The sequence below is a fragment of the Paenibacillus sp. V4I9 genome, assembly GCF_030817295.1.
Lineage (GTDB): Bacteria > Bacillota > Bacilli > Paenibacillales > NBRC-103111 > Paenibacillus_E.
In genome coordinates this window covers 1,555,357-1,670,699 of sequence record NZ_JAUSZE010000001.1, presented here as the reverse complement: position 1 = coordinate 1,670,699, position 115,343 = coordinate 1,555,357, and the positions used below count along the sequence as shown (strand labels likewise).

At 48.0% G+C, this 115,343-nt stretch carries 85 protein-coding genes and 8 pseudogenes (2 of these 93 only partly in view); 9 read left to right on the top strand and 84 right to left on the bottom strand.

Annotated elements, in window-relative coordinates:
- A protein-coding gene (locus QFZ81_RS07830; RefSeq protein WP_307602171.1) for a peptidase G2 autoproteolytic cleavage domain-containing protein crosses the window boundary here: on the bottom strand, nucleotides 1–388 show its 5' portion. It extends 1,325 nt beyond the left edge of the window; the window shows 388 of its 1,713 coding nt (coding positions 1–388); it begins with the start codon at nucleotides 386–388; its stop codon lies beyond the left edge, outside the window.
- A gap of 752 nt (nucleotides 389–1,140) precedes the next feature.
- On the opposite strand from QFZ81_RS07830, the pseudogene QFZ81_RS07825 reads away from it, so the two are divergent.
- Nucleotides 1,141–1,419 (top strand): annotated as a pseudogene (locus QFZ81_RS07825) (transposase); the annotation flags it as partial.
- Nucleotides 1,420–2,608: 1,189 nt separating this feature from the next.
- On the opposite strand, the gene QFZ81_RS07820 reads toward QFZ81_RS07825, so the two are convergent.
- The 3 genes from QFZ81_RS07820 to QFZ81_RS07810 form a co-directional block, all read right to left on the bottom strand.
- A complete protein-coding gene (locus tag QFZ81_RS07820; protein WP_307445884.1) occupies nucleotides 2,609–3,199 on the bottom strand; it encodes a TetR/AcrR family transcriptional regulator in 591 nt (196 codons plus the stop codon).
- Between the two features lie 122 nt (nucleotides 3,200–3,321).
- Nucleotides 3,322–4,143, bottom strand: coding sequence for an SDR family oxidoreductase (locus QFZ81_RS07815; protein ID WP_307445886.1), 822 nt, complete (start codon nucleotides 4,141–4,143; stop codon nucleotides 3,322–3,324).
- A gap of 107 nt (nucleotides 4,144–4,250) precedes the next feature.
- On the bottom strand, nucleotides 4,251–4,442 hold the full coding sequence (locus tag QFZ81_RS07810; protein ID WP_307445887.1) for a hypothetical protein: 192 nt from the start codon (nucleotides 4,440–4,442) through the stop codon (nucleotides 4,251–4,253).
- A 342-nt stretch (nucleotides 4,443–4,784) separates the two neighbouring features.
- On the opposite strand from QFZ81_RS07810, the pseudogene QFZ81_RS07805 reads away from it, so the two are divergent.
- A pseudogene (locus tag QFZ81_RS07805) lies at nucleotides 4,785–5,987 on the top strand (IS110 family RNA-guided transposase).
- 298 nt (nucleotides 5,988–6,285) lie between these two features.
- Here QFZ81_RS07805 and QFZ81_RS07800 read toward each other — a convergent pair.
- From QFZ81_RS07800 to QFZ81_RS07765, 8 genes are all read right to left on the bottom strand, one after another.
- A complete protein-coding gene (locus QFZ81_RS07800) occupies nucleotides 6,286–6,945 on the bottom strand; it encodes a methionine ABC transporter permease (protein ID WP_307445889.1) in 660 nt (219 codons plus the stop codon).
- Nucleotides 6,935–7,963 carry a methionine ABC transporter ATP-binding protein gene (locus tag QFZ81_RS07795; protein ID WP_307445891.1) on the bottom strand — a complete coding sequence of 343 codons (1,029 nt, stop codon included), beginning with the start codon at nucleotides 7,961–7,963 and terminating at the stop codon, nucleotides 6,935–6,937. The genes QFZ81_RS07800 and QFZ81_RS07795 overlap by 11 nt, the downstream gene beginning before the upstream one ends.
- 88 nt (nucleotides 7,964–8,051) lie before the next feature.
- Nucleotides 8,052–8,939 (bottom strand): MetQ/NlpA family ABC transporter substrate-binding protein, encoded by an 888-nt coding sequence (locus QFZ81_RS07790; RefSeq protein ID WP_307445893.1) that lies wholly within the window; start codon nucleotides 8,937–8,939, stop codon nucleotides 8,052–8,054.
- 127 nt (nucleotides 8,940–9,066) lie between these two features.
- Entirely contained in the window at nucleotides 9,067–10,281 is a 1,215-nt protein-coding gene (locus QFZ81_RS07785; protein ID WP_307602167.1) for a threonine synthase, read from the bottom strand.
- Between the two features lie 77 nt (nucleotides 10,282–10,358).
- Nucleotides 10,359–11,414: an aliphatic sulfonate ABC transporter substrate-binding protein gene (locus QFZ81_RS07780; protein WP_307602165.1), complete on the bottom strand. Its 1,056-nt coding sequence runs from the start codon at nucleotides 11,412–11,414 to the stop codon at nucleotides 10,359–10,361.
- Between the two features lie 42 nt (nucleotides 11,415–11,456).
- Nucleotides 11,457–12,458: an aldo/keto reductase gene (locus QFZ81_RS07775; protein WP_307602163.1), complete on the bottom strand. Its 1,002-nt coding sequence runs from the start codon at nucleotides 12,456–12,458 to the stop codon at nucleotides 11,457–11,459.
- Nucleotides 12,459–12,470: 12 nt separating this feature from the next.
- Nucleotides 12,471–13,346, bottom strand: coding sequence for an ABC transporter permease (locus tag QFZ81_RS07770; protein WP_307445901.1), 876 nt, complete (start codon nucleotides 13,344–13,346; stop codon nucleotides 12,471–12,473).
- Nucleotides 13,347–13,375: 29 nt separating this feature from the next.
- Nucleotides 13,376–14,155 (bottom strand): ABC transporter ATP-binding protein, encoded by a 780-nt coding sequence (locus tag QFZ81_RS07765; protein WP_307602161.1) that lies wholly within the window; start codon nucleotides 14,153–14,155, stop codon nucleotides 13,376–13,378.
- Nucleotides 14,156–14,574: 419 nt separating this feature from the next.
- Here QFZ81_RS07765 and QFZ81_RS07760 point away from each other — a divergent pair, with 419 nt between their 5' ends.
- From QFZ81_RS07760 to QFZ81_RS07745, 4 genes are read left to right on the top strand one after another with little or no spacing between them, the layout of a single operon-like run.
- Entirely contained in the window at nucleotides 14,575–15,918 is a 1,344-nt protein-coding gene (locus QFZ81_RS07760; protein WP_307602159.1) for an LLM class flavin-dependent oxidoreductase, read from the top strand.
- A gap of 34 nt (nucleotides 15,919–15,952) precedes the next feature.
- Nucleotides 15,953–17,311, top strand: a complete 1,359-nt coding sequence (locus QFZ81_RS07755) for an LLM class flavin-dependent oxidoreductase (protein ID WP_307445905.1) — start codon at nucleotides 15,953–15,955, stop codon at nucleotides 17,309–17,311.
- A 26-nt stretch (nucleotides 17,312–17,337) separates the two neighbouring features.
- Entirely contained in the window at nucleotides 17,338–18,690 is a 1,353-nt protein-coding gene (locus QFZ81_RS07750) for an LLM class flavin-dependent oxidoreductase (RefSeq protein WP_307445907.1), read from the top strand.
- 38 nt (nucleotides 18,691–18,728) lie between these two features.
- On the top strand, nucleotides 18,729–19,817 hold the full coding sequence (locus QFZ81_RS07745; protein WP_307445909.1) for an aliphatic sulfonate ABC transporter substrate-binding protein: 1,089 nt from the start codon (nucleotides 18,729–18,731) through the stop codon (nucleotides 19,815–19,817).
- Nucleotides 19,818–19,946: 129 nt separating this feature from the next.
- Here QFZ81_RS07745 and QFZ81_RS07740 read toward each other — a convergent pair.
- The 35 genes and pseudogenes from QFZ81_RS07740 to QFZ81_RS07575 all read right to left on the bottom strand — a co-directional run.
- Nucleotides 19,947–20,471: pseudogene (locus QFZ81_RS07740) on the bottom strand (nitroreductase family protein); the annotation flags it as partial.
- A 153-nt stretch (nucleotides 20,472–20,624) separates the two neighbouring features.
- On the bottom strand, nucleotides 20,625–20,831 hold the full coding sequence (locus tag QFZ81_RS07735) for a hypothetical protein (RefSeq protein ID WP_307445913.1): 207 nt from the start codon (nucleotides 20,829–20,831) through the stop codon (nucleotides 20,625–20,627).
- A gap of 44 nt (nucleotides 20,832–20,875) precedes the next feature.
- Nucleotides 20,876–21,229: a sulfatase/phosphatase domain-containing protein gene (locus QFZ81_RS07730; RefSeq protein WP_373462782.1), complete on the bottom strand. Its 354-nt coding sequence runs from the start codon at nucleotides 21,227–21,229 to the stop codon at nucleotides 20,876–20,878.
- A complete protein-coding gene (locus QFZ81_RS07725) occupies nucleotides 21,229–21,441 on the bottom strand; it encodes an ATP-binding cassette domain-containing protein (RefSeq protein WP_307445917.1) in 213 nt (70 codons plus the stop codon). The genes QFZ81_RS07730 and QFZ81_RS07725 overlap by 1 nt, the downstream gene beginning before the upstream one ends.
- Entirely contained in the window at nucleotides 21,426–21,710 is a 285-nt protein-coding gene (locus QFZ81_RS07720; protein WP_307602157.1) for an ATP-binding cassette domain-containing protein, read from the bottom strand. Before QFZ81_RS07720 ends, QFZ81_RS07725 begins: the two co-directional genes overlap by 16 nt.
- 76 nt (nucleotides 21,711–21,786) lie before the next feature.
- Nucleotides 21,787–22,152: pseudogene (locus tag QFZ81_RS07715) on the bottom strand (sigma-70 family RNA polymerase sigma factor); the annotation flags it as partial.
- A gap of 818 nt (nucleotides 22,153–22,970) precedes the next feature.
- Complete coding sequence (locus QFZ81_RS07710) at nucleotides 22,971–30,698, bottom strand: InlB B-repeat-containing protein (RefSeq protein WP_307445922.1); 7,728 nt, start codon at nucleotides 30,696–30,698, stop codon at nucleotides 22,971–22,973.
- 187 nt (nucleotides 30,699–30,885) lie between these two features.
- Nucleotides 30,886–31,188 carry a bacterial transcriptional activator domain-containing protein gene (locus QFZ81_RS07705; protein ID WP_307602155.1) on the bottom strand — a complete coding sequence of 101 codons (303 nt, stop codon included), beginning with the start codon at nucleotides 31,186–31,188 and terminating at the stop codon, nucleotides 30,886–30,888.
- Nucleotides 31,149–32,018 carry a response regulator gene (locus tag QFZ81_RS07700; protein WP_307445926.1) on the bottom strand — a complete coding sequence of 290 codons (870 nt, stop codon included), beginning with the start codon at nucleotides 32,016–32,018 and terminating at the stop codon, nucleotides 31,149–31,151. The genes QFZ81_RS07705 and QFZ81_RS07700 overlap by 40 nt, the downstream gene beginning before the upstream one ends.
- Nucleotides 31,991–32,836 carry a sensor histidine kinase gene (locus QFZ81_RS07695; protein WP_307445928.1) on the bottom strand — a complete coding sequence of 282 codons (846 nt, stop codon included), beginning with the start codon at nucleotides 32,834–32,836 and terminating at the stop codon, nucleotides 31,991–31,993. Before QFZ81_RS07695 ends, QFZ81_RS07700 begins: the two co-directional genes overlap by 28 nt.
- A gap of 130 nt (nucleotides 32,837–32,966) precedes the next feature.
- The gene (locus tag QFZ81_RS07690) at nucleotides 32,967–33,185 is read right to left on the bottom strand and encodes a PAS domain-containing protein (protein WP_307445930.1); all 219 of its coding nucleotides are present in this window, start codon (nucleotides 33,183–33,185) and stop codon (nucleotides 32,967–32,969) included.
- A 77-nt stretch (nucleotides 33,186–33,262) separates the two neighbouring features.
- Nucleotides 33,263–33,973 (bottom strand): annotated as a pseudogene (locus QFZ81_RS07685) (IS6 family transposase).
- A 68-nt stretch (nucleotides 33,974–34,041) separates the two neighbouring features.
- A pseudogene (locus QFZ81_RS07680) lies at nucleotides 34,042–34,374 on the bottom strand (sigma factor); the annotation flags it as partial.
- A 164-nt stretch (nucleotides 34,375–34,538) separates the two neighbouring features.
- Nucleotides 34,539–36,062, bottom strand: a complete 1,524-nt coding sequence (locus QFZ81_RS07675) for a glycoside hydrolase family 43 protein (protein WP_307445934.1) — start codon at nucleotides 36,060–36,062, stop codon at nucleotides 34,539–34,541.
- A 46-nt stretch (nucleotides 36,063–36,108) separates the two neighbouring features.
- Nucleotides 36,109–37,722, bottom strand: coding sequence for a response regulator transcription factor (locus tag QFZ81_RS07670; protein WP_307445936.1), 1,614 nt, complete (start codon nucleotides 37,720–37,722; stop codon nucleotides 36,109–36,111).
- Nucleotides 37,700–39,472 (bottom strand): sensor histidine kinase, encoded by a 1,773-nt coding sequence (locus tag QFZ81_RS07665; RefSeq protein WP_307602153.1) that lies wholly within the window; start codon nucleotides 39,470–39,472, stop codon nucleotides 37,700–37,702. Before QFZ81_RS07665 ends, QFZ81_RS07670 begins: the two co-directional genes overlap by 23 nt.
- Nucleotides 39,473–39,557: 85 nt before the next feature.
- Complete coding sequence (locus tag QFZ81_RS07660; RefSeq protein ID WP_307449992.1) at nucleotides 39,558–40,445, bottom strand: carbohydrate ABC transporter permease; 888 nt, start codon at nucleotides 40,443–40,445, stop codon at nucleotides 39,558–39,560.
- Between the two features lie 53 nt (nucleotides 40,446–40,498).
- Nucleotides 40,499–41,401, bottom strand: a complete 903-nt coding sequence (locus tag QFZ81_RS07655; RefSeq protein ID WP_307445942.1) for an ABC transporter permease — start codon at nucleotides 41,399–41,401, stop codon at nucleotides 40,499–40,501.
- A 66-nt stretch (nucleotides 41,402–41,467) separates the two neighbouring features.
- Entirely contained in the window at nucleotides 41,468–43,198 is a 1,731-nt protein-coding gene (locus tag QFZ81_RS07650; RefSeq protein ID WP_307602151.1) for an extracellular solute-binding protein, read from the bottom strand.
- 186 nt (nucleotides 43,199–43,384) lie between these two features.
- Nucleotides 43,385–43,600 (bottom strand): hypothetical protein, encoded by a 216-nt coding sequence (locus tag QFZ81_RS07645; protein WP_307602149.1) that lies wholly within the window; start codon nucleotides 43,598–43,600, stop codon nucleotides 43,385–43,387.
- 46 nt (nucleotides 43,601–43,646) lie between these two features.
- A complete protein-coding gene (locus tag QFZ81_RS07640; RefSeq protein ID WP_307445948.1) occupies nucleotides 43,647–43,838 on the bottom strand; it encodes a hypothetical protein in 192 nt (63 codons plus the stop codon).
- Between the two features lie 32 nt (nucleotides 43,839–43,870).
- On the bottom strand, nucleotides 43,871–44,143 hold the full coding sequence (locus tag QFZ81_RS37270) for a hypothetical protein (protein WP_373463766.1): 273 nt from the start codon (nucleotides 44,141–44,143) through the stop codon (nucleotides 43,871–43,873).
- A 54-nt stretch (nucleotides 44,144–44,197) separates the two neighbouring features.
- Nucleotides 44,198–44,632, bottom strand: a pseudogene (locus QFZ81_RS37265) (TIM-barrel domain-containing protein); the annotation flags it as partial.
- Nucleotides 44,633–44,957: 325 nt separating this feature from the next.
- Nucleotides 44,958–47,327: a glycoside hydrolase family 95 protein gene (locus QFZ81_RS07630; RefSeq protein ID WP_307445951.1), complete on the bottom strand. Its 2,370-nt coding sequence runs from the start codon at nucleotides 47,325–47,327 to the stop codon at nucleotides 44,958–44,960.
- Nucleotides 47,328–47,917: 590 nt separating this feature from the next.
- Nucleotides 47,918–48,244: a hypothetical protein gene (locus QFZ81_RS07625; RefSeq protein ID WP_307445953.1), complete on the bottom strand. Its 327-nt coding sequence runs from the start codon at nucleotides 48,242–48,244 to the stop codon at nucleotides 47,918–47,920.
- A 5-nt stretch (nucleotides 48,245–48,249) separates the two neighbouring features.
- Nucleotides 48,250–48,414: a hypothetical protein gene (locus QFZ81_RS07620; RefSeq protein WP_307445955.1), complete on the bottom strand. Its 165-nt coding sequence runs from the start codon at nucleotides 48,412–48,414 to the stop codon at nucleotides 48,250–48,252.
- 381 nt (nucleotides 48,415–48,795) lie between these two features.
- Complete coding sequence (locus QFZ81_RS07615; protein ID WP_307445957.1) at nucleotides 48,796–49,110, bottom strand: hypothetical protein; 315 nt, start codon at nucleotides 49,108–49,110, stop codon at nucleotides 48,796–48,798.
- Between the two features lie 201 nt (nucleotides 49,111–49,311).
- Nucleotides 49,312–51,321, bottom strand: a complete 2,010-nt coding sequence (locus QFZ81_RS07610) for a TIM-barrel domain-containing protein (RefSeq protein WP_307602147.1) — start codon at nucleotides 51,319–51,321, stop codon at nucleotides 49,312–49,314.
- Between the two features lie 259 nt (nucleotides 51,322–51,580).
- Entirely contained in the window at nucleotides 51,581–53,959 is a 2,379-nt protein-coding gene (locus QFZ81_RS07605; RefSeq protein ID WP_307445961.1) for a glycoside hydrolase family 95 protein, read from the bottom strand.
- A gap of 22 nt (nucleotides 53,960–53,981) precedes the next feature.
- Nucleotides 53,982–54,323, bottom strand: a complete 342-nt coding sequence (locus tag QFZ81_RS07600) for a hypothetical protein (protein WP_307602145.1) — start codon at nucleotides 54,321–54,323, stop codon at nucleotides 53,982–53,984.
- A 20-nt stretch (nucleotides 54,324–54,343) separates the two neighbouring features.
- Nucleotides 54,344–55,267: a glycoside hydrolase family protein gene (locus QFZ81_RS07595; RefSeq protein ID WP_307445965.1), complete on the bottom strand. Its 924-nt coding sequence runs from the start codon at nucleotides 55,265–55,267 to the stop codon at nucleotides 54,344–54,346.
- A 41-nt stretch (nucleotides 55,268–55,308) separates the two neighbouring features.
- Nucleotides 55,309–55,503 carry a hypothetical protein gene (locus tag QFZ81_RS07590; RefSeq protein ID WP_307602143.1) on the bottom strand — a complete coding sequence of 65 codons (195 nt, stop codon included), beginning with the start codon at nucleotides 55,501–55,503 and terminating at the stop codon, nucleotides 55,309–55,311.
- Between the two features lie 90 nt (nucleotides 55,504–55,593).
- On the bottom strand, nucleotides 55,594–57,150 hold the full coding sequence (locus QFZ81_RS07585) for a glycoside hydrolase family 43 protein (RefSeq protein WP_307445966.1): 1,557 nt from the start codon (nucleotides 57,148–57,150) through the stop codon (nucleotides 55,594–55,596).
- A 181-nt stretch (nucleotides 57,151–57,331) separates the two neighbouring features.
- The gene (locus QFZ81_RS07580) at nucleotides 57,332–57,463 is read right to left on the bottom strand and encodes a hypothetical protein (RefSeq protein ID WP_307445968.1); all 132 of its coding nucleotides are present in this window, start codon (nucleotides 57,461–57,463) and stop codon (nucleotides 57,332–57,334) included.
- A 303-nt stretch (nucleotides 57,464–57,766) separates the two neighbouring features.
- The gene (locus QFZ81_RS07575) at nucleotides 57,767–59,419 is read right to left on the bottom strand and encodes a LamG-like jellyroll fold domain-containing protein (protein WP_307449995.1); all 1,653 of its coding nucleotides are present in this window, start codon (nucleotides 59,417–59,419) and stop codon (nucleotides 57,767–57,769) included.
- Here QFZ81_RS07575 and QFZ81_RS07570 point away from each other — a divergent pair.
- A complete protein-coding gene (locus QFZ81_RS07570) occupies nucleotides 59,343–59,555 on the top strand; it encodes a hypothetical protein (RefSeq protein ID WP_307445970.1) in 213 nt (70 codons plus the stop codon). The two genes, QFZ81_RS07575 and QFZ81_RS07570, sit on opposite strands and share 77 nt — an antisense overlap.
- Nucleotides 59,556–59,741: 186 nt before the next feature.
- On the opposite strand, the gene QFZ81_RS07565 is transcribed toward QFZ81_RS07570, so the two are convergent.
- The 5 genes from QFZ81_RS07565 to QFZ81_RS07545 form a co-directional block, all read right to left on the bottom strand.
- Entirely contained in the window at nucleotides 59,742–61,367 is a 1,626-nt protein-coding gene (locus tag QFZ81_RS07565) for an extracellular solute-binding protein (RefSeq protein ID WP_307445972.1), read from the bottom strand.
- Between the two features lie 66 nt (nucleotides 61,368–61,433).
- Nucleotides 61,434–62,306 (bottom strand): carbohydrate ABC transporter permease, encoded by an 873-nt coding sequence (locus QFZ81_RS07560; protein WP_307445973.1) that lies wholly within the window; start codon nucleotides 62,304–62,306, stop codon nucleotides 61,434–61,436.
- Nucleotides 62,303–63,262: an ABC transporter permease gene (locus QFZ81_RS07555; protein ID WP_307445975.1), complete on the bottom strand. Its 960-nt coding sequence runs from the start codon at nucleotides 63,260–63,262 to the stop codon at nucleotides 62,303–62,305. Before QFZ81_RS07555 ends, QFZ81_RS07560 begins: the two co-directional genes overlap by 4 nt.
- A 197-nt stretch (nucleotides 63,263–63,459) precedes the next feature.
- The gene (locus tag QFZ81_RS07550) at nucleotides 63,460–64,896 is read right to left on the bottom strand and encodes a response regulator (RefSeq protein ID WP_307445977.1); all 1,437 of its coding nucleotides are present in this window, start codon (nucleotides 64,894–64,896) and stop codon (nucleotides 63,460–63,462) included.
- The gene (locus QFZ81_RS07545) at nucleotides 64,889–66,658 is read right to left on the bottom strand and encodes a sensor histidine kinase (protein ID WP_307445979.1); all 1,770 of its coding nucleotides are present in this window, start codon (nucleotides 66,656–66,658) and stop codon (nucleotides 64,889–64,891) included. Before QFZ81_RS07545 ends, QFZ81_RS07550 begins: the two co-directional genes overlap by 8 nt.
- A gap of 118 nt (nucleotides 66,659–66,776) precedes the next feature.
- On the opposite strand from QFZ81_RS07545, the gene QFZ81_RS07540 reads away from it, so the two are divergent.
- Nucleotides 66,777–67,403: a TIM-barrel domain-containing protein gene (locus QFZ81_RS07540; protein WP_307449998.1), complete on the top strand. Its 627-nt coding sequence runs from the start codon at nucleotides 66,777–66,779 to the stop codon at nucleotides 67,401–67,403.
- A gap of 38 nt (nucleotides 67,404–67,441) precedes the next feature.
- On the opposite strand, the gene sda is transcribed toward QFZ81_RS07540, so the two are convergent.
- The 4 genes and pseudogenes from sda to QFZ81_RS07525 all read right to left on the bottom strand — a co-directional run bounded on the left by sda (nucleotide 67,442) and on the right by QFZ81_RS07525 (nucleotide 71,505).
- Nucleotides 67,442–67,612, bottom strand: coding sequence for a sporulation histidine kinase inhibitor Sda (sda, locus tag QFZ81_RS37255; protein WP_373462692.1), 171 nt, complete (start codon nucleotides 67,610–67,612; stop codon nucleotides 67,442–67,444).
- A 12-nt stretch (nucleotides 67,613–67,624) separates the two neighbouring features.
- Entirely contained in the window at nucleotides 67,625–68,014 is a 390-nt protein-coding gene (locus QFZ81_RS07535) for a carbohydrate ABC transporter permease (protein WP_307445981.1), read from the bottom strand.
- A pseudogene (locus tag QFZ81_RS07530) lies at nucleotides 68,007–68,185 on the bottom strand (ATP-binding cassette domain-containing protein); the annotation flags it as partial. The pseudogene QFZ81_RS07530 and the gene QFZ81_RS07535, both read right to left, overlap by 8 nt.
- A 218-nt stretch (nucleotides 68,186–68,403) precedes the next feature.
- Nucleotides 68,404–71,505 carry a glycoside hydrolase family 2 TIM barrel-domain containing protein gene (locus tag QFZ81_RS07525; RefSeq protein WP_307602141.1) on the bottom strand — a complete coding sequence of 1,034 codons (3,102 nt, stop codon included), beginning with the start codon at nucleotides 71,503–71,505 and terminating at the stop codon, nucleotides 68,404–68,406.
- Nucleotides 71,506–71,645: 140 nt separating this feature from the next.
- Here QFZ81_RS07525 and QFZ81_RS07520 point away from each other — a divergent pair, with 140 nt between their 5' ends.
- On the top strand, nucleotides 71,646–72,485 hold the full coding sequence (locus QFZ81_RS07520) for a helix-turn-helix domain-containing protein (protein ID WP_307445984.1): 840 nt from the start codon (nucleotides 71,646–71,648) through the stop codon (nucleotides 72,483–72,485).
- 140 nt (nucleotides 72,486–72,625) lie between these two features.
- On the opposite strand, the gene QFZ81_RS37250 is transcribed toward QFZ81_RS07520, so the two are convergent.
- The 28 genes from QFZ81_RS37250 to QFZ81_RS07380 all read right to left on the bottom strand — a co-directional run.
- Nucleotides 72,626–72,730, bottom strand: a complete 105-nt coding sequence (locus QFZ81_RS37250; protein WP_373463650.1) for a hypothetical protein — start codon at nucleotides 72,728–72,730, stop codon at nucleotides 72,626–72,628.
- Nucleotides 72,731–72,959: 229 nt separating this feature from the next.
- Complete coding sequence (locus tag QFZ81_RS07515; RefSeq protein WP_307602139.1) at nucleotides 72,960–74,690, bottom strand: type 2 periplasmic-binding domain-containing protein; 1,731 nt, start codon at nucleotides 74,688–74,690, stop codon at nucleotides 72,960–72,962.
- 138 nt (nucleotides 74,691–74,828) lie between these two features.
- Entirely contained in the window at nucleotides 74,829–75,719 is an 891-nt protein-coding gene (locus QFZ81_RS07510; RefSeq protein ID WP_047675180.1) for a carbohydrate ABC transporter permease, read from the bottom strand.
- A gap of 28 nt (nucleotides 75,720–75,747) precedes the next feature.
- Nucleotides 75,748–76,704: an ABC transporter permease gene (locus tag QFZ81_RS07505; protein WP_307445989.1), complete on the bottom strand. Its 957-nt coding sequence runs from the start codon at nucleotides 76,702–76,704 to the stop codon at nucleotides 75,748–75,750.
- A 426-nt stretch (nucleotides 76,705–77,130) separates the two neighbouring features.
- Nucleotides 77,131–77,460 (bottom strand): glycoside hydrolase family 95-like protein, encoded by a 330-nt coding sequence (locus tag QFZ81_RS07495; protein WP_307602137.1) that lies wholly within the window; start codon nucleotides 77,458–77,460, stop codon nucleotides 77,131–77,133.
- An 87-nt stretch (nucleotides 77,461–77,547) separates the two neighbouring features.
- Nucleotides 77,548–80,379 carry a glycoside hydrolase family 3 protein gene (locus QFZ81_RS07490; protein WP_307445993.1) on the bottom strand — a complete coding sequence of 944 codons (2,832 nt, stop codon included), beginning with the start codon at nucleotides 80,377–80,379 and terminating at the stop codon, nucleotides 77,548–77,550.
- Nucleotides 80,380–80,474: 95 nt separating this feature from the next.
- Nucleotides 80,475–81,440 carry an aminoglycoside phosphotransferase family protein gene (locus tag QFZ81_RS07485; RefSeq protein WP_307445995.1) on the bottom strand — a complete coding sequence of 322 codons (966 nt, stop codon included), beginning with the start codon at nucleotides 81,438–81,440 and terminating at the stop codon, nucleotides 80,475–80,477.
- Between the two features lie 211 nt (nucleotides 81,441–81,651).
- Nucleotides 81,652–83,172, bottom strand: a complete 1,521-nt coding sequence (locus QFZ81_RS07480; protein WP_307602135.1) for a glycoside hydrolase family 43 protein — start codon at nucleotides 83,170–83,172, stop codon at nucleotides 81,652–81,654.
- A gap of 327 nt (nucleotides 83,173–83,499) precedes the next feature.
- The gene (locus tag QFZ81_RS07475; protein ID WP_307602133.1) at nucleotides 83,500–84,315 is read right to left on the bottom strand and encodes an AraC family transcriptional regulator; all 816 of its coding nucleotides are present in this window, start codon (nucleotides 84,313–84,315) and stop codon (nucleotides 83,500–83,502) included.
- 394 nt (nucleotides 84,316–84,709) lie between these two features.
- Entirely contained in the window at nucleotides 84,710–84,946 is a 237-nt protein-coding gene (locus QFZ81_RS07470) for a hypothetical protein (RefSeq protein WP_307446000.1), read from the bottom strand.
- Nucleotides 84,947–85,158: 212 nt separating this feature from the next.
- Nucleotides 85,159–86,757: a cellulase family glycosylhydrolase gene (locus QFZ81_RS07465; protein WP_307602131.1), complete on the bottom strand. Its 1,599-nt coding sequence runs from the start codon at nucleotides 86,755–86,757 to the stop codon at nucleotides 85,159–85,161.
- A 109-nt stretch (nucleotides 86,758–86,866) separates the two neighbouring features.
- The gene (locus tag QFZ81_RS07460) at nucleotides 86,867–87,514 is read right to left on the bottom strand and encodes an SGNH/GDSL hydrolase family protein (protein WP_307446005.1); all 648 of its coding nucleotides are present in this window, start codon (nucleotides 87,512–87,514) and stop codon (nucleotides 86,867–86,869) included.
- A gap of 45 nt (nucleotides 87,515–87,559) precedes the next feature.
- Nucleotides 87,560–89,662 carry a beta-galactosidase gene (locus QFZ81_RS07455; protein ID WP_307446007.1) on the bottom strand — a complete coding sequence of 701 codons (2,103 nt, stop codon included), beginning with the start codon at nucleotides 89,660–89,662 and terminating at the stop codon, nucleotides 87,560–87,562.
- Between the two features lie 47 nt (nucleotides 89,663–89,709).
- Nucleotides 89,710–91,413, bottom strand: coding sequence for a cellulase family glycosylhydrolase (locus QFZ81_RS07450; protein ID WP_307446009.1), 1,704 nt, complete (start codon nucleotides 91,411–91,413; stop codon nucleotides 89,710–89,712).
- 181 nt (nucleotides 91,414–91,594) lie between these two features.
- On the bottom strand, nucleotides 91,595–93,298 hold the full coding sequence (locus tag QFZ81_RS07445) for a cellulase family glycosylhydrolase (RefSeq protein WP_307446011.1): 1,704 nt from the start codon (nucleotides 93,296–93,298) through the stop codon (nucleotides 91,595–91,597).
- Between the two features lie 429 nt (nucleotides 93,299–93,727).
- Nucleotides 93,728–95,434, bottom strand: coding sequence for an ABC transporter substrate-binding protein (locus QFZ81_RS07440; RefSeq protein WP_307446013.1), 1,707 nt, complete (start codon nucleotides 95,432–95,434; stop codon nucleotides 93,728–93,730).
- 81 nt (nucleotides 95,435–95,515) lie between these two features.
- On the bottom strand, nucleotides 95,516–96,409 hold the full coding sequence (locus QFZ81_RS07435; protein WP_307602128.1) for a carbohydrate ABC transporter permease: 894 nt from the start codon (nucleotides 96,407–96,409) through the stop codon (nucleotides 95,516–95,518).
- Between the two features lie 11 nt (nucleotides 96,410–96,420).
- Nucleotides 96,421–97,383, bottom strand: a complete 963-nt coding sequence (locus QFZ81_RS07430) for an ABC transporter permease (RefSeq protein ID WP_307446017.1) — start codon at nucleotides 97,381–97,383, stop codon at nucleotides 96,421–96,423.
- 273 nt (nucleotides 97,384–97,656) lie between these two features.
- Nucleotides 97,657–99,231 carry a response regulator transcription factor gene (locus QFZ81_RS07425; protein WP_307602126.1) on the bottom strand — a complete coding sequence of 525 codons (1,575 nt, stop codon included), beginning with the start codon at nucleotides 99,229–99,231 and terminating at the stop codon, nucleotides 97,657–97,659.
- The gene (locus tag QFZ81_RS07420; protein WP_307602123.1) at nucleotides 99,224–101,011 is read right to left on the bottom strand and encodes a sensor histidine kinase; all 1,788 of its coding nucleotides are present in this window, start codon (nucleotides 101,009–101,011) and stop codon (nucleotides 99,224–99,226) included. Before QFZ81_RS07420 ends, QFZ81_RS07425 begins: the two co-directional genes overlap by 8 nt.
- A 448-nt stretch (nucleotides 101,012–101,459) precedes the next feature.
- Nucleotides 101,460–102,539 carry an alpha/beta hydrolase gene (locus QFZ81_RS07415; RefSeq protein WP_307446025.1) on the bottom strand — a complete coding sequence of 360 codons (1,080 nt, stop codon included), beginning with the start codon at nucleotides 102,537–102,539 and terminating at the stop codon, nucleotides 101,460–101,462.
- Nucleotides 102,540–102,718: 179 nt separating this feature from the next.
- Nucleotides 102,719–106,876: an endo-1,4-beta-xylanase gene (locus QFZ81_RS07410; protein WP_307446027.1), complete on the bottom strand. Its 4,158-nt coding sequence runs from the start codon at nucleotides 106,874–106,876 to the stop codon at nucleotides 102,719–102,721.
- A 313-nt stretch (nucleotides 106,877–107,189) separates the two neighbouring features.
- Complete coding sequence (locus QFZ81_RS07405) at nucleotides 107,190–108,182, bottom strand: endo-1,4-beta-xylanase (RefSeq protein ID WP_307446029.1); 993 nt, start codon at nucleotides 108,180–108,182, stop codon at nucleotides 107,190–107,192.
- Nucleotides 108,183–108,516: 334 nt separating this feature from the next.
- Nucleotides 108,517–110,022 carry a response regulator transcription factor gene (locus QFZ81_RS07400; RefSeq protein WP_307446031.1) on the bottom strand — a complete coding sequence of 502 codons (1,506 nt, stop codon included), beginning with the start codon at nucleotides 110,020–110,022 and terminating at the stop codon, nucleotides 108,517–108,519.
- Nucleotides 110,015–111,838: a sensor histidine kinase gene (locus tag QFZ81_RS07395; RefSeq protein ID WP_307602120.1), complete on the bottom strand. Its 1,824-nt coding sequence runs from the start codon at nucleotides 111,836–111,838 to the stop codon at nucleotides 110,015–110,017. Before QFZ81_RS07395 ends, QFZ81_RS07400 begins: the two co-directional genes overlap by 8 nt.
- A gap of 25 nt (nucleotides 111,839–111,863) precedes the next feature.
- Nucleotides 111,864–113,381, bottom strand: coding sequence for a response regulator transcription factor (locus QFZ81_RS07390; RefSeq protein ID WP_307446036.1), 1,518 nt, complete (start codon nucleotides 113,379–113,381; stop codon nucleotides 111,864–111,866).
- 126 nt (nucleotides 113,382–113,507) lie between these two features.
- Nucleotides 113,508–114,419, bottom strand: a complete 912-nt coding sequence (locus QFZ81_RS07385; RefSeq protein ID WP_307446038.1) for a carbohydrate ABC transporter permease — start codon at nucleotides 114,417–114,419, stop codon at nucleotides 113,508–113,510.
- 13 nt (nucleotides 114,420–114,432) lie between these two features.
- Nucleotides 114,433–115,343: the 3' portion of an ABC transporter permease gene (locus QFZ81_RS07380; RefSeq protein WP_029193351.1), read on the bottom strand. The gene runs 64 nt beyond the window's last position; the window shows 911 of its 975 coding nt (coding positions 65–975); the start codon falls outside the window, past its right edge; it ends in the stop codon at nucleotides 114,433–114,435.

Genomic DNA, 115,343 nt, shown 5'->3' with positions numbered 1-115,343 from the left:
TCGTAGCTTGCCCTTCGGCGTGAGAGGCTCTGCCGATGGCTTGGGTTCGCTTGGGTGTTCCAGCGATTGTGAATTCTTCACCTTCTGCATGAGAGGCCGTTCCACTGGAAATCGTACTAATTCCTTCGGCATGAGAAGCACCTCCGCTGGCGATTGTACTGCTTCCTTCCGCATGGGAAGCTCCTGCACTAGCGGTAGTATTGGCTCCTTCTGCATGAGAGGACGTTCCACTGGCAGTACTAAATCCTTCTGCTACAGAACATCCATTTGCAGGATCAACAACAATACAGTCACTACAACAAGGTGTTAATGCCATAATCCCTACTTCTTGTTCTTGATTCTCTTCCTGCTGATTTTCACTAGACTTCATCTCGTTTTGATCAGACATAAAATCAACCCCTCTTTGATTCAATCAAGATAGTATATGTATTGAAGAGAATCATGCATTGGGAATTTGAATAGATTACTAAAAATTCCATGTATGTTTAGGACCATCTTATTGCCAAGTATTTTATAAAATCACACTATCATAGATTTGAGTTATTCCACAAAACTGCCCGTCCCTCGGTTTTAAGGGTTTATCTCACATTTACTCACTCATTCGCAGGATTTCGTCGCCTTGTATAACAGCTGTACTCCAGAAAGTAAGCTTGTTAGACACCGTCGTTCCATTTTTGGATATGCGGGAACAGAAGAAACGTGTGGAACATTTCTCCAAGTGCTATTCTTCTGCACGCATACTCCACAATTTCCTTGGTGTTTACCATCCCATGGCTCAACGGGTCTTTGCCCTTACATTCCTTCGTTACACCTAACCAAGGCGTGGAGACCGATAGCGTTTAGCGGACGGGTCTGAAGCCCTTGCTGGGCAGTAGCTCGGTTCTCCGTGCTTTCTTTTTGAAATCCTGCGAATGAGTCAATCTATGTGATCTTTTAGTTCATTTTAAGCAGCTTGCTTAACGTTGGGGCAGTTTTCTCAGGAGAAAAAGTTTCTCCTTTTTGAACAATGCTAATGATGATTCGTGCCAGTTTTCCAAGCAGTTTAAATACTGACTGTTGCTTCTTCATATGCTTGATTTGAACATTATTCTCATGCAACTGCCGGAACACAGGATTATTCCCGACGAGTTGGATCGTTTTGCAGAGGACAGCTCTGGTAAGCATAAGGGTAAAATCGTTATCTCCAAACGAGGAAGGCGTCAGTTACGCAAGTACCTGTATCTCGCCGTAGTGCACCTAGTTACGAACAATCCGGCTTTCCGGTCATGGCATGACCATAACGTTCAGGTGAAGAAGATGAAGAAGAACCGCTCCATTTTCAAACTCATTGGCAAGCTCTCCCGTATTCTGATTGGGATTTCACGAAGTAAGGGTCATTTTGATCCTACAATTGCGATGCCTCTGCAGGAGGTAGCTTAAAGTCGTTTTAATTGCTAAGTCGTCGCAACACATCTTTGTTTTTGCATGTTAGCTCATTCGCAGGATAAACAGCTATAAATAGCGCTGGCAGTACCGAGTGAAACATTCAAAAGGGCACAGACCCGTTGCTTAACAGCATCATCGGCCTCCACCTCTTGGACAGGTATAACGAAGGAATGTAAGGGCATAGACCCGTTGAGACATGGGAGGGTGAACCTCCAAGGGCATCGTGGAGAATAGCGCTCATACTGGATGAACATGGGAGATGGTACTTTCCCTCTGTTCCCGCATGCCTAAATTTCATAGAGTCTAGTAACTATCCCAGAAATTCAATCGGTACCACCATAAAAGGGGCAGATATCCTGCGAATGAGCGAGCATTAGCGAGAAAAACCTTTCATACAGAGGGAGGAATGTTTAGCCACACATGCGGCGCAAGCGCTGCACCACAGATGATGAAAATTGGTCGAAGAATCTGTCAATACTGCTACTATGGCTGGGAGAGGAAGGTCGATAAGCTATGGTGCCATAGAGCCCATCCGTTAGTCTGACTCCAACGACCACGGTGCATCGCAGATTATCGCTCCCTTAAGGGAAGCACCCATGGGAGATTAATCCTACTCTGGTTGCTGCACCAGCCTCATTTTTATATTATGTAACTCTTCTCGGGCACAGCCTTTTTTAAAAAAATCATTTGGCTAGGTCTACTTTATTATTGTCTTTTTGGGGTTTTTAGCGGATTTAATTTTCATGGGAGCTTAATGCCACCACCAGACTAAACGAATCATAATGCAATAGGGCTTAATTTCTAGTCCGTTAAAAACGGACAATGTTTGTGTCGCAAAACGATAATCGGATCAAGTTTGTGTCGCGAGCTGACGACACAAACTTGATCCGATAAATAAAAAAATCCCTAAGTTATAGGTACTTTATAGGACAATGTTTATGTCGTCCGACATGATGTGATGATTTGTCGGTTGACAAGAACTTGATGTCATAAATGACAAGAACATTATCCCATTCCCGACACGCGCGACGGCCCCTTTTTAAAGATGCCGAATTGTTCTTGACTCGCTTGAAGTTGACGAGAATAAGCAGTCCAATGGCGGCTATGCCCCACCCGTAAAAACAGAAGCCGCCCTCAAAGGTTGTTATCGAACTTCCTTTGAGGGCGGCTTTTGGTCATCTATCTACGTTACATCTCTAAGAGTTACAGCATTCCAACACGAACGGATTGCACCGCTGACGCTCTCACTGCTTAACTCGAAGATTCCGTGCAGATGGGCCTTCAGCATGTAAACAAATGTGCCGTAATGCATCTGCACCATCATTTTCGGATTCATCGGGATAAACAGCTTCTCCTGAATGGCTTCTTGATATAACTCGTTCATTGGCCCACACCATCCGCCGGTATAGACTTCTTGCTTTACCTCTTCGTAAATGTAAGGCGAGAACGAATACTGCTCAATAAATTGAAAGCCCTGAGGATATTGTTTCCCCAATTCGATAACCTGATTCCAACCGAATTCAAACTTTTCACGAATCGTTGTGCCCTTCAGCAAGCCTCCTCGCACATACTCTCCGTTAAACGTAACAATGGCTTTGTACAATTCGTTAACGATATCTTCTTTACTTTTGAAATAATGATAAATATTCCCGGTCGATACACCAGACTCCTTGGCGATAAGCGCCATTGAGGTAGCTTGTAATTCCTTTCGGATGATGATGTTAAGTGTTGTTTCAAGGACAGCCTGCTGCACCTTGTTATAGTTCTCAAACATTTGGTTATCCCGCTCCCACCATAAGATCGAATGATCATTCTAATCTAACATACACCTCATACAATCCGTAGTCAAGATTGTCAGATCGACCTGGCGTTATGACGAAGCGTTTCATAATGGGCTTACATATAATTCTTAGCGATCGTCTCCAAATATTCTTCAATGGACACAGAATTTCTAAGTGCCATCAGATCATTGCCTGCTGTTCCGATAACAGTGCGAAATTTATTGCTCTCTCCAGTCGCCAAAGCGGCTATGGCATCCACGATAATCTGAGGATCATCCAATGTTGAGCTGGATTCCGCATGATTCATTAAATTCTGCACTTTCGTCATCAGATTATCGTAATCCTGTATGTTATCATCTCGGTTCCAAGTGATACTGTTCTTGAAATTATTTCCTGTAGAACCTCCTTGCTCGATCAATCTAAGTTCGATATTCAACGGCTTCAGTTCGTAATAAAGACCTTCCGTCAGTCCTTCCAAAGCAAATTTAGACATATTATAGAGAGATCCGAGCGGCACCGCTGTCGTAATTCCCATGAAAGAGCTGATATTGATGAACATGCCTCCGCCATTGGCTCTGAAATGTGGTATAAATTTACGAATGACATTGATCGGTCCTCGCGTATTAACGGCGAATTGCCAGTCGATCGCTTCCTCTTGGGCTAATTCCAACGGACCGTAAGTCCCCATACCGGCATTATTGATTACGACGTCGATCTTACCGAACGCGGCTATGGCTTGATCTACCGATGTTTGAACTTCATGCACATTGGTGACGTCCAGTTTGAAAATTTTGATATTATCGTAACCGGTAAGCTCCGTTTCTTTGTCGGGTGTACGCATGGTTGCAGCTACGTTCCAGCCCATTTCAGCAAATCGAGTCGCCGTAAGTTTTCCCAAGCCTGAACTGGTTCCCGTAATAAAAACTGTTTTACTCATGTTAAAACCTCCAAATTATAAATTGAACATTCATTCTATACCAACTAAATGGTTTAGATCGAATGTTCATTCTATTATGATACAAGATCCGTTTTCTGTCAAATACTTCAGTCGCAAGCCGTTTTGACGACTGGATAAAAACGCATCCTTATTGGAAAAAATATAAAAGCACGTCTTTTCAAGCTGAATGGGATTTTTTGAGTCAGCCTATCATGCTTGTCATCAGGAGCCCCCATCCCGATTAGTTCCATAGGGTCAAATTCATTAACAATTTCTCTGATAGCTAAAAAATCACTCATATACTCCTTGGACAACTTCTTATTATTAATAACTACCAGCCCCCGATGCAAATTTTATGCTGAATTAATGGTACCACATATTGGAACTATTCTGCCCGTTCGTATTATGAGGTCACCAGATATTTCTGGTCGACCTCATTTTTTTGAGGCCGTAAAATATCGGTAGCCGGGGATCGAACGATTCTGCCCGTGGGACTTGGATCCCGAGAGCTATTCAATTCATCCCCCCTACTTGTTCAACCATGGTTAGGCTGGTTGGGACATGAATCCCGTATCACATGCGATAGTGTGGAAGACAAGAAGGTTAGGGGTTGCCGGTGAAAATACTACAGGAGTGATGTTATGAATCCAGTCATTGGTTTGGATGTATCAAAAGGAGAGAGCCATGCACAAGCTTTTTTAGACCGTGGAGTACCTCATGGGAAGATCTTTAGGTTTAATCATGATCTTGAAGGGTTAGCGTCTTTTCTAAATTATGTGAGAGGAGTGGAATCAGCTGCAGGGATGCGTCCCTCCATTGTTATGGAAGCAACAGGCCATTATCATAGCCCCGTTGTTCAGTTTCTGGATGAGCACCAGTATTTGAACATCGTCATTAATCCTCTAATCTCACATAACGCTAAGAAAACCAATTTGCGACGGTTGAAGACGGATGCCGCTGATGCCCATCTATTAGGGACGCTGTTTTATAAAGAAGAGTTTGAACCCTACAAAAAACGGGGTCAGCATCTCATGAACTTACGCTATCTAACTCGCCAGCATGAATCTTTAACGAGTATCTATGTCCAAGTAAAACTACAATTTCAGGCCATTCTGGATCAGGTTTCCCCCGAATATCATGGCGTGTTTGGTGACCTTTATTCAAAGGTTTCTCTTCGATTTCTGGCTTTACACCCAACGTCGAAAGAGGTCCTGGAACTGGATGAGAAGGAGATTGCTGCAACTATCGGGCGTCTTACAGGACGCGGCAAATCAGCTTTATGGTGTCTGGAGCGCGCTCAAATCTTAGTAGCAGCAGCAAAGCGAAATCCCTTTAAGGAGACGGCTTTTCCAAGTCATCTGATCTCCATGCAGCTGCTCATCAAATTGCTTCTTCAATACCAGGACCATCTAGCAGACCTTAATAAATCGATAGAGGCCCTAGCTGAAGCGTTACTTGAATATGATTTAATCCAATCGATACCCGGGATTGGCACTAAAATTGCTGCAACAATTTTAGCTGAGATCGGGGAAATCGATCGGTTTGATCACGCAAAGAAACTGGTGGCATTTGCTGGTATTGATCCAAGTGTTTTTTCTTCAGGCAAGTTTACAGCAACAATAAATAAAATAACTAAACACGGTTCCAGGAGGCTTCGTACTGCCCTATATCAAGCTGTACGATGTGGTATTCGCAGTAATAGAAATAAAAAACTAAGAGATTATTTTGATAAGTAGCGTGCTGAAGGAAAGCTGTTCAAAGTAGCGATAATTGCTTGTGTGAATAAACTCATCCACTGGATTTTTGCCATCTTAACTACTAAAGAAGCGTTCCGTTTAGATTAAGTAGCAAGAAATAGAAATATATGGAACGTTTTTCCGTGCTTTATGGGACGGTTCTTTCCCATGCACTTTTTTAAGTATACCACCTCATGAATCCGCCATTAATAATTAAATATTGACAAGCTATTAGCTGGAATAGCGGAATAGGCTGCCGATCTATTGCTGGCGGCAGCATCGTTGTGTTGAATTTATTAGACAGGTTTTTTAATAATAAAAAGAAACCGGTTACCTCGGCGATCATCGGTCCCTCGGGCTCTCCGATTAAATTGGTTTCGCTACAATGTAGGTAGATTTGTGACTTTTACTTCCTCAATCTCTTCGATATCCAATTTCCTAATGATTGCACGATCTGGACTATAAGAACAAGCAAAAGCACGGAGGTGTACATCACATCCGGTTCCCAACGCTGATATCCGAACCTTATTGCAACGTCCCCTAATCCCCCGGCTCCCATAACTCCGGCCATTGCCGATGCACCTATTAACCCAATCGTGGCAATCGCTAGTCCGAGAATCAAAGCTGGCCGGGCCTCTCTTAAGATAACGCGAAATATAATCTGCTGTTTAGAAGCGCCCATAGCCTGATAAGCCTCTATGATACCAGGATCGACCTCTAATAATGCTGTTTCCATCAAGCGTGAAATATAAGGCGCGGTGTAAAAAACAAGAGGGACGATAGCTCCTTTCACACCAATGGTCGTACCGACAAGCCATTTCGTTAAGGGGATAATGGCAACCATAATAATAATAAATGGTATGGAACGAATGATATTAATGACAGCATTCAGTATATGATAAACACCTGAATTTGCATAAAGATTACCTGGTCTTAGTACCACCAGCAGCACGCCTAGCAATAGTCCAATTACGCTTGAAATCACTAACGAATATCCGACCATGACAGCCGTTTCGTTGATAGACTTCAGATAAAGGTCTGCATCTTCTATTAATTTATTTAACATCTTCGATCACCTCAATCCTTAAGCCCTGCTCCTTCAGAAAACGTATACCGTTCTCAATAACAACCGGATCTCCCGTTAAATGCAATACCAATGTACCGAAAATTGTTTCTTTAATTTGAGTGATATTCCCGTAAATAATACTGGGACGCAAAGTAAATTTTGCTGTTAAGTCTGCCAGAACAGGCTCCGTCACAGAATCGCCGATAAATGAAGCCCGTATTAAGGTGCCTGCTCTCCCCGGATTTCGCAATTGAGTCCAAAGCATTTCCGGAATTTCCGTATCAAAAACACTTTTGATAAACTTGCGTGTTGTATCGGTTTGCGGTGCATAAAACAGATCGATAACCGAACCCTGCTCGACAATGCTGCCATTTTCCATGACGGCAACCCGATCGCAGATTTTTTTGATGACATGCATTTCATGCGTGATAAGGACAATCGTAATCTCGTATTTACGGTTAATATCCAGAAGCAAGTCCAGGATAGAGTCTGTGGTTTGGGGATCCAATGCTGAAGTAGCCTCATCGCAAAGTAAAATCTCCGGATCGTTCGCCAAGGCTCTGGCAATCGCAACACGCTGCTTTTGTCCTCCTGAAAGCTGACGCGGATAAGACTTTTCTTTGTCCTGAAGACCAACCACTTCGAGCAGTTCTCTTACTTTGGCTTCTATTTTCTTTTTTGGAACCTTTGCCAACTCCAGCGGTGCGGCTACGTTCTGATAAACGGTCCCTGATGAAAGCAGGTTAAAATGCTGGAAGATCATCCCTATCTTTCTTCGCATCATCCTCATGTCCTTCTCATTTAATTGCGACATCTCAACACCATGGATCCTGATGCTGCCTGAAGTTGGCTTTTCCAAATAATTGATGCAGCGCAAGAGCGAGCTTTTGCCTGCCCCGCTGTAGCCGATCACACCGAATATTTCACCTTTACGGATTTGAAGGTTGGCCTGTCTAACCGCTTCTACCCGTACTCCCTTTTGTTCAAATGTTTTACTGACATTTATCAAGTCAATCAAGATGTACCTCTCCTCTTATGCAATCATAAAGGCAAAAGGCCTCCTTCAATTGGAAAGAGACCTCTGTTTTTTCCATCAAGCGCATTACTTACCAAGACGGTACTATGTAGCTGCCGTATTTATCTAAAACAAGTTTCTTAACCTCTTCGGAATGGTAGGCTTTAATTAATCTTTGGTATACCGGTTTATCTTTATCGGCTGTTCGCACAGCTATAAGATTTACCCAAGGCGAATCTTTCGGTTCAATAAAGATTGCATCTTTAGTAGGTACAAAACCGTTATCCACAGCATAGTTCGTATTAATTACCGCAGCTGTAAGATCCGGCAGAGCTTTCGGAATGAAAGGAGCTTCCAATTCCTTGAATTTAAGCTTCTTCGGATTGTCTACGATATCGCGAACGGTGGCTTTAACACCAACACCTTCCTTCAGCTTGATCAATCCCGCACGTTCAAACAGAATCAAGGCTCTTGCCCCGTTAGACGGGTCGTTCGGCAATCCCAGCTCATCACCTTCTTTGATCTCCGAAACGTTTTTAATTTTCTTGGAATACAAGCCTATCGGAAAATTTAACGTATTAGCCAGCTTAACGATGTCCAGCTTGTTATCCGCCTTGAATTGATTGAGATAAGGCTCATGCTGGAAGGCATTAGCATCCAATTGGCCATCTGCCAACACTTTGTTCGGTTGAATGTAATCGTTAAACGTTACAATTTCAATTTCCAAATTGTCCTTCGCCGCTACCTCTTTAACCTTCTTCCAAATTTCTTCCTCCACGCCTGCGGAAATGCCGACTTTCAACTTCGCTTTCTCACTTGCCGGACTGGCTGCTGGCGAAGGAGCGGATGAAGGACTAGCGGCTGCTGTCGGCGCTGCGCTTACTGATGTTGCAGTTTTCGTTTCTACTGTTTTTCCACATCCGGTTACCACCAATATTACAATCATGGTAAAAATGGATATTAAATGCGATCTTTTCATACCTTTCCCACTCCCTTTATTCTCTGTTAATAATCATCTAAAAGAATTCCTTGTCGAAACCTGACTTCTCAAGCCTTCACCATTGATCTTTTGGTTCACATACCAGAATTCAGAATGAATATCAGGTTCAAATCCTTCTCATCGAATCCCCAGGTTCCAGAACTGGCACCGCAACCATGACGGTTTCCGGATACTTAATGCCACTGCCCGTGTTCAAAGCGATAACAGTCTCGCCCTCCTGGATCCAACCGTTTGCCCTGAGCTTACGTGCCGCAGAGAAGGTCGCCGCTCCCTCAGGACAAACAAACGCGCCTTCCAGGCGGGCGATGTTCTTTTGCTCCTCGAGCAACTCGGTATCCTCTATCGCAATGGCGCAGCCACCCGTCTTGTATATAGCTTCAAGAACAAGAAAATCCCCGAGTGCTTTCGGCACATTTATCCCAAAGGCAACGGTTGTGGAGTCAGCCCAGAACTGCGAGTCCGGCATCCCTCTCTCCCATGCCTTTACAATCGGAGCACAACCTGCCGCCTGAACAGCAACCAAACGCGGGAGCTTATCTTCGATCCATCCTAGTTCTACGAGCTCCCGAAAAGCTTTATAAATGCCAATGAGACCCACACCTCCACCTGTCGGGTACAAGATGACGTCGGGAAGCTTCCAATCCAACTGTTCTGCGATCTCAAGACCCATTGTTTTCTTCCCTTCGATGCGATAAGGCTCTTTCAGGGTCGAGGCATCGAATAAATCATAGTCATTCACCGCTTGAGCAACGATCTTTCCCGCATCGCTGATTAACCCGTTCACCAAATTCAGGTTCGCTCCTGAGACTGCGCATTCATTTCTGGTAATTACAGGTGCGCCGACCGGCATAACAATCGAAGAACGTAGTCCAGCTCTAGCAGCGTACAAAGCCCAAGCTGCACCGGCATTTCCATTGGTGGGCATAGCCAGCTCCTGTACGCCAAGCTCTTTCGCCTTCGAAACACCGACGGCAGCTCCGCGAGCCTTGAAGCTGCCTGTAGGGATTATCCCTTCGTCCTTCATCCAAAGACTGCCGATTCCCATGTCTAAGCCCAGACGGTTCATCGGTAGTAGCGGCGTCATCCCTTCTCCCAGCGTTACGACGTTTTCCGGTGATGTGACGGGCAGCAGTTCATGGTAACGCCATAAATTTGAAGGTCTGACTGACAAATCCTTGGATGTCAGTTGATTTTTCAAGCTTTCCAAGTCGTAGTCCGCCAATAATGGAGAGCCGCACACACATAATTGATGAACTTCATCCGGACGATAAATCTTTTGACATTTAGGGCAATGCAGATGGGTTAAGTAGCTGAATGGCATTCAATATCACATTCTCTTTTCTTTGTAAAATATTAAAATCTGTTTTTGACCCCGAAAAATCTACGGAAGACAATTTTTCATTTTTTCTCCGATTTCAATTCCTGCAAAGCTTTTTCAATATAGCTGTTATCCACTACTTTGGACGCTTCGACTTTCCCTTTTAATCCTCCGACTGACTGAAGCAGCTCCGCTGTATTCTGCTGGGTTTTTATAACTTCCTGAGTGATCGGAACATTTGCAGGCTCGGAGTTCTCCAATACCCGGCGAATCGTTTCTTTATCCTGTTTTTTCAATTTGACGTATAATTCAATGGCTTCATCGACATGTTCTAGTTGCCACTTCGTTGCTTTTTCCGTGACTTTCAGATACAACACGACAAGTTCCGGATGTTCCTCAGCAAAATTGGTGCGAACGATTTGAAACCCTGGACTGTATGACTTGACCGCATTTCCGTTAGCAAGAACTCTGGCGCCGTTTTTCAACACTTGAACGGATTGAAAAGGTTCCCAAATGGCCCATGCATCCACCTTCCCGGTTTCAAATGCTGGCTGAGCCTCATCAGGCTGTAATTGAATGATTTTCACATCATCAGGTTTAAGTCCGCCAAATTCCAATGCTTTATACAGCAAACCATAAGAGCTGCTTGCCTTGGCTACAGCGATTTGTTTACCTTTCAAGTCCTGGATCGTATTAATTGGGCTGTCTTTCGGGACAAGTATGGAATCTCCCTTTTCACCAAAACTGGCTGTTGCTATCTCCTTGAATTTTATATCTGCTGCTTGCCCTGCTAATACAGGTATATTCCCTACGCGTCCAAAATCCAGCCTGTCTGATGCAATAGCTTCAAAATAAGCAGGCCCGCTTTGAAACTCTACCCAGTTAACTTGTGCGCCAACTTTTTTAAACTCTTCCTCAAACCAGCCCTTTTCTTTAGCAGCAAGAATTGGCCAAATACTTTGCTGAATACCGATGTTTACAACCAGTTGATTTTTGGCTTCATTGTTCTTGGCGACTTCTTTCGGCGCTGCGCTTTCCAAATTTTTCGTCGTTGGTTTACCAGCTCCACAGCCAGCAAGAATTCCCAATCCTATCGTAAGTACTGTCGTAAGTACGAGCCCTCTGAAATTTCTCATTCTGTAGCCCTCCTGAGTTGTTTAGTAACAATAAAGCTGATCTTATTTTACAACCAACTCCGGTTGAACACCGTTCGTGATCGCATCGATATCTCTCAATTCATCTGGACTAAGCTTCTCACCGATCGCAGACAATGTTTCTGTAATGTGATGAGACTTGGAAGCCCCCAAAATCGCGGATGTAATACCTTCTCTGCTGAGCACCCAATTCAGCGCAAGCTGAGCAAGTGTCCAGCTTCTGCGTTCCGCAATAGGCTTTAACTGCTCTACGATGCGGAAATTCCGCTCCTTTTCGAGCAATGTGTGAAGCCGCTGTTCGCCGGCTGCTCCGCGCGATCCGGCAGGCGGCTGCGCGCCGAAGCTATACTTGCCGGTCAGCAATCCGCGTCCAAGCGGACTATACACGATAACGCCTACGCCTTCGGAAACGGCAAAAGGCAGCAAGTCCTGTTCGATACCGCGAGCGATCAGGCTGTATTCCGGCTGTACGCTTTCAAAGCGCTCAAGCTGCAACTGTCCTGAAATACCGTGCGCCTTAGCAATTTGCCATGCGGCATAATTCGAGCACCCGATATAGCGCACTTTCCCTTGACGAACAAGGTCTTCTAACGCACGTAGCGTTTCTTCAAGTGGCGTCTGTTCATCAAATCGATGCACTTGATACAAATCAATATAGTCTGTTTGCAGCCTTTTCAAACTATTTTCCACCGCGCGAAAAATGTGATACCTGCTTTGACCCGCATCATTAGGACCGAGACCCACTCGGCCATGAACTTTGGTCGCCAGCACGATTCGGTGCCTGCGCTCGCCAAGCAGATGACCGAGAATCGTCTCCGACTCACCGGTTTCAAGCGGGTTGCCTTTATCCATACCCGAACCGTAAACATCAGCCGTGTCAATCAGCGTAATGCCCGCTTCAAGCGCAGCATCAAGCACATCAGCTGACTCTTTTTGGTCGATCCAGCGACCGAATGCCATCGTTCCAAGGCTCACTTCGGAGACATTTAGTCCTGTCCTGCCTAATTTTCTTTGTCCAATTGTCATTGTTATCTCTCCTTATCCATTAAAGCTATCGCGCCATTTCAACAGTTTTTTCTCCAAAATGCGAACCAAAGAATCCGAGCCTTTTCCAACGAATGCAAAAATCATGATACCCACAAATACGACGGCCGTCTGAGAAAACTGTCTGGCATCCATAATTAAATACCCTACACCTTCGCTGGATCCCATTATCTCTGCGACGACTAATCCCAGCCAGGCTACGCCGATTGATAAGCGCAACCCGAGCAATATATTGGGCAGTGCCGCAGGAAGCACCAGTTTGGTGATTTGCTTGAACTTGCTAAACTCCAGAACCCTTGCCACATCAAACAGCTTGGAATCGACATTGCGGATCCCCAGAAACGTCTGCACATAAAGCGGGAAAAAAGCACCTTTGGCAATAAGCAAAACTTTGGAGAATTCGCCAAAACCGAACCATAAAATGAAAAGCGGAGTTATGGCCAAATGGGGAATGGTTCGAAGCATTTGTACGGTTGGATCAACCGAATGCTCAAACCTACGGAATAAACCAACGAGTAATCCGAAAATAAGCCCCAGACTTCCTCCGAGCAAAAATCCGACTGCGGCGCGCCAAATGCTGATTTTCAAATGTTTGAACAGTTCACCGCTGATCAGCAAATCGTAAAATGCCAGCCATATTTCAATTGGAGTCGGCAGCAGCGTCTTCGAGATCATGCCTGTAGAACCAAAAATCTGCCAAATGATCAAAACGGTAACCGGAAGGACAGCCCCTCTCGCGATAAGCTGCCATTTGGTTTCTGTTTTATTCGTTTTCAAATTTCTTTCAACTTGCGGAGACGCAGGAACTTCTTTTGATGTTTGCTGGACGAGACTGTTACCGGTTCCCGCTGCTAGCTCTGCTTGATTCATAACCGGATCCCTCTCTTTCGTGAAATGATTTAAATGCCGGAGCTGTCGATCAGCTCCAATTCCTCGATTCGTTCGAACTCGTTCAGCACCAATTTCCGAAGCTCTTGAAAAGAACTGGACGCTTTCTTCCTTGGGTAAGGGAGGTCGACAGGAATAATTGTTCGAATCGTCCCAGGTCTTGCATTCATTACAACGACGCGTGTAGCAAGGAAAACAGCTTCATCGATATCATGTGTGACAAGCACCATAGTCGTTCGATTAGCCTCCCAAATGTTCAGGGTAACCTCCTGGAGATGAGAGCGGGTAAAAGCATCCAGTGCGCCGAAGGGCTCATCCAATAACAATACCTTGGGATTACGGAGTAGCGCCCTGGCGATCGCCACGCGTTGCAACATTCCTCCTGACAGTTCACGAGGGTACGCCTTCTCAAATCCTTTCAGCTTAACCAATTCAATGAGCTCATCCACCCTTTTGCGGACTGCAGCGTCATTCAAAGATAAATCTGCTGCGATGTTTGCTTCGACCGTTAACCATGGAAACAAGCGATGTTCCTGGAAAATATACCCTTTATCAATACCAGGCTTGGTGACTTGCTTTTGTTCCAAAAGAACTTGACCTCCGTGATCCGTGTCCAATCCAGCAATAATTTTAAGCAGTGTGCTTTTCCCACAACCGCTCGGTCCGATAATGGTAATAAATTCTCCTTGTTTTACAGTCAACTTGATGTTGTTGAGCGCTTCTAATCTTGTGCCTTGAGGCGTATGAAACCATTTGTGCGGTAAATCGATATCTAACGAAATTACACTCATAGAAGTTTCCTCCTTAAATTTGGCGTAAATGGCTCACCTGGCTAACACATTTCTCCTTCAGGGATTAAGGAAATAAAAAAAGACCCCCCTGCTCCATTCAAAATGAACGAGACGGAGTCTCCAGTGGTCTGGTAGACTTTGATTTCATTTTAATACTTTAATTCATATCGTTTTACTTGGATTTAAAGCGATCATATCACCAGTCGTTCAAGTTGGTCAACAACAATTTCCAAAAACTTGTTATATTAAAATCCTTATATTTCCTACTTGTATAATCGGATTAAACCTGCTAACATGACTTTTAACAGCCCATTAAGCCTATTGGTCCACCAAAGGCTCCCTTGCTGCCAGCGTTATTAACTGGTATGCAGGCGGAGTCTTTTTTATTTATTCAACTTGTAAAAAAGGGAGGGAACGGGATGACAAAACAAACTCGTCAAATGCATTTGAATCTTTTTCTTTCCAGTATGGGGCATCACGAAGCCGCCTGGCGACATCCAAGCTCTAATCTGAAAGGAGTCCATGATTTCAATCATTATCAGGAGCTCGCGCGTAAAGCCGAAGCTGCCAAGCTGGACTCGCTTTTTCTCGCTGACCGCTACGCAACTTCACCAACGGCGGTCCAATACGGCGCTCTTGGCGGTTTTGAGCCGCTCACACTATTGTCGGCTTTAGCCGTCGTGACGAAACGAATCGGTTTAATTGCCACCGTTTCCACGAGTTTCAATGAACCCTACAATGTCGCCCGCCGGTTCGCATCATTGGACCACCTTAGCCAAGGCCGGGCCGGATGGAATATCATCACCTCGGGTACGGATAGCGAAGCGCAAAATTTTAATCTCGAGCACATTGCCGGTCACCAAGAACGGTATGAACGAGCCACAGAATTTGTGGAAGTCACGGCAAAGCTTTGGGATAGCTGGGAGGAGGAGGCCCTGATCCGGGACAAGAAAGCCGGTATTTATGCGGACAGAAATAAGGTGCATGAACTGCATCATAAGGGAAAATTCTTCTCGGTTCGGGGGCCATTGAATACAGCGCGTTCACCGCAAGGCCGCCCGATTCTCGTGCAAGCAGGCTCATCGGAGGACGGCAAGGATTTTGCCTCTCAATGGGCTGAGGCCATCTTTACCGCACAGCAAACATTAGAAGATGCGCAGACATTCTATGCTGATGTCAAAGCCCGTGTGCTTCAGCACGGAAGAGAAACGGAGCATGTGAAAATTTTGCCCGGTATCTGCCCGATTATCGGCAAAACCGAAGCCGAGGCGAAAGAGAAAGAAGCCGAACTGCACGAACTGACGAATCCGGCATACAGTCTGCTCCAACTCTCGAATCGTATCGGCATTGACCTTACCGCTCATCCTCTGGACGCACCGCTGCCGGAACTTCCCGACTCCAGCAAAATCCCCGGCCATCAAAGCCGCACGAAGCTGATCCAAGAACTGGCCGGTAGAGAGAAGCTGACGATCAGGCAGCTGCTGCTGAGACTGGCGGGAGGACGCGGTCATAAGACGATCGCCGGTACGCCGAAGCAAATTGCGGATGAGCTGGAGGCATGGTTTGTCAGCTATGCGGCTGATGGCTTCAATATTATGCCGCAGCTGATGAACGGCGGACTGGATGATTTCCTGGAACAAGTCGTCCCCGAACTGCAGCGGAGAGGCCTGTTCCGCACTTCTTATACAGGCACCACCCTTCGTGATCATTATGGCCTGCCTTTACCTGCCAATTCATTCGCGAAGGCGAGAGTATACCATTGAACCAATCAACCTACTTGTAAATGGAGGCTATTACATGAGTAACAATCCTCAGCGTCAACTGCATCTCGGTGCATTTTTATTTCAGGTCGGACATCATGTAGCCGCATGGCGTTACCCCGATACGGATGCACACGGCATTCTAAATCATGACTTTTATGAGAACTTTGCGAAAACGGCAGAACGAGGCAAGTTCGACATGATCTTTCTCGCCGATACATTAGCGGTTATCGATCGGTACCGAACCAGTATCAAACATACCGTCACAGTGAGGCCTGAACCGCTCACCTTGCTTGCTTATTTGTCCGGTGTGACGGAACGAATCGGGCTTGCTGCCACAGTATCAACAACCTACCACGAGCCCTACAATCTGGCACGGGAATTTTCTACGCTCGACCATTTAAGCGGAGGACGCGCTGCGTGGAATGTGGTGACTTCGGGACGAGATGAAGAAGCCCATAATTTCAGCAAATTGAAGCACCCGGATCATGATCAGCGATATGAGCGGGCGCGCGAGTTCGTCGATGTCGTCACTGCGCTGTGGGACAGCTGGGAAGACGACGCCATTATCTCCGATCGCGACGCCGGCTTGTTTGGCAATCCGCAAAAGGTTCATGAGCTCCATCATCGGGGTCCTGAATTCTCTGTACGTGGTCCCTTAAATCTGCCCCGCTCTCCACAAGGAAGACCGGTTATTATTCAGGCGGGAGCGTCGGATACCGGACAGCATCTCGCCGCCCAAACGGCGGAGGTCGTCTTTACGGCTTGGCAGACACTCGAAGAAGCGCAGCGTTTCTATGCCAGCGTCAAATCACTTGCCGTTCAGTACGGCCGATCTCCGGATGAAGTGAAAATTATGCCTGGGATCTTCCCTATCATAGGCGCGACGGAAGAGGAAGCCAGAGAAAAAGAAGCGCTGCTTCAGCAGCAAGTGTTACCTGCAGTCGGATTATCGATGCTGTCCGCATCGCTGGGTGTCGACCTGACCGGCTACCCGCTTGACGGACCGCTGCCCGAGCTTCCCGAGCTGGAGCAAATTAACGGAGGCAAAAGCCGCTTCCAGCTCGTGGCGGACATGGCCCGGAGGGAAAACTTGACCATCCGGCAGCTCATGTACCGGGTGACGGGGGCGCGCGGGCATCGAACCATATCTGGTACTCCGGTGCAAATCGCCGATCAATTGGAGGAATGGTTCACACAGGGAGCCTGCGACGGTTTCAATATTATGCCGCCCTATTTGCCTGGAGGCCTTGAGGAATTCGTAGAGAAGATCATTCCCGAGCTTCAAAAACGCGGGCTATTTCGTACCGAATACACCGGTACTACGCTGCGTGAGCATCTGGGTTTAGTTCGTCCCCCAAGCCGTTTCGAAAGCAATGCCGCTTCCGGGCAATAACACATAACAAATTGGAGGAATCATTCATGGGGAATAAACAGAGACAGCTTCATCTGGGGGCATTCATTTTCGGAGTCGGTCATCATGTCGCTGCATGGAGATACCCGCACACCGATACCGCAGGTTTGTTGAAGTTTGACTTTTACCGAAAATTTGCGCAAACGGCCGAGCGCGGTAAGTTCGACATGATTTTTATCGAAGACATTCCTGCCTTACCGGAGCATTTGGACACAGCGGTTAAACACACCGTGCCGGTCCGGGCTGAGCCGCTCATGCTTTTGTCTGCACTCGCTTCCGTCACCAAGCATATCGGCCTTGCCGGCACCGTATCTACCACTTACAGCGAGCCCTTTCATGTCGCGAGGAAATTTGCGTCACTTGATCATTTAAGCAGAGGAAGAGCGGCATGGAACGCGGTAACCACCAGTATGGAAGTGACCGCGCATAACTTTGGCCGCGACCAGCATTTGGATCATTCGCTTCGTTATGAACGCGCGAAAGAATTCGTCGATGTGGTCACTGCACTGTGGGACAGCTGGGAAGATGAAGCTCTAATCATTGACAAAGCTTCCGGCATTTTCGCCAACCCGGACAAAGTGCACAGCATCGATCATCACGGAACGCATTTTTCCGTCCGCGGTCCTCTGAATGTGCATCGCTCCCCGCAAGGACGCCCCGTTATCGTGCAGGCCGGGTCCTCGACAACCGGTCAGGCTTTTGCTGCACAGACAGCGGAAGTTGTATTCACGGCTTGGCAAACGTTGGATGAGGCACTAAGCTTCTATTCCAGTTTAAAAAGCCAACTCCCCTTATATGGCCGTACAGAGAGTGAGTTGAAGATTTTGCCGGGGATACTCCCTATTATCGGAGCTACGGAAGAAGAAGCCAAGGAGAAGGAGGCCGCTCTGCAAGAGCTCGTTCACCCGGCGGTTGGTCTCTCGATGATATCCGGGATTCTGCGGCATGATCTTTCCACTTATCATCTGGACGGAACGCTCCCCGATCTGGTGGACTCCACGGGTATTAACGGGGCAAAAAGCCGATATCAGCTTATTCTCGATATGGCGAGGAGGGAGCAGCTATCCATTCGGCAATTAATCGCCCGAGTAACCGGCGCACGCGGGCACCGTACGATTGCCGGGACACCTGAACAGATCGCCGATCAACTCGAAGCATGGTTTTTGCAAGGGGCCTGCGATGGATTCAACATTATGCCGCCTTATTTACCGGGAGGTTTGGAAGAATTCGTCGATCTGGTCGTTCCTGAACTCCAGCGACGCGGATTGTATCGTACCGAATATACGGGCCGGACGCTGCGCGAACACCTTGACTTAGCTAAACCGATCAATCGTTTTCAGAAAGCCTCAGTCTCCTCTTAAAATAACTAATTAAAAATTTCAAAAGGGGGTTCTTCATCATGAAAAAGCAAACATGGTTTTTCAAAAGCTTATCCGTCTTAACCATTCTCTATTTGGGGCTGGTACTAACAGCATGCGGAAAAACAGCGAACACATCCGCCGGTTCGAATACGCCTGCTCCTTCACTTGCAGCATCTTCCACACCCAGCAGTCAAACTGCAGCGGATGCTAAGCCCAAAGAAAAAGTAACCGTCAATATCGGTGTACAGGGCAAAACCGGCATCCTCGTCTACGCCCGGGAAAACAGATTTTTCGAAAAAGCCTTTGCAGCTGTTGGAGCCGAAGTAAAATGGAACGAATTTGCCAGTGGCCCTCCCCATTTTGAAGGATTGGCTTCAGGAAGACTCGATTTCGGAAGCGTCGGAGGAACGCCGGTCATTTCCGGCCAAGTCGGCGGCTTAGATTTCAAAGCCATTGGCGTCACGGGAGACGGTAAAAAAGGCAATATGATCATCATTCCGAAAAATAGTCCGATCAAAGAACTAAAGGATTTGAAGGGCAAGAAAATCGCAGTAGCCAAAGGCAGCAGCGCTTATAATTTCTTATATATGGCTATCGATAAGGTCGGTTTGAAAGGCGACGACATTAAAGTGATTCAGCTTCAACCCGATGAAGCCAGACCTGCTTTGGATAGCGGCGCGATTGATGCTTGGTCGATTTGGGATCCATATGCGACCACTGCCGTCTTTCAAACCGGCGCTAAAATATTGGTATCCGGTCAAGATTTGAATATCAATGCTCCCGGCTTCTTGATTGCAAGAACCAAGTTTACCCAGGAACACCCCGATCTCACAGTGCTCTTCCTGAAAACTTACGAGCAAGCCCGCAAATATTACTTAGATCATCAAGACGAAGTTGCAGACGAATTTGTCAAAACGCAAAAGCTTGACAAAGAGATCATCGTCACTGTTTTGAAAAACTCAACACCTTTGCTATCACCGATCACTGCCGAATACGCCAAAGCCCATCAAGAGCAGGCCGACTTCCTTTATTCAGTAGGGGCGATAAACAAAAAACTTGATACTTCGCATGTATTGGAAAGTAAGTTTGTTGAGCAAGCGCTCAAAGAGCTGGGCACGCAGAAATGAGAATCGGCTCCGCATTTAGAAGCAGAGAGTTTCAATGTAAGAAAGAACCGTCAGGGAAGATCTCCCGACGGTTCTTTTGGTTATATCCATCAATCCACTTAATATTCATTCCGATTATTTCAAATCAAATCATTGATCATGCAGAAATGACCGCAAATGATCTCTTTTTCTGGAACGAAGCCGTGCGGCCATTTCTTTGGACCAATCGGAATCCCGATTTCCCCCTGTCCGCGTTAGTAAAAATTCCCGAATGGCTTGGTTGTAGGATTCAATTCCAGCCGCATACGATTCCGTTGAGTACCTTTCATGATGAACAATCGTTTCAACCGGCAGACGAGGTCTTTGTGTCAGATGCTGAGCCGGGTATCCGACGCACATTCCATATACGGGATAGACACACTTGGGCAGTAACAGCAACTCGGATATCTCCTTTGGTTTATCCCGTATTCCGCCGATATAGACGATACCAAGGCCTAGCGATTCTACTGTAACCGCTCCGTTTTGCGCTGCCAAAGCGGCATCGATCGTTGAAATCAGGAAGATCTCCGTCGAATCGGGCAGCGTTAGTTCCTCTACATCATATAAACTGGCGGCAATCTGCAGACGTCTAATGTCAGCGCACCATACGAGGAATACCGGACATTCATCGATATAGGGTTGATTATTAGCATGCCCTTTTTCCCCTTTCTGTTCTTAGAACTGGTTTGTCAATTCCGATTGTCATACCCTGACATAAATAAACCGAAACCCTGATTTAAGGATTCCGGTCTATTTAGCCCAAGTAGAATATACTCAATCCTTCATCTGTTATGGCTTTCTTTTATACGAATATGCAGTACTGTTATCAAACTGTTCCTGCCAATCCGGAGCGGCAATTCCCGAAACGCTTCCTTTCAACAAAGGGTCTTTCGTACGGCTCATCCAAGCATCAACCTTAGACCTTAGCTCTATAAGAACTTCCGCATACTCTGGAAGGTTGGCAACGTTACATTTTTCAATCGGATCCTTCTCCAAATCGTACAACTCCTCCGGAACGTTAGGAGCGTAATACTCATCTCTTACGACAACTCCCGAAAGATTCGATGAATATCAAGCGGCAAGTAAACCGACGGGCCATCCTCAAAGTTACGGATATATTTAAATTTCCCTGTCCATACACTCCGCATAGGGTGATATTGGTCATGCCAGGTAAGCTCAGAAAAGGAATGATCGCGGGTTGGCAGATTACTTTCCGCAGGTTTCAATAGGTTCAAAAAGCTGTTTCTATCAATCCCTTGCGGGACATCTGCTCCAATAAATTCGAGGAGAGTCGGCATTAAGTCTACGTTGCATAACAGTTGATTTACAACCTTACCTCCATCCATACGCCCAGGATAATACATGACTAGCGCTGTTTCCAAACCAGCATCCATCAAAGTACCTTTGGCTCTCGGGAAAGCGATACCGTGATCGCTACTCGCTGCCGCTGTCCACCAGACAGCTCCGAAGGAAAGTGCTTCCTGCGGTCCAGTAAATCCACCGCTTCCAATGCATGAAATACAAGCGGCTCCCGCTCTTTCTTGCTCATTCCCCGATAAATCAAAGGCAGCTCCACATTCTCATAAGCACTTAATCTCGGCAGCAAGTTAAAACTCTGAAAAACGAAGCCAATCTTCTGATTACGAATCTCAGCAAGCCCAGAATCCTTAAGACATTTATTGCATGACCATCCAGATCATAGATACCTTTATCTACAACATCCAAACACCCGATGATGTTCATCAGTGTTGATTTGCCGGAACCTGACGGTCCCATGATTGCCACGAACTCTCCATAATCAATATCTAACGAGACATCGTCTAACGCTTTAATCGTTTCCTCGCCCATCGTATAATACTTACTGGCATTTTCCAATATGAATTAATGTCATAACCTTCACCTCCATTACTTGCACATCGTCCAAATAAATGAAGTATCCGATTCGTAACCCTTATCGTTTCGCCTTATAAAACTCATGATACAGTTTCATCAGCGCCCTCTTCTCAATCCGCGACACATAGGAGCGGCTAATGCCCAGCTCCTTCGCAATCTCTCGCTGCGTCCGCTCTTCACCGCCAAGCTCCAGCCCAAACCGGCCAACGACGACTTCCTTCTCGCGATCGTCCAAGATTTCCAAGTTCCGATATATTTTACTCTTCTCTATCTTGAGCTGAACCTTATCCACGACATCATCGGCCTCCGTGCCGAGAATATCGATCAACGTGATTTCATTCCCCTCTTTGTCCGTTCCGATGGGATCATGCAAGGAAACATCTTTGCGCGTTTTCTTCAGCGAGCGCAGATGCATTAAGATCTCTATTTAAATGTCATAAGTGTTCATTTGACACTTCTTAGATACATTTGGAGCATTACTTTTCATAGAACCTTTGAATTGATTAAATTTTTAGATGCTTAACATTAATTTTAAAGAAATTGAAGAAAATACTTCTTACCTAACCTTTAGTTTTTGAATAACTCAAACCAAATTAAAATAGATGTAAAAGAAATCTTTCTCCCCCGACACAGTAACACTGGAAACCTATTTTTCTCCGCAACTTTATATACGAACAGCCGCTGAACTCTACTAACGTTGCAAGCGGAACAAGCAACGGTAAGAGTACATCATTTATTGGGAAAAGAACACCTCCCTGCATCCTATCAAAGAAGTATTTAAGGATTAATAACCCTATCCTCAAAGAGAATGGGGATTATTTTTTATTTAGCATTTGTTTATTCTTACTTTGATGAGATTTTATTCAAATTTATGGAAGCGTTGCTTGGTGTACACAACCTTTTGACGTCCCGAACGGGTGCTCCGTTAACCATGAGCAGGTGTCAGACGAGAGGCTTAATCCGAAGGAAGCTGATTGCAGTTGAAGAACGGCTTGATTAGCGAAAACTGCCAGTCAATGCTCAAACCAAAACTTATACATTTTCACTATCATGGAGGTAACCGGGCTGACGAAAGAGGAGATTGAAAAATTAAATATAAGCACTGTTGATTTATAGCAAAAAAAGGGACTATCCTCCGGCAATCATTCATGCCTGCGGATAGTCCCTTTTCCATTCGTTCATCTGAATTTTTTGCTGCCGATCAATTTGGCGCTCAGCGATAGCAGCCCCGCATCAGAACCACTACGGTTTCGCTTGTAAAGCTCTGAGAATGACCGTGACCGCTTCTGCGCGGGTCGTGTTCACTTTCGGTTTCACTGTGCCGTCTTCATAACCGTTGATCAAGCCTTTGGCTGTCGCCGTTGCAAGAGCCGTGCGTGCCCAGTCGGATATTTCGGCGCTATCCGGGAAGTTGACGCTCTTGTCCGTCGCAGCCAGCTTGGCGGCGCGAACGACGATCGCCGCCATTTGCTCGCGGGTAATGAGATCGTCCGGCCCGAAACTGTTATCGCTATACCCGGCAATAATGCCTGTCGCTGCGGCAGTCGCAATCGCGCTCTTGGCCCAGTGGGTTTCCGTATCGGCAAAGGTTTTGCCATCTTGCGCCCCAAGATGGAACGCTTTGACGATGACGGTCACGAATTCCGCTCTTGTGATGTTCGCATTCGGCTTAAACGTGTTGTCTGGATAGCCTTTAATCGCGCTGAGCTTTACCAGTTCCAGCACGTTCGCTTCGGACCAATGTCCTTTGATATCGGCAAAGTCCGCTTCGTTCGTTTGCGGCTGCGCGGTCTTCGCTTTATCCGATACCAGAACGGCAAATTTCGTAAAATGGCTCACCGATCCGGATGCCGTCCCGTTCGCTTCGTCGACTTTCAGGATTTCCAATGTCACCCATTTATGGGTTTGTTCATTCAGCCAATATACGCCTGCCGTCGACTTCGCAAAGTCCGCCTTCGTCTTGTCGAAAGGTAGTGTAATAACGACCGGCTTGCTAAAGTCGCCATCCTTATCTTTCTTGATCTCGTACACCTCGCTGACCAATTGCAAAGCGCTGTCTACGGGCAGGATCGAGATGTCGTTCACTTTATCTACCGTAACTTGAATGTTGCTAGCCATCGCTCCGGCCGGAACTTCGATTGTGACTCCGTTCAGCGTTATCGTTCCCCCGCTGGCAGCCGCAATCGTTGCGGAGTTAGTTGCGGCACCGTCGCCGCCACCACTTGTTGCGGTTGTGCCTGTGGTCGTAACCGTCGTATAGATGACAAATTGGGTAAAGTGTTTCGTCCAAACCACTAGGTCATTACCCACCGTAATTTTCTTGTCTCCGCCTGCGGCAATTTCGCTGTCTGCCGCTGCTTGGGTGTCTGCGGATACCGTGCCCGTGATCTCGGTAAATACGCCATTTCGTACAAAACCGACCTGTTTGCCCTTTTGGTTCGGGAAGAGCAAACGCACCGCCTTATCGAACGTTAACGATACATCCGTCGATCCGATTTCAATGACGGTGCTCACGGTGCCGCTATTGACCGTTACGCTGCTGTTGCTTTGCACTTGCGGCAGCTTGATTGTGCCGTCCCAATTGGCGGGAGCCGTAATTTTCGTTCCGTCTGGAATCGTTACACTCACATTGCCCAGAGTGGTAGCCGCTTGCACTTCCACTAACGGGAGCGTCGCTTCTTTGTTCGATCCTGCCGTTGTCGTTGCGACCGCAATCTCGGCATTCGTTACGCTCGCAGGGACGGTAATGGATACAGGTTCAGTCGTCACCTGAATCGGTGCAGTAGAACTGGCCGTTATCGCTTCGGCTCTAGTCACGTTCACGGTGTACGTCTGCGTGGTCTTTCCGTCTTGAGCCGTTACTGCCACGGTGATCGGATTGTTACCCACGCTCAGGCTGATCGCCCCCGACGCTTGCCCGCTCGTCACTGCCGTTCCGTTCACCGTCATCGTCGCATTGCTATCCGATATTGTTGGCGTCACTGTCACCAACGTTACACCGTTCGCCACGCTCGCTTTGTAGGAAAATGTACCCGGATCAAACGACGGACTCAACGTTTTTCCTGATACTGCCATACTGCTCAGATTCGCATTACTGGATGCGCTCGGTGTTGCGGATTTCGGTGTTGCGCTGACTTCGTTGGAGAAGTTGCTATTTCCTCCCGCGTTGCTCGCCTTTACTGCGAAATAATAGGTCGCGCCGTTCGTCAGCCCCGTTACCGTGTAGCTGTAGGTCGCGCCGCTCACTGTCGCTATGGGGGATAAGCCATAGGAGCCGGAAGCTGTTCCCTCATATACACTATAGGCGACTGTTTCTGATACGCCGTTCCAAGTTAACGCAATTTGCCCATTCCCAGCTATTGCTGTAAGCCCCGTAGGCGCCAAAGGTGCTGAGGATGGTGCTGAAGACACTGCCGCATTGACGGTCAACTTGGCTACGTTGCTTGTTGCTGTTGCTGTTTTGCTACCTGTCGCACTAGTGTCGGTGTTGGTCACCACGCAGTAGTAGTACGTCGTCCCGGCAGTTGTGGTCGGTACTGCATATGATGCGCTCGTCGCCCCGCTGATGAGCGTGCCTCCGCTGGTGCTGTTCGTGGTGCTGCTGTACCACTGATAGCTAAGCGAGGCTCCACCGCTAGCTGCAACAGTCAGGGTGGCGCTGCCTCCCATGTTTACCTTTTGATCCGTCGGCTGGGTGCCGATGCTCGGCGTGGCCGCGTTGGTCAGCGCGTTCACCGTTACCGTGGCTACGCTGCTCGTTGCCGTGGCCGTTTGGCTGCCCGTCGCGCTGCTGTTCGTGTTCGTCACTACGACGTAGTAGTACGTCGTTCCCGTCGTTGTTGTTGGCGCTGCATACGATGTGCTCGTTGCGCCGCTGATCGATGTGCCGCCGCCATTGCTGCTGGTCGTGTTGCTGTACCACTGGTAGCTCAGCGTTCCGCTGTCGCTCACCGTCGCCGCTACGCTCAGAAGCGCGCTGGCGCCTTCGTTCACCGTTGCTCCCGTCGGCTGCGTGCCGATGCTCGGCGTTGCCACGTCGGTCAGCGCGTTCACCATTACCGACGCCGCACTGCTTGTCGCCGTCGCCGTTTGGCTGCCCGTCGCGTTGCTGTTCGTGTTGGTCACAACGACGTAGTAGTATGTCGTTCCCGCCGTTGCCGTCGGCGCTGCATACGATGTGCTCGTTGCCCCGCTGATTGCTGCGCCGCCGCTATTGCTGCTGGTCGTGTTGCTGTACCACTGATAGCTCATCATTCCGCTATCGCTCACCGTCGCTGCTACGCTCAAGGTCGGGCTGCTCGCCCCTTCGTTCACCGTTGCTCCCGTCGGCTGCGTGCCGATGCTCGGCGTGGCCGCGTTGGTCAGCGCGTTCACCGTTACCGACACCGCGCTACTCGTCGCCGTCGCCGTTTGGCTGCCCGTCGCGCTGCTGTTCGTGTTCGTCACCACGACGTAGTAGTATGTCGTTCCCGTCGTTGTCGTCGGCGCTCCATACGATGCGCTCGTTGCCCCGCTGATTGCTGCGCCGCCGCTATTGCTGCTGGTCGTGTTGCTGTACCACTGGTAGCTCAGCGTTCCGCTATCGCTCACCGTCGCTGCTACGCTCAGAGGCGCGCTATCGCCTACGCTCACCGTTGCGCCCGTCGGCTGCGTGCCAATGCTCGGCGTGACCGCGTTCGTCAGCGCGTTCACAACAACTGCCACCGCATTGCTCGTTGCCGTCGCTGTTTGGCTGCCCGTTGCGCTGCTGTTCGTGTTCGTCACCACGACGTAGTAGTATGTCATTCCCGCCGTTGTCGTCGGCGCTGCATACGACGCACTCGTTGCGCCGCTGATTGCTGTGCCGCCGCTATTGCTGCTGGTCGTGTTGCTGTACCACTGGTAGCTCAGCGTTCCGCTGTCGCTCACCGTCGCTGCTACGCTCAAGCTCGGACTGCTGTCACCTTCGTTCACCGTTGCGCCCGTCGGTTGTGTGCCGATGCTCGGCGTGGCCGCGTTCGTCAGTGCGTTCACCGTTACCGCCACTACGCTGCTCGTTGCCGTGGCCGTTTGGCTGCCCGTCGCGCTGCTGTTCGTGTTCGTCACTACGACATAGTAGTATGTCGTTCCCGCCGTTGCCGTCGGCGCTGCATACGATGCGCTCTTTGCACCGCTGATCGCTGCGCCGCCGCTATTGCTGCTGATCGTGTTGCTGTACCACTGGTAGCTCAGCGTCCCCCCGTCACTCACCGTCGCTACTACGCTCAAGGCCGGGCTGCTCACGCCTTCGCTCACCGTTGCTCCCGTCGTCTGTGTGCCGATGCTCGGCGTGGCCGCGTTCGTCAGCGCGTTCACCGTTACCATCGCCGCGCTGCTCGTCGCCGTCGCCCTTTGGATGCCCGTCGCGCCGAAGTTCGTGTTCGTCACCACGACGTAGTAGTACGTCGTTCCCGCCGTTGACGTCGGCGCTGCATACGATGAGCTCCTTGCGCCGCTGATCAATGTGCCGCCGCTATTGCTGCTGCTCGTGTTCCTGTACCACTGGTAGCTCAGAAATCCGCTGTCGCTCACCGTCGCCGCTACGCTCAAGATCGGGCTGCTGGCGCCTTCGTTCACCGTTGCTCCCGTCGGCTGCGAGTAGATGCTCGGCGTTGCCGCATTCGTCAGCGGGATCGCCGTAACCGTGGCTACGCTGCTCGTTGCTGTTGCTGTCTTGCTGCCTGTAGCTCCGCTGTTCGTGTTCGTCACCACGACGTAGTAGTACGTCGTTCCCACCGTTGACTGATACGCTACAAGTGATGCGCTCGTTCCTATGAAGATAATCGGTGTGCCTCCGCTATTACTGTTGCTCGTGTTCTTGTACCACTGGTAGCTCAGCGTTCCGCCGTCGCTCACCGTCGCCGCTACGCTCAGATTCGCGCTGGAGCTGACGTTCACTGTTCGGTTCGCAGGCTGCGTGCCGATGCTCGGCGTGGCCGCGTTGGTTACCGCGTTCACCGTAACCGTGGCTACGCTGCTCGTTGCCGTTGCCGTTTGGCTGCCCGTTGCGTCGCTGTTCGTGTTCGTCACCACGACATAGTAGTACGTCGTTCCCGTCGTTGTCGTTGTCGTTGGCGCTGCATACGATGCACTCGTTGCGCCGCTGATTGCTGTTCCACCGCTATTGCTGCTGGTCGTGTTGCTGTACCACTGGTAGCTCAGCGTCCCCCCATCACTCACCATAGCTGCTACGCTCAGAGACGCGCTGTCGCCTTCGTTCACCGTTTGGTTCGCAGGCTGCGTGGTAATGTTTGGCGTTACCGCATTTGTCATTGTCCACTTCGCGTACAGCGTCGTATCCGCCGTAATCGGAGTATTGAAATCGAATGCTGTGTTCAAACCGCTGTCGCTGTACCATCCGCCGAACGTGTACCCGGTCTTCGTCGGGTCGGCAGGCCGGGTCGCCTTGCTGTTATAGTTCACCGTCTGGCTGCTCACAGGCGTACCGCCATTACTGTTGAAGCTTACTTTCTGTGCAACAACAATAAAGCATGCTTTGACAGAACCAGGCGCAGGATCGCTGAACGTACCATTACCACAAGTGAAAGCACTGCTAAAATCCCCATATGTATAGTTCACATTCGAGCCGTAACGCACATGCACTGTGCTGGAACTCGCAACACTGCAGGCATCCTGCTCAAAAGCGCAAAATGCAAGATTAGCCGAGCTCACTGCAACCGCACTTGCCGCCCCGTAACTTCCGTCCTTCGTCGTTACTGTGATGAAAGTTATTCCGGCGCCCACCGGCGTCACAACGCCACTGCTGTCCACCGTCACTACCGACGTATCGCTGCTCGACCATATCACATTTTGGTTCGCTGCGTTGCTCGGCGATACGGTTGCCGTCAGCGTAGCCGTGCCGCCCCCCACCATCAGCGTCAGCGTGCTCTTATCCAGCGTCACTCCTGTCACCGGCACCGCCGTCCACTTCGCGTACAGCGCCGTATCCACCGTAATCGGAGTATTGAAATCGAAGGACGTGGTCAGACCGCTGTCGCTGTACCATCCGCCGAACGTGTACCCGGTCTTCGTCGGGTCGGCAGGCTGGGTCGCCGTGCTGTTATAGTTCACCGTCTGGCTGCTCACAGGCGTACCGCCGTTACTGTTGAAGCTTACTGTCTGTACAAGGATAAAGCATGCTTTGCGAGAACCAGGCGCAGGATCGCCGAACCTTTTATTATCACAAGTGAAAGCACTACTAAAATCCCCATATGTATAGTTCTCATTCGAGCCGTAACGCACATGCACTGTGCTAGAACTCGTAAAACTGCAGGTATCCTGCTCAAAAGCGCAAAATAAAAGATTAGCCGAGCTCACTGCAACCGCACTTGTCGCCGTGTAACTTCCGTCCTTCGTCGTCACCGTGATGAAAGTTATTCCGGCGCCTACCGGCGTCACCACGCCGCTGCTGTCCACCGTCGCTACCGACGTATCGCTGCTCGTCCATGTCACATTTTGGTTCGCTGCGTTGCTCGGCGATACGGTCGCCGTCAACGTAGCCGTACCGCCTCCCACCATCAGCGTCAGCGTGCTCCTATCCAGCGTCACTCCTGTCACTGTCACCGCCGTCCACTTCGCGTACAGTGTCACGTCGACTGAACCTATACTGATCGGGGCACCTGCCACGTAATCCGTTCCGGTTCCGTCCGCCTTCGTATTCCAACCCGCGAACGTGTAGCCCGTCTTCACTAGGCCTCCCGTGTTGCCCAGAACCGGGGCCGTATCTCCCGACTGATAAGTGGTGCTGTTCGTCGGCGCGCTTCCGGACGTAGCGACGTTGCCGTCATACTTCACAGTGTATATCATTGTAAGTTTCATGACGGTTGCTTTATTGCTGTTACCCCCATCCCTATACACAACATAGGGCGTGCCTCTGCTGTCTATCGCTATCGATGTATAAGTAACCTTGCCTGCCGAGAAGCCCTCACTGCCTACGGTCACCCAATTGCTCCCATTGTATTTCTTCACGGTCGCTTTATTGGAGTTCTCATTATCATTATATACAACATAAGGGGTGCCGCTGCTGTCTATCGCTATCGATGTATCAGTAACTAAGCTTGTAGAAATACCCCCACTGCCTACGGTCACCCAACTGCTCCCATCGTATTTCATCACGGTCGCTTTAAAGGATTGCCCATTTTTATATGCAACATAAGGGGTGCCGCTACTGTCTATCGCTATCGATGTATGAACACCGTTACCTGCCGTGTAGCCCGCATTGCCTACGGTCACCCAACTGCTCCCATTATATTTCATCACGGTCTGTTGAAAGACGTACATCACAGGACCACTATATGCAACATAAGGGGTGCCGCTGCTGTCTACCGCTATCGATGTAAACTGAGCTATATCTGCCGAGAAGCCCGCACTGCCTACGGTCACCCAACTGCTCCCATTGTATTTCATCACAGTCGCTTTAGAGGAGATCCCATCCTGATATACAACATAAGGGGTGCCGCTGCTGTCTATCGCTATCGATGTATAATAAGCCGCACTTGCCGAGAAGCCCGCACTGCCTACGGTCACCCAACTGCTCCCATTGTATTTCATCACAGTCGCTTTATTGTAGTTGTTCCCAGCATCGCTATATACAACATAAGGGGTGCCGCTACTGTCGATGGCTATACTTGTATACATTGCTTCACCTGCCGAAAAACCGGCGGAGCCTACATTCACCCACGAGCTTCCGTTATATTTCATGACGGTTGCTTTATTGCCGTAAGCATAATCCCTATACACAACATAAGGGGTGCCGCTGCTGTCGATGGCTATACTTGTATAATCTGCATTACCTGCCGAAAAACCGGCGGAGCCTACATCGAACCATTCTTCAGCCGCCGCTTGGGCAACCATTGGCGCGCCCATATAGTAGGCTACGCCTGACAAAAAAATCAGCATCCCCAGCATGAAACTTAATAAGTTACGATTAGTCTGCTTTACTTTTCGATTCATTTTCCTCTCACTCCCCATCTATAATAAATCAATATTAATATTCTGGTATCCAACACCACCGACGCCCCCTATTATATCCTTTATAAGTCTACTAAAGCCAACTAAAAGAATAATGAAAGATTCGGCCATAAATAGAAAAAAAACGCGTAGCATCAAGCCTTCGCGTTTTTTTAATTGACGTCATTATTTATTTTTTGTCGGAAAATCGGCTTACCAACAACTCGTATAGATGAATCATTTCCTCGGACGGACGAATGCCGAGCTCCCGGCTGAGTAGCCGAACATAATCGGTATACAGAGCGGTCAATCCTTTTTTGTCCCCGGTCTGCTCGCGTATCGTCATAAGATGACGTACAACAGATTCGTCCAGCGGATTGCGCTCGTTCAGCTTGAGCAGCAGCTTGGACGCAGCGTTCATATCCCGCAAGGAAATAAGCGCTGCGGCAAGCTTTACTGAAAACGACGCATACAACCTTGCATAGCGCTCCATCTCGTAAGTGGCCCACACATAGGCTTTGTCCCCGAACAGATCGCCTGTATACATCCGTTCGATTGCAGCGCCCTCTCCACATTCAAGGCGTCAATGGATTGCAGCTTCTCCGCCTGCTTTTCAAATTCCACGTAATCGATAACGGGATCCTTCAATTCGAGCGCGTAGCCGTCGTTCTCCGAGCGTAAAGCCTCGCGCATGCCAAACGGTTCCAAAGACTTACGAAGTTGATACACAGTCGTATTCAGATAATTCTCCGCATTGACTTGATCCATGCCTCCAAAAAAGTCTTTAATTAGCCTCGAACGAGAAATACGGCTGCCACGGTAAAACAGTAAATAGGCGAACAGCTCTGTGCATTTTCGCGAGATCCACTTCACTCGTCCCGCTTCATTGCTCACAACAATGTCTCCGAGCGCTGTTATGACGATCCTCCCTTGGTTCTGGGAAGCTGGAGCCTGTAGTGATGGCGAATGGAGAGCCCTCCAGTTCGTGAACCCACGATGTACCGTCCGCTTCAGCCTTTCCTGGGAAACCGGCTTAACCAAATAATCCATCACGGACAGTTCATAAGCTTCCAGGGCGAAATCCTTGTGGGAAGTGACGAAAACAACATGCATGAGAGAGTCAGAAGCACCCAACTTTGCGGCGAACTCCATCCCGTTCTCGCCTTTCATCGAAATGTCTACGAAAGCCAGGCCGATATCGGCGTTCTCACTTAAGAAGGAGGCTGCGGACAACGCATCCGTAAAAGCGCCCGCAACGTGGACCCCGGGTAGCTTATCCAGCATTTTGTGCAAAATCAAATGCATCGCCGGCTCATCGTCCACCAAAATTCACTTTCATGCGTCTCAGCCTCCATTCCATCGTCTAATGAGTTTCTCCCGCCAGTCGATCTGGGCAGAGTGAAGGAGAAGGTCGTCCCAACTCCGGGTACGCTGTCAAACCAAAGGCTGCCGCCATGAATGCTAACAAACTCACTGGCAAGTACCAGTCCGAATCTCGCATTCCCCGGATCGTCTCCGGTGGCTGACACCTTGAAGAACGGCTCGTCCAGACGCAGCACTTCCGCCGTCTTCTCGTCGATTCCCGCTCCATTGTCGCTTACGGACACGACGATCCGATCGCCTTCCAGAACGGCTCCGATCTCAATCACCCCGCCGATTCCAGTAAACTTGATCGCATTTGAGAGCAAATTTCGCAGAATGAGATCCAGCATCTCTTTATCCGCGCTAACCGTAAGCTTCTCGTCAATTCGCTCGGTCATCCGAATTTGCTTCATGACTGCCTTCGCTCCCGCAAGCGACAAAGACTGACGGACGACCTGCTGCAAATTCCAGCCTAATGGTCGAAACACGACTTTCCCTTTCTGGCTGCGATACCAGTCGAGCAAATTCTCGACGAGATGGTACGTGCCTTGCACTTGTCCCTGGAGCTCTCGGAACAATTCGGCATGCTCATCTTCGGTGGAAGCAAGCTCCTCACCCAGAAGTTCGGTTAGGCTGACGAGGAGAGCGATCGGATCGCGAATGTCGTGCGCAACGAGGGTGAACATCTTGTCCTTGAACGAGTTCAACTCCGATAGCTGTCTTGCGCTCTCGCGCAATCGTGCCTCGTTGTCCTTCAATTCTGTAATATCATTGAACATCAACATTTTTCCGATCGGAGTGCCCGAATCGTAGATGAACGATAAGCTGCAGTTATAGTGCTTGTTGCGGTTTGCATGGAATCTATGGAACGGGAAGCGTTCGTCTCCGGTGCTTGCAGCGCGAATGCGTTCAATCAGTTCCGGACTGGAGGGCAGAACCTCCCCGACATAAGCGGGGGTAATGCTTTGTTAAACCGAGTTCCGGAAGCACCTCTTCGGCCGCACTGTTGTAACTGACGATTTGATCCTCATAATCAAGCAGAATAACTCCATCCCGAATCGTGTCGAACACTTGAGTCAGCGCAAGCGGTGTGAACCGAAGCAGATTAAACCGCAAAATCCCCCACACGTAGATGACACCCGACACAGCGGGTTTTGGTGCAACAATTAAAATCGATCAAAGATATCCGCGATTTCGTTGTTTGATTATGCTGTCAAACCAACCAATTTGTTGATTAATTCAACTGAAGAAAGGACAGACGAATGAATGCATTCGACCTGCCCTTTCCTTAGCATATGCATGACTTCGATTCCCGCGATTGTATATTCTGCAGTTTCAAAAGACTTGAATCCCAGCATTGGTTTTATGATTTTCTTTATAAATCGATGATCTTGTTCAATAATATTGTTAAGATATTTCTTTTGTCGTAGTAATGTTTCTTGTTTCATAGCCTTCTCGTCCTTTAATTGCTGAACTGTGATTGGGTACGCTGGGTTTTTATCGACGGTGATCACGCGTGGCAATTGATTGTGTGTTGAAGTCAATGCTTTCTTGAAAAATCGCTTACCTGCGGGAGCATCTCGATTTTCAGACAACATGAAGTCAATCGTGTTTCCTTTTGAATCTACTGCTCTATAAAGATACTTCCACTTTCCTTTGACTTTAATATAGGTTTCATCAGTCCGGAAGGAATCGTTTGTTGGCTTTAAATAGGGCCGAATTCGTTTGTCAATTTCCGGCCCAAACTCATGGACCCATCTCATGATGGTTGTATGAGCCATCCCAAGACCTCGTTCTTCCATCATCTCCACTAGATCACGATAACTTAGGCTATATTACAAATACCATCTTACTGTTAGCAAGATAACTTCAGATTCATACTGCTTCCACTTAAACAAATCTAATTCAGTTTCCAACGTAATTGCCCCATCCCATGAAATCATTTCAATCATGTTATCATGTATTAGAGCTTTGCACCACAACCATAGATTTTGCTCTTCTCTATCTTCAACTGCACTTTATCCACGACATCGTCCGCTTCCGTCCCGAGGATGTCGATCAACGTAATTTCATTCCCCTCTTTGTCCGTGCCGATGGGATCATGCAAGGACACATCCTTGCGCGTTTTCTTCAACGAACGCAGATCCATAAGGATCTCGTTCTCGATACATCGAGCCGCAAATGTCGCCAGCTTCGTTCCTTTGTTCGGCGAGAATGACTCAATCGCTTTGATCAGGCCGATGGTCCCGATTGAGATCAAATCCTCGAGATCTTCCCCTGTATTGTCGAATTTTTTGACATTGTGGACACGAAGCAACGTAGATTTCTATCGATAGAGGGACTTCCATCAAATAAAAACGACAGTTCATTAATTACGGCCAGTAGACAGCACAAAAGCCCCGATCCTGCAGAAGCAGGATAGGGGCTTGAATAGCTGGTATACCAATACCTAGCTTAGCTTCTGTATAGTACTTGGTCTTCTTACCGTGCGTTATTATCCACCTTGGTAAACCGAAAAAAATCAAAGTCAGCATGCCCACCAATATGTCTGGAAGCATAATTAAACAACCCAATCCGGTATCCCATAAAATGGTCCAGCGTATATTTCATTTTAAGCGAGCTGCCGATTTGATTCCATTCTTCACCGTTTGCTGAATAGTAAAAGCTTGCAGTATCCATGCTATTTTCAAAATCGAAGTGAATTTTCAAATAAATCAGGTTGTCTTCATATTGAAGCCACTCGACCGATTTTTCAACGCCGTCGCCTTGATTGATACACATCACAACATAGCGGTTGCCGTTCGCTTCAACTTGAATGCCGACTGTTCCAAAGTTGTTTTGGAGCGCAACCATACCCGCGTGATCTCCCGACCTCATTTGAGTTACATCCATCACTGTAATTCCGATACACCCAGGTCCTTCCGTCCGTTGCGTCAATGTATTGCGGGCTAATAAGACACTACGGGTTATATTCCCCGTCACTAAACGCAACCAGCCTCGCCGCGCGGTCACCGACCATAGCCCATTATCCGGATTATGATTCCACTGCCAACTTAATGCCAATTTATTTTCTTCATACTCGAACTCATCGCTGATCACCAAAGAATTAGAGCCCGAGCTTGGCAACTGCGCTTCAAATTTCATTGGCGCCTTTCCATCCTTCCCGATGACCGGCCAATCGTCCACCCAAGAAACTGGCAGTACAAAGGGAATTCTACCCACAGCATCATGATCTTGAAATAATACGGCATACCACTCATTAGCCGGCGTGTCGACAATGCCTCCTTGAGCGATACCATTATTGAGGTAGCCCATGTCGTCATCTAGAATTACTTTATGTTCATAAGGCCCCAAAAGCTCCCGTGAACGATAACAAAGCTGTCTGCGCCGCCGGTTTCCGGTATTGGGCCACTCTATGAAGAACAAGTAATAATAACCGTTCAGCTTATACGCATGGCATCCCTCGCACCGCAGCCCGATACCGTCTCGCTCCGTCTCGAAGAGCCGTTGATTGATGCCGTCAGATTTTACCGCCATCACATCAGATGTCAACTCAGTAATATGGACATTCCCGTTTCCGTGAATGATGTAAACGCGGCCTTCGTCAAACAGCAGACTCGGATCATGATGGATTCCTGCAATTACAGAGCGGTCCCATCCCCCGTTCTCAATATCTGCCGTCCTGTAAATGTAAAACTGGTTCATATCATTACTTGAGAAGCACACATAAAACATGTCCTTATGATAACGCAAACTTGCGGCCCATGATCCTTTGCCGTAAATGCCTCTTCCGTCCAGCAAATTGTGCGCATCGTTATTCTCTATGGTATCGTAAACGTAGTTCACGATTCTCCAATCCATCAAATTCTCAGACCTCATAATCGGGCATCCGGGCATCGCATGCATGCTTGTGCTAACCATATAGTAAGCGGTTCCCACTCTAATAACACAAGGGTCCGGAACATCCGCCCAGATGATCGGATTCGTTATCGTCACATTCCCCATCGCCGCATTCTCTCCTTATGCGCCATATCAGTTGGCGTGATTGCTCTTATTTCCTTGCAGTCTCACGATATTCCACAGGAGTCACACCGGTAGATTTCTTGAAAAACCGAGTAAAAGAGTGCGGGGTTTCATACCCTACCTGCGCGCCTACCTCCGCAATCTTCAGCTCGTCCCTCTTGAGCAAAATTTTGGCTTTCTCTATTCTAATTTCATCAATATACTCGGATAAATTGACTCCACTTTCCTGTTTAAAAAGCCGCGATAAATAGGACGGATTGAAGTGAATCACGCTAGCTAAACGTACGAGAGACAAGTCCTCACCAAGATGCTCCTCAATATACGAGCGTACCTTCTCTATCACCTCAGCTGCTCTGTTACGTTCTACACTCAAACGAAGATCGAACAAGGATTCTGCGATCTGTTTCAAAAATTCGAAACTATCTTGCCAAGATGAGTGCCTATCTCTTTGCATGAGCCCGATTGTTCCCACTTTATCGTGCAGCTCCCAACGATTAACGTAGGACAAGAAGAAGAGAGCAATCGTATAATACAACTCCAAGGCAAACGGTCCCCCATTCCCGCGTTCATCGAAAGCCGTTTCCGTGAGTTCCTTGAACAGATGGAGAAATCCTTCTCTATTTCCACTTTCAAGATAAATCGCCAATGACTCCGCCTTTTCCCTCAGCGTCCTAGAGTTGGCCGATGTTTCAATCGTTTCCAAGTTGACCGTTTGTATCATCTGGGAGCCGTCTCCCGCTCGCCAATACTGCTCACTTCTAATTCGATCGTACATCTCTGAAAGCTGCTTCCATTCACATGTATCGGCGCAGAGTGTAATGGCAAAAGTGATTCCCAGAGATTCATGACAAGCACGCTGCATAAGCTCGAACTGTCCTTCTAGAAAGTTTACCGTACGAGCATACGCCTCAACCGTTCCATCGGCATACTTCGGTTGAACGAGCCAGACGAGGCTGCCGTAATGATCAATGATTCCAAGACTATCTGTGCGTTCAGCCAGAAATTTCTCTGCCAAGAATTTGACTGCAAGTGCTGCTTCCTGACTTTCAGCAAAGGAATAGTGCATGTTCGTACGCTGCAGGTCACCAACCGCTACGAGGATGGGCAAAGCTGGATCAAGAGCAATACCCAATTTACGGAAGTCAATTTCCAAAGCCTCCGCTGCTCGCGTCCCCTGAAGCAAATAGCGGAAATAGTTGCCTTGAGCAAGCGTTTCGAGTGTGCTAAGTTTCTCACTCGATTGCTTGATGAGATCATGGAACTTTAAACTATTCTCCAATTCATGTATTGCATCTGTAACCGCCTTAATAATCTTATCGTACTCTTCACTTTTCAGGAGATAGCTAACCCCGGGAGTTTGAATCGCCTGGTAGACATAATCAAAGTCATTATATCCGGTCAAAAAAATGATTTTGCAATGCGTCCAACTACTACGTATGTTTCTCATTAGCTCCAGGCCGTCCATCCCGGGCATACGGATATCGGACAACACAATGTCCACTCTCGTAGTGTTCATCCAATCCAGCGCTTCTTCACCGGAATAGGCTTTATACAAATCAAGATTCAAATTCAGTTGGCTAAATACGTCAAAAAGCCCATCTGTAATGATTTCCTCATCATCAACGATCAGCATTCTGATCATAGATCTCACCCCCTTTTAAGGGAATACTAATGGTTGCTTGCAATCCGCCGAGCTCACTTCGACTTATTCGCAGACCATATGCTTCACCGAATGTGAGTTTTACCCTGCGGTGAATATTCACCAAACCTGTCGTCTCCGTTTGCTCATCATCGTTATCCAAGGTATCCGATATACGCTGCAAAGCTTCATCCGTCAAACTTTCACCGTTATCTTCCACCACAATGCGGATTTCGGACTCTGCCGTCTCGAAGCGTATGACAACACATCCGCTGCGTTTCATTTGTTCCAAGCTGTGTTCAAACGCATTTTCAATGATGGGCTGTACAATTAAACGTGGCACTGACACCTGCTCTATTTCCGGTGGGAGAGAGTCGAATTGCACCCGGATACGTCGCGAGAAGCGTAGTTCCTGAATCTCTGTGTACATCCTGGCATGGTGAATTTCTTGTCTCAACAATACTTCGTCAGAAGCATTCCGCGTAACGAATTGGAAATACTCGCCTAGCTGCGTTGCGAACTGTCCGATACGTTCGACGTCTCCAATCTTTGCCATCGTTCTCAGAATAAAGAAGCTATTGTATAGAAAATGTGGATTAATTTGCGATTGGAGTTGCTTCAACTCTGCCCGTTGCGTCATAATTTTCTGCCTGTAGACTTGATCGATCAAAGAACGAAGATTTGTGACCATCTGGTTAAATCTGCCATACAAGTATCCGAGCTCATCCTTAGACTCATGCTGAATGTTAACGTCAAGATCACCATTCTCCATACGCCGAAAGCTTTTTACAAGCGTTAACAACGGTTTGTGAATAAATTTATAAGTGGAGAAAGCATAAATCGCAATGATGACAAAAGCAACGAGAATAAATAACCATGCCCATATATAAAATTTGTCCAGCGGCTTTTTAATCATCTGTTCTGGAATAAACCGGTAGATAGACATGCTTAAATAACCAGAGCTTGCAATTGCGGTATAATAGCGGTTCCCCGAAATAGTGAAGGTTTCCGTACTTTGAAGGGGGGTTTCTCTTATTTGCTCAATGGTTGCAGTTACATCCTGCTCTAAGTGCTTTAATGACCCACTCGTGAGAATGACACCGGATTTGTTCGTTGTCAGCAGAGTTCCGCTACCGGGATATGTGTTGAACTGGCTTAGCGCCTCCTGCAATCTCTCTTGATCAAGTTCGATTTCAATGATAAACAACGGTTGATTCCCATTGGTCACACTTTGCTTTGCCGCACTTAAAAATAATCCACCCTTCCACTCAACAATCTGGTTATTCCTGCTGCTTAATTCCGAGCGAAAGCCATTATACCGCTCGGTATTAAATTCACTTGGACCATATGCGGAAGAGATCGTTTTGGATAGCAGATAAATATGAGCACTTACATTTTTAATATATGGACTGCTGTTTTGAATCGCGTAGAGCCGTTTTCGAAGTGAGTTAATTTTCTCAGTACGTTTAAAAACATCCATCGTATCCCAAGTCAACGTCAGTTCGTTGAGATCCTCATCCTCAATTACGCCATACTGCAGCAGCTTCATCCGTTCAACTTCTTTCTCAAGATCGGTTATATAGAAGGTTAGCTGGGAAACCGCCGTTTTGGAGATGTCTTCGCTTGCCGTCTGCACGATCCAGTGATAGAGGTAGACACCAAATAAAATGATTGGCAGCATGATAAGCAAAAAAGTACTGAGCAGCCGAAGGAAAATCGTATTTCGTATAGAGAACGGTTGACGGTTGATCAAGGCACAAGCCCCCAACTTTTTTCTTCCATTATAGCCTGAACCCTATAAGTTTCGTAAGCATTTTCGTTAGGAAGCAAGCCACCCTTCACCCTTTAACACTTCCAAGTACAATCCCTTTAACAAAATACTTTTGCAGGAATGGGTACGCCAAAATGATGGGAAGGGAGCCAAGGAATATCTGCGACGCTTTCAGCGTTCGATCGGAGATGAGTGCCAAATTCATCGCCTCGTCGCGAGACAGGTTAGTTAAATTTTGTTGAATGACAATTGTCTGAATATAACTTTGCAGCGGGTAATGGCTAGGGTCTCCCATAAGAAGAAGTCCATCAAACCAACTGTTCCAATGCTCCACCATGGAGAATAGAGCAAGGGTTGCAAGTGCGGGCTTGGATATCGGAACATATATTTTCCAAAGTGTTGTCCAGTAGCTAGCGCCGTCCATGACAGCCGCCTCCTCGAGCTCTTTGGGCACCTCGCGAAAAAAGTTCAGCAATAATACAACACTGAAAACGGGAACTGCTCCCGGAAGGACAAGCGCCCAAATCGTATCAAGAAGATTGTACTCTTTAAGCGTAGAGTACCAAGGAATTAAGCCCCCGTGGAAAAGCATCGTTAAAAAGAAAACCCAAGCGTAAACCATACGCAGGCTAAACGCCTTCGTTTCTTTGGATAAAGGAAATGCAACCAGGATGGTTAAAATCAAATTTAGTGGTGTACCGATCGCAATACGCTCCAAAGACACCAGCATGGATTGCCAGAACGCTTCCCGGCTAGCTGTATATGTATAGGAGGCCAATGTAAAATCAACCGGCCACAATTTCACATAACCTGCTGCTGCAGCAGTACTTGAACTAAACGAAACGGCGACGATATGGACTAACGGCAGTACACATATTATGGATACCAGTATGAGGAAGGTAGTATTCAGAACGGAAAACCATTCGAGCCGCCTTCGACTCGTAGATACCCGCATATATGCGTCAGACGCAGATCTTGATGATGGCTGTACCATTGTTTTCCCTCCTCTTAGAAAATTCGATATTTCGCAAATCGATAAGCAACAAAATAAGAGCCCGATATCAGGATAAGCGAAACCAATGATTTAAATAATCCAACCGCAGTTGCGACACCGTATTGGGCATCTAATAATCCGATCCGATACACAAAAGTATCCAGAATATCGCCGCTTTGATACACTTGCGGACTATACAAGTTAAACACTTGATCGAATCCAGCATTTAACAGCTGCCCAAGGCTTAAAACAGACAACAGAACGATGACCATGCGCATTCCGGGAAGGGTGATATGCCAAATCTTATGCCAACGGTTAGCACCATCAATCGTAGCAGATTCGTACAAACCGGGATCTATGCCGGTTATAGCCGCTAAATAAATGATGGTTCCATAGCCAAAGTTTTTCCAGATATCGGATGACACCAGAGTAAATGGAAACCAATGATTGTCCCCAAGGAAAAATATTCTCTTAAGTCCGAGCGAATCAAGCAATTCGTTAACAATACCGCTGGAGGGCGATAAAATATCGATGAGTATGCCGCCAAGAACGACCCACGAGAGAAAATATGGTAAATAAATGGTCGTTTGTACACTTCTTTTGATGACTTCATTCTTCAATTCGTTGAGAAGAATGGCAAAAATAATTGGTACGATTAAGCCTAGAATAAGCTTTAGACTCGAAATAAAAAGGGTATTCCACAAGACCTGATTAAAGCTAGGCAGGTTCATGACATATTTGAAATTATCCAAACCGATCCACCGCTGATCACCGAAAAGACCTTTTGCAGGAATGAACTTCTGAAATGCGATAATGATTCCTGCCATGGGGACATAGGAGAATAGAATAATCAGTACCAGTCCCGGTAATATCATCAGATGCAACGGAAGCTCTCTCCATATTTTCCTGGTTCCCATATCCATCCTCCATCATTTGAAGCAAAATAAGCAGAGGAAGGAAGACCACACCTCCTCTGCCCATTGCTACTTCTTCGTTTTTACATACCAGTCATTTACTTCTTTCGTAATCTGATCTCCGCCCAACTTCGCCCAATCTTTCACAAATTTATCAAATTCATCGACAGATCCACCCATAATGATTTTGGTGTACGTCTCATTCATTAACTTTTCCAAAGTAGACTTACGCTCAACCATGGTAGGCGTAGGTGCTCCGACAAATTTATCCATAAGGAACTGATTGTTTTTATCGTACTGATCAACGATCCCCTCGGAGCCTTCCGGACCGTAAATCCGCTCCCATCCCCATAATGCAAATCCTTCCTTCGTTGCTGACTTGTAGTCATCTAGTTTACTTTGAATGGTTTTGGCTTCCCCTTTCAAAGTCGAGAAGTCTCCGGCTTTACGAGCTGCATCGATCGCTCTGTATGCTTCTACGTTCTTTTTAACCGGAGCTGGAGTGACCGGAGACAGCTGCCACACACTTTCCGCTTCCGGAGGTGCGTAATACTTGTCAAATTCCGCCGTTGCGCCAAAGTTTTTCTCCAGATGAAGATTAAACAATTTGATGACCGCTTCAGGATGCTTGAATCCCTTTTTTACCGCAAAAAATTTGGTCGTACTGAATTTCAGAGGAACTTTCGGAGTATCTCCGGATTCCGAAACAATCGGAAATGCGCGCCATTGTGAATTAGGCTCATTGTTCTTATTTAATTGTAATGGCCAAATGGAATTCCACTGTTCGCCGTATTCCATTCCGATCTTTCCGGAGGCGATTTGCTCGGATACTTTGCCTCCATCTTTTGTACCGAACTCCTGGTCCAATTCACCGTTTTTGAACATGTTCTGAAGAGATTGAAGCGCTTTCTTGACTTCCGGCTGAATGCCGCCAAAAACCAGATTACCGGAAGCATCCGCCAACCACATATTCGGATAAGCCTTGTAGCCGGCCATGAACCCTTCCAATCCCATGGCTCCGCCCCATAAGGTCTTGGTTAACCCCAGTCCAAAAGTATCTTTTTTCCCATTGCCATCCGGATCGTTTTCCGCAAATGCTTTCGATATCGCCTGCACATCTGCCATCGTCTTCGGAGGCTGTAAGCCTAATTTTTGAAGCCAATCCGTACGAATCCAAATAAACATAGCGCGTTCGAGCGAAGAATCGACCTGCGGGATTGCCATCAGTTTGCCGTCAATTGTAACTGCATCGAATGGACCGCTCCCCTCCTGCGATAAAATTTGTTTGGTTAACGGAGAAGCATACTTCTCATATAAGGCCGTCATATCTTCAATTTGATCGGAGTCAGCTAATTGCTTCAATTGCGTTGCGTTAACTGGAATTACGTCAGGCAGATCACCGGAAGCTAACGTTACATTTAACTTCTGTAGATATTGTTCCGAGGTATCGTTACCCTTTACGACCCAACTGTTTTTAATGTTGATGCCCAACTGATCCTTATATAAGCGACTCCAGCGGTTATCTTCGAATGTCTCGCCTTTAAGCACGCCAAGCACATTATTTTCTACAACATCACTGAGATTTCGTACGAAAGATACATCGATTGGCGGATCATACTTGCCAAGAGGGTCTGCATTTGTAACTTTCACATCACTTGCACCAGCAGTGCTTACCGCTTCTTTTGCAGCCTCTTTCTGTCCGGCCGCCGGTCCGTCTTGGTTACTGCATGCAGCTAAGAAAGTAGAAATGACTAAGAACGAAATGGATAACGCTTTCACTTTATGCTTTTTTTGTTTCATGAACATCCCCCAGTTCCTGGTTTTAAAATGCCTCACAGCGATGTTGCTGTGTTATGTACTCATTATAAAATCCATAAAAGAAGCGAGCAATGTGCAACTCTTTACTTTACTTACCTGTTGTTGTCATCTTGTAAGCGCAAACATCATGTGGCAGACCAACGCAGATTCTTTAATATTTCCTCCTTTTTAATGGATTAAGGTCTGTCCCCAAACTGAGACAGACCTCTCATTTGCAAGGATACCTCGGATGATACGGTGGTATATCACTAAGCACTGCATCATAATTCGAATTTCCCCTTGGTTCGTATAAATCATCCACCATTCCTTGGTCTGACGATTCCAAATGACTACAGGATCTGCCGCACCGTCATAGAATGGATCCCTAAATAATGGCGATTTCATTCCTTCTCCACTCCCAATATAAAGTATGTTCGAACGTCATGTGCACTTACTTTGCTCCTGCAACCTCATAACAAAATTGGTCTACATCAATATAACCCTGTTCACTCTCGCAGTTATCTCCGACTCGAATGACATCCGGATCGCTATAATCTCCTGGCAAGACAGGATTGACATAGGTGCCGTCCCCCTGATCTCCCCAAGCTCCCTTCTTCGATAACAGATTGTAGTTATCTTCCATAACAGGGTCATCCTTTCCGTTCTAAAAGAATATTATATTTTTCCGATGAGATACTCTTGTTTTCCGTCCCGTAAAAATACCGGAATCGTGCTTAGTTGAGCTTCAACATAGATGGTTTGTCCGCCTTCGAAGAACCTTCCTGTACGTGCATCCGTCCATCTTGCACCTTCAGGCAGATACACCTCTCTCGATACGGTGCCTTCATAAAGGATTGGGGCAACCAGCAGATCCGGACCATACAGGTATTCATCTTTAATATCCCAAACCTTATCGTCCTTCTGGAATTCATAGAAGAGCGGCCTCATAACCGGCGCACCTTTTTCATGAGCTTCTTTCATCAACTCACGGGTATAATCCCTTAAGGTCTCCCGCAATTCAATATATTTAACCAATATAGCGTAAGCCTCATCCCCAAAACTCCATATTTCGTTGTTTCCGCCGGTATTTAATGCTTTGCTGCCGTCTTTTCTGAATACTTCCTTGCCTCCACTGCGATCGCCATGCAATCTCATAACAGGACAGAAAGTCCCCCATTGGAACCATCGGATCAGCAGTTCACGGAATTTGGGATTGTCCGGGTTACCTCCTGAAAAGCCTCCGATATCCGTCGTCCACCAAGGGATCCCCGCCATGCCCATATGAAGGCCTGCAACGATTTGTTTTCTGAAATCTTCAAATGAAGAATGAATATCTCCCGACCACACTAATGCGCCATATCGTTGGCTGCCTGCCCAAGCGCAGCGAACCGTGTTTACGATTTTGTCCTGTCCTTCCGCCTGCATGCCGTCGAAAAAGGACTCAGCCGACTGTGTCGTCCGCGCTTTGTACGCGAGACTTTACGAGTTCCATTTGTAAATCTCGATCTGTACATTTCAGCCCCGCCAGAAATTGAAAACGTTTACTAATTCCATTATGCTGTCGGATTTAGCTCCGGTCTTTAGACCTCTTCGGAAATTGTTGTGCTTCTTCAAATACAAATAGGGGCTTTCCAAGAGATAGCCCCGTTAAAGAACTTGTTTTTACACCTTTTAGAAATGCCGCGGGTTTGCATTGCCTACGCTGACCGCCATCTGCTCCGATGGCATGGACGGGGACGGCTTGCAAACCGGGGTCCCAACGTTACATATATGAAGGCTTAACCGTATAAATAAACCCGGGCTCCGTATCGAAAGCGATCGTCCCGTATGCGTTGCTTTCGAACGCAACGGTTCTGCCGTCCGCTTCCACCTTCAGCGGAACTGAAGCCGTAACACGGCAAGGACCGCCGAGAAGCGAACGAATCTCTGCCTTTACGAGCGCGTTGTTCTCCCAGGCAAGACCGATCTCAAAGCCCCCTCTTGCTCGAAGTCCTTTGACTGAGCCGGTTTCCCATGCATTTGGAAGAGCAGGCAGCAGACGGATGGCGCCGGTATGAGACTGCATCAGCATTTCGGCTACGCCGGCCGTTAAGCCGAAATTCCCGTCGATCTGAAACGGCGGATGCGCGCCGAACAAGTTCGGATAGACGCCGCCGCCTGTGACGCTGCCCACATCGGTGTGAACGAGATTCAGCACGTTCCCGATTAGCTGCAAGGTGCGGTTTCCGTCGCCGAATCGTGCCCACAGGCTGATTTTCCACGCGAGGCTCCAGCCGGTGCCGATATCGCTGCGCCGTTCGAGCGAGCGCTGCGCCGCTTCGAACAGCTCCGGCGTTGCCTCCGCGGTCAACTGACAGCCCGGATAAACGCCGAACAGATGCGACACATGGCGATGCTGCACATCCTGATCCTCGAAATCAAGAAACCATTCCTGAAGCTGACCGTATTTGCCGATCTGATACGGAAGCAGCCTGGACCTAGCCTCCGCCAGCTCCTCCCGGAAGCTATCGTCCATTCCAAGTATATTCGCCGCCTTGATGCAGTTCGTGAACAAGTCCCAGATCAGTGCATGATCCATCGTCGCCCCTTTGCTGACGGCAGCCATTTGGCCGTTCGGTAATACAAACTTATGCTCGGGGGAGGTGGATGGCGATGTGGCCAGCCGACCGTCCGGTTCCTCCTGCAGCCAATCCAGGCAGAAGAGAGCCGCTTCCTTCATGATCGGATAGGCGTTGTCACGAAGGAACGACGTATCTCCACCGAATGCATAATGCTCCCACAGATGCTGGCTTAGCCAAGGACCGGCCATGAACCAGCTCGCCCAAACGGGGTCCCCGTTGCCGAAGTCTCCTACCGGCGCGGAATGGCACCAGATATCGCTGTTGTGATGCGCGACCCAGCCGCGGGCGCCATAATTGATGCGCGCGGTTTCCGCCCCTGCCTTGGCCAAATTGCCGATGAAATCAAGCAACGGCCCATGGCATTCGGCCAAGTTGCACGTCTCCGCGAGCCAATAATTCATTTCCGCGTTTATATTTAACGTATAATTGCTGCTCCAGGGCGGCCGTGTTTCCTTATTCCAAATTCCCTGTAAATTCGCCGCCTGCGTGCCGGGCCGGGAACTCGCGATCAGCAGGTACCTGCCGAATTGAAACAGGAGTTCCACCAGTTTCTTGTCCTTCACTCCGTATTCGGCAACGCGTATGTCTGTCGGTACGTCGCCAGGAATGTCGGATGACCCCAAATCAAGGGTAACTCGATCGTATAAAACGCGATAATCGGCAATGTGAGAGGCATAAAGCTTTGAATAAGTCTTATTAAGAGCCGCGTTCAAGTGTCTCTCTGCGATTTGGGAAGGGTCGACACCCTCCGCTGCCGGATTACGGTCAAAACCATGAAAGCTCGTTGCTGCGCTAAAAATGATGGTCGCGGTTGTAGCTGATTCGACATGCAGTCCGTCATGATCGGCATAAGCGCGGCCATCTTCGGTCTGAATAGCAAGCCTTCCATCGAAGCGTGTGCCGGATTCGCCGTAGCGAATCGGATTGTTGGTCTGATAGTAATTCGGGTCGACATGGACCGGAGCCCTACCTCTCATCACGATGTGTTCGCCCTCGGGACCGGTTTGATGCCGGAGCGGACTCCATAGCTTGGCCGTAAAGTTCAGCATGCCGGGACGGTCCGCCTCGATCCGCATAACAAGAGTTTGATCCGGGAAGGAAATGAAGCAGGTTCGGGTGTATGTGACTTCCCCGATCCTATACCGAACCGATGCGGCCGCAGTCTCCAGATCCAGCAAACGTTCGTACTGTGTGACATTATCGCCGTGATAAAAGTGTACGGTCAAATCCCCAAAAGGCATATATGATTGCGTATAAGGACCCATCGCTTTTTTGCAAAGAGCGTCCGCTTCCTCATTATTCCCTTCATTAATTAGACGGCGAATTTCAGGAAGCGCCTTCCGGGCGTTCGGGTTCGTCCCATCCTTCGGTTCCCCCGACCATAGCGTATCCTCATTCAGTTGCAAGCGTTCGGTCTCGATCCCTCCGAATACCATCGCTCCGATACGGCCGTTTCCTAACGGAAGCGCCTCTGTCCAATAGGATGCAGGTTTCGTGTAATTCAGCTTCAAATGATTCGCTCCTCTTCACAAAAAAGTTGCCGCTAACTCCTTCCCATACAGAGCCTGTAGCGGTACATACTTCAATTTATTCTCAACCCTACTTCCTCATGGAGTTCGAGAAAGATATCGCGGGGCTCCTCCGTCAATATGTTAAGGAAAAAAGCCTCAATGAACCTTTATCTTCTGACCCCGCCATGCAATCTTTATTTTAACATTATATTTTATTCATCCTATATCGTAATCTAGCATTGATATACTGTTTTTTGATATTTACATATATTCAACCCTCTAAACGCCGAATCCCACGCTCAATTCTCTGTAAGACAGCTTCAGCGGAAGCCAATTTCCCCTCTAAGCTGGAATCCCCAACCACTGACTCTTTTCCTGAGAGAATTCCCCCAAGGACAGGTCTCGCATCCCCTTCCGTAACTCTTCCATCCTGAAAAAAGAAGAGGTTTCCCCCACAGATTTCTTAATATATCCTTTTCATTTCCAATACATTAAAAATAAGCAAACTAATTAAAAATGACGAATCTGGCCACAATAAGTTCCATTTCTTCAACATCAAGGAAGCAGGCCGGACAGAAAAAGAGGCCGTCCTATGCTAGCAAAATGGTGTTGGAGAACACCGAAATGATTTCATTATTCATTAGGATCATCGATAAGTCGTCATTCGTACTCAGGAAGGTTTGAACCGTCGGACTGTATAGCAGTGATGTCGAGATTCCATCCATGTCTGAATAGAAGCTCTCCATTTTATCTTCAACCTGAAGCAATATTTTACTAACGGAGTCCGTAACCTTCTTCTCGATAATGCGCTTTGCAATCGTGTTCGAAATGACAAATAAAATCAAAAGAATGACCAGCATTATCAAGATCAAAAAAAGGACTTGCTTGATAAGGCTAAGCTTGCGAAATCGACCCATGATTTTCATTTCCTCTTGTATTCTTTTACCACTCGGCAACCACTTTCTTCCGCCATTGCCCTGCGGTTTGCGTAAATCTTCCACCATTCCTTGGCTTCTCTGTTCCAAATAACGACCGGATCCGCTGCTCCGTCATAAATAGGGTCTCGATACAATGGCGTTTTCATCATAGCCTCCAGTGTGTGTTCGTCATTTTTAGGATATAACAGGTTTGAAGGAGGGGATTCCAAGCAGGTTTTATTCTGATTGGAATGACCTTGTTTCCTTCCAATCATTTGTTCACTAAACTTTAACGGTGATCGTCACGCCTGCCGAGTTAACCAGCACGGCGCGGTACTCGTACACTCCCGGCACCTTGCCGCTCACATCATCTTTTACCGTATATTTGAACCAATCCGTGGTATAAAGAGAAATATCATCGGAAATTCGTACCCAGTTCGTATAGTGTTGGATGCTATTTGAGCCCCATCAAAATGCGGGCCATTGTATAGACGCAAATAGCCGGGCCTTTCCGTTAACGACCATTTGTCGGCTCGCGGCTGGTTCCATTCTCAATGCAGCTCAAGCACCGCCCGGTCAAAATCGTCATTCGTGGAAAGAACCGTCACGGAATGTCCGTTTATGGGCTTCCTGTCTCCCCATACCATCTCCCCGGAATCCGTCTGGACAAGTCCGCCCTGATTCGGCTCCCGTTCTACTTCCATGCCGTGCGTATGTCGATTGTAATTGTATTCCAAGCCAATGCTTGTCAAATCATTCACAACTTGGCCGATCATTCTCCAATTCACCAGATCTTTGGAATGCAGTATTGCCACCGAAAGTCCGGACACGCCGTTCTTGTTCCGGACTCCCGTTGGTTCATTCACTTCCGCTGCATTCTATTTGTTCATCTCTTAACATTGACATCCCGGATAGTCCATTATCTTTTGACTACAGTATAAAGCAAGCGCTTTCTCGGAGGTATGTCGGCGGCTCGCATCTCTTGAATAGCAGAAAGCTTCCGAATGTATATAGGTTCGGAAGCTTCCTCTCATTATCATGGCCTTTCGTCTTTTCCTATTCGAATATTAGATTTTTCCGATGAGATGCTCTTGTTTTCCATTCCGTAAAAAAACCGGAATCGTGCTTAGAGGAGCTTCAACATGAATGGTTTGTCCGCCTTCGAAGATCCTTCCTGTACGTGCATCCGTCCAGCTTGCACCTTCAGGCAGATATACCTCTCTGGATACGGCGCCTTCATAAAGGATGGGGGCGATCAACAGATCCGGACCATACAGGTATTCGTCTTTCATATCCCAAACCTTATCGTCATTCTGGAATTCGTAGAAGAGCGGCCTCATAACCGGCGCCCCCTTTTCATGGGCTTCTTTCATCAACTCACGGGTATAATCCCTTAAGGTCTCCCGCAATTCAAGATATTTAACTAATATCTCGTATGCCTCGTCCCCAAAACTCCATACCTCGTTGTTTCCGCCGGTATTTAATGCTTTGCTGCCGTCTTTTTTGAATACTTCCTTGCCACCCCTGCGATCGCCATGCAATCGCATAACAGGGCAGAAAGCCCCCCATTGGAACCAGCGGATCAGGAGCTCACGAAACTTGGGATCGTCCGGGTTACCTCCTGCAAAGCCTCCGATATCCGTCGTCCACCAAGGGATCCCCGCAATTCCCATATGAAGGCCTGCAACGATTTGTTTTCTGAAATCTTCAAACGAAGAATGAATATCTCCCGACCACACCAAAGCGCCATAGCGTTGGCTGCCTGCCCAAGCGCAGCGAACCAGGTTTACGATATTCTCCTGTCCTTCCGCCTGCATGCCGTCATAAAAGGTTTTGGAATAGCGCTGCGGATAGATATTTCCGATTTGAACATTAGGTCCCATAGCGTAGCGGTAATTATCAAAGTCATACACATCGTATTCAGGTTCTGCTTCATCCAGCCAGAAGATCTTGATTCCATGATCATAATAATTCTTCTTGCATTTGGACCATACATACTCCCTGGCTTTCGGATTTGTAGCATCGAAATAAATATTGGCGGGGAACCATTCCATCATGGCAACCTGGACTCCCCGTTCCGCTTTAATCAAATAACCCTTTTGCCGCATTTCCTCAAAATTTTCGCTATAGCGGTCAATCTGCGGCCAAACCGAAACCATCAGTTCGATTCCCATGGATTTCAGCTCATCCATCATGGCCTTCGGATCAGGGAAAAATTCTTCCTCAAATCTGAAGTCCCCCTGTTTGGGCCAGTGGAAAAAGTCACCGACAATGACATCGATCGGCAGCTTTCTTCTCTTATATTCCCTTGCAACCTCCAACAGCTGTTCCTGATTATAATATCGCAGTTTGCACTGCCAGAAGCCAAGTCCATATTCTGGCATCATGGGGACGGTACCCGCCGCTTTTCCGTACGCGGCTTCGATTTCTGCCGGCGAATCGCCTGCCGTTATCCAATAATCCAACTGTTTTGTGCTTTCTGCAACCCATTCAGTCCGATTATTGGCGAAGTTCACTTTTCCGATCGCAGGATTATGCCATAAGAAGCCATACCCTTTGCTGGAATATAAAAACGGAATACTTGCTTGGGAATTACGATGAGCCAACTCAAGCGTGGAGCCTTTCAAATCAAAGGTTTCCTGTTGGTATTGACCCATACCGTAGATTCTCTCACCATCATTTCCGGCAAAGGAAACCGTTAATTGATGATCCCCACCGATAATCGGCTTGAATGCTCTTGACCGAAGCTTCAGCGCTCCGCCGACGCCTATTTCTTGAAGCAATAATTCACCTTTATCATTGTAAAAGGAAATTCGTCCCGGGGTATCCCACCATGACTGTCTGACCACCGCTTTTATCTTACCGTTTTGAATGGAAGCCGTTTCAGCTTCATGATCGATCTTTATTGTTGCTTCCACTTCGCCACCAACAGGCAGCAAGGCATAGTCCGTATCCAGGATTTCGCCCATCATTCGGGAGCGGATCCGTAAACTGTTTTCACCCCAAGCTTCAATTTGTAAGGTTTCTCCGTTGTACTCAAAAATCAGCTTCCCATTCCCTGCAGTAAAAAATTCCATGCTTATCCCCTTCCGCAAAAGCGTTTTTATGTTTTTCATCTGTCTTTTATATGCAGCGCCCTGAATGATAGGACAAGAAATATTATTATATAGGCGGGAAATCAGAAGGCTGGGGTAAAATTCATCATTATGTAACTGCTGTCATTGAAACGTGTCACCCCAAGGGTTTCGGGTGCGAGCTTCTGATCACCTCACCACGGCGAATCGGGAGGCCACTTGACTGCCGGACGGACGCGCAGTCAGGGATAGACACAAGTCTTCAAACGGCCGATACTACGTACCGTTTTCCAGCTTCAGCATGGAATCCGATACAACCGTTCTCTTCTTGAGAATAATGTGCTTCTTCGCCATCCTGCGTAATCCTGACCTTTTGCTTGGCGAGGACTTTGCAGGTCTGTGTTATGGAAACGGCGATTTCCGCCTTTGACAATACGCCATTCTCCCACTCAAGATCGACCTCATACCCCCCTCTGCCCCGCAAGCCTTTGACATATCCGTCTTTCCAGGCATCGGGCAACGCCGGCAGGAGTTCCAAGCAGCCTTGATGCGATTGCAGCAGCATCTCTGCAATCCCCGCTGTGGCGGCAAAGTTACCGTCGATTTGGAAAGGAGGATGCGCGTCGAACAGATTGGCGTAAACACCGCCTCGGCCACGATGAATCGAATCTTCTCCCTTAACGAGCGACAGTAAAATCGAGATTAACCGCTCAGCGCGGTTGCCGTCCTTGAATCTTGCCCATAGGCCGATTTTCCAGCCCAGACTCCAGCCCGTTCCCCCGTCTCCCCTTATTTCAAGCGATGTCTTCGCAGCTCGGAACAGATCGGGAGCAGACTGCTCCGTAATCAGACGCCCCGGATAAACTCCGACAAGATGAGAGACGTGACGATGATGGACATCTTCCTCCTCGAAATCTTGGAACCATTCCTGCAATCGACCGTGCTTGCCGATTTGAAGTGGCAGCAGCTTTTGCTTCTTCTCTGCCAGTGTCTTTGCAAAATCTTCATCAATCCCAAGCAGGTTCGCAGACATGATGCAGTTATCGAAACATTCGCCGATCAGAGACAAATCCATGGTCGTCGCCGCGCTTACGGCATGGCGCTTATCGCCAACCACGAACTTCATCTCGGGAGAGGTGGAAGGCGAAGTAATGAGATAACCATTTTGATCTTCGATGAGCCAATCCAGACAGAATAACGCCGCTTCCTTCATGATGGGGTACGCCGTATCCCTTAAAAACCTTTCATCCCCGCTGAAGGCATAATGTTCCCATAAGTGCTGGGTCAACCATACGCCTCCCATCGGCCAGTACGCCCATACCGGGTCTCCATCGCCATAATCGCCAATCGGTGCCGTTTGGGCCCAAAGATCCGAATTATGGTGCGCCACCCACCCTCTTGCGCCATAATTCGTTTCGGCCGTCTTCCTTCCATTCACTGCCAATCTGCGGATAAAATCAATCAACGGCTCGTGCAATTCCGCCATATTGCAAGACTCTGCCGGCCAGTAGTTCATCTCGGCATTGATATTAAGCGTATAGTTGCTGCTCCACGGCGCACGCGTTTCCTCATTCCATATGCCTTGCAGATTGGCAGGCTGGGTTCCCGGACGGGAGCTTGCGATCATCAAGTACCTTCCATAATGGAACAAAAGCTCCACCAGCCCCGGATCGCTGCTACCAAATTCGGCAATTCGCCGATCGGTCGGCATATCGGAGGAAGCTTTGGTCTCCCCGAGAGACAAGGCAACTCTGCCAAACAGCTTGTGATGATCCTCAAGATGCCGGTTTCGAATCTCCTCATACGGCTTAACGCGAACAGCCTGGATGGCATCCGTTGTGATTTGCCTCGGATCCCGTTCGGAATTGCTCGCGCCAATGCTTGCGTCAAAGGAGGTGGCCGCGCTGAAAACCAAGGTCGCGCTGGTCGCTCCGACAACGTGCAAACCGTCCGTATTAACCTTGAACGTCCCGCCTTCATGCACCACAGCCAATCCGCCGTGGAACTTCAAAGCTTTTGATGACTCAGGCGCGCCGTAAACAATGGGATTTTCCGAGTTGTAGTAGCTGGGCCATACTTGCTCAGGAGCTGTACCGGATATCATATATTGTTTTTGATCGGCATCAAAGGACGATGCATAATGAATGGGACTGTCCAGCCAGGCCCGAAAATCGAGCATCCCTTCCTTGCTCGACGTCAGACGCACGACAATGGATTGATCGGGATAAGAAGCGAATGTTTCTCGGGTATACTGAACGCCGCCAACGTTATAGGTAACCGTCACGAAGCCGGTTGACAGATCAAGCTTCCGGCTGTATTGGTGTTTCACATCGCCATGATGCATCACGAAACGCAAGTCTCCGAAAGGCAAATAGGATTGCGTATAGGGACCCATCATTTCCTTGCAGAGACGATCCGCTTCCTCATAGTTCTCTTGGGCAATAAGCTCTCTCACCTTCGGCAACACTTCTTTGGCCCCCGGATTATTCCAATCTTTAGGGTAACCGGACCAAAGCGTGTCCTCATTCAATGCAATGCGTTCTTTCTCAACTCCGCCAAATATCATCGCGCCAAGTCTTCCGTTTCCAACGGGAAGGGCTTCCGTCCAATAAACGGCGGGGGACTGAAATTGTATTTTCATGGTGATTTCCTTTCCTTCTATTTCAGAATTTTACTCGTTGTTCATACCGAATAATCGAAACGATCTCAGGTTTGCAGGCACCTTTGCCAGTAAAGCTGTGAATAAGATTCTCGCATAACGGCAAGCATTCGGGGCGAGCAACTCGTACACGTGCCGCCAATTCCCCAGAAGGTCGCTTCCGACCAGAATAGAATGCCTTCTCGTCGCAAGCGCGGGTAAAAACCGGATCCCAGAAAGGCAGCTCGGGCTGCATATATATGCATTCCCGGTCTGCCGCTTCGAATTCAGCTTCAGTCGGGCACCAGGAGTGGAAGCGGTAATGGTGGTTAATGCCATACTGCTTTGCCGTACGGAATAGCTGCACCTTGGCACTGCCTGTCCGGCTTACTCGCAGGTCGGAGGCATAAGCTTCAGTTCAAACGGCCGGTCTCGGTCGCATACCAGCTTACCGTCAACAACGTCCAATTGGGCTACTTGTATGGAGGAACGCCGTGTACCGTAGGTGTAGGAAGGAGGCTCTTGCCCGGTTAATCTCTCCGGATGGGTGAAATAAAAGATATATGCTTCGTCCCCTGAGCAGACTACATCCGCATGCAAGCCAATCGTGCCGTCATCTTCCCTCGAGCTTGGCTGATCGAGAATGAGGCCGTTCCGTTCCCAGTTGATCAAATCATCCGATCGGTATACACCTTGCCCTCTCCACTCGTCCACGATTAACCAATAATATTCTTTGAACCGAAAGACATTAGGCCCTTCATGTCCCCGTCCCTCGATAATCAGCCCTACACGTTCCCAATGGTATAGATCCTTGCTGTCGGCGGCGTAGGTGTTGTTGTCTTCTTTGAACCACATTCTGAACAGGCCGTTAGGGAGACGGTAAATACAAGCATCTATAATATTTCTCTCGCTGATATCCAGCCTGGACTGAAACGTCCAATTGAGGAGATCCGGACTTGTATAATGGAGCATGTCCGCCCGACCTACCCAATCCTCAGGTACCCCTTGAATATAAGAGACATATATATGGTAAATGCCTTCATGCCAGTAAATCTCAGGCGCCCAGAACGTATTTCTTCCCCATTCGATGTCCAGCCCCGGGAGCGTTCCCCGGTAAACCCAATCGTTCCCGTCTTTGGATGAAGCAACGCCGAGATCAGTGCCGTGCACCCAGGCAAACCGGCGATCTTCCGCCGTTGCCCTGCGGTTTGTGTAAATCATCCACCATTCCTTGGCTTCTCTGTTCCAAATAACGACCGGATCCGCTGCTCCGTCATAAATAGGGTCTCGATACAATGGCGTTTTCATCATAGCCTCCAGTGTGTGCTCGTCATGTTTAGGATATGCTTATATTACTTAATCAAAAACCGTTGTTGCTCTAACGTCATGTGCCGTAATACTTCAAGCCGAAATGCAGTCGGCCAAGCCACCAGCCATTGGGACACTTGGAACGTATTCTCATCGGGTATGATAGAACCCCTCGTCTTGACTGTCTCTTTCCATACTGGATTGCCGGTCAATTCGGCGAGCGCAAACCAATCTACCACGAATGCGAGTCCCTACGGATCGATGTGATGATGCTGCACGGATACCGCCGTTGGTCATGGTCGACGAGCCGCCGCTGGGGCTATTGTGGCTTATATTGCTCCTGCGACCTCATAACAAAATTGGTCTACATCAATATAACCCTGTTCACTCTCGCAGTTATAGCTGTATACCCCGATCCGATCTCCCCTATAATTCCCCCACCCCAACTGATAGGCGTCTCCAAAGCTCGTGAAATGTACCCCATCGACGCTATATTCGAAACGGTTGATTCCGTCTAAGTTCCACACAGACCTTAACCATAGGGTGCAACCTGATAATTCCGGCCCCCACGCAATCGTCCCCGAATGGTTAAACTTCAGAACCCTTGTTCCATTCTGTTGTTGTACGCCAATCTTGCAATAGGTTTGTGCAAAATGGCAAAGCCCCGCTTCTTGCCCGTCTGCCATGCCGCTGATCTCTATTTTTACGGTTGCTGTATTGTGAACGGTTCTAAACGCTCTTTGCGAAATGATGTTGCTTACGGTAAAGAAACTGTCCTTATCGATGGGTTGGCATGCGTATAGACGCAAATAGCCGGGCCGTTCCGCTAACGACCATTTGTCGGCTTTCGGCTGATGGTTCCATTCCCAATACGGCTCGAGCACCGCCCGGTCAAAATCGTCAGTTGTGGCAAGAACCGTCGCGGGATGTCCGTTTATGGGCTTCCTGCCTCCCCATACCATCTCTCCGATTCCGTCGCCGTCCGTATCGTTTCCGATAATCGGCCATCCGTCAACCCACGTTACGGGCAGCAAGTGAAGCGGTCTCCCCTCGTACTCGCCCGTTCCTTGATGCGAAATGAAATACCAATCACCGGAAACGGTCTGGACAAGTCCGCCTTGATTCGGCTCCCGGTCTACATCCTTGCCGTGCGTATGGATAATCTCCTTCTCCTCGTAGGGCCCATAAATATGTTCGGCCCTTAACATCATAACAATTCTGACTTCAATGCCTTCCCTACGGTGAACCTCGCTGTGGAAAAAATAGTAGGTTCCGTTTATTTTGTAGAGCTTATTGGCTTCGCTCCCTTTGTGCTGATGAATAATCGTATCGCTGTCATGCAATAGTTCTTTGCCGTCTTCACTTAATTTAAATAAATGGATATTATAGTTATCGGCAAAATTAGTGGCAACAAAGTAGCCTTGTCCGTCATCGTCCCAAAACGGACAGCAGTCGTCCCAGCCGCTAACCTCCCAAACTTGATGAAGCGGTTCCCAAGGTCCCGCCGGATCGGCAGCCGTGCTCATAAACAATCCTTCATCGGGCGTGAAAAAATACACCCAATATTTATCTTTGTGGAATCGGATGGCGCCTGCCCATACTCCTCTGCCATAACGGTTCATCCGATTGTAATTGTATTCCGGGCCGATGCTTGTCAAATCGTCCACAACATGCCCGATCATTCTCCAATTCACAAGATCTTTGGAATGCAGTACCGCCATCCCCGGAGAGCAATGCAATGTAGAGGAGATGCAGTAATAATCATCTCCGACTCGAATGACATCCGGATCGCTATAATCTCCCGGCAAGACAGGATTGACATAGGTGCCGTCCCCCTGATCTCCCCAAGCTCCCTTCTTCGATAACAGATTGTAGTTATCTTCCATAACAGGGTCATCCTTTCCGTTCTAAAAGAATATTATATTTTTCCGATGAGATACTCTTGTTTTCCGTCCCGTAAAAATACCGGAATCGTGCTTAGTTGAGCTTCAACATAGATGGTTTGTCCGCCTTCGAAGAACCTTCCTGTACGTGCATCCGTCCATCTTGATGTTCGCCTCAGGCGATTCAGTCAATAATTACCTGATCGTACGTGCTCTCCATGTCTTTGTTTAGAGAGTACAGCAGATAATAACGTCCATTCACAACCCCGCGAAATGACTGTGGGTAAGCTTGTTCATCGTACAAACAGAATCTCACATCTTAGCCCCCTTACTCTTGATGTGCTGGAACTTCTCACGTAACTCTAATCACTCTCGGTTCCCGGTAGGGAAAGTTGAACAATATATATCGAAAAATAATGGTAACCGAATACAGCGGTCCTGACGTATAGGTATTGGCGTAATTTTCCTTTTTCGTACATACGCACAATTTCCGACACATTAGTCATAAGTATCATTCAACGGATCAGAATAAAGCTCCACCGCCGAACCAATGACGGAAAGTCCGGAACACGACGTGCATGTTCCGGACTTCCTCTGGTTCATTCACTGTCGCTGCATTCTACTCGTTCATTACAGCCGCTATTTCCTGATCGGTTAAAGCAACGTTATAGATGCGGAAGTCGTCCACCCGTCCGTCGAGGTACGGATTTGCGGAGAATTGCGAGCGGCCGATCCAGTTCTGCGTGGTAACGCCAAGTTGGGAAGGTCTGATGTTGATGTTGCTGCTGCCTACCTTCTGGCCATCGACGTAAAGCGTTCCCGTAGCGCCGTCCAGGGTTACGGCCACATGATGCCAGCCGCCGGTTGGCATCGCCGCAATGCCGTCGATGACTTGCTCGCCACCGCCGTTTTTGATCCCGACACGGATGACGCCGGTTGTCCCGTTTTGCGGCGTCAGGTAGAAGTAGTTGTTCGTTCCGAGACCGAAGTCGAAGATGCGGCTCCAGTTGCTCACGGTGTCCAAATTCACCCAGGCTGCTACAGTAATTGCCTTAGCGCTGGAAACAACGCCTGCTGGCAATGCAACATATTGGCTTGTTCCGCTCAGGTCCACCGCGTTGCCCTTAATGCCGGTTGTCCAGCTGGCGCCGCCTGTCAGGGTGCCGTTCCAGCCGTTGCCGGTCACATCGGAGGCCGTCGTTCCGCTCGCTTCGTTAAGCGGAAGCTCTGCCATCGGCAGCACCGTTTGCCCATTCGCGAGATGCATGATTTGCGATGCGGACATAGCGCTATTATAGATCCGGAAGTCGTCCACACGTCCGTCGAGATACGGATCGGTGGCGTATTGGGAGCGCCCGATCCAGTTTTGCGTGGTGGCTCCCATATCGGACGGTTTCAGGGTCATGCCGGTATTGGTGCCTACTTGAACTCCGTCAACGTAGAGGATGCCTGTCGAGCCGTTCAAGGTGACAGCTACATGATGCCAGCCTCCGGTCGGCAGCGCCGCCTGCCCGTCAATGATTTGTTCGCTTGAATTATTGTTCTTGATCGCAAAGCGGATTTTGCCGTTTGCTCCGTTTTTCGGCGAGAGGAACATATAGGTAGACGATCCGGAACCGAAATCGAAGATCCGATTCCAGTTGCTCACCGTATCCAGATTCACCCAAGCCGCTACGGTGATCTTGTCATCGCCGGAAACGACGCCCGTAGGAAGAGCGACATATTGGCTCGTTCCGCTCAGGTCTACGGCATTGCCGCTCTTGCCGGCCACCCGGCTCGCGCCGCCAACCAATGTGCCGTTCCAGCCATTGCCGGTTGCATCAATTGCCGTCGTTCCGCTAGTCTCGTCAAACGGCAGCTGCGCCATAGTCAGGGTATCGCCTGTCTCTCCGAATACCTTGAACTCTTTAATGCTGGCCGTTACGCCGCTCGGCAGTCCAGTCACGGTAACTCGGACATAGCGGGCGGTTGCAACAAAGTAATCGTATTGAACCTGGCTAAAGTTGCTATTACCGGTCTTGTTGATTTTTGTAGTCCAGTTGACATTATCATTGGACACATCAATGGTATACTTATATGCTTGACCGTCCTGTGCCCACATCACCTGGGTACCGTTATTGATCGTCAAGCCTCTGCCAAGGTCTACCGTCCACGTATGGCCGGTTAACGCATCAGCGGCGGTCCAACTCGTCGATGTGTCCCCGTCGTTTCCGCTCGAAGCCGGATTTCCTGCCGCCGAGCTATCCGCCGTTGCGGTCTTGCCAAACGCCAGATCGGTCGGGTCTCCGAATACCTTGAAATCGCTTATACCGGCGCTAACGCCGCTTGGCAGTCCGGTAACCGTAATTCTGAAATGGCTACCAGAAACGCCATCAGAAGAGACAAGACTCTGGACCGTTTTTTTCTAAACTGACTTTTAACCATATGATCACCCCTTCTTTGATGAAAAACTAATTTTAAAACGCATACAAAAAATCCGGTTTGATAATCCCCCTTTCCCTTATGCTTATCAGGAACAAGAGAAGCTTCACGAACATGATGCGTATGGTTCGGAAGCTTCTTCGTGTCACTGAACTGTCATGAAAAAGGAGTTGTTACTTGATACCTCTCTTGGCTACCTCATCGTTCACTTCTTTGATGGCTTCAGGCACACCTTTGGAGTCGTAACTCTTAACAATTTCTTTCCACTGGGCAATCGGATCCCCTTTGCCCAAAATCACTTTAATGATGTCATTCTGGATATCGGGGTCTAGAGCCGCAAACTTGTTTTTAGCTGGAGTCGATATCGCATTGAAATCAAAGTTGACAGGCATCAGCGTATTTTCCTGTTTATAGCGATTCCACGTTTCAATTTGCAGCTTCAGCAGTGCGGCTCCTTCAGGATCGGAGCTTACCACTTTTTTGCCCTTATACAGGAGGGGGTCCCATGCGGCAAGCCAAACCAGTTTTGACGTGATCGGGTATTTGTCGGCGAGCGTTTCACCGGCTTTCAACAGGGAAACGTATTGTCCATTTTCCACTTTATAATCGATATTCTCGATTCCGTTAATCCCCAGGATCCTATACTCGTCAGACAGCATGTAATCCAACACTTGGAGAGAACGTTTGAATTTATCATCGCTAATGGTACTTGCGAAAAACGTATTGGACCAGAAAGGCGCTCCCGCAGTCGAATAGCGCTTTCCGTCGGCCGCAGGCCAGATGTTCAAGTAACCCATTGCTTTCGAAGGGCTGACGCCAGGATTCGCTTTTTTGAATGCGGATACTTGTTCATCAGTCACGCCTTCCATGCCATAAAGCGCAAAGCTTTGGCCGGACAAAAACTTGTTGGTGCCGTCGGCGTCTTTCTGGATGGCAAAGTCCTTGTCAAGAATACCTTCCGAATAGAGCGTGCGAAGCTGCTTGATACCCGGATAGGCTTTCTCGGACGTAAAAGCGGGAATCCACTTGCCGTTTTCCTGGGTCCAGTTATTGCTAAACACCATTTCGGGGAAGCTTCCCAAGAATTGCGTTAACAGATAGCCTTTCGAATTAATCGTCAAACCGGTGACACCGGGGTGTTTCTGTATGACTGCTTTGGTCATGGCCAAGAATTCGTCAAAGCTTGCCGGTTCCTTGGTAAATCCGGCTTCCTCCGCCCAATCCTTCCGATAACGGATGGGCCTGCCCAGCCTGCCATCGCCGATATCCTCACCGCCAAAACGCGGAACCGCATAATATTTCCCATCCACTTTTAACGGCTGCAAGGCCGGTTCCACAGCCGGACTGGAAAAGAGCTTTTTCAAATTCGGATACGGGCTCAGATCGTCGGGGAGCGGCTTGATGACGCCTTGCTTGGCCCAGGTTTGGTACAACCCCATATCAACCTCGTTGGCGAACATGTCGGGAAGCTGCTTGGACGCTGCCCATACCTTTGCTTTCTCCTGCCAGTCGTTCCAGGTAATCTGCACCGGTTTGATCGTGATGTTGAATTTCTTGGTCAAATCGTTGTAAACGGTGTCATTTTTTGCATTTGAAGCGTTAAAGCCTGTCTCAATGTCCCATACTGCAACGCTGAGCTCCAATGGCTTGCTCATTGCCGTATCATCTGGCTTCTGTGATGCGTTTGACGTTACGCTTGGGGTATTTGTCTTGCTCTCCTCTTTGCTGCAGGCGGATAGCGCCGTACCTGCAAGCAAAATCAAAGCCGAACATGCTAATGCTCTTTGTTTGGACATCATTTTTATAAACCCTCCTTGTATTTTTGAAGCTCAGGATGTATATAATAACGGCCGAAGCCACTATTATCATTCTTTGACGGAGCCAATCATAACTCCCGCATTGAAGTGTTTCTGCACGAATGGATAAACCATTAATATGGGAATGGCGGAGACGATGATCATCGCTGACTTTACCGATTCCGGGTAAACGTTTTGCATTTGTGCGGCTAACTGTTGGCCTGCCGGGTTGTTGATCGACTGACTCAGATTGGTTATCGTGTCTCTTAATACAAGCTGCAAGGGATGCAAGTTTATATCGTTGATAAACAACATAGGAAGCCACCATTCATTCCAGCGATCAACCGCATAAAACAAGGACATGGTCGCCATGATCGGCAACGAAACGGGTATGACGACGCGAATGAGGATACTAAGATCGTTAGCCCCGTCAATTTTGGCCGACTCCTCAAGAGCAGGATTGACGCTTCCGAAGAAGTTCTTCATCAGGATGAGGTTGAACGCGTTTACAGCCGCCGGCAAAATCATGACAAGTAAATTATTCTGCAAGTGCAGACCTTGAATCGTCAAATAATAGGGAATAAGACCGCCTGAAAAAAACATCGTAAAGATGATGCAAGTAAGGATCACGTTTCGGCCAGGCATCGAATTCTTGGATAACGCGTAAGCGCCTGTCGTCGTTACTACCAAATTTACCAATGTGCCTAACACGGTCACGAAGACCGATATAAGCAAACCTTTGACCACCTTGCCTTCATGAAAAATATATTGATACGAAGAGAGATCAATGGATCTCGGAAACAACATGACCCCTCCCGCTTTCCTGTCTAATATGGTAGACAAGGACAGAACGAGCGTTTGATAAAACGGGAATACAGCCGCGATCGCGCACAGCCCCAGGATGATCGCGATCAGCGCATTAGTAACCGATAAGCGCTTCAATAGAGGCCCCCCTCCTTCATAACATTCTTCACAAAAAAGTTTGATCCGAAAAGCAACAAGCAACTGATGACGGATTTCAGTAAACCAACCGTAGTGGAATAGCCGAACCCCGTTGCGTCTACAAAAGCGCTGCGATACACGTAGGTATCGAGAATATCGGCGCGTTCATAAACGGCCGGGTTATACAAATTGAAGATCTGGTCGAACCCGCCATTCATAATACCGCCGACGGCCAGAATAAGCAGAATAGCTGCCGTGGTACGAATCACTGGCCATGTAATGGCCTTCATTTGTTGATAACGGTTTGCGCCGTCTATGGCCGCCGCCTCATAAAGCTCGGGATTGATACCCGCGATGGCTGCCAGATAAATAATGGAGGACCAGCCTGCTTCTTTCCATATGTTCGACGTGAACAGCAGCGCCAGAAAACTTCCGTCGTGGATCAGGATCGTGTTTTTTCCCCATCCGAATAGCTGCAGGATCTGATTGAGCACGCCCTGATCGCTCAGGATACTCGTTATGATTCCGCTTAACACGACCCAGCTGATGAAATGCGGAAATGTAAATACGGTTTGATAGATCCGCTTTAATTTACCGTGTCGCATTTCATTCAGCAGGATCGCCAGCAGGATCGGGATCGGAAATTCGATAAGCAAACGCCCGAAGCTGATCAACAAGGTGTTGTTGAACGCATGCAGGAATTTCGGATCGCCCAGCACATCCCGAAAGTTTTGAAAGTTATTCCAGGGACTGTTCATGATGCCCAGAGAATAATTGAAGTCCTTAAAAGCCAAGATCACGCCGTACATAGGCACATACGCGAAGATCAGAAAGAACAGCACGGTTGGAAATACCATCAAGTAGAAGTACTTATGACGGACGATTTCCTGCCATTTGCGATTGGTTTTTCCCTTCAAACGCCCCTTGTATTTCGCGTGACTTACTGTATTTTGCATACCCCTCTCGCCTCCTATCTCGTCTATAAATCTATTGTAAAGGAAACGCTTCCATAGGGGTATGTCGTTAAATTAGTGTTATTCTTGTATTTTTCATGTAACTTTATGTCGAATTGGAGGAGAAATTGTCTTGCACCTAATTCAAGTACAAGTTTTCGATAAGGAATACAAAAAAAAAAAAAAACGGCCTCCGTTAATTAGGAGCCGGAAATATAGCCGTTCTGACTTTGGTCGTAACGATAGCTTCTTGGCGGACTGCCCATCATTTTTTTGAACATTTTACTGAAATAAAAATAATCCTGGTATCCTACCTGATCCGCTATATCGTTGATCGGAATGGACGTAGTTCTGAGCAACACCGAAGCGCGGTTCATTCTAAGACCGGTTAAGTGCTCGGTAAAGGTTTTATCCAGTTCTTTTCTGAATAATTGCGAGATATAATTCGAGTTTAAGTTGAATTGTTTACTTAAGCCCTGAATTGTAATGTCCTCGCCAAAGTGCTCGTTGATGTATTCCAGTATGGCAGAGAATGTATGAATGCGTCCAGACTGCATGGAAACATGCTGTTGATCAGTCTGCTCCCCCCGGAACAATCCCTTTAAATAATCGATCATATCCCGGACATCCTCAAACTGATCTGCCAAGTGTTCGAAAGAATAGAGGTATAAATCGTCCGAATCCATACCTTTTCGACTTAACTGCGTAATGCAATCGTTATACAACAACAGGGCATGCCGGATATTCAGAAGACCGCTCTGGAACATGGATAACAAGGAATCCATATGTGCGTTGAACGTCTGGTTATTTCCGTCTGTCGGCACTGCAAATGCCGACTTCGTGTCATTGGTTTTCCATGATTCTTCCCATGTGAAGATTTCGGCTAAAGTGAAATATTGATAGGCTTGAAGCTCTGCATCTTGGATAGCCTGTGTAAATCCTTCCGTATCGACACCCCGTTTGCTGAACCCGATTCCTTTTAAGAAATGACGACTTTCAGAAGCAAATTGGGTCATTAATTCGGTCGCATCACTGTCAGCCATCACGTATATAAACTTGCGATAACCGATACGCAACGTAATGCAAGGTGTTTTTTCATTGATCGGAAACTTGTCCCTTCTCACTGTAAGCATGATACGCAAATCTTCTTTTCCGGAACTTGTCATGCCGGCCAAAGCTAACTCACGCTGCAATCTGCTGGTTGCTTCTGGCGTACCGTTCTCGATCAAATCAAGTATTTCGCCTTCAGGCAACAGACGAAGGGTGTCTAATTCACGCTTGATCTTTTTAAGATACCCCATGATTTCCATCTCGTCGAAAGGTTTAAGGCAATAACCGGATATGTTATTCTGGATTGCTTTCTGCACAAGAGCAAATTCCGCCAGTCCGCTCACGATTATAAATTTGGCGGATATACCCGCATCGTCCAATCGTTTTTTCAGTTCCAGCCCGTTCATTCCGGGCATCCGGATATCGGAAAAAATCACGTCCGGTTGAATATGTTTGACAGCTTCCACTGCCTCCTCCCCGCTAAGCGCATATCCGACAACTTCATAGCCGCAGCCCTTCCAATCCACCGTCGCTATCAAGCTTTCTATAACCAGTTCCTCGTCATCCACAATAAAGACTTTATACATGACCTTCACCCCTAACCGGTATTGTAAGCGAGACCGTTGTTCCGCCTTCAAGCTCGCTCGTCATCCTGATGCCGTATGGTTCTCCGAAAATCATGCGGATTCTTTTATGGACATTTGCCAGTCCGATGCCGGATACGGAATCGCCATCAAGGCCATCTGTTGGCGATAAGCATTCCATTGTATTATTAATTTCCTCTAACTGTTCCAAACTTATTCCTGTACCGTTATCATTAACGGAGAGATACAGGTTCTCCCTGTCCCTATAGCCTTTTATCACCAACACACCAGTTTGTCTGAGCGGCTCAATGCCATGTTTGATGGCGTTTTCCACGATGGGCTGCAAGATCATTTTAGGGACAAGACATGCGAGGCATTCCGTAGGAATATCGTATTCCACATGCAAGCGTTCGCCAAATCGGATTTGATGAATGAAGATATAGTTTTTTATGATGATCCATTCTCTTTCCAAGGAAATCATATCAGGTCCCTTGATACTGTAACGGAAAAACATAGCTAGCGCCTTTGTCAGTTCGAATATTTTCGAAGAACCCTCTCTAGCGGCAAGACCTTTGATCGATTCCAGCGTATTGTATAAAAAATGCGGATTGATTTGGCTTTGCAAAAAGCTGAGTTCCGCTCTCCGTTTAATCAACTCCGACTCGTAGAGGACACGCTTGCTTTCCAGCAAATGATCCGTCAATTTCTCAATTTCCGCCAACATTTCATTGAAACGTGAAGCCATAATAATCATTTCCGCATAACCATCTACATCGATTCGTTTGCTGAGATGGTTTTTTTCCCCGAGACTCACTTCTCCCATCAACCTCATAAACTTCTTCAAAGGCAGCAGAATGTTATTGCTCACGAACAGAAGAGGTATAATCATCAATACGAGTGCAATTGCAACCATGATAAGCTGCTGTTGACGGATCACATTAAGACCTTGAAGGAGCACATGATTCGGCATGGCAATAACAATTTCACCGTCCATATCCGGAATAGCTTCCCTCTGAATCATATATAGACTGTTATGATTCAACAATCTATCTTTGGGAATCGGCTCCCCAAGTTTACTTGAATCATCATTCGTATAGAAGAGCCTTCCGTTACGATCAGCCATGTAGATTAAGGCACCCTCGGGTAAATTGACAGGGTTGCCGTCGCCAAAGAGCAGTCGATTGTCGATTATCAAAAGCAGAGTTCCAAGTTCACTATTGACGGCCTCAAAATCAGTTGTTGAATAGATTGGCACTCCCGCAACCAACACCGGCGTTGTAGTATAAGGTAAATCGATCATTTTAAGCCCCAAAAAATAGGACAAGTTATCTCTCGGAATTTCCCTGGAAATTGCTTCAATTTGAGCCGAATTGGCCAGGAAGTTGAATACGGCGCCGTTATTTTCAACCAGTGCAATATCCAAAATAGCCTTTTTCATTTTCCTCATATCTGACAAATAAGCTTTTAACTGGTTGAACATTTCTAACTTTTGGACTGGATTTTTTTCAGACAAAAAATTTTGTACGGTTTGTCCGTTATAGGCAATCGTTTCCATAATTCTTTTAACATCATTACTATTCGAAGAAATGGACTGGTTCAGTTGCGAAATAACACCTTTGATGTAATCGCTGTTATTCTTCTTTACGACATTGACGGCACGGTAATAATTCACAGCCATAATCGAAATCATAACCATAACAATTAATAAACCCAGTAAAGATAACTGCATCGTGATGGGAAGTTTTTTCAAATATGATCGTTTCATGTGATATGTCCTTTTTTTTCATTCTGTATTTGGAAAAAATTGAAAAAGTGCGCCAAACCAAGGATAATGGTATCTGCGAAGAAACCCATAAACCTTGAGAGGAGCACCTATATGTTGAATAGTAAACGATAATAATCCTCAAGTAAAGAGATACCAGAATTTTCACCGTAGTGGTAGCCGACCCTCTTCAAAAACCTTTTATGACGGAATGCAGGCGCAAGGACAGGACAATATCGTAAACCTAGTTCGCTGCGCTTGGGCAGTCAGCCAACGATATGGCGCATTAGTGTGGTCGGGAGATATTCATTCTTCATTTGAAGATTTCAGAGAACAAATCGTTGCAGGCCTTCATATGGGAATGGCAGGGATCTCTTGGTGGACGACGGATATCGGAGGCTTTGCAGGAGGTAACTCGGACAATCCCAAATTCCGTGAACTGCTGATCCGATGGTTCCAATGGGGGACTTTCTGTCCTGTTATGAGTTTGCATGGCGATCGCAGTGGAGGCAAGGATGTATTAAGAAAAGACGGCAGCAAAGCATTAAGTACCGGCGGAAACAACGAGGTATGGAGTTTTGGGGATGAGGGTGAAGGTGCAAGTTGGACGGATGCACGTACAGGAAGTATCTTCGAAGGCGGACAAACCATTCATGTTGAAGCTCTTCTAAGCAAGATTCCGGTATTTTTACGGGACGGAATGCAAGTAATTCCAGACGTTAAAGCAGTTTACGCAGCATTACATTGAACTATGTGCGACCTTCAGCAGTGATGCTTACCTCTCTTTCAATGCGCTCTCCAAGCAGGGATATGAGCAGTTTCAGTTTTTTTAATATTTTCTTCAACTTTCCGCCGATGAATTTGGTGTTGAATCATTTCAATAAATTCAGTGTCTAATTTTAGTTTCGTAGCTTCATTTAACATATTTAACAATTCTTCATTCGATAATGACCACACAACTTGTCATCTCTATTTGAAATCGCCTTCAAATAATATTATTCTTTGTTCTTTTAATGCTCCTGCGGTGAGTCCACTAACAAATTGTTTCTGAGCTAACAGGTAGGCGGCTACAACAGGAAAAGTTCCGAAAAACACGAAGGCAAACATATGACCCCAATTGGAAGAATGAGGACCTATTGCGGTATAAATGCCTAATGTAATGGTATGAACCTGCCCGATCAGGAGCGGTGTCAGGAAGTCATTCCACATCGAAAGCCCGATAAAGATTGCTGTTGTTGTACATGGTTTAAGTAGAGGAAATATGATTTGCCAAAACGTTCTGAGTTGTCCAGCCCCGTCAAGTGCTGCCGATTCTTCCAATTCTCTTGGTACTGACTGAAAAGATATCTTCCCCCTCATCTTTTCGATAAACGCCAGTCAAGATCTTCATGAGAGTTTATTTCCTGCTCCGTTTTCTCCAACCAGAGCATGAACCTCGCCGGGGAGCAATTCAAATTTGCAGTTGTTTTATGCATGCACACCGGGAAAATGCTTTTCAATTCCTTCCATTAGCATTAGCGGTTTACTCATCTTATCTCTCCCCCATTGCTTTATACTTGCATTTTAATTGTCTTTCCGATTAGTTTAAATTGATTATTTTATTAAAAAATATTCTCTGAAAAAAAGAAACCGTTCCTTCCGCAAATGGTAGATCGTACTCCCATTTTAGTTAAGAACGGTCTCTTACAATTATTTCACTACTCAACCTTTACAATTTGCTATTGCTGATTATACCCGGGGCCTGCTGTTCAATCCATGATCTCTAAAGTGATCTTGTAAACATAGATGCCCTTTTCGATTTTATATTCATCGTGAATATTTTTGGTCCAACCGTTGTCTCCGCCAAGACCTGCATGTTTGTAATCGATATGAAGGAAAACGGAATCGGATGTGCCAAGCTCATCTTCATAGGCGGCATTGTCATATTGTCCGATGCTGTATGGATGAATATCAAAATGGAAGTGACCCGCCGAGGTAACTTTTACCTTGCGATCATCCGCAGAAACATATAGATAACGGACATCTTCCTTGCCTCCGCATTCAACCGGTACGATGTAGGGAACATGTTGTTCTTCAACAGAGCTTTCATATATACCAACGAAGGCAGACGTTTTACGGTCCGCATAGTTTTCCCATGGCCCGCGACCATACCATCTGATATTCTTCCAGGCAGCAGAGAAGTTAAAGTTTAGGCCGATTCTCGGAATCGTATCGACATTGGCATTATTCACGACAGTGTTGGTAATTTCAATCCCTTTGCCGCCAATTGCATAGTCAGTTCGTGTTTCAATGCACCCATGATACAGAGCATGAACCTGAATGATAACGGAGGCAGGCGCAGCATATACCCGGATACGCATGATCTCTTTCTGATTGGAGTCCAGCCCAAGGCTTATCCAATCATCCGCATAGTTCAGCGTCTCACCAGGTATACCAGCGTCTATCCCCGTTGGCGGGCGATAGAAATTGTTAGCTCCGCCCGTAAAGTAGTCCCGGTTCTTGTATCTCACAGAAATGAACTCTGCCGTTTCTTTCGAGAAGACTACGTTCGTATTTTCATTATGAATATGAATTCGATCTGCAGCTTCTTCATATACCAGGCTTCCACTTTCAATATCTCCGGTATGAATTTCATAAACGGAATCATTCAACTCGATCTGGCATGCATACATACAGGTTCCCTTATTTGCATAATAGGTGTCCTCGTTCAGATAAGAATAGAAATTCAGGTACGCTTCTCCAGAGACCTTGGTTGGATCATATGGTGCCTGAACACTGTCCATAGATCCGGCCGGCGTATTCAATTTGGGTAATGTACCGTTTTCGACAACCTCCCCGTCGCAAACAAGTTCCCAACCGATGTCGAGGTGGCTTAAGTCTCGATGCGTATAATGATTATATATTCGATAACTTTTGTTGCCATGAATAGGATAAGGCCGTTCAAAGTAATCGATCTGGACGGGAGACTGAACATATTTGATTTCATAGGCAGCCGGTTTCGGTGTTAAATCCGGAAATACAATACCGTTCAGGCACATATCGGGCGCAGCATCCATAATCTCTTCTTGGAATGCGCCGCCATAAACATATTTTTTGTTCCCGGATTCATCAGTCCTAACAAGCGCTTTATCCTGGAAATCCCAAATAAAACCGCCCTGAAACCGTGGGAATTTATGAATAAGGTCCCAAAATTCCTTGAAATTCCCGTTGCTGTTGCTTTTCGCGTACGCATATTCGCACATAATAAACGGCCGCAAATCTTCGCAGTTGGCCATGCAATCCAGGATCCAATCCTTCTGAGGATACATAGGTGCCACGATATCTGAAATATTGGCCGGAGGATTCAAGGACTCATACTGAACATATCTTGTTTTATCATATTCCTTCATCCAGCCGTACATTGCGGCATGGTTCGCTCCGTAACCGGATTCATTTCCCAGGGACCACAGAATGATCGAGGGATGATTCTTATCTCTTAGCACCATTCGTGCTGCACGTTCCATATAAGCATGCGTCCATTCGGGAGATGCGCTCAACTGGCCGCCGATGCCATGAGTTTCGATATTGGCCTCATCCACTACATAAATGCCCAATTCATCACAGAGGTCGTACCATTCGACTGCATGCGGATAGTGACTCGTTCTTACCGCATTGATATTAAGCGATTTCATGATCTTAATCTGCTCACGCATATACGCCGTTGACACCACGCGCCCGGTTTCGGGACAAAACGCATGAAGATTCGTTCCACGGATGATGAGACGTTTGCCGTTTATTTTCAATATCCCGTTCTTATCGATGCTAACTTCGCGAAAGCCGACATTTGAACTCTCGATGTCAACGACATTTCCGTCAGGGTCGATCATTTCCAATACCAATCTATAGAGGTAAGGAATTTCGTCGCTCCACAATTGGGGACTCTTAATGGTTTGTTTGGCCTTCGCCGCATAGTTGTCTTGCAGGTAGGATCTGCAATCCGCAAACTTCGGCGTTTCAAATTGCGCGACCAATTTTTGATCGTGATCGTATAGAGACAGGCGCGTATGAGCTTCCCCGTAACAGCTTGCTTGATGATTAGGGTAAACCGTTACGGCTAATTCGGCATTGTCGTATTGACCCGAAAAGAGCGTTTCGATTTTATAATCATGAATGCGCATTCGCGGTTTGGCATAAATCAGAACATCTCTGTAGATCCCCGATAGATGCCAGTAGTCCTGATCCTCCAGATAAGTACCGGCTCCAAATCGCATCACCTGAACGGCTAAATGGTTCTGTCCCATTTGGATGTAATCCGTAATATCGAAAGAAGCGTTAAGCTTGCTGTCCTGCGAATAACCGACGAGCTTCCCGTTTAACCACAGATAAAAGCAAGATTCCACGCCGGCAAAATCGATAAATAGATCTCGGTCTTTAAAATGTTCGAGAATTTCGAACGTGCGAACATAGCATCCGGTAAGGTTATCCTCTGGCACATAAGGCGGATTCAAAACAAATTCATCTTTCTTCAGTTGAATTTCATGATGAGAGTCCGCCCCCTTCTGTGCAAAGGGATACTTGATATTGGTGTACACTGGTTTTCCATATTCGAAAAGCTCCCAGTTGGAAGGAACCGGAATATCATCCCAACGGGACACGTCATATTCAGGATGATAGAACTCATCGGTTACCACGCCTGGAGACGAAAACAATTTAAATTTCCACGAGCCGTTTAAGCATTTTACATATTTGGACGTTCTGCGATTGCCGCTTAGCGCCTGTTCTACAGTTTCGTATACTCCGTACGGCTCATGCATGGGGTAACGGTTCTTTTGAGTGATATGCGGATTCTCCCAGTCTCTGTTCGGCTTCATACGTTTTAAATAATCCCCCCATCAATTGTTCTAATTGGTTGTACTATAAAATCGATATCCTTATAATATAAGGATAAGTCTTCATATGAAATGTTAAGTCTGGTAATTCATTTATCCATTTTGGTAGGTGTAGCGACGATATGAATTACGACGATATAAAGGAAAATGATGTTGTATACCGGTGTATCGGCGACGATTTCGACCAAGGCATTTTGTCATGCGGCTTTATGAGAAAATTAACGGCAGAGCGTTCCCAATATGACTTTAAGATCGGATATTACAGCTGTTTTTTGATTCTGCAAGGCAGTGGACGATATATCTCAGAGGACGGTACCGTTATTCCGATGCAAGCGGGGGATCTGGTTCAGCGTTTGCCCGAACGTTTGCACTCCACCGAAATCGAGCCAAATGGGGAATGGATAGAGTTTTATATTAGCGTAGGTTATCCTGTCTATCATTACCTAATAACACTTGGAATTATTAATTCCGATAAAGAGGTGCAAGCAACGCAGGTTACGAGCGATTTTGTTATTGATTTTGCTGCCTTGCTAAACAACCTTAAAGGCGCTGCAGATGAAAGGCTTCCCTATTTGCTGATGAAAACACAAGAGCTCATTATCCGATTACATGGCAGCGTTCATTATACGCAGAGAGAGCACAATGATCCTAAAATGTCGAAGGCTTGCCAACTAATCGGCGGCTCTAATGATATCCATTATGATATGAAGGAAACTGCAGCAGCCGTAAATATGGGCTATGAGAATTTCAGGAAGTTATTTAAAGCCACGACCGGGATTTCCCCTCAGCGATACCACATCGAACATTTAATGAAACAGGCAAAAATGATGCTCCTCTCCGGACTCCCCATCAAACATGTAGCCGTTAGTCTTGGTTATGGGGATATTTACTCCTTTACCAAACAATTTACTAAATCGGAAGGAATGCCTCCAGGACGTTATATTCGTAACCGCCACAGGTGACAATACTTTACAGCCAATATAGGCATTTCGCTCAGAAAAAAAACAAATAACAAAGTCCCGAGAAACCGGGGCTTTGCCAACAATCTGAAACCGCTCCGAAGAGCGGTTTATGTTTCTTATCTGGTCACCGATCCAGGATTCTAATTAACTTTGGATAATTGCCACATTTGGTTATTGGTGTTATTATCCGACCATTCGATGATTTGCGCTCCATCTGTTGTGGAGGCGCCGTTTACATTAGCCAAGAGCAAGGGCGTCCGTCGCGATGCGGAGTCTGGAGGAAACGGGAGGCAAGGAGAAAGTCCCCCTATTTATGAGCAATTTTCATTCCGGAAGTAATGATAAAACAGCAGGCTGATCGTAAAAATTCCGTGAGCCAGTTATGCTCACGGAATTCAGATTTCACGAAGCTTAATCGTTTCAAGTAATTTCGATGGAACATTCGACAGAATAGTCGCATTCCATCTTTGTTGATTACTTTTTCAACGCCGCACCGACCGTTTTTTCGTATTTGTCGACTTGCCACTTGACAACGTCGTCGTAGCCCAAACCTTTGGCTTTCGTGATCAATTGCTGTTTCAGGCTGTTAAACTCGTTATCATCCTTCGCGAACATCAACTTCCAGGAATATTCCTTGATGACTTTGCCCACTTCGCTGTTCTTCTGCTTGATGTCGGCCGGTTGCTCCGCCGGCGCTTCGCTGCTGGAGTACTCAGGTGCCACGGCAACTTGGTTGTTCTTGACGACGTAATCTCTCACCGTCAGCGCACCCATAGCGTCCCGCCAACTCTTCGTGACCGGATCCGGATTATGATTCAAATACGAGGTCCACATCGTGTAATCATACGGTTCCCCAGTTTCCGGATTGATCATAGACTTGGAGATCGTCGCGTTGTTGATTTGGTTGACGCCGTCCTTGTACAGCCCGCCGCCATATTCGTCAGGCATATTGACGGAGTTGGTGATCGCTTTGTACCCGAAATCGGTCAAAGTCGGCTTGCCGTCCTTGATATCCCAAATCAAGCCCTTCGGTCCATAGCTGGATACCATGACGCCCTCCGGCGTATACAGCCAGTTAAGGAATTGCATCACGCGCTCCGGATACTTCGTCTTCGCGCCAATGGACCAATACCACGTGCCGCCCTGTGGTTTAAACCCGACGGATGACATTTTCTCATCGCCGAATGGCACGAACGCGAAACCTTTGCCTGCAGACGTGTGCTCCGTGGTGTTGTAATTGCTGCTTACCCAAGGAAATTGCGCGAATAGAATTTGCCCGTCCTTGTACTTATTGGACACGTCGGAGAACTTCTGCGTCAAGGAGTCCGGATCAAGCAGTCCCATCTTATTGGCATCAAAGAAGAATTTCACGCCTTTCAAGTAGTAACCGTCGTCATCGAGCAAGCCTTGCCATTTCGCTTCATCGGCCTTCGTCAGGATCAAATCAGCTTTGTTGAATCCGTCCCCTGTCCCATAGCCGTATAATGCAGTTATAGACCCTACGTTCATTGAACCGGACCCGTCCCAGTCCGACCACAGCGAAAATCCGTACGTAGGCTTGCCACTATCGCTCTTCGGACTGAGCTGCTGCATTTGCTTGAGGACGGTCAGATAGTCGTCCAACGTTTTGATTTGCGGACTGCCCAGCTTCTGGTACAAGTCCCAGCGGATCTCGGGGCCGAATGTCATATCGGCGTTTTCGCTCGGGCCGCTGCCGCTGCCTACGTTATGCCCTATACTGTAGATCGCCGTGCCGCCGCCGAATTGCTTGCTGCTGGCTTCAAGCGCTTGGCCGGCATATTTTTGAATGTCTTGGCCGTATTTGTCAAGCAGCCCGTTTTTCTTCCAATCCAACAGCAGGTCAGCTTTGATCGCATCTTTGACGTTGATTGCGACCTGGATATCGCCCACATCGCCCGAGGCCAACATCGTAGCCTCTTTTTGCTGGCCGCCGCCGATAATGTTTAATTTGATATTAAATTTGTCCTTGATCACCTTCGCAAACCAACCCGGTTGATTCCCGGCATAATTGGCCAGGTTCGAGAATACCGTCAACGTGATTTCCTGCTGCTTCGAAGGATCTGTGCTTGCGCTCGATTGCGCCGGTGAATCTACCGCGGTTTTGCCGCCGCTGCATGCGGACAATAATACAAGCACGGCGCTCATCGAGACCGCGGCCGCTATCCATTTTTTCCCTCTAATCATTTGTTTGTTAACCTCCTTGTCATGTACCTGCATAGTCGTACTTTTTCATTGCGGTCAAGAAATGATTGCTGACATCCCCTTGACAAATACAATACAAGCCAACAACGTCCCGCCTCACCTCCTTTGCTAGTTTCAAATTCAGCCCTTTACGGCCCCGATTAAGATGCCTTTGACAAAGTATCGTTGGAAGAAAGGATAGACGAGCAATATCGGGATGACGACAACCATAGAAACCGTCGTCCGAATCGAAGTGGCAGTCTGCATATTGGTCAAATCCGCATTGATTGCCCCTCCGGTGGATTTCATCAGAGTTGCCAGCGATGTCGCTTCGTTTAAATAGCGATACAGGAGAAATTGCAGCGTAAACAGCTTCGAGTTCGTGATTAGGAACAACGTGTCCTGGAACGAGTTCCACTGACCGATGGCCGAGAAGATGGCGATCGTGGCCAGAATCGGTGTGATCAAAGGCATGACGATCTTCAAGAAGATCGTGAAAAAGCCCGCTCCGTCGATTTGCGCCGATTCCTGCAGGGCGATCGGCGTCGACTCGATGAACGTTTTGACAAGGATGATATTGAACGGAGCAACGATCCCGGGTATGACATAGGCCAGGAAATTGTTTACCAAGCCAAGCTTGAGCATGATAAGGTACCATGGAATCAAACCGGCATTAAAATACATGGTCACGATGAGGAACCTGTACCAGAATTTGCGTCCCCACATTGCGTTTTTCGTAAACAAGTATCCGAGAAATCCCGATGCAGCCACGGTCAACAATGTGCCAATTACAGTGCGTCCTATAGATACGAGCGCGGCTGTACCCAGTCCGGGAATTCTGAATACATCAATATAGTTGTTTATATGAAGCCCTCGCGGGTAAAACATGATGAGGCCTCTGCTGCTCAAGTCGTTGTTGCTAATCGTATTGATGAGCAAATAATAGAACGGAAAGAAACAAACAAGAGTGAAAAGGGCAAACCACGTATAATTCAGGATGTCAAATATCGTAATCTTTCTCATCTTTCCCATGTCGATACTCCTCTCTACTCAAGATGACTTAGATGACGCCTTCGCCGCGAACCAGCTTCGACAAGCCATTGGCTACATACAGCAGGAACAAGCTGATAATCGATTTGAGAATGCTGACCGCCGTCGCGAACCCGAAGTTGGAATTCACCACCCCGATGTTGTATACGTACAGATCAAGCACCTCAATATGATTCATGTTTATCGCGTTAGAGAACACATAATATTGCTCGAGTCCATTATTGATGAAGTTCGCGATTCCCAATATGAGCAGCACGAAGAATGTTGGTATAATCCCGGGAATCGTCACGTGCCACATCAGCTGGAAACGGTTTGCTCCATCCACTCTCGCCGCCTCATACAATTCCTGATCAATCCCGGCAATCGCAGCAATGTACAAGATCGCACCCCAACCGAGACCTTTCCATATGCCCCACAAGGTCATGGCCAGCCAGGTATGGTTGTCCGATGCCAGCAAACTCAGCGGGCGTTCTATCAGATGCATGCTCTTCAGCAAGTTGTTCAGGAAGCCGTTGTCGACAGAAAACAACATGAATGCGAAGGAGTACACCAATACCCAACTGATAAAGTTCGGCAGCGTTGTAAGCGTCTGCACGATTTTCTTAAACGTCGGGCTCTTTATTTCCGCCAGGAAAATCGCGAAGATGACCGGCAGAACCGAAGTCAGAATGCCAAGCGAACTGATCACGAGCGTGTTGCGCAGAACCCTGAGGATTTCCTGAACCTGAGTCGGATTCGACACCAACGCTTTAAACCAGCCCAGGCCCACGAACTCGGTTTTGGACAGTGGAATACCGGGCCTGTAGTCGTAAAAGGCATAGACCCAGCCGTACAGCGGCAAATATGAGAACAAAAAGACAAGAACAAGAAAAGGAAGAGCCATAAGAAATAATTTATACTTATCTTTAAGTTGGAAGCGCTTTCTTGAAACTGGGGAATAGGTTTGTTTAGACAAGTTTGCGTTCATGTTTCTCCTCCCGCTATTAAATAATTTTTCTATCATTTGCTCACTTTTACTTGGATTTTCAAATCGGCTATCTTAGGAGGTCTAGAACTCCTGCTGGTATGACATTTCCTATCAACTCTCTCTCAGCGGTGGAACCTGCTTCAGGTTTTGTTCCACAGATTCATTATGCGGGCAAACTCTCAACCTCTTTGTTTCGATTATAACGAAATCGTTTTCATCATAATACCCGATAAATTTCACTTAAAATCCAGCCATAATTAGTGTTTTTCCGTGCCGGAAAATATTGAATCATGCCGATCCTGATAGATTGTATATCTGCGCGGCAGGGTAAACACTCTGGCATGAAGTTCCTGCTCAGAAAAGGGCTTGGTCAGGTACTCATCACCGCCAGCCAGCAAGTCCTCGGTCTTATCCATGGTACTGGATTTAAAGTAAGGCAATTCTATAGCGCATATTTTTCTGCGCGTGGAATTCCGCGCTTCCGTAATCTGTCAAAGCTGTCTCTATAGGAGCTCCATCCTGCCCGTATACGACATGCTTCGCCGCATGCGGAACGCGGAGCCTGCAAACGCCGGCATGGCTTGTCACAAGCTCGGCTTCCCGCAGCTTCCCAACCGCCCAGCGCAGATCTGCGGTATACCCGCCCCGCCCACGCAGGCCTCGGACCGTGCCGTCCGCCCACGCTTTGGGAAGCGCAGGCAACAGATGCAATTCGCCGACATGGCTTTGCAACAGCATCTCCGCCGGTATGTCCAAACACCATTCCGCCAAGACGGCCATTGCAGATCGGGAGCGCCTCATTCCAATCGGCTGCGGGCTTCCGATATCACAAGCTCATCGCGTTCATTCCAATGTCTCCTCTCGTATAACTCCGGTTTGCGGAAGGAAACGGAAGCGGCTCAGTCCGATATCCCCGACCAAACACAGATAGACAGTGCGAACTCCCGACGCCTCGTCCACCTTGCAGGCAATTGTCTCCCACAATTGCTGCCCCCCCGTATCAGGAACAGTGCATGTTCCGATAAGCGAACCGTTTGGTGCATCCAGTCTAAGCTCGATTCTGCCGCCTTCCTTGCCGGACATACAACGGGCTTCGAAGCCGCTGATCCCAACGCTGAAATCGGCATCGTCAAATCGCAGCCAGCCTGACTCGCCCGACAACCGGATGCAGCTCCCGCCTTCCCGGCATTCGTCAAGGTAGACGCCATCGTAATCATCATAGTTCACTGCCGGTGTTTCCTTGATTAAATCGCGCGGAGGCACGGTTTCGCCGTCTACCGCCAGCTTCTTCTGCACGCGAATATCTCCCGACGAGCCCCCGATCATGAGCGTATAAGTACCGGACTCGATGCAATAAGCGTCTCTGGTCACATCCCAGAACGCCAGCTCGGAAACCGGCACCGTAAAGCAGATGGTCCGCTTCTCTCCGGGAGCCAGATGGATGCGCCGGAAGCCCTTCAGCTCTTTGAGCGGCCTCTGCACGCGGGACGTATCGGCGCGCACATACAGCTGGACGACCTCTTCTCCGGCCATATCGCCCGCATTCTCGACCTGCACACTGACCGAGATGTCCTTGTGTGAGCCGGCACGCTCCAGATTCACTTTCAGCTCATAGTAACGGAAGGTCGTATACGACAACCCGTAACCGAACGGATACAACGGCTCTCCATCAAAATATTGATAGGTGCGCTTCCCTTTCCTAATATCATAATCCATGATATCGGGCAGCTGCTCTACGGAACTGTACCAGGTCATATTGAGCCGTCCCGCCGGGTTATAATCGCCGAACAATACGTCCGCCAAGGCGTTCCCAAGCTCTTGGCCGGCATGTGAGGAATACAAGACGGCCGGAATGTGCTTATCGACCCAGTTCAGGGCAAACGGGTAGCTCCCAATGACGACGACAATCGTGTTGGGATTTACCTTGTATACCTCCCGAATCAGCCTCTCCTGGGAAGCGGCTAGCGTCAAGTCCGGGCGGTCGATCTCTTCCTTCCCGTTGATAAGCGGGTGGTTCCCGACGATAACAATCGCTGCATCCGACGCTTCAGCCACCGCAACCGCCTCCTTCAGACCGTCCTCGATAACCTCTTTGCGCAAAGCCCCGCCTTCATCGCCGGGCAGCGACACAGGGCTCCCGTTCCAGCTTGCGAGCGACATCGTCCCATCCTGCCCCTCGACAGGTTGAAACACCTCTTTGACGAACCAGCCCCAAATGTCTTCAGTCGAAGCGGTCACGGTCCTATCGTCGGTCGTCACATATTTGCCGTTCGAGAGCGCCTTCAGCGTGGCGCTGCCGAAGCCCCAGTCGGTCATCAAGAACGTCTCGGCGGAATCGGCAGCTGTCCGGTCCGCCTTCAATGCACCGTTCTCGTCCGGCGCAATCCCTACATATTTTCCCGTCACAGCGGAACGAAGGCGCACACGGTCGCATCCGTCGGCGAAGACGACGGAACCTTTGCTCATTTTGGCCCGAATGCCTTGCAGCGGAGTGACCTTATACGGATGGCTGCCGGAATACCAATCTCGGCATACCGCATCTCCGAGCGGCCCTATCACGGCGACTCGCTGTACGGCATCCCGGTCGAGGGGAAGCAGTTGATGCTTGTTCTTGAGCAGTACGACGGATTCACGGGCCGCTTCCAGGGAGAGAGTCGCATGCTCCGGCTTGCAAACCGTGTCATCCGGCATGCCGGCATACGGATTGCGCTCGTCTGGATCGAATTCGCCAAGCAGGAAGCGCACCCGGAACGTGTTGGTCAAAGCCTGGACCAGGTCGCCATCCTCAAGCAGCCCCTCGGCGAGCGCCTCCCGTATGGCGGCGCAGGTAATCTCGGCATCGTCCGTGATGCTGTCGATGCCGTTCTTGATCGACGCCACGACAGCTTCTTTATACGTCTCAAAATAATGGTGATCCTTCACGAGGCCGATCAGATCTCCTGCATCGCTGACGATAAAGCCGTTCATCTCCCACTCGCCTTTGACGACCCGGAGCACATCGGGATGGAGAATGGCGGGCGTCCCGTTGATCGAGTTATATGCAGTCATCATCGACAGAGCCCCCCCATCGCGGAAGGCCGGCTCAAACGCTTTCAAATAATATTCCCGCATATTGCGCGGGTCGATGCTGGCGGAGCAGTGCCCCCGATCCTTCTCGTTGTTGTTGCCGAGAAAATGCTTCAAGGTCGCAATCGCTTTGCGGTAAACGGGATGCGAACCCTGAATGCCCTTGACGAGCGCGGACGTGAGCTCACCCGTCAAGTGCGGGTCTTCCCCGTACGCCTCCTCTGTCCGGCCCCACCGCGGGTCCCGCTCCATATCGACAGTCGGCGCCCATAGTGTCAGGCCGTTGCGCGCGGGGTCCCGCTGATAAAACACTCTGGCCTCATCGCCGATAACGGAACCGATCCGTTCCAGCAGTTCCGGGTTCCAAGTGCAGGCAAGGCCGATCGGTTGCGGAAATGAGGTCGCCTCCCCCAGCCAAGCGATGCCGTGGGCAGCTTCGGTACCGTGCTTGTATGGTTTCACCCCCAGCCTCTCGACTGCGGGTTGATTTTGGCACATGAGCCCAATTTTCTCCTCGAGGGTGAAACGGGACACCAGATCGGCAACACGGTCTTCGATTGCCAGATCTTGATTCTGAAACGGTAAAGCTACTCCCTTAGCACTTGTCATCGTCGCCAAACCTCCATTTTAAGGTATTTAGAAATCATCTTAGCTCAATCTGCCGTGGTTGCCGTGGCATGGAAATGGCCCAATTGCTCGGGCCTTTAATCGCGACCGATCCCAAGGAGACGTTCCCAGCCTTCCGCAAGATTGTTGCGGGCCCAATTCCAGTGGTCTTTGTTTTCATATTGCCGGAAGGTACATTCAATCCATAAGATCAGATCCAGATAAAAATCGTACATCACTCTGCGCCGTTGCTGATTTTGGGTTGCGACGGCCAGCCCATAGCCCCTTGAGAACCCAACGGATCGGTTGAAGCGGCCGAAATAAACCTCCATCAGCGGGTCGCCCCAAAGCGCTCTTTCGAAATCGATCAGCCCTGTTATTTCCCCATTCTCGACAAACACATTTCCATCCCATAAATCCCAATGCACGAGACGGGGCTGTACGACTTCGTGCAAAGCATCCAGATGCCGTTCAATTTCCGATTCGATAACCGCATCGCCCGCAGGCAGCTCGACCCCAGCATCTCTGGCATCAGCCAGCACGCCCCGGATCATCTGTTGAAAAGCTTCCGCCCATGAGTCATTCCACGATTCTTGCTGCAGGAAATATCCGAATTTCTCCCCTTGCACTTCATTGATCATGCGACTATAGACGCCAAGCTCGAATTCGATCGCGTCCTTCTCTTCCTGGGAAAGCGTCTCTTTGATTTTGTTGTAAGGAACCCCCGAAAGTCGCTCCATAATAAAATACTCCGCATTAATCAAGGTGCATGTATCGTCGTGTGCGAGCACCTTGGGTACAGGCAGCGTTCCGCTGTTGTCAAACAAGCGTAGCGCCTCAACTTCCGTGCGCATCAAGTTTGCCTCATAGCGCATCATTTTTGTTCCCTTGAACGGCGCCACTTTTAGGATAACGTCGCGGTCGTCGCTTGTGATGATCGCGTATGCGCTGTTTGCCCACCCATCCGTTAATTCTTTCGTTTCAACGACCCGGCATCCGAAGGCTTGGTGAATTATTCGTTCCATATCACTGTCTATCAGCTTGGGTTTAATATTACTTTCCATATTATTTGTCCAACCCTTTCATAAATCTAAAATCATTCCTTAATGTTTCAAATCGACCATCACTTCACTTACATTCCTTGATAGTTTTTCAACATCCACGAGAATGACCCTATGCAAGAGAAGCCCCTTTTCCTGCATAATCTAAGAATAGGAAAGGACGCTCCCAAGCCGACTCTTGGGCTAAATCCTCCATATTTCCACCCAAACAGACCTATTCGATATGAATCACCGGCTTATAATCAAACCAATCAAAAAGTGCCGGCGTACTCTGTCCTGTTTCGCAAACGGCATACATCGCAATGACTACTCCCGTAAAGCCGCCTGCTACCTCAGTTGAGAGCAGATGCGTTTCTCCCGAGCCCAACTCAAGGACATCGGATTGATTTGGCTGAATGGAGAAAACAAACCATTCCGGCCTAGCCTCAATCTTTAGCACGACCGGGCCCGCTGCGCATTCGTGCGTATGCTCCGTTCTCAATGATCCCACGGTCCGCCGTAATACGATCAACTTGCGTCCTTCCTTGAACTTTACGGCAAGATCATAATGATACTTTTCGTTCATAAATACGGTAAGTCCGGCTTCCTCACCTTCGCTTTTCGGTTCGAAATCTAGTAGAGCGGCTATGTTGCATGACAAATGGCGCAGACGCCGGCCCACAAAGGCGGGGGCGCCGGCATCGTCGAGCGACACCATATTCCCACGCAGCACCAAATTTCCCGGACTTTCGTGGAGCGACCAGCTTTCCGGAGTCGGATTCCGCAGAAACACCCAGTCAAAGCCTAGCGTTGTTTCATCAAAATCATCTCTGATTGCCTTATGCGGCCACCGGACTTCCTGCAGCTGAGGAGCCTCCATAACGGACTCGATACGCCCGCCGTTACCGATGATCGGCCAGCCGTCATCCGTCCATGACACGGGCGCCAAAAAAGTCTCTCTGCCCAGATGATGCCGCATCGGATAAGAAACAGGCCTGATTCCCAAGAAAACCGCCCACCAGCTGCCGTCATGCGCCTGTACCAGATCCGCATGCCCGGTTGCGTGTATGCTGGTCTTCAAGCTTCTATGAGACAAAATCGGATTATGGGGACACGCTTCATACGGTCCATAGGGGGCGCTGCTTCTCGCTATCGTCGCCATATGGCCGTATTCAGTTCCGCCTTCGGCGATCAGCAAATAGTAAAATCCGTTGATCTTGTAAAGATGGGGAGCTTCCGGGTACGCTCCGCCCGTTCCCCTCCAGATCAGACGGCTCTCAGTCAGCATGCTTCCGGTCAATATGTCAATCTCGCATTGATAAATGCCATAACCTTCATTGCCGTCGCAAGTGGATTGAAAGTATACACTGCCGTCTTCATCGAATAATAGAGAAGGATCGATGCCCTTCTGCGCGACAGGTATTGGATCGGACCAATGACCGTCCGGCTGCCTGCTTCGAACAAAAAAATTGCCGACCCCGCTCACATTCGTCGTTACCATATAGAACCAGCCGTCGTGATGGCGGATCGTTGGGGCGTAGATTCCTCCCGAGAGCCAAGTGTTTCCCAATGGCAACTGCTGCTCGGTTGTGAGGCAATGTCCGATCTGGCGCCAATTGACAAGATCCTTGCTGTGAAATAGGGGGACTCCGGGAAAATATGCAAAAGAGCTTGTCACCAGGTAATAATCATCCCCGTTCCGGCAGATGCTCGGATCGGGATAAAAGCCGGGAATAACCGGATTCGTATACTGCATTTGGATTTCTCTCCTTGTTGTGGGTCTGATGTAAAAGCATATTCATCATTATTTATATAAAAAAATGAAGTTTTGAGATACCTACGAAATTTGTGAATTTTTCATAGAATAATTAGATATTACAACTGAGGTAACATCTACATCACTCGCTCCGCAAAGCACCTTACTCCCTCGCGTTCGCAGCCTATGAAATCCGGCAGCACCAGACTGTTTGCGGATATGGTTTACTTTCACTCTGAGAGCAAGCATCATAAAAGATAATCGCTGTATGCCAAATACTTAAAACTCCAGAAAATAATAGTGTTAGCATCATCATTGCGTCAGAATCTACATCGATTTTCTCATTTCCCTTCTGAATTGTCCGGGTGAAACCTTGTATCGCCTTTGGAACAACCGATAAAATGATCTAGACTCCATACCAATATTTTCTGCCACCTGCTCAACAGTCATTTCTTCGGTTTCAAGCAAACATGCCGCCTGTTCTAATTGAACTTTCAAAATATATTGATAAATAGAGTGACCCAGTTCGTTCTTAAATAATTTATTTAAGTGCTGCGATGTATAACCAACCATTCGAGAAATCTCGTCTACCTTAAGTTTACTTGAGTAATGATCGTAGATAAAATTCACTACTTTCTGAATTGTTAAATTTGGATTAATCGTAAATACGTGTAATCCTATGGTTTGAAGTTTAGCTTCTACTAACAAAGAATAAATGATCTCAGAAGTCTTTAACGATCTGTCTCTGTAATCTTCTGACATACATAGCGCATCTATCAACTCTAATATTCTATCTGAAGAATTCACAATTACTGGCCTGTTCATTTTTAATCGAAATTGCAATAGGAGCATAAGGTTACAATCAAATCGTACTGTCGCAATCTCCCACTTTTCATCTAATGACTTATATTCAAAACTTGTACTAGGCGTAATAATGACCAACTGATTAGCTTGAATTACAAATTCAGGCTGGCTATTTATTCGAAATAGTCCTTTCCCCCTTAAACAGAATATAATCTCACAATGACTACTCTCCTCAGTAAAATAACCAACTGGGTTGCGAATATAGCCTGCTGCGCTTAGTCGAAATGGAAGTGACAAATTTGTTTGAGCTATCTTTGAGAATAAGTCTTGTGAAATCAAATGGCCCCCCCCTTTATGAACTTCACTCTATCTGCTACACAACATGCTGACTCCCATAAATTTTTTCTTTATTGTTAATTCCCTAAGACAATTGATAACGCTTACATTTCACCAGATTCATATACAGCATTTGGATTTCTCTCCTTGTTGTGGGTCAGATGTAAAAGCGTATTCATCATTATTTATATAAAAAAATGAAGATCTGAGATACCTACGAAATTCGTGAATTTTTCATAGAATAATTAGATATTACAACTGAGGTACATCACTCGCTCCGCAAAGCGCCTTGCTCCCTCGCGTTCGCAGCCTATGAAATCCGGCAGCACCATGTTTGCGGATATTCGGACGGATGACGTTTGGCCGGCGGCATGCCCGGGCGCATCGTAGGCAGGCACTAATGTCGCATCCATATTATTGGGGAAGCTGTCGCCCGCAGCGAGTGTCGTGATCGTCCACGAAAATACCAGATAATGCTCTTCCGGATTGTGATCTCGGCGGCATCGCTCCAGAACGTTTCTCCCGGTAAAACCATCCTGGACATAGACGAATCGAACATTACCGGGATGCTTCCGTCGGGCAATTTCCCGCCGTCAGCGATGTAAGCCGCCTCGATTCGGAGCGGTCTGCCCATGTAGATAATGCGCTTCTAACATTTTACAGCCAGTCCCGCAAGCCTCTAACAAAGCGTCAAGCTTCAATATCCCTCAATGGAATAAAAATCCAATCTTGGAATCCCGCCACCATTCCATATCTTCATCGCTCTGGTAGACATGTTTAATCACCCCCTTTAAAGAGATAAAGAGCAGGACTTCACAGTCGCTGCTCTTCCGTTCCTCCCGTTTTTCAGGGATTCACAAACTGCCACTGCAGGTTGGTACTGGCATCGCTGCTCCACTGCTTCAAGTCGGAGCCGTTAGCCGTATTGCCGCCGCCATCCAAATAAAGACCGGTTGAAGCATTCTTGATCCTGTAATTGCCTCCGTATGCTTCCAAATTCCATCGCTGGTTGTAGCTGTCGCTGCTGCTCCACTGCCCGCAAATGGAGCCGTTAGCGGTACGGTACATACCGTCAAGATACAAACCTGTTGCAACATTTTTTATTTTGTAATAGCTTCCGTAGAATTCCATCACCCATTGCTGGTTGCTACTGGCGCTGGTACTCCATTGGCCTGCATTTGAACCATCTGCGGTACGGCCCATGCCGTCAATATACAAACCTGTGGTCACGTTCTTCATTTTAGAAGTTTTCATGACACTCATGATCGCATCAATAATTCCTTGCTGTGTGATCGTATAGGTAGACCTGTTAAACAATCCAAAACCATAATTTCCATTCCATCCATTATCCCAAATAATCGGTACCGAACCGTATTTCCTGGCTGTTGCGCTTACCGCTTTTGCAAATGCCGCACGATACGTATTATTCGTTGAATCATAGGCCATTTTATCTATGGAACCGAATTCACCGACGACCACAGGATATCCTTGGGTTACGAATTTATCATACGTAGACTTCAGTTGCGAATCCAAATAATCTTCCTGTCCCCAAGTGGATTTTTTCGACGTGTTGGTAGCTGTTGCTCCCCATTGGGTTATGGTACCGGATTCCTCACCGCAGAAGTCCCAAGGCGAGTAATAATGAACGGATATCATGATTCTTTTTTCAGAACTCGGAATCGCAGTTGATCTGTAATTGTCTGTAGGAAGCGCAAAGCCATAATTGCCTACTGTATAATCAATGCTGGTATTCCAGCCGGGAATCAGAAGCCATCTTGCGCTATTGTTTCCTCCGGTTTGTCTTACGGTATCTACAAAGATTTGATTATAAGCATTAAGATTTGAATAGTATGTGGTGTTAGGCGTTTCCCACGTCCCATCAAATTCTTCGTTCATGGATTCAAAGATCAAATGCTCATCATAATTGACAAACGTATTAGCAATCTGCTGCCAGACTTTTTGATATTTGGCCCTGATCGTTGTTTGATCGTTTGAATTGACTAGCAGCCAAGAACCGGGGACTGAATTGTACCCGTCTCCATGAATGTTAGTAATGACATACAAGCCTTCGTTGTAGGCATAGTCCACGACTGTTTTCACTCTGTTCAGCCATGCAGAATCAATCGTATAATTCGGTGCACTCCCTATCTTATTCAAATACGAAACAGGGATACGGATTGTTTTAAATCCTGCTGCTTTTACCCTTTGAATGAACGCCTGCGTGACATTAGGAGTGCTTTCGCTGGGTGTACCGTTGGAACTGAGCTCAAGCTGGTTTCCCAGATTCCAGCCCGCCCCCATTTCAAAAACAATTTGCGAAGCATTCAATTGCGTGAAATCGGCTGTTTCTGCAGATGCTGACGGAATCCGACCGGAAATGACAGTTGTAAACACCAATACCATGGCTAACAAAAAGATCCTGAAAGACTTTACTTTTGACGACATAAATAACACCTCCGTCTCTTATTTTTGGTTCATTTTAAACGAGTTCAACCAAAAAACTCCCAACCGGTAACAACCTTGTTCATCACCTCCGTTCCATTAAGGTACACTTTCAGCGAATGGCAAACGGGCTGTTCTGAACGATGGATAGCCATTCGCGGGCAATGAGTTCATGGCCGACAGCCGTTGGGTGAACGCCATCCCATATCCAATAGGCGGCATCCTTGCCGGACGAAGCCTTGTCGAACGCCTCTTGTAATGGAACGAATACCGCATCGTATTCCTCGGCCAACTGACGAACGATACGGCCGTAGTCATCGATCCGTTTTCGCCACTCCTCCCATTTTTCCTCCGTACACCCGACTTTCAATATAAACGGCTCGCACAGCACTAATCCTGCGGAAGGCAACATCTCCTTCGTTTCCGCCAGCAAATGCCTGTACGCTCTTTCGAAACGGTCGCCTGAACAACCCGAAAGGATCCGCCAGGCGTCGTTGACGCCGATCAGGATGCTGATCAGATCCGGCTTTAAGCTGATCGCATCATCGTCCCAGCGGGCGTATAAATCCGAAACCCGGTTTCCGCTGACACCCCGGTTGATGAAATGCGGTTGGTTGCGGGCCAATTCGAAGCCGAGCTTGCTAGCAATGATAAAAGCGTAGCCGTGTCCCAAAATGTGATTGGGATCCTCGTTGCTGTCCCGGTTGCCATCGGTTATGGAATCGCCTTGAAACAGAATCGTTTGTCGTGTTGGATTCATGATTGATTTTCCCTTCATTCTCGGATAAGGTTCTATTTCCCTGACCTAGCAGCTGGTTTCGGCAAGCTCTACAATCTCTACGGCGTATGGCTCCATGTCAAGCTCCGGTCCGATCCGTCTCTCGCTGAGAATACTTGGATAAGCTTGACTTAGCGTTACAGTTTGCCGCTTCCGCGAAAGATTCAATAGGAACAAATATCGCTTCTCTCTCTTCTTGCGAACCGAAATTTGAACGCCCTCCGGCAGATCGGGGAACAGGCTCGCACCCGCTTCTGCAGCGGCCTCCCGGAAAAAGTCCAAATAAAAGCTCTCCTCGGCAACCGTCCCCAAATAATACACCTTGCCGCTTCCAAGAGAATGAACCGCAGCGGCCGGTTTGCCGGCGAAGAAATCGTCTTCGTACCAAGCGATCGGTTCCGCGTCGGAAAGCTCCAAAATATCGCACCATTGCATGCATGTGTAGGTCTTCCCATTCTTCGACCGAATGGTGTGGACGTCTTTGCCTATCGGGTCGTATTCCGACACGTACACTCCGGCCGCTTCAGCCAGCGGACCGGGCAGCGGCTCCATCCGGCAAACATTGTTCATGTTTTTAACGCCAGTGCGATTCGTTACAATCAAGGTAGCCCCGTTCCGGACACAATCCTCGAGATGGCCTGCCACGCTGTCATCCAACAAATAGAGAGATGGGGCGACAATTAGCCGATATTCGCTTAAATCGGCTGTCGTATTCACCACATCGGTCTGAACGCCCAGCTTCGTCAATGCGCGGTGATACAGCTTCAGATTGTCGAAATAATCCATTCCCTCCGCCTGCGGCTGAATCTGAAGCGCATTGTATTGATCGTGCGAATGGAGAATGGCCGCTTCGCCATGCACCTCCGATCCGGTCAGCAGCGGAGAGAGACGGTTCACTTCCCCGCACAGCTTGCTATACTCCTCGAACCGGCGGCCCGGAATGTTGCTATGGTCGATCAAGCCATGCCAGAATTGCTCGGCGCCTACGGAAGCGCTTCTCCACCGGAAATGCACGAGGGCATCGGCACCGCGCGATATGCACTGCCAGGCGAACGCACGTATAAACCCCGGCTGCGGCGTTCGCCACATCGGGAACCAACAGCCTGGCGGGCCGCTGATCGTTTCCATGATCCAGAAGTTCCCCCTCTTAATCCCCCGGGTTAAGTCCAGCGTCAACGCCCCGCCGTATCCGCTCGTATCCGACTTTTCCGGACTTGTGTTCGGATAATAGTCAAGGGAGGCAAAGTCCAGCGAGTCGCACAGTTTGTAATAGTCGAGGGACATCGGGTAGCTCCAAATATTATGGGTCACGAAATGATCCGGACACAGCTTCCTCAGAAGATTCACTTGCAGTTGTTGAAAATCGACGACAGAATCCGTTTCGAACCTTTTCCAGTCCAGTAAATAAGACGGGTTTTTGAAGGAGGTACCGCCCAGCGGGGGCTTGATTTGCGGCCAACTGCTGTACTCCCCGCTCCAGACGACGGTGCCCCATGCGCGGTTCAGATCCTCCAAAGATCCGTACTTGTCCGACAGCCATTCTCGGAACCGCTCGCTGCAATTGTCGCAATGACACTCGTTCAGAGCAAATTCGTTATCAATCTGCCATCCGGTTACAGCCGGATGCTTCGAATAATGCGAGGCAAGCTTATCCACGATTTTCTCCGAGTAAAGGCGCATGGAGGGACTGTTGTAGCAACGATGTCCGCGCACACCGGGATATCGCGGATGCAGCAAGGCATCAACCGGAAGCACGTCCGGGTACCGCTCCACCAGCCAATTCGGCGGCGTGTTGGTCGGAGTTCCGATCACGACCTCGATGCCGCGTTGATGGAAAACCTCTATCGCATCGTCCAACCATGCGAAATCGTATCGCCCTTCCTCCGGCTCCAGACGCGACCATGCAAATTCGGCTAACCGAACCAGACGGACTCCCGTCTGCCGCATCAGATCCGCATCCTGATCCCACATGGCGCGCTCCCAGTGCTCCGGATAATAATCTACACCCATTTTCATCATAAGCTGCCCTCCACCGATTGCTAAGCTAAGCAATGTTTCATTGTAAACCGTTGTTTCCCGATTTCCGCACAAATCCTTATTTCGGCAGCAGAGAGTCCTGTCCCTGCGCACGGGCGCAAGGCAGGACTCCTTTTATCCCGAAACGATCGATTCTTGCTCTACGATGCTGTGCCCGTAATGCTCGTGCCGTTCTTCGTAATCGTGTACTCGATGATGGCGCCGCTCCAGAAGTGAAACTTCAGAATCACCGTTCCATCGTTCACTTCATTGAAGAAGCCCTGTGTAAGAGAGATTTCATTTGTAGCATAAGATGGTTTGAATGTCCGGTTGAACTCCTTGAACGAAGTCCAGTTATGCGGACCGGCGTTGCCCCCTGCAGCGTAAGTGGCCTCCATCGTGGCAAGACGGTCGCCGTTGAAGGCAGTCGGAATCGCAAAATTTGAAGTGGTGCCTTCCACATTTTGCAGCACCGGCGTGTCATTGTATAAAACATGGAAAGTCCAATCGGCGCCTTTGTTGAACCCAGCTTTCAATACGGCAACCTCGCCTGGTTCAGCCGATGCGGTCAGCTTGGCGACATAACTTGCTTTGAGAGTCAGGACTTCGCCATTCAGCTCATAGTCCACGCCATTGACCAATTCGTATTTTCCATTTTTGATGCTGGTTAGAACATTGCCGTTCAAGTTCAGATGGACTACGGCGTCCTGTTCCTGAGCACCTTTCTTGACAAAAATCAGATCGGATTCGCCAGTGGAAGAACGGCTCTTCAAGCTGGCCATGATCTGATTGTAAAGCTCAGGATCGTTCCACTGAAGCGTTCTGCGGTCAAAACGCCCGCCGTTGTCCCACAGCATAAGTGCAAATTTGTTCTCTACGGATTTAGAGGTGAAATACTCGATAAACTTTAACATCTCGCCATGCTCGGGCACACCTTCTCCGGCATCCCAGCCGAGCAGTCCGTATTCGCCTACGATAACGGGAATTCCTTTCGATACGAACGCATTAGATACATTGTCAATCAATGTATCGACATCCTTAATCGTGTCGGCCTCGAGCTTCGGGTAGCCCGCAATATTCACACTGAACGGCCAGAAGCCGTAAAAATGAACGGTCACGATCAAATTCGGATCGTTCAGCTTGGCAATCGTGCTTGCAAGCGAATCCACACGCACTTTCTCGTGATTGCAGTATAACGTCGGCAGCACAAGCGGACGATCGGCATTTGCGCCTCCCGACGCTCTTACAAGATGGACGAAGGTTGTGTTGATCTCATCAAGAAATGCGAGCTGCGTCGTTATATCAACGTTTAAAAATTCCGGTTCGTTGATGCTTTCGAACATCAGTTTGTTGGAACGATTCTTGAAGCGGTCGGCGATTTGCGTCCATACCGCGGTATATCGGGCCAATACTTCGTCATGATTCGTAGGCATCGTTCTGGCCCACATCCAAGCGTCATGGTGAACATTGATCATGACATACAGTCCCTCTTCCAGCGACCAGTCGACGACTTGCTGAACTCGGTCCATCCAGGCCGGATCGATCTTATAATCCGGTGCGTCGCCCATCCGCCCGTTCCATGTAATCGGAATACGGATACTTTTGAAGCCCTGCTTCTTAATTTCCTTAATGAATTCTTTGGTTACGCGCGGGTTACCCCAAGCCGTCTCATCATTTTTTGTTGGATCAGTCGTATTAAATGCATCAAATGTATTGCCCAGGTTCCATCCGGGCTGCATTGCGCTGACATAAGACTGCATTTTGGTTTCTTTCGGGGAAGCAGCGGCCGAGCTGACGGGTGAAAACAACGCCAGCAGCAGGGCAACGATCATTGCGACCGACAGATATGATCTTTTTGAGCGCATAGAAATTCTCCTTTGGTTTCATAATTTAGGCTTCCACTGTACACGTGTTGCTTGGCGGACGTTACTTGGGTGTGCCAGTGATTCGGCCACCTTTGGACGTAAGCTGATAATAGTCAAGTAAGCTCTGCCGCAGCGCGCAGGCGCTGGACAGGACTCCCTTTTTCCCCAATCAATTCCGGTTCTACGAAGCTGTGCCCGTAATGCTCGTGCCGTTCTTCGTAATCGTGTACTCGATGATGGCGCCGCTCCAGAAGTGGAACTTCAGAATCACCGTACCATCATTCACTTCTTTGAAGAAGCTTTCTGTAAGAGCGATTTCATTTGTAGCATAAGAAGGTTTGAATGTCCGGGCGAACTCCTTGAACGAAGTCCAGTTATGCGGACCTGCATTGCCCCCTGCAGCGTACACGGCTTCCATCGTGGCTAGACGATCGCCGTTGAAGGCAGTCGGAATCACAAAATTTGCGGTGTTGCCTTCCACGTTTTGCAGCACCGGCGTGTCATTGTACAAGACATGGAACGTCCAATCGGCGCCCTTGTTAAATTGGGCTTTCAATACGGCTACCTCGCCAAGTGAGGCCGATTCAGTCAGCTTGGCGATAAAACTTGCTTTGAGGGTCAGCTCTTCGCCGTTCAACTCATAATCTTTGCCTATTTTCAACTTATTGTCTCCGGCACGGATACCGGTCAAAATATTGCCGTTCAAGTTCACATGGACTACGGCGTCTTGGGCCGGCGCACCTTTCCTGACAAAGATCAGATCGGATTCGCCAGTGGAAGAGCGGCCTTTAAAGCTAGCCATGATCAGGTTGTAAAGCTCCGGATCTCTCCACTGAAGCGTATTGCGGTCAAAACGCCCTCCGTTGTCCCATAGCATCAGGGTAAGTTTGTTCTCTATGGATTTAGCGGTAAAAAACTCCAAAAATTTCAACATCTCGCCATGCTCGGGCACACCTTCTCCGGCATCCCAGCCGAGCAGTCCAAATTCGCCTATGACTACGGGAATTCCTTTCGATACGAACGTATTATATACATTGTTAGCCATTGTATCGATATCCTTAATCGTGTCGGCTTCAAGCTTCGGGTAGCCCGCAATGTTTACACTGAACGGCCAGAAGCCGTAAAAATGAACGGTAGCGATCAAATTCGTATCGTTCAGCTTGGCAATCGTGCTTGCAAGCGAATCCACATGCTCTTGCGAGTTATTCGTAAATAACGTCGGCAGCACTAGCGGACGAACGTCATTTTTGCCTCCTGACGCTCTTACAATATGGACGAAGGATGTGTTGAACTCATCGAGAAACGTGTGCTGCGTAGCCACATCAACGTTATCAAATAACGGTTCGTTGACGCTCTCGAACATCAGTTTATCGGAATGATTCTTGAATCGGTCTGCGGTTTGCTTCCAAATCGCATTATATTGAGCCAATACGGCGTCATGATTCGCCGGCGCCTTGCTGACCCACATCCATGAGTCGTGGTGAATGTTGATCATGACATACAGTCCCTCTTCCAGCGACCAGTCGACGACTTGCTGAACCCGGTCCATCCAGGCCGGATTGATCGTATAATCCGGTGCGCCTTCCATCCGCCCGCTCCATGTAATTGGAATACGGATGCTTTTGAAGCCCTGCTTCCTAATTTCCTTAATGAATTCTTTGGTTACGCGCGGGTTGCCCCAAGCCGTCTCATCATTTTTCGTCGGATCAGTTGTATCAAATGCATCAAATGTATTGCCCAGGTTCCATCCGGGCTGCATTGCGCTGACATAAGACTGCATTTTGGTTTCTTTCGGGGAAGCAGCGGCCGAACTGATGGGTGAAAACAACGTCAGCAGCAAGGCAACGATCATTGCGACCGACAGATATGATCTTTTTGTGCGCATAGAAATTCTCCTTTGGTGTCATATATTTGGATTGATTCTGTAGATGTTTTGCTTGCCGCGTATTTACTGATGCACGCCTGAATATCCTCCTCTGCTTGGAATAATGGGCACTGCTGTCTTTCGAGGAAATCAATTCTCAGAGACACTTGTGACTGCACTTCGATGTTGTGTTTTTCATGCACCTCCTCATTGAACGCTTTATGTAAGCGGTGACATTTTTATTTTAACGATATGGCGTTTGTAATAATACTTCATAAAATCATCTAAAAATCATGTGGAAATTCAATATTTTGGATGCTTTCCTGTAAAATAATGCGCCGATATGAGATAAGGGACCGCCCTCCATGGCGGCCCCTTATCAATCGGTCGGTTCAACAAGCCGACGTTACTTAATGCCGCTGTCGGCTTTCAGCTTGACTTTGTCAGCTTTTACTCATTCCAAAGCTTCACACGGTCTTTCACCAGCTTGGTGAATTCCTGATTCAGCTTGTTAACGCCGGCTTTTTCCAGATCCTTCATGAAGTTGTCCCATACGGCATCGAATTGGTCCGGCTTCGCCAAAATCGCTTCTGGAATGCGCTTCTTCATAATGTCTTCGCACTTCTGGAAGAGGACGTTCACTTCGGAGCCGCTTTCCATGTTGATGTTCCATGCCGCGCCCCACGGTCTAACCGGGAATTCCTTCTCGGACGGCCACAGATCCTTAAAGTTCTTGATTTTGTAAGCAGCCAATGTCTCTTTGTCCGCTTGGGTGTATTCCTTCTCGATTTGTTCCGGGAAGACAGTGGTGTAATAGTTACCCGTTGGGTCCTTCACGCCGTCACCGTAGCTCGGTCCCATTCGGTACATATCTATACCGGTAGTTTTCTTGAAATTTTTGTTGTCATTGATCTTCATCTTCAGAATGTCGTCCAGGATGACGCGCTTGCCGTTCTCCACCTTGTAATGCTTGCCTTCAATCCCCCAGTTGACCAACACTTGCCCTTCATCAGACGCCAGAAAATCCAGGAACTTGATGATGCGAACCGGGTCTTTGGCGCTCTTTGTGATCGAGATGCCGGTACCAGCCAAGTACCCGGTATCTTGGAAGTCATATCTCTTGTAAGTTTCATTCAAGGTAACCGGAAAGTGGGCGTAGGTTTGATCAAACTTGCCCTCTTTCTTCAGCAATGCTTCTTCATTGGCGTAGTCCCAATCCGCATCGATGAGTCCCAGAACGCGGCCGCTGGCAACCTTCGCCTTGTACTGGTCATACTTCTGCACGAAGCTCTCCGGGTCAAGCAAGCCGATGTCGTTCATATGGTTCAGCCATCGGAAGTATTCCTTCTCCTCCGGACGCAAGTAGTGGAACTTCGTCTCATAGGTTTTCGGATCAATGTAAAATTCACCTTCATCCGGCGCGCCTGTCGTGGCAACAGCGGGGTTGGTGGTGGTAATTAAAATTTGCCATTCCCCTGCGTTCAGGGACAAGGGGATGATCGGCTTGCCGTCGGCTGTGGTCGGGTACTTGTCTTTGTAGGCTTTGAGCGCGTTCTCGAAATCCTTCACCGTCTTGATTGGCGGATAGCCAAGCTCCTTCACCACGGCATGCTGCAGCTCGAAGCCGGCGCCTGCCTTGAAGTACTGGTTGTTTACCCCAGCGGTCGGCAGGACATAAATGCCATGGTCATCATTGCTCCAACGCAGACGCTTCATGTATTCTCCATATAGCTTCTTGAGGTTCGGCGCATACTGGTCAATGAGCGGCGCCAGATCGATCAAAGCGTCGGCGTCCTTCAGCTTGCCCGCACTGCCCTTGGCCGCAACCATATCCGGATAGTCGTTGCTTGCCACCATCAGGGAAAACATATCATCATTGCCGCCTACCGGGAATTGCGCCTTGACGGAGATGCCGGTTTTTTGCGTAATGAGTTTGCCGACTTCGCTCTGCATGTCGTCCCAGAGCGGATTGTTGTCGCCAGCAGCGAAACGGATCGTCATGGGGGTAAGAGCTTCTTTGGACGATTCGGATACCGATGGTTTGGACGATGCCGCAGGACTGCTTGTACCATCGGAATTCGGCTTGCTGCAGCCGGTGGCCGCCAACAAGGCGACGACCATCAGAACGCTTGCCACTTTCGTTGTGTTGACTTTCATGAAATACTGCCTCCCTTTTATTCGTTGATAATTGAGGTAATGATTATATGGGACAGGTTTCCCTGGACTTACCGATGTCAGTTAACTCTTGACCGCTCCCAGCGTTATGCCTTTCACGAAGTACTTTTGCAGGAATGGATATACCAAAAGGATCGGAGCGGTGACGACCATGGTGATGGCCATCTGGATCGATTCCGGCGAAACTTCCGCCAAGGACTGCTGCTTGTTCGGGTCGTAGATATTGCCGCCGTTGTCCGTCGTGAGCAGAACCTTGCGGAGCTCGTATTGCAAGGTCGTATACTCCGGCTTTTGTCCGTTATACAGATAAGTGTCGAACCAAGAGTTCCAATGGTTGACAGCGATGAACAGCGCGATGGTAGCCAGCACCGGCTGGCACAAGGGAAGAATGACTCTCCAGAAGATGGTCCAGTCGTTCGCGCCGTCCATCTTCGCGGATTCCAGCAAGGCATAAGGCAGACCATTAATGTAGGAGCGAACGATGAGCACGTTCCATACGCTCAAGATGCCAGGGATAATATAAACCCAGAATGTGCCTAGCAGGTGCAAGTCGCGAATCAGCATATAGCCGGGAATCAAGCCGCCGGAGATGTACAGGGTCATCACGAAGATGGCGGTGAACAACCGCCTCGCCTGAAACTCCGTCTTGCTCAGGACGTAAGCGACCATGGAGGCGGACAAGACGCCGACCATCGTACCCAAGACCGTTCGGATGGTCGAGTTGCGAAATCCGGTCAGCAGTCCCTCATATTGAAAGATCGTCTCGTAATTCCGGATAGTTAACACTCGCGGCCATACGTGGATGCCTCCTTTGACGGTATCCGCGGAATCGTTGAAGGAAATGGCCAACACGTTAATGAACGGATATAAGGTTGCAATCCCGATCAGGATCAGGATGACATACAGGGAGATGTCGAATAAGCGGTCGGCTGTTTTTTTCTGCACAAGCCCTTGCACTGTGATTCCTCCTAAATGATCGTTTCTTTGGTGAATTTTTTATAGATGGCATTGGCCGTAAACACCAGGAAAATACTGACAACGGAATTGAACATCCCGATTGCGGTGCCGTAGGAATAACGGGACATCTGGATACCGTATTTCAAAGCGTAAATATCAAGCACCTCGGAGTAATCATTGACCAGCGGATTCCCAAGCAAGAACTGCTTCTCGAAGCCGATGCTGATCAGGTTGCCGATGGACAGAATCAGCAGTACCATGAAGGTGGGGCGGATTCCCGGCAGCGTAATGTACCACATCCGACGGAATCTTCCCGCGCCGTCCACAGTCGCCGCTTCGTACAACTCCGGGCTAATCCCGGCCATGGCCGCAAGATAGATGATGGAATTCCAGCCGGTTTCCTTCCACATATCCGCCGATGTGACGATTCCCCAGAACCAGGTGGGCTTCGCCATGAACTGGATCGGATGGTCCGTAATGTGAAGCATCATCAGCAGTTGGTTCACCGCACCTCCGTCGGTGGAGAGCATCTTGCTGACCAAACCGGCGACAACCACCCATGAAACAAAGTGGGGCAAATACGAAACCGTCTGAATGGTCCGCTTGAACAACTGCCCCCGCAATTCATTGATCAGCAGTGCAAAGATAATAGGAACGGTAAATCCGACAATAAGCCCCATAATACTCATTGCAAGCGTATTCCGCAAAACCAGATAGAACCGTTCGTCCGAGAACAATTCGTGGAAGTTGCTCAATCCCACCCACTTCTGTTGCAAAATATTCTTGCCAGGCTTATAGTTCTGGAATGCCATCAACCAGCCCCATAATGGAACGTAGTTGAATATAAGCAACCAGATGATGAAAGGCAATGACATGAAATACAAGTATTTCTGTTCCAACATGGTGTGAATGAAGCTTTTCTTTCGTTTTATCGCCGGAAGAGTAATGACAGTTTTTGTTGTTAGCGGTTGCATCCCGGTTCCTCCTCCTTCTCCTTCTCCTTCTCCTTCTCTCTCTTGAACTTATTTTAACGCACCCGGCCTGACGCCAAAACCCGAGAAATTCGACAATAAATCATGTTAAAATATGCGTTTTCAATGCATTCAAAAAAAGAAGGAGGCCCCTGGCCCTCCTCCGGAACATCTATGGCTATTCGTGCGAAAACATCTTGAAGGGAGTGCCTTTGAACGAAGATGGGGACGCTGTATCCTATCAAAAATCGACATGCAGAACATGGCTGCACGGTTTCACCCCGAAGTGGTTTTGGTCGGCTTCATCTTATAGCGGGACGGCGATTCGCCTATATACTTTTTGAATTTCAAATGGAAATAATCGGCGCTGGCATACCCGACACGCGTCGCTACCTGGTGCACCTTGAGCCCGCCGGCCAACAGATGTTTGGCGTTCCGGATTCGGACTTTGTCCAAATAGTTGTGAAAGGTCTCGCCCGTGAAGCTTTTGAACATCTTCCCCAAGTACCCGCTATTGTAATTGAATAACCCGGCGAGTGTCTCAAGCTTTAAGTTCTCAGCGTAATGACGCTCCACGAAATCAAGAATTTGCTTGATGGCAGACTCGCTGCTGAACGTGCTTATACGCTCCGTCAGTCCGAGCAACCTGTCCTCAAGCATCTGACGCAACGACCGAAGATCAGGCTGCTCATAAATTTCTGTGACTATCGAAAGGGCATCTTGTGCGGCGGTGAAGGCGGTATCACTTGTCTTCGACAGCTTGGTCAATGCGAGCGATATCCATTGCGAGACAGCTGTTTTCATCGCTTGCTCCGCGCCGTCGTACGCGGCGATCGACTGCCCCCCTTCATCCAGAATGCGCCGAACTGCGTTCTTGCTGCCGATATCGAGCGCATAAAATAGCTTATCCGCCAAAGCGTTTATATCGGGTCCAGTCGGCTCGCCATCTCTTGCGCCATTAGCGGCAAGGTTGAGCGGTGGACGCTTAAGGATGACCCTCCGTTCTCCGCGGAACAGGAACTCTTCCTTCAGCAGCCTGACAGCCTGCGAATAGGATAGACCGATGTCGGCGAGCTGATGCACCGGTTCTCCCGCCGCTGCGGAGAAGCCGCCGTTCAGTTCCAGAAGCGATTCCTCCAAATCCAGATACATCGAATTGGCCTGTAGCTTATTTGGCGCCCTCTCATTCAGCAGAACGCCTACAAAGGGCTCTGCGGCGAATACGATGCCTGTACCCGACGACTCAAAACGCTCTGCCAGCTTTCTCTTGACTTCCGCCCGACCGTTTACATGACTGCCAAGCGGCGGATGCAGCTTCAAGAGCATTACCCGATACGAACACCAATCGAGTTCCGGCTCCTTCAGCTGTTCCATCGCCGTACGGTGTCCCTCCTCATCATACATTAGCAGCGATACGATCTGATCCTCGAGCTGCTGCGCCGACGTCTGTTCCTTTTTTTGCAGCGATCCGGAGGCCTCTCTCAGCACTCCGCCGATCCTGTCAAGCTCATCTTCGAATTCATCCGTATCTACTGGCTTGAGCAAATAGGCGTTCACTCCCCATGAAATCGCGCGCTTGGCGTACGAGAAATCAGCATGGCCGCTTAAAATGATAAATTGGCATTCCTTATCGGACTTGCGAATTTCTTCGATAACTTGCAGCCCGTCCATCCCAGGCATGCGGACATCCATGACCATAAGGTCGGGCTTCAACTCCTGGTGCCGGAGCATCGCTTCCCGGCCGTTGCCCGCCTCCCCGATCACCTCGAAGCCGTGCCGCTGCCAGTCGATAATCGCCTTCAAGCCTTGGCGTATCGCTTTTTCATCGTCTACGAGAATAACTTTATACATGTGAATCTCCTCCAATCGGTATCATGAAATTAATTTCCGTCCCTTCATTTTCCCGGCTGACGATGCGGAGTCCGTATTGCTCTCCATAAGTAAGGATAAGCCGCTGATGCACGTTGCGCAGGCCAATGCGGTGATTCTTTCCATCTTCGGGGTCGTCCAGCGAGTAGATCAGCGCATTCAACCTTGCTTCCGGAATTCCGGCGCCATCGTCGGCAACAGTCACATACAAGGCGTCATTCTTAAGCTCCGTACGAATCCGTACGAAGCCCGCCTCTTCTTTATTCTCGATCCCGTGAATCACTGCGTTCTCCACCAGGGGCTGCACGACGAGCGGCAGAATCTGGATTTCGCTTGATGTCGGGTCGAGCTCAAGCTCGTAGACAAGGCGGTCATCGTAACGGAATCGTTGTATGGCCAAGTAACATCGGACCATATCCAGCTCTTCACCAAGTTTAATCGTACCGCTTCCGATCTCGAGGCTCTTTCGCATCAGTTTCCCAAGCACCCTGACGATGTCGGCAATATCCGCACTCCCCCGCAAATGAATCTTCATCCGCAGCGACTCAAGGGCGTTAAACAAGAAATGGGGATTGATCTGGCTGGCCATCATTTTCAGTTTGATTTCTTTCTGCTTGAGCTCCAGCTGCGCTTTTTGTCGGTTCGATTCGGTCACTTCCTCCATCAACTCGCGGATATTGCCGACCATATAATTGAATTGCCGTGACAGCTGCCCGATTTCGTCGTCACCATCAATCACTGAGCTGGCATGCAAATCGCCTAGAGCCACCTTATTGATTTGCTTGCTCAAACGAAAGATGCGCTTCGACAACAGGGAGGAAAAAATATAGATGAACACCAAGGCGATTAACAAGCTCATGATGATAATGAATAGTCCGAACATGCTGATCCGGTTCGCTCCCTTAACGATGCTTTGCACCGAAAACACGGATATGATTTTCAAGCCGTTACTACTCACGTCCGGAATGAGGGACTCTATAATGAGCTTCGACGTTTCCCCGTTGTAATCGATTTGGTACGTGCCACTCGGTTTCTCCAGCATTTCCTGGGTGATGTGAAAGTCGCGAATATGCTTGCCCACGAGGTCCGTGTTTTTGGCAGCATCGATATATCCGTTCCCATCGATGACCATCGTATCGAACTGCTCTTGCCTCAGAATTCCGTTCAGCTGCGTTGGGCTGATATCGATGACGAGCACGCAGGTCGTTCTGTAATTCGGAAAATAGACGCGACGCACGAGGCTCAGGTAAGCACTATCGCCTTTCGTTTCGTCTCCGATGTAATACCATCCGATTTTATCCGAGTTCTTTATCGTCGCTTTGTACCATTCCGAATTCGCAATCGACGGCTCTGGCTGTAAATAGTACCAGTTATTCAGCAGCGTCGGATTATCCACGTACAACCGGATGTTGGCGATTTCTTTATACAGCCGCACGTATTGCTCGAACTCCCGATATTCTCTATAGGCCTCTACAACAGAATAGTTCGATTCGTAACGCTTATTGACGAGAACTTCCAATCGCGGGTCCGTCGCCAACTTATTAGAAATCTCGATCGACAGTTTCAATATCTCGCCGATGCGTGTCTTCACCTTCTCCACGTCGTTCGACGTTTGCTGGACCGCATCGTTAAGTGCCGTCTGGCGGAGCGATTGGGTCAGCAAAGCGCCCACGATCCCGACCGGAATAAAGACGACAAGGATGAATGAAATGATCAACTTCTTTTTCATGTGAATGTTGTTTGTTTTGTCTATCCACTTCATAAGCACCTCGCCCCCCTTTTTTTTGATAGCGTTTTCAATTTGTGAAATATATTAGTTTCATGCTTCTGCTATAGGGCTATATAATTATAAAAAAACTTTCGAAAGCATCCCACCCGGTGGATTCATCGAAATTTCATGTGAAAATTAGATATTTTTATCCTAACACAAAAAAATCGACGTTGCATTATGGCCCGCCTGCTTACAGTACAATAAATACTTTTGGTTGGATGACAAATAAGTTTTAAAGTGCAAGAAAACAAAGCTGCCGCACATGGAATCCACATGCGGCAGCCTTCCTTCTATTCCTTGCAAATGAAGCGCCGAACTGCAGTCGTCCCTCGAAGCGGTGATGGCCATCATCCGCCCTTGAAGGATTCCACGCCTGCCTATAAGTTCTGCTTAGGGGAACGGCCCTGCCCCAGATCAAGACCTCCCTGTATATGTTCAGTTAAAATGAATGGAGTGTCAACCTGACAACAGATGGCTTTTCATGCTCTTCACATTTCCCAAAAGATAACCGGATAAAATTATATGCACCGTTGTTCCATACATTGAAATCATGAACACCATTCTTTAGAAGGACCTGGTAATAATCACCTACAAAATCACCCGCAGTGTCCGTGAGCCCCTCAACCGATTTGGCATAGCTGCCATTTGCTACTCCGTCTGAATCGCCACAGGTGGTATATAGCAAATGAAGATTATGGACGCATGATGTGAGACTGACTCCAAGAGTTATGCCATCACTCGACGTAGGAGCGTTTGAAAAAGCTCCGACATAAGCGAACAAATCTATCATGCCTGGCGCGAGCACAGTCTTATCCAACCCGTTGTTCCAGGGACTCTCTGTGCAGGTGATTCGCGTCGAATCATGTCGGTAACCGCCGAGGATCAGATTCAAGGCTTGCATTCCCCCCATCGAAAGCCCGGCGATCGCTCTGCGCGTGCGGTTATATATGATTCCCTCACGTGAAGTGACTGTTATATCTGCGTAGGTTTTGTAGTTTGATTCTATAAATGGAATCAGATCGTATCTCAACTCATAATCGAAGTAATAGAATCCCAGCATATTGGTTCCTTCGGAATTGAAGGAGCTATCCGTCCAGTCGTACGCGCTTCTTCCGTTGGGAAATACGACGATCAGCGGATCGATATCGCCGTTTACAATAAGATTGTCAAGTATATTGCAAATGATAAATCGTCCGTCAACCTTACCGTTACTACTTAACCATTCAAATTGATCCCCGCCTACTCCATGAAGCAAATACAATACATTATATCTAACAGTAGTGTCGTTTGGGTCATAACCCGCAGGCAAGTAGACGTTGCATTTCTTCAATATGGCATCTCCCGCAACGGTTTCTCTTCCTGCTTCACTGATCTCGATGTTCCGATCCGTTACCAGCTGTCGAGAAAAATGAATATAGTTGCCTACCTTATAGGAAACCTCCTGAACCGTACCTTGAAGCTCTTCATTAACTGACATAAGATATTTGGAAGGCACTGCCGTCACATTCATGCTTTTCATGGATCATTATTGTCCCTTCGGATATATATTTTTTCCACATTAAGATTAAGGAATCCCTTAGAATTATAAAAACGGCTTAATTTACGCCACAAGGTTACCCCCTCTCCGGAAGCCCCAAAACAAAGCTGCCGCACATGAAATCCACGTGCGGACAGCCTTCCTTCTATTCCTTGCTGGCGTTATTGCACCTGTTGAGCATCCAAAATCCTAATGATGATAACCGCCGCTTCTGCGCGGGTGCTGAAAGCCTTCGGCTTCAGCGTACCGTCTTCGTAGCCGTTCAGCACACCTTTGGCTGTCAAAGCCGCAAGCAATCCTTTGGCCCAGGCGGAGACGTCGCCGCTGTCCTTATAGTCCAAACCGCTGTTGGCAGATGCCAATTGTGCGGCACGAGCCAGGATTGCGGCCATTTGTTCCCGGGTGATGTTGTCATACGGGCCGAAGGTTCCGTCCTCATAGCCGACTACAATCCCTAGGGCGGATGCTATTGCAATTGCATCCTTCGCCCAGTGGCTGACGGTATCGGAGAACCCAGCTCCGCCTGTTGCCGTCAGGTGGAAAGCTCTGACGATTATGGATACGAACTCGGCTCTTGTTACAGCTGCTTCAGGCCGGAATGAACCGTCTTGGTAACCGTCGATCACACCGGCCTTCACAAGGGCTTGGATCCCTGCTTCGGCCCAGTGTCCTTTAATATCGGTCAAGGCCGGAACCTTGAACGATGCGGACTTTTCTGCCGCCAATACTGCAAACTTGGTGAAGTGTGTCACGCTGCCGGAAACGGTGCCTTTCTCCCGGTCGACCTTAATGTCGTCCAGTTTGACCCACTTGTCGGTTTCTTCATTGTACCAGTACAATGCCACCTCATGTTCATCATCCAACAAGCCAGTCTTGAACGGCAGGGTAATAGTGACTGGTTTCTGGAACGCTCCTGCCACGTCCTTAGTAATCTCGTACACATCTCCGGCTAGCTTCAATTGCGGGTCGTTATTCAGCTTCGAAGGATCACTCAGCTTTTTGACGACCACGATAACGTCTTTGCCAATGGCTCCGGCCGGCAAATCAATGGTCGCCCCATTTTGTTCGACCTTGCCGCCCTTTTGGACGTCCACTTTAAAGAATTCGTCCGGTGTGGGGCTCGAGGTAGAACCGGTCTGGGACGGTGCAAGCTTCGGCTCAAACGTCAGAACGCCGAATCTCGAGGTATTCTGATAGGATTGACCTGACGGGTCGCTCCATGAAAATACGCTTTCCCGGCTTCCACTGTCCTGAGCATTATTGACTTGGAGGTCGAATCCGATCATGGTTCCTGCAGCAGGAGTGATCGTATCCAGCGCGATTGCCGTTTCTACAACGTAGCCTCCATCAATGAGTTTGGTGGCCGATGTATAGTTGTCTTGGGTTGCATGACCGCCAACGGTCTTCACATTCTTGAAGTTGATTCGGTATTGGCCGTCGTCGATTTGGTAGCTATCCGTTTTTCCGTTGTTTTGGTCAACGAAGATTTCAATCGAATCCTGCTCCCATGGGTTCGCGTTAGCATCGTTCAATTTGCTATCTTGCACGACGGCATAAACATAAAGGTTATGTTCATCCCACATCGTACGGATTTGAGCTTTGGCGACTGCGTTGTTATGTTGTTCTACCATGACGTTGGTGGAATAAACCGGTGCGTTCGCCCACGTGCTGTCCAGTTCACCGTCGATGGTGGGGGTTCCGTAAACAGCTTTTCCCGCCTTGGTAGCATCCATATAAGTCAAGACCCCGTAACCTGCTGTATCGCTGTCTTGGACGTTCCGTGGATCGCTCCAGGAAACGATGACGCCGTTGCTGCCATGCTCCGTACCGTCATTAGTTCCCATGTCGGTCACTCTTACGTCAAACTTCACTTGCTTGCCTAAGGTGCCTGCCAATGGGATCGATGCTTGCAGTACATAACCGTCGGTGGTTTCCGTAATATGAGCATCATTTCGTGCGAATGTATACTTCTGGATTCCATTGTTATCTACGAAGAGATCGATTTTATCCGTTGCGGTTTTGGTACTGTCTTTGACTGCTACACGGGCATATAGGTTATGGTCATCCCACAACGTTTTCACTTGAGCCTGCAGCGTACCTGCTTGTTGGGTCTTGATTGTCGGAATCGTATTCCAAACCGAATCTGAAGCGTTTACAGGTGTACCTTGAGCTGTGAGTGCTGTTTCTGGAGTAATGGGAAGATGAGTAGGCGTTACCGTCTTTACTGCCTCGATCATTCCCCAATACGCGTATTTCGCTTGATGCTTCACGTCAAACGGAAGTGGGGCATCTTTACGGATGATATTATTGAAGTTGTCCAGCCAAGTATGATCGTCTGCAATCCCCCATAGCGTAACATTGCTGATCCATCCGTCAGGATTATATGCTGGAGTGTTCGGGTCGGCATGTTTGCCCTCGTTGTCCAGTCGAACCAGCTCTTGGAACAATTGTTTGTAGCGGTACCCTTGTTTAATAAGCATGTTCTCGTCAAAGCTGGTTGTTGAGCTACCCGTATAAACGGAAACGTCAAGCTCTGTGATCTGATTGTCGAATCCGGCTTCTCCGAATTTCCGGATGGAATCGGAAATTTGTTCGATAGAGGGGCCGCCGATGCTGATGTGCGTTTGATGGCCTACACCGTCAATCGGAATTCCCTCTTTTCTCAGCTTCGTTACCAAATTAAACAAGAAATCGCGTTTGACCGGATCCTGCGTACCATAATCGTTGATATACAGCTTAGAGTTCGGGAACTCTTGCCGAGCAACTGTGAAAGCTGTTCGGATGAAGTCCAGGCCAGTCAGATTATACCACTCGCTCTTCCGCATGCCGTCCGCCTGTCCCGGATCAATGACTTCGTTTACAACATCGATGGCATTGATCGGTACTTCCATGTCAGTGAAGTGACGCGCAACGGTTTGGATATAAGTCGTGAGACGCTCCAGCACCAGCTGTTTATTCTCAGGTGTTGCTGCAAGCGGCTGGCCTTGGGCGTCCTTAAACATCCATTCCGCAGCCTGTGAATGCCAAGCAAGAGTATGCAACCGGAAATTCATATTGTGATCCTTGGCATACTGTGCAGTCTTGTCTGCTTCCGTCCAGTTCCATTGCCCTTCTGTCGGTTCCAGAGAGCCCGGCTTTGTGGCGTTCTCGGCGACGATGGAACTGTAGTGATAATCCAGAAGTGTGTGGACATCGGAAGTAAGCTGGTCGCCGGTCACCGCAGCACCGATCTTGAAGTTGTCCGCATAGACGTCCTTCAAATGATCAATATCCGTTTGAATCGGCTTTGGTCCGGCTACTTGGCCCACATTGGACAAATCGAAATCGTCCATATAGAAGGATCTTGCATCGCTATACTGGTCGGCTACTTCCACGTATGCATTCAAAACAGTCGGAGTGCTTGTTAACGTGAACGTGCCGGTCAACTGTACCCATTGATCAGATGTCACCGTCACGTTAGATGAAACATTGGCATAAGAACTGTCACCGCTTTGTACAGAGAGCCGCAATACAGTGGGGGACTGCCCCGAAGCCATTTTTACCCATGCGGACAAATTGTATTTGTTGCCCGCAGACATATCCCCCAGGACGTTAAGCAATGGTCCGTCATATTGCTTTGTTACCATAGTCAGCAAGCTCGCGGAGCCGCCTACGGTGTGATTGTCAACCGACGATATGCCAATATTGCCGGATCCGTTCCTACGTACCCATTCCCCCTGCCCGTCTTCAAAAGTAGATTGGATCCCCGGTTGATCAATCGACGTGACGTCCGTTAGCGAGACTTCATCAATATAGAGATCCTCCGTCGTGGTGGAATTATTCGACTCAACCCATATTTTGAACCCCGTGGTATCGCTCGGGAGCTGGTACCCCTTCCATTCAAAGGTGGTCCATTCTGTGGAACTAACCGATTTATCCCCTACCAGCCAAGGATATTGGTTAGTCAGCGAGACGGCGGCGACATTAGAAGCGATATGAAAGGTGTCGGTTCCTGCTCCGAGTTTAAGCTTCAGCGATAAATCGTACGTATGCCCGGGTTTCGTCAACGAAGTCAAATCCAAGAACGGGCTGCTGCTACTTGCAGCACGGTTCGTCATCACCAAGGACTTGGATCCTTCGGAATATGTTGCCGACGTTATGGCAACGCTTCCGTCCCCCTTCCAAGGCACCTTTACCCAGCCGCCTGTTTGGCCATCCTCAAAGCTTTGGGACAAAACCACCGATCCGCTGGCTGCTGCCTCCAAAGGTGCTAGCAGCTGGGGGGCGATCATCCCAAACAGCAGCACGATTGCCATCCATACATTCATTTTCTTTCTCACAAGCATCCTCCTCTTTCTTGCAATCGCTTACAATCTATTCCAATTTCATTTTACAACTTAGGTAATTGGCTTCACATACTCAAAATAAAGAATAATCCCCCCTCAATTATGGCGTAGAATGTATTAAACATTAGCCCTCTTACTAATAAAAAGAAATCGTCCCAAAAGGTCATAAATTGACCTACGGGACGACCCCTTTGTCGATGACTTCCTGCTCCGTCTTGCTTAATTCCACCAGCCGGCTGACCGTCACAAGCTCATAGCCCTGGCCTTGGCCCCCGGAGCGGCGATGACGCTTCAGATCCAAAATTGCTTATCTGATTACACGCCAGAATGCTTGTTTAGGCTGAAATTCCCCATCGAACAGAAACGGCCAATTCTTTCGGCCGCGAACTGGGAAGTTGTCCAACCAGGTATAGTTGTCAGCCGCTCCCCAGAACGTTACCGACGTAATGACATCCCGATATTCCTTAAAAAGCCCGAAGATTTCCTCGTACCGCTGCAGCTGCAGCTGCACCATTTGCTCGGTGGGCACCGTCAGATCGGTCCTTCTGTCGTCAAAGTGGAACATGGAAAGATCCAACTCGGTGATGTGAAGCTCCAGATCGAGGGATGCGTAAAGCTCGATCGCTTGCCGGATTTCATCCAGGGAAGGACCATGGATGTTCCAATGTCCCTGCATGCCGATTCCGTGGATCGGAACCCCCTTCTCCTTCAAGGAACGGACGAGATTATAAATCTTATCCCGCTTGACCGGCTCTGTCTCGTTGTAGTCGTTATAGAACAGAAGCGCATTCGGATCGGCTTCATGTGCTGCCTCGAAGGCATAGCGGATATAATCCTCACCGAGAATCTCCAGCCATTTGGTACTCCGCATCACCAGTTCCGCCTTATCTTCGATCGCCTCATTGACCACGTCCCACGCATAAACCCTCCCCTTGTAACGACTGGCTACCGTACGGATATGCTCCTGCATCCGTAAGAGTACCAGTTCTCTGCTGGCTGGACCGCCGGAAGGGCTTTCAAACACCCAATCGGAGGTTTGATTATGCCAGACCATCGTATGCCCCCGGACGGCAATCCTGTTCTGCCAAGCAAAATCCATTATTTCATCCGCCGCCTCAAACGTATACCGATCTTCCTCAGGATGGATCTCCTCGAACTTCATCTGGTTTTCCGCGGTAATGCTGTTATAATGCCGGGCGATGAAATCCCCCTCGGATCGGATGGTCTTCGTGCTAACGGCGGCCCCGATTCTGAATATTCCGTTAAAAGCCTCGTGCAAGTTCGGTACCTTGTTGTTCATGGATTGGCAAGCCTCCTCATCATATCCTGTTTAAACAGGCCATCTATGTTATATGATATAGAATCTGAATACTCTTACCATTCACAGATTAAAGGTCTCTCCCCCCTATTCTTAAAAAGCATTAACAATTGGATGCGATGTTTCCAGTCACACTCATACAAGGATAAACGACTCCGTCGTCCTTCTAGGACGAGCGCGTTTGTCAAGACTGATGACGCGAAGTGTAATAAAACTTATAGTTTCTTATCTACGCAAATAGACGTGTATCTCTTAGAAAAGAAATACACGTCCTTCGTAGAAACGGCACAGACTGTAGGATTCACTCCCTGTTCTTTTACGCTTTGCTTAATTGTCTATACACGGCGGGCTTGTCGGACACACGTTTTTCAAACTCTTTGAGGAAATGATGATAGTTAGCGTATCCGATCTGCTCCGCGATCACGCGAATCGTTTCATCCGATTCACAGAGCATTCGCTTCGCCTCATGAATGCGCAGGTCATGAATATACTCAATCATGCCTACGCCGCACCTCTTCATGAACGCTTGGCCTAAGTAAACCGGGTTCATAAAGAACCGTTCTCCGATATCTTTAATCGTTAGCGTTTCCCGATAATGTTCTTGGATATAACGCTCAATAACCCGAAGGGGATGGCCCGAGAATTTGTCTTTATGCTGCTTCAACTGGCTCAAATACTGCTGCATATATACCTGCAGGGATTCCTCCACTTCTTTTAAGGAACGATGCTCCCTTCTCAAAAAATCGCGAACACGAGGCAGTGCCTCTGAATCGATGCCCATTTCCCGCATGACGGCAGCGCTCTTCAGAACAATGCGGATGACCAACAAATGGACGACTTCCCGAGCCGTTTTGTTAGCAGACAGCATCACAAACATTTGTTTAATCAGCTCGCCAATCCGTTTCACCTGAAGCGCCTCGATCGCAATGTGAATGTCGTCTACGATAGAAACCGCATGGAGGTCATAGCTAATTTGCCTGAGATGAATCGTTTCGTAATCGAGTGGACCCCCTGATACATGAAAGAAATGATGCACGGATGCCTCTAGAGCACCTGCATACGAATCTGCAATATGTCGGAGGGAGTCCACCCGTGGTCCTATCGAAAGACAGCATTCGATACCGCGCTGACGAAGATCTTCATATACATGTTGAGCCCACTCCTTGATATCAGGGACAGACGGCATGACAAGCCCCTCCTGATTCCCAAATAAATCAATGGGATAAACTTTCTGCGACTGTAAGTACCTCGCATCCAGTTCATGCTCTGTGCCGCTCAACCATTCGAAATGGATATACCTCCATCCCTGATCTCCTAGTACCAAAGGATTCAGTATCTCACCTACGGTCTCGTCCGTTGCCGAAATTTCTCCCCTAATTATCTGAGCAAGCATAGTCGGTACAAGACGATTAGCAACAAGGTCATTTCGTACCTTTTGCTGTTCTCGGTGCTGCAGCTCCTGAATAACAAGTTGAATGATAGCATCCCATTCCCTATCTAAAGCTGGTTTAAGCAAATAATGCTTAACCCCGTACCTCAGGGCAGATCGAGCGTATTCGAAATCGTTGTACCCGCTTAAAATAATGAATACCGGATCACTGCCTGCTTTTTGCACCCTTTCAATCAATTCTAAACCGTCAATCACCGGCATCCGAATATCTGTTACCACGAGATCGGGCTTGCAGGCTTCAATACAGGCCAATGCTTCTTCGCCATTCTCGCACATTCCCACAATTTCAAAGCCAAGCTCTTCCCACTCCATCATGAGTCTTATCCCTTCCAAGGCAAAAGGCTCGTCATCAGCAAAAATAACTTTATACATGTCCAATAGCCTCCTCCTGGTTCTTGATGAGACTCAAAGGGATTTGAATCGTAACACTTGTCTTTTCGAAGGGGATACTTTCAATATGGAAGAGAGAACGTTCTGCGTAAAACAGATTTAAGCGGCGGTACACGTTGCGAAGTCCGATGTTCTTGCCGTTGTCTTCTCCCTTAAATAGACTCTGAACAATCTCATCCAGCTTCGCACTGTTCATACCGATTCCGTTATCTTCGACCTTCATGAGCAAGTTCATTCCTGCTCTCTCTACAGATATTCGAATCCTGCGATTCCCTTTAACCGATTGAAGACCATGCTTGCAAGAGTTCTCTACGAGCGATTGAATACTCATCTTTGGGATCCGATACGCGAGAACAGATTCGTCAACGGACAATTCATAGTGAAACCGATCTTGGAATCGGAATTTCTCGATCTGGAGGTACATTTCGGTAAAGCTTAACTCTTCTTCTACGGTTACCAAGTCCTCTTTCCAGCTTAGCAGCCTTCTCAGAATTTGGGACAAGTTTTGTATGATTTCCGTCACATGCTCATAGCGATATTTCTTACAGACTACGAGAATCGCGTTTAACGTATTGAACAGGAAATGAGGATCTACCTGACTTTGCAAATATTTCAGCTCTGCCTGCACGCGTTCGAGCTCCAAATCTTTTTTTTGAATTTCGAGTTTGTATACGTCAGTGATTAAATTGCGTATTTTGCCTGTCATCAGATTAAAGCTGCGAAGAAGATTGCCGATCTCATCTTTCCCTTCATACATCGTGATGGGTTCAAACCTCTCGTTTTTCACAAATTGCATATGTTTGGAGAGCTTTCTTACCCGGAAATTAAAGGAATGCATAATGATATAAATCAATATCGTCGGAATAATCGTAGAGATGAGTGTCAGCCATATAAAAAAGTGGATAACCCCTTTCCTCTCCTCCGCGATTCGACTTCCCTCCGGATTCCCGATCAGCCGCCAGTTAAGCATGTAACTGGCGGTACTGAGAGGACTGACGAAGCTATTCCCAGGTAAGCCTGCCAGCTGATTATCGCTAGATACAGGCAGGATCTGCAACAGAGGGTCAACACCTTTAAATGTACCTGCTGATTCCAAAACAAGCTGATTTTCCTCATCCACGAGCTTGATTTGCAAGTAGTCGTGTTCTTTATCAAACAGCTCCAGCAGCTTATCCATCCGAATATCGATGCGCAGATATTTGGAGAATGCCATAAGGTCAGGGAAATTGTCCAGCTTCCGACTAATGCTGACATATACCAATTTCTCCTCGGGATTCATGGGATTCGTATCCAAATAAGCGGTCACTGTCACCTTATCTTTCTTTTCGTTCATCTTCTGGTACCATTTACTCTGCAGATCACTGGGCTTAAGCACAAAGTAACTTCCACCATTGGATAGCGTTGGGTTAGAGGTATACACGCCAATCCAAGATATATATGGGTAAATATTCGGATACTGACCCAATTTATCTCGGAGGTAACGATCGTATTCTTCGTAATAGGCGACATTATCAGAGTACGTATATTCAAGCATTTCATTAAAGACACGGTCAGCGGATACGGCGTTGCCAATCACGACACCTTCGTTCACCATTTGCATGATTTCACTTCCGACCCGATTCAGGGAAATTCGCAAGTTGTCCATCTCTCTACGTTCCGTGTTTTTGCTATCCTGCATGTAAAATAAACCGTTTATACACAAAATGGGAAGCAGCACACACATCAAGTAAATGATCAGAAACTTGAATTTCAGCGGAATATCATTAACTATACTTAACAGCTTCCATCTCCGGCTCATATGCGATCTCCTTGTCAGTTGTAGGTCATCCCTTTTTGTAGGCAGAGGGTAACAGGCCGGTAAGTGCCTTGAACTTGGTTACGAACTGTTCAGAATCTGAGTAGCCGACACGATTAGCGACATCGGATATTTTCAGTTCTTCACGACGAAGTAATTTTTTGGCCTCGTCAATTCGTACGACATGTAAATATTCATTGAAGGTGAGGCCAACTTGTTTCTTGAACCTCTGGCCAAAGTAGGCCGGATTCAGCCGAAAATGCTCTGCGACATGCTGGAGTTGCAGCTTTTCGCTGTAATGCGATTTGACGTAGTCTTCCGCTGCGGATATGACCGCATCTTGCCCTATGCCTTTCTTCAGGCCAATCCACTCTGCAGCTTGCAGGAATTCCCGCATGACCTTGCGTTCCAAGAGGCCAAGATCCGTTGGCACGTATGAAGTGAACCAATCCGGGGCCCACACATGCTCACCTCCGGATTGGGTAACAACCTTAAAAATTTCGAGCTTAATGTTGCCTAAATAAGCGCTCAGCCAAGATCCGGAGACGGACTGCCTCGAAAGAGCGATGAATAAGTGGTGCACGTGGGCTCGCACCGTTTCTGGACACCCACTCCCGACGGCAGCTAGGATGGATTCCGTCATTCCAACAAAGGCAGGCAGCGTCTCCGCTGACCACTCTCCTTGATAGATGTAAATCCCTTCCGTTCCAGAAGGGAACTTGCACATTTCGGCCAAAAGTCCCTCACGGAATGCTTCTTTTAACGCATGTGGTCCCTTGTGTTCGCCGCTTACCGAAAACGAGAGCGCTCTGCCCCAGTTATTTCGTATACTGGCAATTAACTCTGTAATCATTGCGGGAGAAAGATCGCGCTGCTCTGGCCCCGAGACCAGCAAGAATCCATGCCGTTCTTTGCCTACCCCAAATGGAAGTAATGTCGCTTGAGGAAGCTTGATCCTATCCACAATAACCTGTATCAGGTCCGATTGGACATGAGCCTGAACGTCAGGTTCAAGTAAGATGCAGCGGAAGCTTGAACATTCATGAAGATCTAACAAGGCGTTTGCTTGCTCAATCCATTTCTGCCTGATTTCTCCCTGCAATAACCTTGAAATCGTTTCCAATCGTAAGCAACCCAAGACAGCGCTTTCGTACTGGCTGTGAGCTTCACGCTCCTGGATCGTATTCGCGACCGCTTCAACCGCAGTTATAAGCTCCGCTTCAATTAAAGGCTTCATCAAATAATTGGCCACACCATGTCGCATAGCTCTTTTGGCATATTCGAAATCCGCGTATCCGCTCAAAATAATAAATTTCATTTCAGGATACAGGCAGGAAGCTTGTTCAATCAATTCCAAACCATCTATGACAGGCATTCGAACATCCGTCAGCACCAAATGAGGCAGGGTCGACGCCATCATGGCTAATGCGTCTTCGCCATCCGGCGCTTCCCCGCATATTTCAAAGCCTAGCTTATTCCAATCAATCATTGACCGCAATCCCTCTAGCATGTAGGGCTCGTCATCGGCAAACATGACCCTTAACATGGGAAACACCTCATTTCAGGGAGTAGATATGTCTATTATAAAGGAAAGGATCTGCCTAAATAAAGCAAAAACCGTCCCAGCTCCGAGCTGAAACGGGAAATGATTATCCTCATGGTTTATTCCTTCTTACTCTTTGACGCTTCCAAGGTTCATGCCGACGATAAAATACTTTTGCAGGAAAGGATATACGAATAGAATCGGAACCGCCGCCACAATCGTGATCGCCGAACGTATGGAAGCAGGCGTAACCATGGCCTTCGTTTGATTTGTGTTTGCCCCTGCCATCAGACCGGGATCGTTGTTGCTGCTCATCGTTGATCCAAGCAGCTTCATCATTTCGTACTGAAGTGTACTCAGCTTCAAATCAGACGAAGCATACAGGAACGTATCGAACCAGGAATTCCAAGAGCCAACTGCAATAAACAAGGCGATGGTCGCTAGTACAGGCGTACACAGCGGGAATATGATGCGTATAAATATGGTGAAATCACCGGCTCCGTCCATTTTCGCAGACTCAACCAAGCCTGATGGAAGCGTTCGAATATACGTCCGAATGACAATGAGATTAAACGCATTCACCATTCCTGGGAGTACATACACCCAGAAGTTATTCAGAAGCCCCAGGCTTTTGATCAGAAAGTAGTTAGGAATAAGACCTGCATTAAAATACATCGTCAACACAAAAATTAAACCGATGATTTTACGAAAGATATAGTGGGGCTGTGCTAGTGTATACGCTAGCATGGTGGTAAGGAATACACCTATAACCGTCGCTGTAATCGTACGAGCGACTGAAATCCACGCCGCATGGTAAATCGTACCGGAAAGGAAAATCGCCTTATAATTTTGCAATGACCATGAACGAGGCCATATATAGATGCCTCCCCGAAGCGCATCATTTCCCTCATTGAATGAAATCGTTAGTGTATGAAGGAACGGATATAAGGTTACTATAGCAAGAACGAGCATGAAGATGCCGTTAATCGTATGGAACAGAATCGGCTCCATCCGAATTCTGCGCGCAGTTGTTGTTCCCATCGTCATCTCTCCTTTATATCAACCGCTCTTCACCAAGGCGCTTGGCGGTAGAATTTGCAATTAGAATAAGGATTATGCTTACAACTGTTTTGAAAATACCTGCCGCAGTGGCCAGCGAATAGTTGCCTTGAGCAATCCCGTACTTTAGAACGAAAATATCAATCGTTTGCGACCAGTCGACGACCAATCCATTGCCGAGCAGGTACTGAATTTCAAAGCCTGCATCCAGAATATGCCCGATGTTCATGATTAATAAAATGATAAATGTCGACTTGATCCCAGGCAGTGTGACGTAAAGGATCTTCTGGTAACGGTTTGCACCGTCGATCCCAGCAGACTCATACAGCGACGGATCGATCGAGGTGATAGCTGCAAGGTAAATGATGGTATTCCATCCCACCTCTTTCCACACATTAGACAAGCCCACAATCCCCCAAAAATATTTGCCCTGACTAAGCCACATCACAGGTTCATTAATGAGGTGCAGCTTCATCAACAACTGATTAATGATACCATCGTCGACGGATAGCGAAGTCGATACAATACCCGCAGCAATGATCCATGACAGAAAATGAGGTAGATAAGAAATCGTTTGGATGGACCGTTTCCAGAAACGAACTTTAATTTCATTCAGTAATAGAGCTAAAATAATGGCTGTTGCAAAGCTAAGAACCAAATTGATCATACTCATAGCAAGCGTGTTGCGAAGCACGGTCAAGAACGTATCATCTTGAAAGAGAAATTTAAACTGCTTCAACCCCACCCACTGCTGTTTGGAAAATTTCAAAGCCGGACGATAATTCTGGAACGCCATCAACCAGCCCCAAATCGGTACATAATTGAAAATCAGAATATAAATCACGATGGGAAACGACATCAGCATTAACTGTTTTTGATTTTTGAGCGTCTTCCAACTTAAACCGA

Bases quoted from the DNA above. Each gene is read 5' to 3' on its own strand.
- QFZ81_RS07820 (WP_307445884.1), bottom strand. From the start codon at position 3,199: ATGTTTGAGAACTATAACAAGGTGCAGCAGGCTGTCCTTGAAACAACA.
- QFZ81_RS07815 (WP_307445886.1), bottom strand. From the start codon at position 4,143: ATGAGTAAAACAGTTTTTATTACGGGAACCAGTTCAGGCTTGGGAAAA.
- QFZ81_RS07810 (WP_307445887.1), bottom strand. From the start codon at position 4,442: ATGAGTGATTTTTTAGCTATCAGAGAAATTGTTAATGAATTTGACCCT.
- QFZ81_RS07800 (WP_307445889.1), bottom strand. From the start codon at position 6,945: ATGTTAAATAAATTAATAGAAGATGCAGACCTTTATCTGAAGTCTATC.
- QFZ81_RS07790 (WP_307445893.1), bottom strand. From the start codon at position 8,939: ATGAAAAGATCGCATTTAATATCCATTTTTACCATGATTGTAATATTG.
- QFZ81_RS07785 (WP_307602167.1), bottom strand. From the start codon at position 10,281: ATGCCATTCAGCTACTTAACCCATCTGCATTGCCCTAAATGTCAAAAG.
- QFZ81_RS07780 (WP_307602165.1), bottom strand. From the start codon at position 11,414: ATGAGAAATTTCAGAGGGCTCGTACTTACGACAGTACTTACGATAGGA.
- QFZ81_RS07775 (WP_307602163.1), bottom strand. From the start codon at position 12,458: ATGACAATTGGACAAAGAAAATTAGGCAGGACAGGACTAAATGTCTCC.
- QFZ81_RS07770 (WP_307445901.1), bottom strand. From the start codon at position 13,346: ATGAATCAAGCAGAGCTAGCAGCGGGAACCGGTAACAGTCTCGTCCAG.
- QFZ81_RS07765 (WP_307602161.1), bottom strand. From the start codon at position 14,155: ATGAGTGTAATTTCGTTAGATATCGATTTACCGCACAAATGGTTTCAT.
- QFZ81_RS07760 (WP_307602159.1), top strand. From the start codon at position 14,575: ATGACAAAACAAACTCGTCAAATGCATTTGAATCTTTTTCTTTCCAGT.
- QFZ81_RS07755 (WP_307445905.1), top strand. From the start codon at position 15,953: ATGAGTAACAATCCTCAGCGTCAACTGCATCTCGGTGCATTTTTATTT.
- QFZ81_RS07750 (WP_307445907.1), top strand. From the start codon at position 17,338: ATGGGGAATAAACAGAGACAGCTTCATCTGGGGGCATTCATTTTCGGA.
- QFZ81_RS07745 (WP_307445909.1), top strand. From the start codon at position 18,729: ATGAAAAAGCAAACATGGTTTTTCAAAAGCTTATCCGTCTTAACCATT.
- QFZ81_RS07730 (WP_373462782.1), bottom strand. From the start codon at position 21,229: ATGGATGCTGGTTTGGAAACAGCGCTAGTCATGTATTATCCTGGGCGT.
- QFZ81_RS07710 (WP_307445922.1), bottom strand. From the start codon at position 30,698: ATGAATCGAAAAGTAAAGCAGACTAATCGTAACTTATTAAGTTTCATG.
- QFZ81_RS07705 (WP_307602155.1), bottom strand. From the start codon at position 31,188: ATGGAGCGCTATGCAAGGTTGTATGCGTCGTTTTCAGTAAAGCTTGCC.
- QFZ81_RS07695 (WP_307445928.1), bottom strand. From the start codon at position 32,836: ATGTTCAATGATATTACAGAATTGAAGGACAACGAGGCACGATTGCGC.
- QFZ81_RS07675 (WP_307445934.1), bottom strand. From the start codon at position 36,062: ATGGGGAATGTGACGATAACGAATCCGATCATCTGGGCGGATGTTCCG.
- QFZ81_RS07670 (WP_307445936.1), bottom strand. From the start codon at position 37,722: ATGATCAGAATGCTGATCGTTGATGATGAGGAAATCATTACAGATGGG.
- QFZ81_RS07660 (WP_307449992.1), bottom strand. From the start codon at position 40,445: ATGCGGGTATCTACGAGTCGAAGGCGGCTCGAATGGTTTTCCGTTCTG.
- QFZ81_RS07655 (WP_307445942.1), bottom strand. From the start codon at position 41,401: ATGGGAACCAGGAAAATATGGAGAGAGCTTCCGTTGCATCTGATGATA.
- QFZ81_RS07650 (WP_307602151.1), bottom strand. From the start codon at position 43,198: ATGAAACAAAAAAAGCATAAAGTGAAAGCGTTATCCATTTCGTTCTTA.
- QFZ81_RS07645 (WP_307602149.1), bottom strand. From the start codon at position 43,600: ATGAAATCGCCATTATTTAGGGATCCATTCTATGACGGTGCGGCAGAT.
- QFZ81_RS07640 (WP_307445948.1), bottom strand. From the start codon at position 43,838: ATGGAAGATAACTACAATCTGTTATCGAAGAAGGGAGCTTGGGGAGAT.
- QFZ81_RS37270 (WP_373463766.1), bottom strand. From the start codon at position 44,143: ATGAGGCCGCTCTTCTATGAATTCCAGAAGGACGATAAGGTTTGGGAT.
- QFZ81_RS07625 (WP_307445953.1), bottom strand. From the start codon at position 48,244: ATGGGTCGATTTCGCAAGCTTAGCCTTATCAAGCAAGTCCTTTTTTTG.
- QFZ81_RS07620 (WP_307445955.1), bottom strand. From the start codon at position 48,414: ATGATGAAAACGCCATTGTATCGAGACCCTATTTATGACGGAGCAGCG.
- QFZ81_RS07610 (WP_307602147.1), bottom strand. From the start codon at position 51,321: ATGGAATTTTTTACTGCAGGGAATGGGAAGCTGATTTTTGAGTACAAC.
- QFZ81_RS07605 (WP_307445961.1), bottom strand. From the start codon at position 53,959: ATGAAAATACAATTTCAGTCCCCCGCCGTTTATTGGACGGAAGCCCTT.
- QFZ81_RS07595 (WP_307445965.1), bottom strand. From the start codon at position 55,267: ATGATGAAAACGCCATTGTATCGAGACCCTATTTATGACGGAGCAGCG.
- QFZ81_RS07585 (WP_307445966.1), bottom strand. From the start codon at position 57,150: ATGGAAGATAACTACAATCTGTTATCGAAGAAGGGAGCTTGGGGAGAT.
- QFZ81_RS07565 (WP_307445972.1), bottom strand. From the start codon at position 61,367: ATGATGTCCAAACAAAGAGCATTAGCATGTTCGGCTTTGATTTTGCTT.
- QFZ81_RS07555 (WP_307445975.1), bottom strand. From the start codon at position 63,262: ATGCAAAATACAGTAAGTCACGCGAAATACAAGGGGCGTTTGAAGGGA.
- QFZ81_RS07550 (WP_307445977.1), bottom strand. From the start codon at position 64,896: ATGTATAAAGTCTTTATTGTGGATGACGAGGAACTGGTTATAGAAAGC.
- QFZ81_RS07545 (WP_307445979.1), bottom strand. From the start codon at position 66,658: ATGAAACGATCATATTTGAAAAAACTTCCCATCACGATGCAGTTATCT.
- QFZ81_RS07535 (WP_307445981.1), bottom strand. From the start codon at position 68,014: ATGAGGGGGAAGATATCTTTTCAGTCAGTACCAAGAGAATTGGAAGAA.
- QFZ81_RS07525 (WP_307602141.1), bottom strand. From the start codon at position 71,505: ATGAAGCCGAACAGAGACTGGGAGAATCCGCATATCACTCAAAAGAAC.
- QFZ81_RS07520 (WP_307445984.1), top strand. From the start codon at position 71,646: ATGAATTACGACGATATAAAGGAAAATGATGTTGTATACCGGTGTATC.
- QFZ81_RS07515 (WP_307602139.1), bottom strand. From the start codon at position 74,690: ATGATTAGAGGGAAAAAATGGATAGCGGCCGCGGTCTCGATGAGCGCC.
- QFZ81_RS07510 (WP_047675180.1), bottom strand. From the start codon at position 75,719: ATGGGAAAGATGAGAAAGATTACGATATTTGACATCCTGAATTATACG.
- QFZ81_RS07505 (WP_307445989.1), bottom strand. From the start codon at position 76,704: ATGAACGCAAACTTGTCTAAACAAACCTATTCCCCAGTTTCAAGAAAG.
- QFZ81_RS07490 (WP_307445993.1), bottom strand. From the start codon at position 80,379: ATGACAAGTGCTAAGGGAGTAGCTTTACCGTTTCAGAATCAAGATCTG.
- QFZ81_RS07485 (WP_307445995.1), bottom strand. From the start codon at position 81,440: ATGGAAAGTAATATTAAACCCAAGCTGATAGACAGTGATATGGAACGA.
- QFZ81_RS07480 (WP_307602135.1), bottom strand. From the start codon at position 83,172: ATGCAGTATACGAATCCGGTTATTCCCGGCTTTTATCCCGATCCGAGC.
- QFZ81_RS07470 (WP_307446000.1), bottom strand. From the start codon at position 84,946: ATGGGCAGACCGCTCCGAATCGAGGCGGCTTACATCGCTGACGGCGGG.
- QFZ81_RS07465 (WP_307602131.1), bottom strand. From the start codon at position 86,757: ATGTCGTCAAAAGTAAAGTCTTTCAGGATCTTTTTGTTAGCCATGGTA.
- QFZ81_RS07460 (WP_307446005.1), bottom strand. From the start codon at position 87,514: ATGAATCCAACACGACAAACGATTCTGTTTCAAGGCGATTCCATAACC.
- QFZ81_RS07450 (WP_307446009.1), bottom strand. From the start codon at position 91,413: ATGCGCTCAAAAAGATCATATCTGTCGGTCGCAATGATCGTTGCCCTG.
- QFZ81_RS07445 (WP_307446011.1), bottom strand. From the start codon at position 93,298: ATGCGCACAAAAAGATCATATCTGTCGGTCGCAATGATCGTTGCCTTG.
- QFZ81_RS07440 (WP_307446013.1), bottom strand. From the start codon at position 95,434: ATGAAAGTCAACACAACGAAAGTGGCAAGCGTTCTGATGGTCGTCGCC.
- QFZ81_RS07430 (WP_307446017.1), bottom strand. From the start codon at position 97,383: ATGCAACCGCTAACAACAAAAACTGTCATTACTCTTCCGGCGATAAAA.
- QFZ81_RS07425 (WP_307602126.1), bottom strand. From the start codon at position 99,231: ATGTATAAAGTTATTCTCGTAGACGATGAAAAAGCGATACGCCAAGGC.
- QFZ81_RS07420 (WP_307602123.1), bottom strand. From the start codon at position 101,011: ATGAAGTGGATAGACAAAACAAACAACATTCACATGAAAAAGAAGTTG.
- QFZ81_RS07415 (WP_307446025.1), bottom strand. From the start codon at position 102,539: ATGAAAAGCATGAATGTGACGGCAGTGCCTTCCAAATATCTTATGTCA.
- QFZ81_RS07405 (WP_307446029.1), bottom strand. From the start codon at position 108,182: ATGAACAACAAGGTACCGAACTTGCACGAGGCTTTTAACGGAATATTC.
- QFZ81_RS07400 (WP_307446031.1), bottom strand. From the start codon at position 110,022: ATGTATAAAGTTATTTTTGCTGATGACGAGCCTTTTGCCTTGGAAGGG.
- QFZ81_RS07395 (WP_307602120.1), bottom strand. From the start codon at position 111,838: ATGAGCCGGAGATGGAAGCTGTTAAGTATAGTTAATGATATTCCGCTG.
- QFZ81_RS07390 (WP_307446036.1), bottom strand. From the start codon at position 113,381: ATGTTAAGGGTCATGTTTGCCGATGACGAGCCCTACATGCTAGAGGGA.
- QFZ81_RS07385 (WP_307446038.1), bottom strand. From the start codon at position 114,419: ATGGGAACAACAACTGCGCGCAGAATTCGGATGGAGCCGATTCTGTTC.